We start from the raw sequence: 115,343 nt of genomic DNA on the forward strand, positions 1-115,343 counted from the left end.
CTCGACTGCGATAGCTCAGTCGGGCATTCTTATGAATGTCCATTCGATCCTCCGAAGATTCCTAGTTGCTCGTCACAACCAGCTTCTCCGGTCCAAATCGAATGGACAACCTCCTGAAAGATCACAGGTAGGCGATCTCAAGGAACGGCTCAGGCTTCTTCTGGATGGACTGGCTGACGGCGATGAGCAGGGTCTGCAATGCGCCGGAGCTCATGCCGGGGCTGATGTCGACGGCGACCTGTAGCCAGGCCGGATCGCCGGTGCGGACTTTGCGGAGAAGCTGGGACCATTGGGCGTCGTCGGGCCAGAGCTGATCGACTACGGCTTTGGCTCCCTGATCGTGGATCTGCTTGCTGAGTGCTTCGGCGGTGGGTAGCGACTGCGCATGGGAAGCTGCGATGGATGTGAGAGCGATGGCGAGGATGACAGCGAATCTTGGAATGGCCTGGAAAGGATGAAGTCGGTTCATTGCGAAATCTGTGTCCAGTGGGATGATAGCGCGGCGGTTTGAACCGGCACTAAGTTGATTTGGCATGCTACGTGCGCCATGAGTGGGGGGTCGTGCTTTTTCACCGAAAATGCGGGTTTATCTTATTCATTGTTCATTGATTATGGACGAGTAGCCGGTGCGCGTATGGCGCGTTTTACTGTGTTTTGGGGGTGTATTTGGATACATCTTTTACGGTGTTATCTGGCCTTCCGGGAGCGGTATGGATGCCGCCTGATTCGATTTTGCGCCTATTGGGGGTAATTCGGTGCAAACAGGGATCAGGTTTCGGAGGTTTGTGCTGCTCACGAATGTTGTATACGTTGCGGACTTTTGCGTTCCCACCCTTTCGGCAAACTGCGCGAAAGGATGGGCGCCAAGAGATTGGAGGTAACCACTGAAGGAAAGATAAGGCCGAGTGAGTAGCCGGTCAGGCGATGAACTGGAAGTTCGGCAGCCGCGTTGCTTTTCGATCGAACGTCAAAGTATGGGAGCAACCCGCCCAGGCATTGAGCGCTCCGATTAAGGCATCTTCAAATTCTCCGGTATTACGCTTGAGCGCGAACGCGGCTTCGAATACCTGTTGTTCGTTCTGAACCTGGAACACATCGGCGGCAAGGAGATTTTCGAGATGTTGGGCGATCTGGGATGGACTCTGCTTCAGGAGGCTGCGAAGTACCCAGACAATCTCCAGCACGGTAACCAGATTGATGAAGCCGGGGGCTTGTTCACTCAGTTGCCGGTCGACAATCCTGTTGGCTTTGCGCGCCTGGTCAGGGTCGTCCTGGAGCAGATAACGGAGGATGACGTTGGTGTCGATGCCAATCATCGGCGGTGACGTTGGGTTGCGCCGGCTTCGACAGCCATGTTCATTTCTTCAACGGAGATGGGCTGGTCTAGTTTAGACAAGCTGCCTTTCAGTTTCGATGTCCGAATCTTAGGAAGAATGACCACAGCTCCATCCGGCTGAAGAAAGAATTTGAATCGATCGCCTGGTTTCAGGTTGAGATATTGCCTTACGGACTTAGGAATGGTGGCCTGGTTTTTGCTGCTCAAGGTGGCTTCCACGCTACTGATCTCCTTCTTTACATTTTATCTGAAGTAAAGCGTCCTGCAATTATTGCTGGCTTGTTGTGTTGATACCAGATGAGCGGTTGGGTATCGAGCGTCGCAATCCAGGTTCAAAAAGCGAGGCCTGGGCTCCCGCCGCTTGATCCACTCCTGCGCAAGAGTAAGGTAATCAATTTTTCATTTATGGGAGCGGTCTTGGGCTCGTGATGCTGCTATGATGCGACTGCGATTCATCATTGCGTAAACGCGGGGACAGTTCTGTTCATGGCGGGTCTTCATGGCGGATCGATGACAGCGTCTTTGATTTCACTGTGCTCGTGAGTGAGTTATTGGAAATCAACCGCGAATTTGCGCAGGATATGAGTTCGCGGGTTGAACATCACAGGCTGGACGACCGGGGCCGAGATCCAGATGTGGAAGAGAGGAAAACAGCATGCCGATCACATATGCAGGTATTACACCTGCGCTGCTCATTGACACCACTGATTTGCAGAACACCGAGAAACTCTCTCGCCAGCAAGGCAAATTAGTCAAAAACCGAAATGGCGTCTGCATGGCTATGGTGGTGGACTGGCTGCAGAAGAGTCAGCAACAGCCGGGTGGAGTCACCGATAAGTCGCAGTTGAAGAGCGGTCTGGCCCTGTCTTTGGCGCAGACGGCGTATATGCGCTATGTCTTTCAAAAAGGGACGGGTCAAACTGCCAACAAAGAAGGCTATGTTCAGAACATGGGGATGAGCATCGAGAACTCCGCGAACCTGAACAAGAAGTTTTTCTCGACCAAGAAAGGACGGCTAAAGGACCTTGCGCTTGCATGTACCTTTGGCGGCCATGTTCTGATCTCAATCAAAGGCAATGGCGGACATGCACTGGGCTACCGTCAAATCGGCGGAACGAGCCAGTTCTTCGATCCAAACGAAGGGGTGCTGGTTTTCAATACGGTACAGGATTTTGCAAAGTGGTTCCCAGCCTACATAGTCGGAGAATACCCGGATTTGACTGACACGCTGGAGTACGCGAGAGTGGAAAATTAGCTATTCAGGACGATTTTCTGAGTTTCGGTGAACTTTTTTCAGGTGGGCAGGTGACCCAGGCATAACTTCTACGCCCGTCTCATGAAGTCACAAAGACCTGGCTGTGCCCCATTCATCGCGATAAAGCTGCGATGAATGGGGCACAGCTGCGTCGGTGGATACGGAAGTAGTGAGGCCGATGCCTGGACCACCTGCCCAGAATGCGGCGTAACCTTCGCCAGATATGCCGCGCACGCCGGAGTCGGCTCATCAGTGGTTCAGCCCCGCTCGGCCGTCGCGTCACCCGCGCGTTGGGCCTGGGTCGCACGCCGGAATTCCCTGACAGCAAAAATGGCGAATATTGCGGACGCCGCCCCCGGAACAAGAATAAGAACTACAGGGTGTTGCAACTTGTACGGGATGATTGCGCCAGCTGCAAACACGATACTAGCCCACGCTGATCGAATAGCTTCCTGTGCCTTCCAGTGAGGAATGAGTAATAGTAATGACAGAACTGAAACACTCATCACCGCAATCTCAAGAACAACAAATGTGTGGCTCTTAGCGAAGACCATTGCAAGCGTCAGAGCTGCGGCCAATCCGAGCAGAATATATTGCAACTTAGGCATATTAACCATGCCCTCATTCCTTTGCGGGCGTTGAAACGGGCTCAGGAGGAGTTGCTTGCTCTTTCTTCCTGGCCGCAGCCTTTGGCTTGGCTGCTTTTACTGCCTTCGCAATCTTCTTCGGCGTGGGATTCAGGAACGAAGACCATTTCAATTCCGGAGTCGCAGGCGCCTTCTTCGCTTTCGCGATAGCCAGATCGGCCATCTCCTTCACAATCCACTCAAAGTTCTTCTCGCCGACTGAATGAATATCCGCATCCGGCGCAGGATTCATGAAATCGATCGCATATGGAATCCCATCCTCAACCGCAAACTCCACAGTGTTCAGATCGTACCCAAGCGCCTGGCACAGCTTGAGCGCATCCTCTTCAACGCGCTTGAGCAGCTTGCGGTCATACTTCGGTGGATTCTTGACATACCGTTCGTGATGCGGATTTCGCGGATCGTAGGGCATGATATGCACTTTCTTCTGCCCAACAACATAGCAACGGAAGTACTCAGAAAAGTTGACTGCCTTCTGATACATCATGCAAAGATCGCGCGTCTGGTCATAAGCCCTGAAAAACTCTTCGCGATTATGAATGTGGAAAACATCCCGCCATCCGCCACCATCCACAGGTTTCATGAATCCATGTTCGCCTACATACTCAAACACTGCATCCCAGTTCAGCGGATATTCCAGGTTCCGCATGGAACGCTCATTCGTGCCTTCGGGATAGCTTTTGTGCGGCAGAATCACCGTTGGTGGTACGGCTACACCTAGCTTGGCGGCGAGAGAGTAATTAAAGAACTTATCGTCGGCAGACCACCAGAACGGGTTGTTGATGATGACGGTGCCGTTTAATGCGGCGTGCTTGAGATAGGCGCGATAGAAGGGGATATCGTGCGAGATGCGGTCGATGATGACGGAGTAAGGCGATGGTTTGTCGAGGTGGACGGCGTCGGTGCGCAGAAATTCGGCAGTGATGCCGTCGATGTGGAGGGAGTTGATGCGCTCCACGAGTGCGCCGGGAAAGCTGTTTTCCATGCCGAATAAAACGCCGATCTTTTTCATGTCCCTGTCGTCCTCCGAAACCCTAGTTTACGGCAGGGGGTGAGGAACGGGTTTATGGAATTGCTCCACGTGGAGCAATTTTGAGTGGTGGGTGGTGGTGTTCTCCGGATTGCTCCACGTGGAACATTTTGTGGAGCAGTGCGGCTGAGATCGGTGGAAAAGGCCTGTCAAGCGGATTTGTTGCAAGTGGCGTGGCTGGTTTGAGATGCGGTTGCGGATGATTTGAGTAATTTGTGATTGGGATCTGACACAACTGGTTCAGCGCCGTCTGCGTGGGCAGACGGCACGATTTGAGTTCTCTCGCCTCTGGTTGGCGGAGTCTCGATGGGCATGCTAACTCTGAGGCTGGGACCAGTCGAGGGTGAAGGTTAAGAGGGTCTGACGAAGGGAGTCGACAGCGGCTTTTTGCTTTTCAGTGAGGTCGGCGATCTGTTTGCGGGTGGACTGGAGATTGTCTTCGGACTGGTTGAGCTCGTCGACGAAGCGTTTGCCGGCGTCGTTGCCTTTGAGGGCGGTGAGGTTTTCGCGGGCTCGGGTTTCGTCACCGGAGAGGGCTGTCATGCGGTCGTTGAGATCATGGATCTGCTGTCTGATGGACACGATGCTGCGCTGGGCATCGAGGATGGGCTGGATCTTAGGGGCGATTGCCGGGACTTCTTTACCGAGATATTCAAGCGCGGCGGTCTGATCGCCGTCGGCCTCTATGCGCCATGTGTCATAGGCGGGACCTTCCTCGGCCACGAGGACGGAGGATGATTGATGAGCGGGAACGGATACCTTGAAGCGGTAGAGGTTGGCCGCGGTTTCAGTTGGCTTGCTTTCGGGTGAGAGTTTGCGGTCTTCGCGGCGCGGGACTTCGATGACGACGGTGCGGGAGTCGGCGGATGAGTTGGAGGCCTGGTAGGTGGTGCGTTCCTCAACGCCGTAGCGTTTTTGGACGAGGCCCTGCGCGGTGATTGTGACGGCGCGGATTTCGCGCTTGCCCTCCTGAGGTTCTTTCCGGATACGGGTGGCTTGATCGGCGGCGTAGGAGAGCAGGCGTTTTTCGCCAGGATGGATGGGGTCGAGCAGGCCTTCGCCAGCGAAGGCACCAGACTCGAAGACGGAGAAGTTGCCGCTGTCGAAGGTGAGCTGAGAGGTGTTTTCGAGCCAGAGAGCGCGAAGAGGGTGCGCTTCGGATTCGCTCCAGAGGGTGACACGTTCGACAGGGAGAGTCTGCTGAAGAATGGGGACCATGGCGGACTCGTTTTTGTGGATGGTGACGGGCTGGGCGAGTTTGTACTCGAAGAAGTCGTCGAAATTGTTGGTGGAGACGTTGGTGTTGATATCGGTGGGACGAGCGACGCCGTTGCCGAAGACACTGCCGATGATGCCTCCCCCTGCGCCGCTGCCCATGCCTTGCATGGCCGCAACGCCGTAGCCGTGGGTGGCTCGTGCCGGAGCGGCCATTTGCAAACTGGCGATTGAGTCGGCGGTGACTTCTACGGTTTCGGATGCTGATCCAACGGTGAGGGCGGCATTCACGGTAGGAGAGTTTGTTGCGCCTACGAGAATGTTGCGGCGAATGGAGGTCTGAAAACCATTTGCGTTAATGGTGAGGTTGTAGAAGCCGGGAGCCAGGGATGCAAAGGTGAACTGGCCGTTGCTGGAAGTTTGAGCTACCGCGTTCGCTCCGGTGGCGGGCGAGGTGGCGGTGACGATTGCTCCGGGAATGACGGCTCCAGAGGTGTCTGTCACGGTGCCTCGGAGAACTCCCGGACCGGATTCTTCTGCCGCTTGGTGTGTCTGCGGGGTGGACATGGCTACGGTGGAGATGGGAACTTCGGGGCGGCGGAGATAGAGCGGGTCAGAGAGCGGCTGAATGAAGCTTTGCGGAGCGCCTGCGACGAGCGAGAGCTGGACGTTGTCCCAGTCGGAGCCGATGGTGTTATCGACGACTGCCCAACCCTGAAGGATGGCTTTGTCGGCGTTGTCTGGAAAGACGATGCGGTAGGTGGATTTCCAGACGGGGATTTCGCTGATGTAGCTGACGCGTAGTTGTCGGTTGCCCTGACCGATGGCGTCGAGGGTGAGATGGCGCAGGCCGGTGGAGTGGTTGGAACTGAGGAGGGCGAGGTAGCGGTCGAGCTCGCCCTGAAGAGATGGATCGAGCGGGCGGACGCTGAGGGTGGGAGTTAGCTCGATAACGCGAACTGCGCCGGTGTTGCCGACTACGGTGAGATAGAAGCGGGTCTGTGCGGGCCTTGATGTGTCGCTATTGGAGTCGGCGCCAGTGCGGCTCTCGATGGACATGAGGCGGCCGGTTATAGGTCCTCCGGATGCTCCTGTGACTTCGACGCGCTGGCCGCGCAAAGCCTGAAAGAGCTGGGTAGAAGTGGGGTCGTCGGTCATGTTGAGCGAGATGGATTGAAGCTGCTGGGCTAGCGGAGTGGTGGAGTCGTAGTTGATGCCGCCGATGCGCCCTCCGTTGTCATCGAGGACGGTGAGAGACTGCAGGACATCATTGAGCTGCGAGGTGGTGAAGTCGACGGTGATGCGCTGGTTGCCATTGACCTGGCCGGTGTGTTCGAAGTAGCCTACTCCGTTTTTGTAGAGGATGACCTGGCGAACGGGAAGTTCGTGGGGAGTTGTTGGAGTGGCAGGGGATTTGTCTGTTGCGGGAGCAGATTTTGGACTGGTCTTGGTGGATTGAGCTGGGAGAAGGCTTGAGAAAAGGCCAAGGCTAATGGTGCAGGCCAAAGTGGCCAGGACAGGGATCGAGCGCATGCTGCCTCCTGTGGCGCGGGCTGATGCTGAGAGTTTCGACAACAACGAGCGCGAAAATGTTCCCGAAGAGTGGCGATACGAGGGTAGACGAGTCGCACTCTGGGGGAACGGGCAATGGCAAGCCGCTTGCATGAAAAAAACTATGGGCTGATGAAACAAGGGTCAAAAGGGATGGAGTAAGAGACGTTTGAGCGCGGCGCTGCATCGAAGGCAGTGCGTGGAGGCAGGAATGGCTAAGAGTGCGGCAGAGGTGATGGTGGAGACGCTGGCGGTGTCAGGGGTGAAGCGGGTGTATGGGTTGCCGGGTGATTCGCTGAATGGGATCACGGATGCGATACGGCAGCACCCGGAGCTTAAGTGGGTGCATGTGAGGCATGAGGAAGTGGCGGCTTTTGCGGCGGGTGCGGAGGCGCATCTGACGGGTGATTTAACGGTATGCGCGGGAAGCTGCGGACCGGGGAATCTGCACCTGATCAATGGGCTGTATGACTGCCATCGGAGCAGGGTTCCGGTGCTGGCGATTGCGGCGCAGATACCGAGTGCGGAACTTGGGACGGGATATTTTCAGGAGACGCATCCGGAGATGCTGTTCAAGGACTGCAGCTATTACTGCGAGCTGGTGAGCGATCCGGAGAATTTGCCGCGGATATTGGGGATTGCGATGCGCACGGCGGTGGCGAAGCGCGGCGTGGCGGTGGTAGTGGTGCCCGGGGATGTGTTTCTGGGGAATTGCGCCGCGGCGGCGAGTGTGTTGAAGCTGTGCGATCCGGCTTCGGTGTTTCATCCAGGGCAGGCTGATCTGGAGGCTGCGGCGAAGATACTGAACGGCGCGGGGAAGGTGACGATTCTGGGTGGGGCGGGATGTGCGGGTGCACATAAGGAAGTGATGGCGATTGCGGAGCTGCTGAAGGCTCCGGTGGTGCATGCGCTGCGCGGGAAGGAATTTATTGAGTATGACAATCCGAATGATGTGGGTATGACGGGGCTGTTGGGGTTCAGCTCGGGGTATTACGCGATGATGAACTGCGATGCGCTGCTGATGCTGGGTACGGATTTTCCGTATACGCAGTTCTTCCCGGAGAAGGCGAAGATTCTGCAAGTGGATGTGCGGGCGGAGCAGATTGGACGGCGCACGCATGTGGATCTTGGGCTGATTGGGACGGTGAAGGACACGATTGCGGCGCTCATGCCCCTGCTCAAGAAGAAGCGGGATTCAGATCATCTGAAGACTTCAGTGAACCACTACAAGAAGGCGCGGACAGGACTCGATGAGTTGGCGGTGGGTGAGCCGGGGAAGACGCCGATTCATCCGCAGTATGTGGCGAAGCTGGTGAATGAGCTGGCGGCGGAGGATGCAGTTTTCACTTGCGATGTGGGGCTGCCTACGGTGTGGGCCTCACGATATCTGCGCATGAATGGAAAGCGGCGTCTGCTGGGGTCGTTTGTACATGGAACGATGGCGTCTGCGTTGCCGCAGGCGATTGGAGCGCAGGCGGCGTATGCGGGGCGGCAGGTGGTAGCGCTGGCCGGGGATGGCGGATTGGCGATGCTGATGGGCGATCTGCTGACGCTGCGGCAGATGAAGCTGCCGGTGAAGATTGTCGTCTTCAACAACGGGACGCTTGGGTTTGTGGAGCTGGAGATGAAGGCGGCGGGATTTCTGGATTTTGGGACTGCGCTGGACAATCCTTCGTTTGCAGAGATTGCTACTGCCTGTGGATTTTTGGGGCTGCGGGTGGAGAAGCCGGAGGATTTAGAGGGTGCGCTGCGGCAGGCTTTTGCGTATGACGGGCCAGCGTTATTGGATGTGGTGGTGAACCGGCAGGAGTTGTCGATGCCGCCTACGATTGAGTTCAAACAGGCGACGGGGTTTGGGCTCTACATCATGAAGGCGGTGATGAATGGGCGTGGGGATGAGGTGATCGATCTGGCGAAGACGAATCTGTTTCGGTGAGGCTCGTGTGGAGTGTGAGTGTGGGGTGTGAAAGGCAAAAGCAAAGACAGAAGCAGATCCCCTTCGGGGATGAGAGACAAAAAGCAATTGCGAGGCAAAAGCAGATCCTTCGCTTTCACCCCAACGAGCGAAAGGCGCGCTCGCCGGGGACCCCGAGGCGCTCAGGATGACAAACCTGGTGAATAGGCGCTCAGGATGACAGGCAGAAAGGCAAATACAAAAGCTGGCCGAAGTTTGACTATCAGGCTTCGGCCAGCTTTTTGAGTTGATGGATGTGATTTAGATCGTGGCCGGCCATGGTTTCTACGATGGTCTGGAAGGTCATGGTTCCGCGTTCGGGATGGGTGGCTGGTTTGTGCGCGGCCGAGGGTGGGGCATTGCGGATGAGGATGAGGTTCCACTCGCGGAGGGCGGTGAAGGCGGCAAGGGCCTGTTGTGCGGTGATGGTGGGATAGAGAGAGGCCCAGCGATCCTGGTCGAAGGGCTGGATGGTGTGGTTGTCTTCAGCGAGGGTCTGGCGGAGACGGAAGCCGAAGGCTACTTCGCAGTCGGCGAGATGACAGAGGATTTCGGCTGGGGTCCATTTGCCTGGGGCGGAGGCGAGGCCGATGCGGGTAGGGCCTATGGCTTCGGCTAGCGACTCAAGCTCGGCGGGGGTGGAAGAGAGAATCTCGTCGATAAGACGTCCGTCGAGGAAGCGGGCGTAGGGGTTGAGGTCGGGCATGGTGGGCTCTCCGAGATGATGTTAGCGCAGGGATGGGATTTAAGAGATCAGAGATCAGGGGTCAGAGATCAGGTTATTCGTACTTGCGTTCTTCGCAGAATGCGTGATCGTGTGTTTGCGAGGCGCTTTTTGTATTTCTTGTTTTCTATGAGCAGACGCTCCCAAGTTGGCTGATCGAGTATTTCGAATTTGGAGGCATGAGGCGTGAGGGGAAATCCACTATCCAGTGCGGGGTGAAATGAATTGCAAGGAGGGGCGTTTTCGTCGGGAGTAAGGAAGAAACCAGGGTCATCGGTGTACACGGCAATTTTGCTTGGTTCTGCAGGAAATAACTCTGTAGACCACAGAAGTTCTCCAGTCTTGCTGTAGTGTCCGATCTGATGATCAATGCGTACCTTGGGGATTGTGGCGACGATCTTGGGTTTACGACAGAGGTGCTCTTCGCGTAATTCGAAGAACCGATTGAGCGCTTGTTTTTCGTTTGGAATGCAGCTCAGGATGACGCGATGCCAGCAGCCGCTCCAGTTGCTGCTGAGACGGAGCCTATAGGCCACCCAGTCAGGGAAGTCACTTGGGAGTGAAGATGGGCTCGTGACTTTGTGCAAGCACTCCGCCATTTGAAAGCCATGCAAGTAAAACCACAATCCGGACAAGGTGGACTCCCCGATATACATGCCTGGACGTACTTGTACGATGTCGAGGATCGACTGCTGTTTTAGATCATGTTCGAAGATCTTGATATCGTTCGGTTCTTCCATCAAAGATGCTCCCGAGATGGACTCATCGTACTGGATATTTGTGAGGACGGACTTGTAGCTTAGTCCAGCATCCTTAGTGGAAAGCAGATCCCCTTCGGGGATGACAGACCGAAAGACAAGTGCAAGAACAAAGGCAAAAGCAGATCTTTGGCTTTGCAATGTTTCGCGCGGGATTACAAATCCGCTAACTTTAATTTTATTTGCGCAATTCAGCGGAATTGATATATTTGGCCCACATGTGTTTATGAATTCCAATGACAAAAGACCACTCCCGGATGAAAACGTCGTGCTGACAGAACTTCCGCATGGGTTGTTGGATGAACTGCCATTCGAAGACCAACAGGCGATCGTTGAAGTGATAGGTAAGACAGTTATGCTGGAAGCGTATGACGATCAAGAGAGGGCCGAGCTTAGGTTCATAGACGAAGCGGGAGTAATCCATTTTTGTATGTGAGCCGAGATTTCATAAAGCCCGCATAAAAGGATTTGATCGGCCTGATTTGGCTACTACTTTGGTTCGTAACTGGGTAAGACGCCGGTTTCTACCGCTAAGTCGAAGAAGCGTTGGATGCCCTTCTGACAGTTTTCATCGAGATAGTAATAGATATTTTCAGTTAGATAGGTTCGGATGGTGGCTGCCGGGAGGGGCAGACGGGCGGACCATTCCTTGACTAAGGTTTCTATGTTGGCGAGGCCGCGGTCGCGGGAGGCTGTGAAGTCGGAGGCTATGTCTTCGATGGTGCGGCCGGAGCGGGCGATGGATTCTTCGCGGATGGCCCAGACTGCGGCTACCCAGGTGGAGCCGGTGTGGGTGATCCATTCTTCGGCGACGTCGTGGTAGATGAGGGATTCGCCGGTGCGTTCTTCGCGGTTCTGGCGTTCCTCAAGGGCGTAGAGAGCGGGGTCGCCGATGAGGATGGCGGCGTCGGCTTTTTCGAGCATTCGGTCCAGGTCGGGTGGGCTGGGCAGGAAGATTACGCCGGGGTTCCACCATTTGCGGAAGAGGATACGAGTGTAGGCGAGCGAGGAGCGGGAGGACGTATCTGCGGCTACGGTGCGGATTTGGGAGAAGAGTTGATTGGCGCGACGGACGAGGAGAATGGAGCGGACTTTGCGGCGCGAGGCGATGGTGCAGCCAGGGATGACCCGCAAGCCAGGTGTAGTGGCGAGGGCAGCGATGGGAATGAGGCCGATATCGGCTGCGCCGGGTGTGTAGATGGGCAGAGCGAGGCGGTCGGCGCAGGCGGAGGGGAGCATGAGCTCTAGCTGATAGCGCTGGGCGAGCTGGGATTTGTGGGGTTCGTGGTTGAAGTCCCACATGAGGGGGGCGGGGTTGAGGAAATTGATGGCGGCGATGCGGAGTGGGCTGGTGGGGCTTGCTGGGGTGGAGCTGATCACTTACTCAGGGTAACAAGTGGGAGTGGGGTGAGTGTGGAGTGTGAGTGTGGTTCGCGCTTTCGCGCGAAGTGGTTTTCTGAGCGTTGCGGCGCGGGCAGTGACGGCAGTGCTTGATTCCGCTTAAGATACCATCGACAGCTTTATGCGAAGATCGATAGCAAGTGCCCCCATATTGCTTACGTTGGTTGCCATCTCTATCTTTCGTTCAACTCCTATGGGTTATGCGCAGGGAACGAGCGGAGGCCCAATTGGAAAGACCAAGTCTACTGCAGCCGCCTCTGCAAAGAATTCACAGACGGCCGATCGACGATATGCGCTCACGAGAGGCGATTGGTCGGCTGCGACAGTATCCCTCTTCAACACATGGTCGGCTTTAGATGACAATCCGAACCGCCGCCTGTCCTTTTATTCCCCTGATCACCAAAAAATCGTCAAGGTGATTGGTTCCACCGTGACTCTTGTCATCGACAAACGAAGTTTCGAGACCGACATAAATAGCGAATCCAAGCACGATGCAGAACTTGGTTGGGCGCCAGATTCGACGAAGTTTTTTGTCACGTGGTCCGAAAGTGGAGAGTTAGGTCCCTGGCATATGCAGGTATATGGCGTGGATCGATCGGGCCTTCATGAATTTCCAAAAGTCGAAGAAACGGCTCGAAGGGATTTCGAGCAATTAGTTCGGAAATTGCCAATCGACCCAGAGTTGAACACTCCGGAATTCAAGCACAATTGGGACGAAGCGGAATATTGCGAGCCGTACCACGTGATCGGCGGGCGTTGGCTAAATGGTTCAAAGGAGATTCTGCTTTCTGTTCTCATCCGAAACACAGGCGATTGCAGATATTCGAGTGACTTCAACGTATATCGCGTGAACGGCGAGACAGGAGAAGTTTTACAGCGTTTCACTGCAGCCGAAGGACATAGACGCTTTGGTGATAAGTATCTGCCGATCATTTCTCCCTAAGAGTCTTATCAGGGCATCCAGGCGTCAGTTTGAAATCCGGTGAGAGCTTTTGAATTGCCGCCAAATGGTTTCGATCAGTGCGCCTGCCGCGGCGTAGGTGGCGGCATTTGTCAGCAGGACGACATAGACGCTCATAGGATAATGACGGATCAGGGCTATAGGGCAGGTGAGGCAGAGAAGAGTCAAGGTAAGGCCGTGCAGCGATGGATATACGGCCATGAAGTAAGCTGACCAAAGGGTCACAACAAAAGCGCCGACAACCGCCCAGACCGCGATTCGAAGTTTCATGGGAAAACCTCCCACTGTGGCTGCAATGATTCCACCATGGCATGTGCGGGGGCAAGCGCGGCTTGACTTCGTAAGGTGGACGGGCTAAGTTTCGGGAATCCGATAGAAGATTTTGAGTTGCGAATATTGAATACTTTTGTGCCTGCTTGCGGGCTTTCCCGGTTCGGCGTTGTGATTTCCAGGACAAATCATGACGCAATCATTGCAATCGATAGAGACGCATACGGAGCTGGACGAGGATCGTCTGGCGTGGCTGGCGCTTGTGCTGACGCCGGGTTTGGGACCACGGCGAGTGCTGGAAGCGGTGCGGGGGCTGCGCAGCCCGAGTGAGATTTTTGAACTGCCGCTAACGGCGATTGAGGGGCTGCGGTTCCCGGCAGGGGCTTCGCAATATGTATTTGATGGGAAGGCGAGGTCGGCGGCACAGAAGGAGTGGATGCGTGCGCGGGAGCTTGGTGTTCATCTGCTGACATATGGGTGCGAGGAGTATCCGGAGCGGCTGAAGGAGATTTATGACCCGCCGCCGGTGATGTGGGTGCGGGGGGATGTGTCTTTGTTGGCGAGGCCGTCGATTGCGGTGGTGGGGACGCGGCATCCTTCGCCATATGGGACGGGAGTGGCGGAGATGCTGTCGCGGGACCTGGCAGCGCGTGGGATGCTGATTGTGAGCGGCATGGCTCGTGGTGTAGATACTGCGGCGCACAAGGGTGCTCTGGCGGCGCGGAAGCCTACGGTGGCGGTTTGGGGTACTGGTGCGGATGTGGTGTATCCCAAAGAGAATAAGAGGCTGGCGGAAGACATTTTGGCGACGGGTGGGGCAATTGTTTCGGAGCTACCGCTGGGGACGTTTCCGGCGCCGCAGAATTTTCCACGACGGAATCGGATTTTGTCGGGGCTGAGTTTGGGAGTACTAGTGGTGGAAGCGAGCGAGAATTCGGGGACGCGAGTGACGGCGCGTTGCGCTGCAGATCAGGGACGGGATGTATTTGCGGTGCCGGGGAATGTGACGAGCCGGAACTCGTGGACGCCGAATACCTTAATCAAGCAGGGAGCGCAGTTGACGGCGACCTGGGAGGATGTGTGGGAGGTACTGCCGTCAGGGGTGCGGCTGGAGCTGGAGGCGGGGTGGGCGGTTGAATCCAAACCGCAGGCCGGGGCATCTGATGCGCCTGATGCTGGTTTACGAGGCAGGGAAGCGGCGGTATTCGGGGTTTTAAGGCAGGACGCGGCGTTGCAGATGGACGAGATTCTGGAGATGCTGGAGGGCCAACTCTCGTCGGCTGAGGTGTTTACGGCGCTGTTTGAGTTGGAGCTGGCGGGGAGGGTCCGGTCGCTGCCGGGGAAGAATTATGTGCGTTGCATGTAAGGAATTTGAGGAGAAATCCAGAGGGGCGAATTGGAATTTGTTCGTGTTCCGTGTTAGCGTCCTGTCTTTGTAGGCATTTTTTCGCACGCCGGGCTGATGGAACAGGACTTCGAAAAGTCCGTTGACGTAGCACACGCGAAAAGTCACGCTTGAAAACCGGTATGCAACGGATTGGAAACTTCGTAGTCCAATTGTCCATCGAAGGCTAGTAAGTGGATGGGCTGGATGAAGGTTTAGGCCGAGCTGGAGTATGTAAGGGTTCGCAAGAAGGGTAGTGCCGGCAGGACCGGTGCTGAAGGGTTTGAAGAGAAAGCAATGAGTAAATCACTGGTGATCGTCGAGTCACCCGCCAAGGCGAAGACGATTGGGAAATATCTGGGCAAGGATTACGAGGTGCAGGCCTCAGTTGGTCACATTATGGACCTGCCCAAGAACGACATTGGCGTGGAGTTGAAGAAGCGGACGTTTGAGCCGACGCTGATTGTGTCTCCGGGCAAGGAGAAGCTGGTGGACCAGCTGAAGCGGGCGGCGGCCAAGGCTGACAGTATTTTTCTGGCGCCTGACCCGGACCGCGAAGGTGAAGCGATTGCGTATCACCTGGCGATGCAGCTTGGGTCGAATGCCGCGGCGCGGAAGAAGATTCGCCGCGTGACCTTTAACGAGATCACAAAAAAGGCGGTGCAGGACGCTTTTCAGCATGCGCGGGATATTGATCAAGATTTAGTGGATGCGCAACAGACACGGCGCGTGCTGGACCGGCTGGTGGGGTACCAGGTTTCTCCGCTGCTGTGGGATAAGGTGCGGCGTGGGCTGTCGGCGGGACGCGTGCAGACGGTTGCGGTGCGCATGATTGTTGAGCGCGAGCGGGAGATTGGGGCGTTCAAGCCAGTGGAGTACTGGACGCTGGATGCGGTGCTGCATCCGGAAAAGCAGGCGGGAAAGACGCTGAAGGCCAGCTTTGTCGGGATCGATGGTGAGCCGGCGCGTGTGGCAAACGGCGTGGACAAGGAAGGCAAGCCGCAGTTCCTAGCCAACGCGCTGCCGGATAAGAAGTCGATGGATGCAGTGATGGACGCGCTCGGGACAGCGGAGTGGACGCTGACGAGCGTGCAGCAAACGGAACAGCGGCGCAAGCCGATGGCTCCGTTTATCACCAGCCAGTTGCAGCGCGATGCGGCGAGCAAGTTGGGATTTAATGTTCGGCGCACGATGGGCGTGGCGCAGAGGCTGTATGAGGGCATCGATATTGGCGACGAGGGAACGGTGGGTTTGATCACCTACATGCGTACAGACTCGCCGCGTGTTTCGCCGGAAGCGATTGCCGGAGCGCGAGAGTGGGTTACGAAGACTCTGGGTGCGAAGTATCTGCCGGAGAGCCCGAACGTCTACAAAGGCAAGAGCGATGCGCAAGATGCGCATGAAGCGATTCGTCCGACGGATGCGGCCCGGACTCCAGAGTCGATTGCACGGTATCTGACGGACGAGCAGTTGAAGCTGTACAGGCTGGTGTGGCAGCGGTTTGTTGCTTCACAGATGATGCCGGCGGTGTACGACGTGACGACGGCGAAGATCGAGGCGCGGTCAGCGAAGACGAAGAAGACGTATGACTTCAGGGTGAGCGGGCGTGTGCTGCGTTTTGATGGCTTCCTGAAGGTGTACGAGATTGTCGAGGATAAGAAGGACGACGAGGACGGTGAGCAGGGATTGCCGAATCTCGATAATGTGAAACGGCTGGAACTGGATGAGCTGCAGGAGCGGCAGAAGTTTACGCAGCCTCCGCCGCGGTACAACGAAGCCTCGCTGGTCAAAGTATTGGAAGAGCGGGGCATTGGACGGCCTTCGACGTATGCGTCGATCATCAACACGATTCAGGATCGCGAGTATGTGACGAAGATTGCCGGGCGGTTTTATCCGACGGAGATCGGGATGGTGGTTTGCGATCTGCTGGTGAAGAATTTTCCGTACATCTTCGATGCGGCATATACGGCGAAGCTCGAGGAAGAGCTGGACGATATCGAAGAGGGCAAGGAGAAGTGGACGGATCTGCTGAAGGGCTTCTATGGCTACTTTGAGAAGGAGCTGAAGGTCGCCGAGAAGAATATGGAATCGATCAAGGCGATGGAGATCAAGACAGATGAGAAGTGCGAAATCTGTGGGTCTCCGCTGCTGCTGAAGTGGGGCAAGTTCGGAACGTTTTTTGCGTGCAGTGCTTATAACAAGAAGGACAAGAATAGCTGCACGTTTACGAAGGAGAATATTGCCGCGAAGCCGGACCTGAATACTCCGGAGGCGCAGGAAGCGGATCAGAACGAGGAGTACTGCGACAACTGCGGAAGCACGATGGTTTTGCGGCGCGGGATATTCGGGCCGTATATGGCTTGTCCGCGATTCAATGACGACCCGCCGTGCAAGACGATTCGCAAGCTGAGCCAGAAGGAGCAGCAGAAGGTGAATGCTCCGAAGCCGACGGGCGAGATGTGTCCGTTGTGCGGCAAGGAACTGGTGATCCGACAGGGCTCCTATGGGGAGTTTGTTTCGTGCTCGGGATATCCGAAGTGCAAGTATGTGAAGCAGAACCTGATTGAAGGCATGAAATGCCCGAAGTGCGGCGAGGGCGATATTGCCGAACGCAAGGCGCGGCGGGGGAATGTCTTCTGGGGATGCACGAATTATCCCAAGTGCGATTTCACTTCGAATCTGAAACCTGTGGCGAAGAAGTGCCCGAAGTGCAAGAGCCCGTATCTGCTGGAGAAGACGCTGAAGTCGGGTGTGTACCTGGTTTGCCCGAACAGCCTGCCGAAGAAAGAAGCGGCTGAGCCGGCTGCTCCGAAGAAGGGCGCGGCGAAGAAAGCTGCCAAGTCTGCTGCGGCAAAGAAGGCAGCAGTGGTAGCACCTGCAGCGGATGTGGTCTGCGAATACGAGAAGCGGATTGGGGATGCTCCAGAGCCGGTGGCAGCGCCGACGCGGGAGACGCATGGGCCGGTGGCGGAGAAGGAAGACGAGTTGCAGACGGTTTAGTGAATCACTAAGCAAGAAAGACGGCTCGCTCCGAGTGGGGCGGGCCGTCTTGTTTTGTGCGGCGCAATTGCTCGCGGGTGTGGAGTGAGCCCGAAGAGGCTGAGAGCAATACGTCGATCGTTTAGGATTGTGGTCGGAGAATCATAATGCAATCGAAACTGGCGACGGCGGGCGATGGAGAACTGATTCTGAAGCTGTATGAGTTGCGCACCGAGGCTGTGATGCGCGAGGCGCGCAAGTGGGTGATGGTGGAGTTCTGGCCGAGAACGGCAGCGGAATTTTTTGTGGTGCAGGATGATTTTGGCGGTCAGCAGAACTGCTGGTTGCGGCAGGTGGTGTCTTACTGGGAGATGGCAGCGTCGCTGGTGCTACACGGGTCGTTGTCGGCGGAGCTGTTTGTAGATTGCAATGCGGAACCGTTCTTCATTCTGGCGAAGTTGACGCCGCTACTGCCGGAGATTCACGACAAGATGCCGGCCTACATGAGCAAGATGCTGGAGCTGGTGGAGCATTCGCAGGCGGCCGGGGTGAAGTATGAGTCGATGATGAAGACGGTGGAGAAGCGGCGACCTCAGTGGAAGGTGAAGTAGCTCCGGCTGCGTTTGGGCATTGCTGTTTTACCGCGTTGGGACAATCGTTGCTTGCCAAGTGGGCTGTCTTTGGCGCATTCTCACAAGTGGCTGATATCGCAAGTTGAATCTTCCAGATAATCACGTGAAGGAGTTGAAGGTGATGAAACGAGTTGCAGTTTTCGCCCTTTCGCTGCTGACCTTTGCAGCGACTTCCGCTTATGCGGCTGGTACTACGAAAGTAGATGGATGGATTTCGGACTCGATGTGCGGAGCCAAGCACGCCGGCACGGGAATGGCGTGCGCCAAGAAGTGCATTGAGGGCGGCAGCAAACCAGTATTTGTGGATGCAGCCAAGAAGGAAGTGTGGGCGATCGACAATCCGGATGCGGTGAAGGCTGATGCTTATGGCAAGCATGTGGCGATCACGGCGACGGAAGATGCCGCGACAAAGACGGTCCACATCTCGGAAGTTTCGGTATTGGCGAAATAGTTCTGCTGCGGGAACGGGTTGGGTGGTATTTGCGTAACCGATCCGTTGCTGCAAATCAATCCGATCGATGCAGCCTGCGGCATTTGCAACTTGCCGCAGGTTGTTTCGGCGCATAAGCGAGTGTTCTGTTAGCGATGGCAAAGGCAGTCTGGAACGGCGTTGTAATTGCCGAGAGCGATGCATACGAGACGGTGGAAGGGAATGTATATTTTCCTGAATCGTCATTGAAGCGGGAGTATTTCCGGCCCAGTTCGACAACGTCGACTTGTCCGTGGAAGGGACAGGCGCGTTACTACTCGCTGGTGATGGGCGGGCAGGAGAATCCCGACGCAGCCTGGTACTATCCGGACCCGAAGCCCGCCGCGCGGAAGATCAAAAACCACGTGGCATTCTGGCGCGGTGTGGAAGTATCGACGTAGAGTTGAGACGATCCCTTTGAAACAGCGCGCCGATGGCGGTGGCTTTGCCCGCGCTGGATGGAAGCCTTGTGTGCCTAGAAGCGGCTCATCTGTTGCGTGAAGCTCAAGAATCCACCTATTGATTGGAACAGTCCGATCCTGCAGCGCGTATTCTGTAGGGGCTTTCGAAACCACTTTTCCGTTGTGGAGAATCGATGAACAGCTATGTCCGGCGCGCGTTTGGTTGCGCCTCTCTCCTTTGCTCTGTGCTTGCTGCGGGGTTGATTGCGGTACAGCTAGCGGTCGCTGCTGAAACAGCAGAGACTCACCTGAAGGTTCCGGCGCTGAAGTATGAGAAGTACACGCTGCCGAACGGGCTTGAGGTGATTCTGCGCGAAGATCATCGGCTGCCGCTGGTGGCGGTGGATCTGTGGTATCACGTGGGTCCGGTGAACGAGAAGGCGGGCAGGACGGGGTTTGCGCATCTGTTTGAGCACATGATGTTCGAGGGCTCGGAGCATGTGGGCGAGAAGGCGCACTTTAAGTATCTGGAGGGCGCCGGCGCGACGGACATTAATGGCACGACGAGCTATGACCGCACAAACTACTTCGAGACAGTGCCGAGCAATCAGCTTGATCTGGCGCTGTGGCTGGAGAGCGACCGCATGGGTTTTTTGCTGGAGACGCTGGACCGGACGAAGCTGACGAACCAGCGGGATGTGGTGCGGAATGAGCTGCGGCAGGATGAGGGGCAGCCGTATGATGTGGCGGATGAGGCTATCGGGCATCTGCTGTTTCCGAAGACGCATCCGTACTACGGCAATGTGATTGGTTCGCACGCGGATGTTGAAGCGGCGCGGCTTCTGGATGTACGAGATTTCTTTCACCAGTACTACACGCCCAACAACGCGAGCATTGCGATTGTGGGGGACTTCGATCCGAAGGTTGTGAAGGAGAAGGTGGCGAGGTTCTTTGGGCCGATTCCGCGCGGGCCCGCAGTAGAGAAGCCGAATGTGGTGACTCCGCCGATCGCGGAGCAGAAGCGTGAGACGGTTACGGACACCATACAGTTGCCGCGGTTGACGGTGGCGTGGCTGACGCCTGAGGCGTTTCATGCCGGGGATGCGAGTGCGGACATGTTTACGAGCATTCTGGGTGCGGGCAAGGTGAGCCGTCTCTATCAGGAGCTGGTGTACAAGACGCAGGTGGCGCAGAGTGTGCAGTGCTATAACCAGTCGCTGATGGTGACATCGATGGCGCAGTGCGACATTATCGCGCGGCCGGGTGTGAAGCTGGAGGATTTGGAGGCAGCCTTTGACAAGCAGGTGCAGGCGCTGCGCACGGAAGGCCCGACGCAGGCGGAGCTGGACCAGGCGCGGAACCAGACGCTGACCCGATTGGTTGAGGGATTGCAGCGGCTGGGTGGTTTTGGCGGCGTGGCGGATATGTTTGACCGGTACAACCAATATCTGCATGACCCGGGATATCTACCGAAGGATGTGGCGCGGTATGAGGCGCTGACTCCTGCGAGCGTGAAGGAGATCGGGCAGCAGGTCTTTGGCAAGAGCCAGAGTGTCGTGGTGTATTGCGTGCCAGGCAAGAAGGTGACGGAGGATGTGCCACGCAGTCCCGACAACACGGATGCAGATGTGAAGGTGGTGCCGCCGTATACGGAAGCGTTTGAGAATGCGCAGGAGTGGCGCAAGGATACTCCGAAGCCTGGGCCGGAGCCGACTCTGCACCTGCCTGCTCCTCAGTCATTTACGGCTGCGAATGGCATGAAGGTCTATGTGATGGAGAGCCATGAGCTGCCGGTGTTGAGTGCTTCGCTGGTGACGCTGGCGGGTGGCGAGAAGAATCCCACGGATAAGCCGGGACTGGCGGCGTATACGTCGCGGATGCTGACGGAGGGAACGGCGACGCGTTCTTCGACGCAGCTGGCGGACGATGCGGCGCAGATTGGCGCGTCGTTGGGCTCGAATGCATCGATGGATGCGGCGAGCGTGTCGATCAGTTCTCTGAGCAACAAGGCGTCAGAGGCACTGGATTTGTTGTCGGACGTGGCGCTGCACCCGGCGTTCCGTCCGGAAGAGGTTGATCGCATTCGGCAACAACGGCTCGTGGCGATTATTCAGGAGTCGGATCAGCCGTATCTGGCAGCGCTGCGCGTGGGCGACAAAGCTGTCTATGGTGACAGTCCGTATGGGTTCAGGCCGGCTGGTACGACGGAGTCAGTGAAGGCGACGACGGATGCTGATCTGAAGTCATTCTGGGCGGCGCACTATCAGCCGACGGATTCGGCGCTGGTACTTTCGGGCGACGTGACGATGGTAGAAGCAAAGCGGTTGGCGGAGAAGTATTTCGGTAGCTGGAAGGGGACGGCGGAATCGGCGGAGTCTGCCGGTGCAGCGATCACGCAGCCTGCATCGCCGGAACGGAAGATTCTGCTGGTAGATAAGCCGGGATCGCCGCAGACGACGCTGCTGGCATTTGGGCTGGGCGTGCCGCGGAATACGCCGGACTACGCCGCGATTACGGAGATGAACAGCATTCTGGGTGGCCTGTTCTCAAGCCGCATCAACATGAATCTGCGCGAAAAGCATGGGTATACCTATGGCGCGTTTTCAGTGTTCTCGTACTTCCGCGATGGGGGGCCGTTCTATACGGGCGGTCAGGTGCGGACGGATGTGACGGCTCCGGCGGTGAAGGAGCTGTTCTCGGAGTTGGATCGGATTCATACCGATCCGGCGACGCCGGATGAGCTGAAGCTGGCGAAAGATAATGCGCTGCGTTCGCTGCCGGGGCAGTATGAGACGGCTTCAAATCAGGCCGGGTTGACGGCGGAGCTGTTTGTTTACGGGCTGCCGAATGACTACTTCCAGAAGCTGCCTGGGCAGTATGCAGCGGTGACGCCGGAGCAGGTGGCGAAGGCTGCCACGGATTACATTCATCCGGATCACCTGGTGCTGGTGGCTGTTGGCGACCGGGCGAAGATTGAGGCTGGACTGAAGGATCTGAATCTGGGGCTGATTGAGCTGCGGGATGCTAGTGGGAAGCTGGTTGAGCAGAAGTAGTGGAATGAAAGATGAGCCGGGGCGAGATCGTAACGATCCGCCCCGGCTTTTTATGTGGACCTTAGAGAAGAGCGCATGCAGCGTCATTCTTGAGATCATGATGGGGTAGCATTATGCTACTCTTGGAGCATGAGCCAGCCTGTGAAGCTCTCGAATGCTCTGGTTCTCGATGCTCGGATTACCGGGGAACTTGTTGAACGCTCGATCGCCGGGCAAGTCGAGTTCTGGGCGCGTCTTGGGCGATCGATTGAACCACTCCTTGAAGGTGACCAGGCTCTGGCTTTATGCAGGAGTGCAGCGGTTCGGCCTCTTTCTGAGTGCTTGAAATCCGTTGACAGTACGAAAGGCCGGCGGATGCTGAACGCATACCTGGAGAGCCAGCCGTTTCCGCATTATGAGGCGTTTCCAGACCAACCGGGACTATTGATTCGGGTGGATGAAGATGGTCGCCGAACAGTCGGGCGATTTGTGAACCGGCAGTTTCAAGCGGTGAAGATAACCGGGAAGGCCGCGAAGAAGTAGTGTTACTACCGCTGGATCACCGGCCCATCATTGTCGCAGTGGCAGGGGCGAATGGGGCGGGCAAATCAACTTTTTATCATGCTTATTTGCGCGAGGCTGGACTGCGCTTTGTGAATGGAGATGTGCTGGCTCGTGAGCTGAAGGCCGATGCTTATGAAGCTGCGCGGATGGCGGACGCCATACGACGTGAACTGGTCCGGCAGCACGAGAGCTTTGTGTTTGAGACGGTTTTCTCCGATCCGGCCGGGGATAAACTTGCTTTTCTGAAAGAGGTAGCAGCGGCAGGATATACGGTGGTTCTCTGCTTTATAGGAATCTCTGGCGCAGAGACTTCAGAGCAGCGAGTGGCAATGCGGGTTTCGCAGGGTGGGCATGACGTGCCAAGCGAGAAGTTACAGACCAGATATCCGCGCGTTTTAGAGAATCTACGGCGTGCGCTGCACGAGACTCCGCATGTCTGGGTCTTTGATAACGATGATTTGCGTGTGCCTTTCCGCTTGGTTGCGGTTTACGAAAATGGGATGCAAGTTCAATTGAACAGACCGATTCCGAAATGGTTCGCAGGCATGAGGAGCTAGCCGAAAATCAGTAGGCCTGGAGCTGGTTGAGGGGCAGGCGTACGCGGAAGCAGGTGGAACCATTTTCGGACATGACGCCGATGTGGCCGCGGTGCTTGCGCACGATGCGGGTGGCGTTATCGAGACCTAACCCGAGACCGTGGCCGGGGGCCTTGGTGGTGAAGAAGGGTTCGAAGATGCGGTCCTGAAGATCTTTGGGGATGTCGGGGCCGTTGTCCCAGACTTCGACGAGGATCAGGTCGGCTTCCTGGCGACAGACTACGCGCAGGCAGGGGGTCCAGTCGGCAGTGCCTTTGCGGGGATCGCGGGCGAGGGCTTCAATCGCATTCTCGATGAGAATGGTCCAAACCTGGTTGAGTTCGCTACCGTAGGCGCTGATGCTGGGCAGATCTGGTTCGTAATCGCGAACGACATTGATTTTGGCCAGATGCGACTGCATCATCTGTAGCGTGGCATCGACACCGGCGGAGACATCGACCTCGAGGATAGGGGCGCGGTCCATGTATGAGTAGGTCTTCATGGCGCTGATGAGGTCGAAGATGCGTCCAGTAGAGCTGAGCATGGTTTGCGCGTAGTGCTCGGCGCGCAGGGTTGAGGCGAACTGTTCGAGGACGACCTGGATGGCGGGTCCTTCGAGAAACTCGGTGAGGGGATTGAGGTCGGAGACCTGAACGCCCAGTTCAGCGAGATCTGGGGCGATCTGCCATGCCTGAGCGAAGCCATGCTGCTCGATCCATCTGGCGATTTCGTCTTCGCGAGTAGCAATCTCGATCTGGCTGCTGCGCATTTGCTCGTTGGCGTGGTCGCGCACGTTCCGCTCCCAACATTGGATCGATAGGACCTGTTCAGGCGTGAGACAGAGGGAGACGAGGCGATAACGGTTGTCGTTGACAGCGTTAAGTTCAGTCAGGATACCGCTCGCAGCGCGCTGAGCCGCAGAGGAGGGGTTATTGAGCTCGTGAGCGAGGTTGCCTGCCAGCTTGCCGATGGAGGCGAGTTTTTCGCTTTGCTGCTCGATGCGGGTGACTTCGCGGACGCGGTCGAGAAGGGTGGAGATGACGCGCTGGCGCATGGAAGGAATGGCTTCCATCATCTCGGGAAAAAGGTCTTTGTGGTGGAGAATGGCCCAGACATCGGTGGCGGCGTATCCCTGGCCGCCGGTGGTGGTCATGCGCGAATAGGGCAGCAGGCCGGTCATCTGACCGCTGCGGCCGATGAAGAGGGCCATCGGACTGGTGCGGTTGCGGCGGACGTGGATTTCGCCCTTGAGCAGCAGCATCATGTATTCAGCGGGGACGCCTTCTTCGAAGATGATGTCGCCGGCCTTGGCGTGGACTTCAATACCGTGCTCGGCGAGCCAACGGCGGTCCTGCTCGGGAAGCCCCTGGAGCGGGCCGATCTTCTCCAATGCCGCCACAATTTTTTCGGTGGGAGTGGGAATCTCCGGGATCATGGACTGGGGAATTTCCATGGCGCGACTGATGACCTTTCGAACTGGGTTCCAGTGTATCGGATGTGGTTGTGGACGGTTTCGATTGGTGGTGCGGTGACGAATACGATGTGGACGTTATTTGTGTTCCCTTGGGAGCAGTGTGGCAGCTTCGAGGAGTTTGATAAGGCTGACCACTTGGAGCAGAGATTTCCGGATTTGCGCTGACTTTTATTTCCGCACGATAGACTTTGATTAACTTTGCTGTCAGGAGAGACATGTGATGGGTTGCAGCCCCAAAGGGCCCGATTTGCGAACAGTTAAATGGAAATACCGCAATCGATGGATAGGGGCCTTAGGCCTGATGACCCTGCTTTTCGCTTTGAGTGGCTGCCGATACATCAAGGGTGATCCGAAAGTGGCTTTTCTAGGAGATTCACTGACGCAGAAGTGGTTCTATCCGGAGGCCAATTTTGGTATTTTCGGCAACACGACAGAGCAAATACTCAACCGTACTCCAGCGGTTATAGACGGACGCCGGTATGCGAAGGTTATTTTGCTTGGCGGAACGAATGACGTTTTGCTGCATATTGATCCAACAGTAACAATTGGCAATTTAGAGACGATCGCTACGCAGATTCAAAAGGCAGGTGAGGAGCCGGTGTTGTGCGAGATTCCACCGATCTTTCATAACTTCAACCTCAAGGATAAAACGGACTTTTCGGAACCGGTGAAAGCTTTGAATGAGCAGATTGCGCAACTGGCTGTGCGACACGGATGGAAGCTTGTGGACTATTACGATCCGATGCTGGGGCATCCGGGATACTCGTCAGATGGCGTGCATATGAAGAAGCTGGGATATCTGACGATGGAACGCGCCTTGCTGAAGGTCGTGCCGGACGCATAGCAAAGGGGTACTGTTTCGTGGCTGGTGTTTTGAGTTGCAGGGATTAGACCCGCCTGGCCGGTTACGGAGTGCGGGTCTCCCGAAGCAATGGATGCTACTTTCGGTTAGCGGGTTTTGGCCACTTCTTCCACTGTGACCGGATCGAGGAAGGGCATGCTGGCGCGGAGCTGCTTGCCGACGATCTCGATCGGGTGTTTGGCTTCGGCGTCGCGGAAGGCCTGGAATTCCTTGCGGCCGGAGTTCTGGTCGGCGAGGAAGCGCTTGGCGAAGGTGCCGTCCTGGATGTCGGTCAGGATGCCCTTCATCGCCTTCTTGCTCTCTTCGTTGATGACACGCGGACCGGAAACGTAATCGCCCCACTCGGCGGTGTCGGAGATGGAGTAGCGCATGTAGGCGAGGCCGCCGCGATAGATGAGGTCGACGATGAGCTTGAGCTCATGGAGGACTTCAAAGTAGGCGGACTCGGGCTGGTAACCGGCTTCGGTGAGGGTTTCATAGCCAGCCTTGATGAGGGCGCTGACGCCGCCGCAGAGGACAGCCTGTTCGCCGAAGAGATCGGTTTCGGTCTCTTCCTTGAAGGTGGTTTCGAGGACTCCGGCGCGGGTGCAGCCGATGCCCTTGAGGTAGCTGAGGATCAGGGCGTGCGAGTTGCCGGAGGGGTCCTGATGGACGGCGATGAGGCCGGGGACGCCGCCGCCTTCGGTGAAGACTTCGCGGACGCGGTGGCCGGGGGCCTTGGGCGCGGCCAGGCCGACGTTGATATCGGCTGCGGGAACGATGGTCTTGTAATGGATGTTGAAGCCGTGGGCGAAGAGCAGGAGCTTGCCAGCGGTGAGGTTGGGCGCGATCTCATCGGTGTAGAGCTTGGCCTGGGTCTGGTCAGGCGTGAGGATCATGATGACGTCGGCCCACTTGGTGACTTCGGCGGGGGTGCCTACTTCGAGGCCGGCCTTGCGGGCCTTCTCGGTGGACTTGCTGCCGGAGGCGAGACCAACGCGGACTTCAACGCCCGAGTCCTTGAGGTTGAGGGCGTGGGCGTGACCCTGTGAGCCGTAGCCGATGATGGCGACTTTTTTCGCCTGGATTAGGGTGAGGTCTGCGTTGTTGTCGTAATAGGTCTTGGCCATTTTCTTATTGTTTCCTTTGTCGGGGTCTGTGGTCTGAGTGGCATCCATCCCACATCTCAAAATCGAGATGCGGGGCACCCAGAGTGGAGTCAGATGTTGTCGGCGAAGTTGTCGTTGACGATCTCGTGAGTCAAATTGGGCTTGGGTGCGTCGGGATCGGATGCGCCCATGGCTCGCAGAACGCCGCTGGAGTGTTTACCGCGCCTCATTGTCATTTTACCGCTGCGGCATATCTCGAGGACGCGATCGCCAGTTTCATTGAGCACTTGAATTAGCCCTTCGATTTTGCTCTCGACACCGGTGATCTCGATCATGAGCGAGTCGGGGGCGAGATCGACGATGCGGGCACGGAAGACTTCGACGAGCTCGAAGATGTGAGAGCGGGTTGCCGCGGTGGCGGCGACCTTGATAAGTGCGAGCTCGCGGGTGACGCTGGGGGCCTTGCCTATCTCATCTACATCGAGGACATTCTCAAGCTTGTGGAGGCTTGCGCGGATGCGGTTGGCGGTGTGTTCATTGGCGTGAGCTGGTGTTTCGCTGACGATGGTCATGCGGGAGATGCCGGGGCGTTCGCTGTGGCCGACGGTTAGGGAGATGATGTTGATGTTCAAACGCCGGAAGAGGGAAGCTACGCGGGTTAGGACGCCGGGTTTGTCTTCAACGTATGCAACAAATGTGTGGAGCATGACGACACTTCCTAGAGATCAGAGATCAGGGGTCAGAGATCAAAAACAACTACTTTTTCAATGACTCCAGCGTTGCGTAAATCATTTTTCCAACTTCGTGCGAGAGACTTGTGGTTTCTTCTATCAACTTGGGATTTCCGAATTCCAGTCTGCGCGCAATTTCCAGTTGGGTTTGCAATTCAAAATTGGAAGCGCGGGCGATGCCTAAGAAATGGCGGTATTCATTGGTGCCGAGTCTTCCGTGTCCCTCGGCAATGTTACTGGGTAACGATACTGCCGAACGTCTGATTTGGCTCGTCAACCCATAGAGCTCATCGCGGGGAAAGTCCCGTGTCAAGCTATAGACAGTGACGGTTAGTTGCATAGATCGTTGCCACATTGTTAAATCTCGAAACGATTGAGCCATGCTGCAGCCTCCATAAAAGTTACGCAGCACCGGGGAAAATTGATCGCTGAACCCTGATCTCTGATCTCTTATTCATCCGTAGGTTTCTCGACCAGAGGATTATTATTTGGCCGACGGATCATTTCGTGCAGGGCTTTGCCTGCTGGGATCATTGGGTAGACGCTGTCTTCCTGCTCGACCATGAAATTGAGCAGATAGGGGCCGTTGTGATTGCGGGCGGCGGCTACGGCGTCGGCGAGATCGCCTCGGGTGCGGACGGCGGCGCCGGCAATGCCGTGGGCGTCAGCTAGCTTGACGAAGTCGGGGCTGACGAGCGGAGTGGACTCGTAGTTGCGCTCGTAGAAGAACTCCTGCCATTGGCGGACCATGCCGAGATAACCATTGTTGATGATGGCGATGTTGATCTTGATCTTTTCCTGAACGATGGTGGCGAGTTCGCAGGCGGTCATCTGAAAGCCGCCGTCACCGGCGATGATCCAGACTTCTTTTTCTGGGCAGGCGAACTTTGCGCCGATGCCGGCAGGAAGCGCGAAGCCCATCGTTCCCGAGCCGCCGGAGGTGATGAGCGAATTCGGATAGTCGTGGTGGTAATACTGAGCTTCCCACATCTGATGCTGGCCTACGTCGGTGGCGATGACGGCTTTGCCCTCGGTGATGTGCCAGAGATCGTGCATGACGTGGGCGGCGTAGAGGTGACCGTCGTCGGGAAGGTTGCGGATATCGCGGACGGCGGATTCGCCTTTGCTCTCGGCGATGGTCTTGAGCCATGCGGAGCCGTCGCGGCCGGGAAGCAATGGAAGAAGTTGCTCAAGAACCTGACGGAGATCGCCAACGAGGGCCACGTCGGCCTTGATGTTTTTGTTGATCTCGGCGGGGTCGACCTCGATGTGGATCTTCTTTGAATTGGGCGAGTAGGTCGAGGGCGTGCCGATGACACGGTCGTCGAAGCGCATGCCGCAGGCGATGAGCAGGTCTGCTTCCTGGATGGCGTGGTTAACCCATGATTCGCCGTGCATGCCCATCATGCCGAGGTTGAGTGGATGTGATGCGGGGAAGCTGCCAAGACCGAGCAGTGTGGGAGCGACGGGAATCTGCATGCGCTCGGCGAGAGTGCGGACTTGCTCGTAAGCGTTGGATTGCTGAATGCCGTGCCCTGCGAGGATGACGGGACGCTTGGCGTTGCGGATGAGATCGGCCGCTTCGCGCAGATGCGTGTCCATGACGGAGAGCATGGGGTGTGGATCGTAAGCCTGCGGCTTGGCTGCCTCGAAGTCGAAGATGGCAGAATTCTGCTGCGCATCTTTGGTGATATCGACGAGGACTGGACCGGGGCGGCCTGACTGTGCGATCTGAAGTGCGTGACGGATAGCAGGAGCGATGTCCTGGGCGCAGTTGACGAGGAAGTTGTGTTTCGTGATGGGCAGTGTGACGCCGGTGATGTCGACTTCCTGGAAGGCGTCGGTGCCGAGTACGCGGCTGGGGACCTGGCCAGTGATGCAGACCATGGGAATGGAGTCCATCATGGCAGTGGCGATGCCGGTGACGAGATTGGTGGCGCCGGGACCGCTGGTGGCGATGGCCACGCCTACCTTACCCGAGGCGCGCGCGTAGCCGTCGGCCATGTGGGCTGCGCCCTGCTCGTGACGCACTAGGACGTGATGGATGGGGAACTTGCGCAGTGCGTCGTAGGCGGGAAGGATGGCTCCGCCGGGATAGCCGAAGACTGTGGTGATGCCCTCGGCGGCGAGGGTGGCCCAGATGATTTCGGCGCCGGTGAGTGTTGGATGAGTGCCTGTGGTTTGTGTTTTCTTACTCATTGCGATTCTCCTTCCCGTTGGCAATCGCTATATCCATTCAGGGGCTAAAGCCCCGAACGTTTTATGGTGTTTGACGGCACGGCTAAAGCCGTGCCCTTTCAGAGCTGTTCAGATGGTGATGGCGCCTTCGCTTGCGGACCTGACGCGATCGACGTACTTGGCGAAGACGCCGGTTTTGAAGCGTGGTGCTGGGGCCTTCCATGTTGCTTTGCGTTTGGCTAGCTCTTCTTCGCTTACTTCTAATGTGAGCTTGCGATTGGGGATGTCGAAGTGGATGATGTCGCCTTCGCGGATGAGGGCGATGGGGCCGCCGACCTGGGCTTCCGGGGCGACGTGGCCTACGGTGAAGCCGCGGGTCGCGCCGGAGAAGCGGCCATCGGTCATAAGGGCTACGGTGGCGCTTAACTCGGCATTGGAGCTGACGGCTGCGGTGACCTGCAGCATCTCGCGCATGCCGGGACCGCCTTTGGGGCCTTCGTAGCGGATGACGAGGACGTCGCCGGGCTTGATCTGTTGCGCTTGCACTGCCGCGAAGCAATCGTCTTCGGATTCAAAGACACGAGCGGGGCCGCGGTGCTCGACGCGATCGGCGGCGGCGATCTTCATTACGCTGCCTTCGGGGGCGAGATTGCCTTTGAGGATGACGAGGCCGCCGTGGGGTTTGATCGGATGTTCAAAAGTGCCGATCACATCCTGATCGGGCGTTTCAATGGCGTGTGCTGCTTCTGCGGCAAGCGTTGTGCCATCGATGGTAAGAGTGTTGCCGTCGGCAAGGCCAGCATCGATGAGACGTTTGGCGAGAAGACGCGAGCCGCCTGCTGCTTGATAGTTCGAAGCGACGTATTTGCCAGCGGGCGAGAGGTTACAGATGAAGGGGGTCTTGTCGCTGATGCGGTCGAAGTCGTCGATGGTGAGATCGATGCCCATCTCACGCGCGATGGCGAGGAAGTGCAGGACTGCGTTGGTGGATCCGCCGGAAGCTGCGACGGAAGCGATGGCGTTTTCAATGGAGCCGCGGGTGATGATGTCGGAGGGGCGACGGTTAGCGCGGACTGCGTCCATGAGGATGCGGCCGGCTTCGCGGGATGCAGCGGCTTTGTCTTTGTTGAGCGCGGGCACGCCGGAGAGCTGAATGGGCGAGATGCCGAGGATCTCTGCGGCCATGGCCATGGTGTTAGCGGTGAACTGGCCGCCGCAGGCTCCGGCGCCTGGACAGGCTGCTGCTTCGACGGCTTCGAGGCCTGCGTCATCGATGGCTCCGCGAGCGTGCGAGCCGATGGCTTCGAAGACGTTGAGGATGGTGATGTCTTTACCGTTGAGTTTGCCGGGAGCAATGGAGCCGCCATAGAGCATCATGCCGGGGATGTTGAGGCGACAGAGAGCCATGATGATGCCGGGCATGTTCTTGTCGCAGCCACCGATGCCAACCAGGCCGTCGAAGAGGTTGCCGCGGGCGACGAGCTCGATGGAGTCGGCGATGAGGTCGCGGGAAACCAGCGACGCCTTCATTCCCTGTGTGCCCATGGTGATGCCGTCGGAGATGGTGATGGTGTTGAACTCCATCGGAGTGCCGCCGGCTTCGCGGATGCCTTGCTTGACGGCTTCGGCTACGTCACGGAGATGGAAGTTGCAGGGGCCGATCTCGGTCCAGGTATTGGCGACGCCGATGATGGGCTTGTGCAAATCCTCTTTGCTGAAGCCGATGCCGCGGAGATAGGAACGCGCGGCGGCGCGGCTGGGGCCTTCGGTGAGGGGTATGCTTTGGCGCTTGCCTTCGATGGTCACTGATTTGGTCCTTGTCTCGTGTAGGTTGCGATTTACCGTGATGCCAAAAGGTTAGGAATGATGACGGTCATTTCGTTGTGGAAGCGTTCCCGGTTTTTGAGAAAGCGCCCCGGATAAGTTGTGGTGTACATCGGAACTGCCAGTGCTGCTTGTTGCGCTGCCTGCCGGATCATGGGATCGATACTGCGCAGCAGGATCACGATGGATCGAGGCTTGTATTCGATCAAGCGATGGGTGAGCGACGCTACGCTTGCCTGAAGCTGTTTTGTCCGTTCCTTTCGCTCCATGCCGTTGACGGGAATGAGCGAGAGATAATCGAGGTAAAACCCTCGCGCTTTGAACTCGGAGAGGAAATCATTCCATCCAAAGGCCGATTGCATTGCACGATAGAGGTTGGTGTTTTGTGTGTAGAAGAACTTGCCGCTGCGCGGAGCCGATTCACCCATGAAAAGCGTTGTGATGCGATCAGGCCGATAGCTGCGGCGTAATTCCTCCAGTAGATTCACGGATTATGCCGAGGCAGTTGCGGGCCTGGGCTTGAGCCAGTTGGCGTGATCGTGCTTTGACTCGTAGCTGTCTAGTTCTGCGGTGTGCCGCAGAGTGAGGCCGATGTCGTCGAGGCCTTCGATGAGGCAGAATTTGCGGAAAGGGTCGATCTCAAAGGTGGCGTGGAAGCCCTCGTCTCCAGAAAGTCCGTCGGTGACGGTCTGGGCTTCTAGATTGATGGTGAGCTTGTAGTTTGGCGTCTTGGCTGCGCGATCGAGCAGGAGCGTGACTTGCTCTTCGCTGAGGCGGACGAGGACGATGCCGTTTTTGCCTGCGTTGGAAAAGAAGATGTCGGCGAAGGTCGGTGCGATGACGGCGCGGAAGCCGTAGTCGCTGAGTGCCCAGGCAGCATGCTCGCGGCTGGAGCCGCAGCCGAAGTTCTTATCGGCAATGAGGATCTGAGAGCCGGCGTAGCGCGGGTCGTTGAGAACAAAACCTGGCTCGTTACGCCAGTCGAAGAAGAGGAACTCGCCATAGCCGGAGCGCTCGATGCGCTTGAGGAACTGCTTGGGGATGATCTGGTCCGTGTCGACGTTGGCGCGATCGAGCGGAGCGGCTAGGGATGTGAGTGTCTTGAAGGGTTCCATGGTTAGTTGACCGCCTCCGTGGATGACATCTGGATTTCGTCTGCTTCGTCGAGGCCGCTCCAGGTGCGAACATCAACGAAGTGGCCGGCGATGGCTGCGGCTGCGGCCATCTCGGGACTGACGAGATGCGTGCGTCCGCCGCGGCCCTGACGGCCTTCGAAGTTGCGATTGGAAGTAGAGGCGCAGCGCTCGCCGGGCGATAGGATGTCGGGATTCATGCCGAGGCACATGGAGCAGCCGGGCTCGCGCCAGTCGAAGCCTGCTTCTTTGAAGACGAGGTCGAGGCCTTCGGCTTCTGCCTGTTCTTTGACCTGCATGGAGCCGGGGACGACCATGGCGCTGACATGCGTGGAGACTTTGTGGCCGCGAGCGATTTTGGCTGCGGCGCGCAGGTCTTCTATGCGGGAGTTGGTGCAGGAACCGATGAAGACGCGGTCGACGGGAATCTCTTCGAGTAGTGTGCCGGCTTTGAGATCCATGTATTCGAGGGCGCGCTCGAAGGAGCGGCGATCTGCTTCGGACTGTGCTTCTGCCGGGTTGGGAACGACGGCGGTGATGGGCGCGACCATGCCTGGGCTGGTGCCCCAGCTTACATAAGGAACGAGCGTGGCAGCGTCGATGATGAGTTCGCGGTCGAATTTCGCGCCGGGATCGGTGGGGAGCTTGCTCCATTCCTGAACGGCTTTATCCCATGCTTCCCCTTTCGGTGCGAAGCGGCGGCCCTTGAGGTATTCGAAGGTGATCTCATCTGGTGCAATCATGCCGGCGCGTGCTCCGGCTTCGATGCTCATGTTGCAGATGGTCATGCGGCCTTCCATCGAGAGAGAGCGGATGGCGGAGCCGGCGTATTCAATGACGTGGCCGGTTGCGCCGTCGGTGCCGATCTTGCCGATGATGGCGAGGACGATGTCTTTCGCAGTGACGCCTTTGGGTAGTTCACCTTCGACGGCGATACGGAAGGTTTTGGGCTTGCCCTGCGGCAGGGTCTGCGTGGCGAGAACGTGCTCGACCTCACTGGTGCCGATGCCGAATGCGAGTGCGCCGAATGCGCCGTGGGTGCTGGTGTGCGAATCGCCGCAGACGATGGTCATGCCGGGCTTGGTGATGCCGAGCTCGGGGCCGATGACATGGACGATACCCTGCTCACGGCTGCCGATGTCGTAGAGCTCAACGCCGAACTCTTTGCAGTTCTCGCGGAGTGTGGAGATCTGCTTTGCGGCGATCTGATCGACGATGTTGAAGCGGTCGGCGAGGATGGTGGGCACGTTATGGTCGACAGTGGCGACGCAGCGATCGGGGCGGCGCACTTTGCGACCGGCGAGGCGGAGGCCTTCAAAGGCTTGTGGGGAAGTGACCTCATGAATGAGATGGAGGTCGATGTAGATCAGCGTCGGCTCGCCGGCGGGCTCGGCGACGATGTGCTGCTCCCAAACTTTTTCGAAGAGTGTTTTTGGTGTGTCGCTCATAGGGATCTCTGCTCGTAGGTTTATGGTTCCCACCCTTGCCGCAAAGAACGCGTCAAGGATGGGGCACCCGAAGTTGTGGCTTACGCCGTGGTTGCCAATGTCGCTGCGACGGTTTCGCGGACCTTTGCGCCTATCTCAGTGGTGGAGAGGACTTTGAAGTCTGTGGTGTTGCCGCGGGCGAGGTCGGTGGTGCGGTAGCCTGCTTCGAGGACTTTGCGTACGGCGGTTTCGATGGCTGCGGCTTCTGCTTCGAGGCCTGCGGAGTGACGGAGAACCAAGGCGCCAGTGAGGATCGCTCCTAGTGGATTGGCGATGCTTTTGCCGGCGATGTCGGGTGCGGAGCCGTGGATGGGCTCATAGAGATTGACTTTGCCGCCGATGGTGGCTGAGGGCAACATGCCGAGTGAGCCGGTGATGACAGCGGACTCGTCGGAAAGGATGTCACCGAAGAGGTTTTCGGTGAGGACTACGTCGTAATTGCGCGGACTGGTCATGATGAGCATGGCCATGGAATCGACTAGCTGATGCTCAAGAGTGACGTCTGGATAATCTTTTGCAACTTCGGTGACGGTGGCACGCCAGAGCTGCGAGACTTCGAGGACGTTGGCCTTGTCGACAGAGGTGAGTTTCTTGTTGCGCTTCTGTGCGAGCTCGAAGGCGATGCGGGCGACGCGGATGATTTCGTCGCGGGTGTAGCGCATGGTGTTCCAGGCTTCGCCGGTGTGCTTGTTCCACTCGCGCGGTGCGCCGAAGTAGAGGCCGCCGAGGAGCTCGCGGACGAAGAGGATGTCGGCGCCGGAGACGATGTCGAGCTTGAGCGGACTGTTGGATGCGAGCTCGGCGATGGAGAAGGCTGGGCGCAGGTTGGCGAAGCCTTCGAGCGCGGCGCGAAGCTGCAGAAGGCCAGCTTCGGGGCGGGTGTTGGGCGGGAGGGCGTTCCATTTGGTGCCGCCGACTGCACCGAGGAAGACGGCATCGGAGGCGAGGGCTGCTTCGAGTGTGTCCTGCGGCAGCGGCGTGCCGTCGGTGTCGATGGCGATGCCGCCGATGCGCTTTTCAGTGACGGCGAGTGAGTGGCCGCCTGCGTTCATGACGGTTTGCATGACGGCGATGGCTTCGCGGGTGACTTCAGGGCCGATGCCGTCGCCGGCGACTACGAGGAGATTGAGTTGCATTCCTAATCCTCTAGAAATAACCTCAGGGGCTAAAGCCCCATCGATTGCTCTGGGTTATTGGCACGGCTAAAGCCATGCCCTTTCAAAACGAATCCGAACAATTTTTGATCGAACTCTGTTCGCAAGCTGGATCAGTCCGCTTCGGCGTAGGACATAGGACGACGGTCGCGAATCTGCTGCGGTAGTAGGCCGATGAGGTCCTGGTCGTAGATGTTTTTCTTGCGATCGGCGAGGGCTACGAAGCGGTAATAAATCTGCTGCAGCTCTTCGCGATCAACTGTATAGCCGAGCTGTTCGAGGCGATTGCGCAGTGCGGCGCGGCCGGAGTGCTTGCCGAGGACGAGTTGAGTCTTCGATGCGCCGACGGACTCGGGTGTCATGATTTCGTAGCAGAGTGGGTTGGCGAGCATGCCATGCTGATGTATGCCGGATTCATGTGCGAAGGCGTTGGCTCCCACAATGGCTTTGTTGGGGGAGGGCCCGAAGGTGATGAGCTGGCCGAGGGTCTGGCTGGTCGGATAAAGCTTTTTCAGGTTGAGGCTGGTGTGCGCGTGATAGTGATCGGCGCGGACGAAGAGGGCAGCGGCGATCTCTTCGACGGAGGCGTTACCGGCGCGTTCGCCGATGCCGTTGACGGTGCACTCGACCTGGCGCGCTCCGGCAGAGACGGCTGCGAGGGAGTTCGCGACAGCGAGGCCGAGATCATCATGGCAGTGCGAGGAGAGAATGATGCCCTGTGCGTCGACCGCAGGGATGCGCTCACGGACCTCGCGGAACATCTTGCCGTATTCCTCGGGTGTGGTGTAGCCGACGGTGTCGGGCATGTTGATGGTGGTAGCGCCTGCCTCGATAGCGACGCGGACGATCTCAACAAGGAAGTCGCGGTCGGAACGGGTGGCATCTTCGGGCGAGAACTCAACGTCATCGCAAAGACTGCGCGCCTGACGGACGGACTCGGCGGCCTGATCGAGCGCCTGTTGACGGGTCATCTTGAGTTTGTACTCGAGGTGCAGGTCGCTCGAGGCGAGGAAGACGTGGATGCGAGCGCGATCGGCGTGCTCGAGTGAACGGGCGGCCATATCGATGTCTTCGCGCTTGGCGCGTGCGAGTGAGCAGATGCGAGGCTTGCGAATGGCCTGCGTGATAGTCGCGATCGCGGCGAAGTCGCCTTCAGAGGCCATGGCGAAGCCGGCTTCGAGAATGTCAACGCCGAGGTCTTCGAGGGCGTGGGCCATCGAAAGCTTCTCCTGAGTGGTCATGCTGCAGCCGGGGGATTGCTCGCCGTCGCGAAGGGTGGTGTCGAAGATCAATACATGATTGGGATCGCGTGCCATAGGAAGTCCTAGGTACCTCTGTTTCCTGACTATTACAGTTTCGCCGATTGGGAGAATATAACGCAAACTTATTCTTCTTTGGGTTTCGATAATGAATCGTTATGCTGTTGTCATAGAAGAGAGACAGGAGAAAAGCCTTGGAATTGCATCAGTTGGAGACGTTTCTGGCGGTGGCGGAGGAAAAGAGTTTTTCGCGCGCGGCGGTGCGGCTGCATCGGACGCAGCCGGCGATTAGCCAGGTGATTCGCAAACTAGAGGAAGATGTGGGCGAGACACTACTGGACCGGTCGGCACGCGATGGATCGCTGACGGCGGCGGGCGAGCTGCTGCGGGAGTATGCGAATCGTCTGCTGGCGCTAAGGCGTGAGGCGTCGTCGGCGATGGAAGAGTTGAAGTCGCTGGAGCGCGGGCGGCTGCAACTGGCGGCGAACGAATATACGTGCCTGTATCTGCTGCCGGTGCTGGATGCGTTCCGAAAGAAGCATCCGCAAGTTGACGTCACGGTGCACCGATCATTGGCCAGCAGGATTCCGGATGAGCTGAACCTGCGTATCTTTGAGCTGGGAGTGATCTCGTTCAAACCGGACACAGAACAGTACCGATCGGTGGCGGTGTATGCGGACACGATTGCGTTTGTGGTGAACCCGAAACATGCGCTGGCTCGGGCGAAACGAGTTTCAATTACAGATCTGGGAGAAGAAACCTTTGTGGCACACAATGTGCCCTCTCCTCTGCGACGAAAGGTGATTGAGGCGTTTGAGCGACATCGCACACCGCTGCATATGCCGATTGAGTTGCCGTCGATTGAAGCGATTAAGCGATTTGTGGCAATGGGGAATGGCGTGGCGCTGGTGCCACGGTTGACGGTGGCACGCGAGCTTGAGACCGGAGACCTGGTGGCTGTGCCCGTAGATGAACTCGAGGTGCGGAGGCTGTTGCGACTGGTGTACAGGAAGAATGCGAAGTTGTCGTATGCTGCTACCGCGCTGTTGCAGACAGCGCGCGCGATGGCAACGGAGGTCGGTACGCCATTTCATTATCAAGTGGAACGATAGTGAACAGTGGGCAGTCAACAGAGAACAGGGTCAGAGATCGGAGATCAAAGCGGCAGTGATGGAGATGGCGGCGATGGCGGCGGTTTCAGCGCGGAGAATGGTTGAGCCTAACGATGCCGATTGCCAATTGTGCTTTTCAAAGAGCGCGAGTTCTTCGTTGGTCCAGCCTCCTTCTGGGCCGATGGCCAGTTGAAATGCAGATGGTGTTTCCGAAGGAAGGCCCTGTGCTTTTTCGATGCGGGTGCGCAGTGAGATGTTTTGTTCATTTTCTGCGAGCAGGATGCGATGAGCGGGTGGGAGCGATACGAGTGAGCCTGCGAGCGGTGTGGGATCGTCAATAACAGGAAGGTCGGAACGGCGTGACTGCTGTGCGGCTTCCTGAGCGATGCGGCGCCAGCGCTCGACGCGTTTGGCTGCAGCTTGTACGAGGTGCTTTTCGGTGCGGCGGGCGTTGATGGGGGTGATGCGCGCAACGCCGAGCTCGGTGGCTTTTTCGATGGCCCACTCCATGCGATCAAATTTGAAGATTGAGAGAAGAAGCGTGATGGGCAGCGCTGCATCTGCTTCGAGCTCATGCTTCAACTCGAAGACGACCTCATCGCGCGAAACGCTTGTAATGACGGCGTGAAAGAGGTAGCCGCCTGCAAGAACATCTGCTTCCATGCCGGGCTGTGCGCGGAGAACGTGCGCGAGATGTTCAGCGTTTACTCCGGTGAGCGTTGCGGTTGTGTTGGTGAAGGAATCGGCGATCCAGCGACGTCTTGTCATGCTGTTTTTATTGTCTCTTGTTGGGGTGCATGAAGACACAAGAAAGGGGACGCTGATTGCGTCCCCTTTCTTGTTGCCTTGTGATGCTTGCCTAATGTTGCCTTAACTATTCTCCCTGTATCGCCGCCATTCGCACATGACGAATATATACGGCAATGGATGAAGATATAGATTCATGTGAGTTCAGTGTCAAGAAAAAAATTGACTACAGAGAAAAAAACTTTTGAGTGATGCGAGCAGAGCGCGGAGAAAAAGTTGCAGCGAGCCCAAATTGCACTTCGCATGATGCGAGTTTTGCAGAGCGAATGAGTGAGTGAAGGGCTCGATGTCATCTGCTGGTTGTTCTTCAATGCGCGTGAGGAAGATGATTGAGCAGGCCGGATGCGCGAATGAGAGCGAGCATCATACCGGTGAAGAAATCATGCCAGCTGTGCGCGAGCATGCCAGGAAACAAGTTGCGGCGCATGCGCGTGATGATGCCGAAGAGCAAGCCATATACGCTGATGAGAACGATTCCGCGCACACCCTGATACCCGTGGGCGAGACCAAAGATCACTGCTGTGAATACGAGGCCTACAGGAAGCTTGCGCAGCACAAGGATGGATTGCGTTTGCAGATAGCCGCGGAAGACGACCTCTTCTGAAAAACCGACGATGAGGCAGAGAAGTCCCCAGCCGACGATTTCGACGCCGTTGGCTGGTGCTAGCTCGGTGAGCTCACGAATGAGGTCTGCTTGTTTTTCGTCGGGAGTTTTTTCTTCGTTTTGTTTCAGTGCGGGCTTTTGCGATGTGCCTGGTTGTGATGTAGAAGGAGACGGAGCGGTTTGATGCGTTTCATGAGCGCGGTGGTACTTGTCGATCTGTATTTCGGTGAAGGCCCAGGTGAGCGCGAGGACTACAAGTATCGCCATGGAGGTTAGCCAGAAGGCGGCGGCGATGATTGCTTCCATGGTGATGTTGTTGAGTCCGCGAGGCCAAGCGCCGAAGAGTGAGCGGAAGGGAACCTTGCGCAGACGCAGGCCGAAGATGACCCATGCGACGATGGCCAGCTCGATGAGTCCGGTGAGGCCGTAACGAATTAGGCGAATACTGTCGACGCCATGCTGATGCGGTGCGGCTTGCTCGTGGGCTGACAGGGCGTGCTGTGAAGGGACGAACGGATTGGAATCTTTCTTCACTGCGCCCCAGATGGAAAAGGCGAGAATGCCGACGACCAGGATGAGCGTATGCCAGATGGGCGCGATGGCGCGAGGCTTCTGCGTCTCAATTGGAAATGGCTGTTCCGAGACGCCGGCCGTCGTTTCTGGCAGAAATGTATCGTCCGGTGCGGGGAGCTCAGGCGGTTCGATGACAGGAGGTTGAGTTGGTTGGCCCGGCTCCTGAAAGAATTCGTTGTCTGGCATGGGCATCATTGTCGCTGGGCGAGCGGGATTGTGCAATTCACCGAATGGGTAAGAAGCAGCAACGGGGCAATCGTCAGCATTCGATGACGTTGAGAGCAAGGCCTGCGAGGGATGTTTCTTTATAGCGGGACTGCATGTCGAGTCCGGTGAGGTACATGGTGCGGATAACCTGATCCAGCGAGACTTTGTGCTCTTCCGGCTCCTGCATGGCGATGCGAGTGGCGTGCACGGCTTTGACGGCGCCCATAGCGTTACGTTCGATGCAGGGAATCTGCACGAGACCTCCAATTGGGTCGCAGGTCATGCCGAGATTGTGTTCCATGGCGATCTCAGCTGCGTGCTCGATCTGGCCGACTGTGCCGCCGAGTGCGGCAGCGAGCCCGCCTGCGGCCATGGAGCAGGCGACACCGACCTCACCCTGGCAGCCAACTTCCGCGCCGCTGATGGAGGCGTTCTCTTTATAAAGGATGCCGATGGCGGCGGAAGTGAGGAAGAAATCGAGGGTGCCTTTTTCACTGGCCCCGGGAATGAAGTTCTTGTAGTAATGTGCCACAGCCGGGATCACTCCTGCCGCGCCGTTGGTAGGCGCGGTGACGACACGGCCTCCGGCGGCATTCTCTTCATTGACGGCCATGGCGTAGACGGTGACCCAGTCCAATGGTGCGAGAGGATCGGAAGGACGTTGCTGTTGCTGGAGGTCGCGCAGGCGCTCGGCTAAGCGATGAGCGCGGCGGCGTACATTAAGCCCACCAGGAAGAATGCCCTGGGTTGAGATGCCGCGACTGACGCAATTCTGCATGGCTCGCCAGATGTCTTCGATGCCGACGCGAATGCGGAGCTTGATGGCTTCATCGCTACTGCCGGGATCGGATGCGCGAAGGCGGCCGCATTCGTTAGCGAACATGATGCTGGCGATGGAAAGCGAGTGCTCATGGGCAAGTTGAAGAAGTTCGGCTGCGTTGTGGAACGGATATGGGAGAGTAATGGCGATTGCGGATGCCGCGTCTGATTGGACGCCGTCTTCAATGATGAATCCACCGCCGATGGAAAAGTAAGTGCGCAATGCAAGCACGGTGCCATCGGCAGCATAGGCAGTGAAGCGCAGACCGTTGGGATGCTGTGTCTGGGATGCGGGTGGATACATCTGATCGCGATGGAAGATGAGGCCGTGCTGCTCGTCGAAAAAGATGCGTAGTTTGCCGCCGAGAGAGATTTCGTGATTGCTACGAATGACGGCGACTACCGAGTCGATGGCGCCTGGATCGACCGAGGCTGGCTCATATCCGCTAAGACCGAGGAGGACGGCGCGATCCGTGGCATGGCCGACGCCTGTAAGTGCGAGCGAGCCGTAAAGTTCTGCCTGTACGCGGGCGGTGATGTGAAGCAGGTTGGCGGCGGAGAGGCTTTCGACGAATCGGAAAGCTGCGCGCATGGGGCCCATGGTGTGCGAACTAGAGGGGCCGACGCCGATTTTGTAGAGATCGAAGAGGCTTGTCATACAGTGCGGCATAAGGTGCTGGTGATCAAATGCCACTCGAACGATTGTAGTGGATAAGCTGGCAATGCGCAGACGGAGGCGAGCGGCGCTCAGGGATTCGATGGTTCCGAAGATGAGGGAGGCGGTACCGTCTTGAGACGCTTTCTACGTTTCGCGCGGTACATGGCTGCATCTGCCTGATGAATGAGGTCTTCTAGAGAGATTTTGCTACGGGGATCGCAGCGGACGGTGCCGATGTTGAGGACAAGCGGAGGATTTGCGGTCGGAATCTGACTGAGCAGATCGATATTGCGGAGCAGCCGCGCTTCGATTTCCGGTAGAGGATCGCTTGCTGAGACTACGAATGCGACGAACTTGTCAGCCTGAAGACGACCGAGGAGGTCGGCTTCGCGGAAGCTGTCCCGCAATACGCGGGCGGCGCTCTGGATCATACGGTCATTGGTTTCACGATCCTGTGCCAGACTCAAAGTCCTGAAGTCTTCGAGCTCGAGATAGATGAGCCAAGCGCGAATGGGCAGTCGATCGATGAGTTTGAGCAACTGGGTGGCACGGGAAAGAAAGCCGAGCTGATTATTGAATCCGGTCAGTGAGTCGGTCTGATCGAGCTGGCCGATCTTTGACTCTAGCCGATCACGAAGGTGGATCTCGGCATTCAATTTACGCTGAACGGTCTGGAGTTCGGCTTCGGCCTGACTGAGCCGTTCTTCAAGAAAGTTGCGCTGTCGTATCTTTTCAATGACAACTGCGGCAAAGCTGGCAAAATTCTGGAGAACCGCAAGAAGGACTGGATCAAGATCCCGTGTTCTTGCCCAATAAACACCAACAGCGCCGATGGGATTGTCTGCGCTCATGGGGACAACAGCCAAAGATTGAACGAAGGTCGCGCTATAGAGATCGGCTGGGACTCGCGGGTCATATTTGATGTCAGGAATAAAGATCGACTCCCGACGCTCCATGCTCCAGCCGCTCGCACACCGAGCAGCTGCGAAACGCTGCCCCTTCCAAAGTGGGGCAATGGCGTCTTCCGCAGCATAGAAGCAGCGGTTCTTTTCGCTGAGGATGAGAGCCGCGCCGTCAGAATCAGCGAGCCGGCGCGCTGTTGCGCAGATGGATTGGTAGATTTCGTCGAGCGATTTGAGGGCCAGGATCTGATGGATCGAGGCGAGCAAGTCGGCGCCAAGGGATGCTTCGGCGGTTGCAGCTGCCTTCGACGCTGCATCCGTTTTCTGACGCGATGACGAGCTTATTGGGAGACGTGCCATGGATTTTCGAAATAAATATCAGCTGCGTATGGATGAGCTACAGGTAACGAGCACGAAACCTGGGATACGCATCTATACCGCGTGAACAAAATACGAGATCTAAATGAATTGCACGTAATTCGAGATTCGCGTACACGCTACATTTTAAGAATACATCGCGGAAGAAATGCCGATTATCTGAGAGAGTAAGAAATCCTTATTTGGTGAGACGAAAAGGGTGTGTCGAAATTTGCGACGTAATTCCTTTTCTTTATAGCTGTTACTTCGGGTAGTATATTCTGGTTACCAAAGCTGACATGTCCGATTCAAAGTCTAATGTCAGGTCCGGTAGATTCGCCGGCGTCGACTCCACGGTGGCGCTGATTTGCGCTATTGGGCTTTGCGCCTTTCTTTTTCTGGTCGGGGCAGGATGGGCTGTTTACGGCAACACGCGAAGTTTGACGAACGCTGCGAACTGGGTGGAGCACACACAGGAGGTATTGACGGCTCTGCGCAGGGTTTCGCTGCTGGTCGAGCGGATTGAATACCGATCTTCCTTATATCTTTCCACGAAAAATGAGGAACAGCTGGCACGAGCGCGTGCGTCGGAGAATCAGCTCGAGACAACGTTGGTTCATGTGAAGTTTCTGGTCTCGGATAATGCCCAGCAACTGGCTGCGCTGGGCCGTCTGGAAACCTGTACTCATCAGCTTTCGGTGTCGATGGCGGGGTTTACGCTACAGTCGCCGATGCCAGCGGATGCCCTGAAAGAGTGCTATGAGGCCACGGGTGTCATGTTGGACCAGGAGCAATGGCTTCTGGATCAGCGCTCGAAAGGTTCCGAACGGAGCAATGTTCTTTTCCTGAGTAGTCAATTTGCTTTTGTCGGTTTATGCCTGCTGGCGCTTGTGGCGTTGTTTATTTTTCTGGTTCGGGATGCGCTGCGCCGCTCCAAGACGGAACAAGACATCGCAAATGCCAATACGAAGCTGGCGGAAACGGTGCGTGCGCTGGAAGACCGAGCGAGCGAGACGCAGCTGATGACGACGGCGCGCGACGAACTGCAGTTATGCCAGAGCGTCGACCAGGTGTACGTGGCGGCGGCACGAAGCCTCGGATTGCTGCTGGAAGGAACGAACGGTTCGCTCTCCATGATTAATAATTCGCGGCATGTGGTTGAGGTGGTCTCGACCTGGCAGGGCAACGATGCGGCCGGAACGGCGATTGATTTTCATCCGCTGGATGCCTGCTGCGGCCTGCGCTCAGGGCAATCACGCTGGCGAACGCCGGGCGTTTCTGAAATTCACTGCACGCACTTCAAGGGCGATCCGCCTGAGCGGTATCTGTGCAAGCCGATCTCGGCGCATGGCAATACGCTTGGGGTATTGTGCGTGGTATGCGCGAATGACGCACAGGAGGCGTTAGTCAATGCGCGCGTGGATGCGTTGCGCCAGATGCTGCAACTGACAGGGATGGCCGTTGCGACGCTGAACCTGAGGATGAAGCTGGAAAACCAGTCGATCCGGGATCATCTTACCGGTCTGTTCAACCGGCATTTCATGCAGATCTCGCTTGAACGGGAAATCTCTCGCGCATCGCGCCGCAGACAGACGTTGGCGGTATTCATGCTGGATCTGGACCACTTCAAGGTGTTCAACGATACCTTTGGTCATGCTGCGGGAGACGCTGTGCTCAAGGCTGCTGCAGAAGTGTTTGTCAGCAGCGTGCGCGCGGAAGACGTTGCTTGCCGTTACGGCGGAGAAGAATTCACGATCATTCTTCCTGATATGTCGCCTGAGATTGCCATGCAGCGAGCAGAAAGTATCCGCAGGGCAGTGGAGCGGCTGCGTGTGCCGATTGGCCGCGATCAGACGGCCGAGGTGACTGTGTCGATTGGTATTGCGATGTATCCGGCCGATGGCGAGACCGGGGATGCCTTGCTGCATCGTGCGGATCTTGGGCTCTATGCGGCAAAACGTCAGGGGCGCAATCGTGTGATAGCGCAGCGTGAAGATCAGCCATCGCTGGCTTGATGACGGCTTCTGTGTAAGCCATTTCCCGATATAGATGTCTCTATAGATTTCGCCGTGTCGGGTGCTACACTCGCGCTTTCCACGCATGCTTGCCAAGGTACTTAGCGCTGCTGTTTACGGCATCGATGCGAATCTCATCGATGTAGAAGTGGATCTGAGCGGAACTGTTGCAGAAGAGGACCGCTTTCACACCGTTGGATTGCCGGATGCGGCGGTGCGGGAGAGCCGCGACCGCGTACGCGCGGCGATGAAGAACTCCGGCTACCTGATTCCTCCCACGCATATCACGATCAATCTGGCACCCGCGGACCTGAAGAAAGAGGGCGCGGGATTTGACCTGCCGATTGCGATCGGTATCCTGAGCGCGTATGGCGCTCTACAGATCAAGGATCTGAGCCGGTTTTTGCTGGTAGGAGAACTGGGGCTGGATGGAAGCCTGCGGCCTGTGCCGGGTATTCTGTCGATTGCGGTGCTGGCGCGCTCGCGTGGCATAGCTAATCTCATATTGCCGGCCGTAAACGCACCTGAGGCGGCGGTGGTAACCGGGGTGAATGTGTTTCCGGTGGCTTCGCTGGCAGAGGTGATTGAGCTGCTGAATTCGACAGTGCTGGGTGAGGTACAGCGGAAGCCATTCAGCGTGGCAACCGAAAAGCTGCTGGGTGAACTGCAGCACTATCCCAACGACTTTGCGGATGTCCGTGGGCAGCAGACGGCCAAGCGTGCGCTGGAAGTGGCGGCGGCGGGCGGGCACAACATATTGATGATTGGACCGCCGGGGTCGGGAAAGACGATGTTGGCGAAGCGGCTGCCATCGATTCTGGCTCCGCTGACCTTTGACGAAGCGCTGGAGACGACGAAGATTCATTCCGTGGCCGGAGTACTCGATTCGGCGCAGGGACTGGTGGCGCAAAGGCCTTTTCGAGCGCCGCACCATACGATTTCGGATGCGGGGTTGATTGGCGGAGGGATTGTTCCGCGGCCGGGCGAAGTTTCGCTGGCGCACAACGGGCTTTTATTTTTGGATGAGCTGCCAGAGTTCCCGCGGAATGTGCTGGAGGTAATGCGGCAGCCACTGGAAGATCATACGGTTACGATTGCGCGGGCTTCGATGTCGCTGACGTTTCCGGCACGATTCATGCTGGCGGCTGCGATGAATCCGTGCCCTTGCGGGTATTTCAACGACAAGTCGCGGGAGTGTCATTGCACGCCGCCGATGATTCAGCGCTACGTGGCGAAGGTGTCGGGACCGCTGCTGGATCGGATCGATATTCACATTGAGGTGCCGGCGGTGCAGTATAAAGAGCTGCGCGGCGGGGCGGCGGCGGAGGGATCGGCGCAAGTGAGAGATCGTGTGATGCGAGCACGGGAGTATCAGCGGGAGCGGTTTCAGAAGGCCGGAGAGAAAGTCTATTCGAATGCTCAGATGGGAACACGGCAGATTCGAGCTTATTGCGAACTGGGGGCTGACGCGGAGCGTTTGCTGGAGCGGGCGATGCAACAGCAGGGGTTAAGCGCGCGTGCGCATGACCGGATTCTTAAAGTCGCGCGCACGATCGCCGATCTGGATAATGAGAAGTTTTTGTCGGTAACACACCTGGCGGAGGCGATTCAGTATCGGACACTGGATCGCAGTTACTGGTCATGATTACGCCAGACCTGATGTCCAAGGTACGAAAGCATGACTCTTAAGAATTCGTATGTTGTATTGGTAGAAGAACTTATGGCTGTTAGTTTTCTTTACAGAAGCTAACTCATCTATGCCGTTGCAGCTGGCGATGTCTTTTGAAACCCACTCATCACTGGGATCTTAGATGTCTCTGAGCTCTGGCTTATGGAAAGCGCTTCCAAGCCGGGACGGAGGTGGCCTGTGTTTCTGGAAGGTTCAAATCTCGATACGATTATTTTTGCAGCTCCCTTGTTGTACCTGCTGCTGACATTTCTCTTCCGGGTGTTTGAAATGTGTGGAAAAACCTGGAAAGTGGCAGTACATGTTTCCACCAACCCGGGGCTTGATGCGAATGGGCTGCCGGTGTGCATGGATCCAGATCAGGCTCTGCCCAGGGTGATTCAGTCTCGTACGCTCTGAAGCTCGGTTGTTTGCGTAACCGAAAGCTAATGCGCAGCGAATCCAATTCTTTTTTCGAAGGAGGTGTTTTCCCGCGCAGACCCCGCCGCCTGATTGTTTATTGAGTGTTATTACCGAGGTGTTAGTGGTAATGACGGTGCGGTACTATGGTGGATCGGGTTACTTTAGCCGATGATACGAGCTGAAGGATTCCATAGCTGTCGGCTGCTAAGTCAATTGTTGTAGGGTTCTTCCCAATTTTGCCTGCAAGGCAGATTTCTGCATCAGGCGGAAATGCGGCGCAGGGAAGGATTAGGGACATGACGGTTCTCTCCAATTCCGATGCGATTCTGGTTGCGGTTCCGATGGTTGGGATTTTGATCGCCTGTTTCTTCAGGCTGGATGAGATGTTTGGGAAGCCAAAAAAGAAAGTTATGCTGGAGCATCGTCGGCAGATGTCGGGTTGGGACGAGAATGGAAAGCCGATATGTATTGATCCAGATGGCGGCAAGGGGCGACAGGTCAGCGCTGGGACAGTTCCAGTAAAGGCACGAGTGCGCAGAGACTGGACCGAGTAATCGGCTATAACTCTTTTGTTTGTTCATCGAGTCAGACAGCTGGTTTTCTACAAAACTTCGATCGCGATGTATTCAGATGATTCAAAAGAATACCGGTACATAGGTAACTTAAAGAGATCTAACCATCTATCCGATGAGTCCGTCACGGGCAACCGGAATGTACGGCTGCCACTCAAGGCGGGCCGGGATGCTGGTTTCTACTTCTGATGCATGCAGTTTTCTCATAACAATTCCGATGGTGGCATGTTTGCTGGTGAACATGTTCCGGCTGGATGAACTGATCGGGCGGTCAAGAGAGAAGTCGAGAAGAGGCCGGCGACTCACAGCCTGGAACAAGGATGGTATCCCGGTGTGCGAGGACCCAAGCCCTGCAGATTGTGTGATATACCGGCAACGGTACTGAGGAAGGCTGTCGGAACGATCACGCTGAAGTGCGTTTAAGCTGGCGAAGAAGTTTTATATTTTTATTTTGGTTGAAAAGCGCCTGTTTGTGCTATAAAAAAGGGTTGACCGGAACACAGGTTGGGTATACATTTAGTCTTGCTATCCGAACAAGGCCGACTAGCGTAAACCTGAGATTTGCATCCTGCAACGCCTTGATCCCCGTAGATTGACCTCCGAGTCATTTTGTAGTGTGGTTCACCTAGCGGTAGCGGTGCGCCAGAATGTGTGTAGTTGATCGGGATTGAGCAGTGGAATCCCGGTAGTAAGCCTAATTTGGAAAAGCCGTGAGGTTCCGGGAGATTGTGCCGTTTAGAACGGCTCCGACGATCAGGCAAAAGAGATTTTTGAACTCAATCGGGGACTTGTGCGTCCAATGATTGGTGGTTGGAAATATGGAGACGACACGGAGATTGTCGCTCTCCACTGCGCCGGAAAACCGGCTGCGAGATTAATAAGGAGAAAGACTGTTATGCGTTCAGAATTGATTTTTGGGGCACTTACTCATGTGTCCAACCGTTATCAGCTTTGCCAGTTAGCGAGCAAAGCCACCCGTAAGCTTCATAAGCCGAACACGCGTCTGCAGGATACGACCAACGAAGTGCTGTTTCGTTTCCGCACCTCGAATCCTGGCGCTTCGGCCCCAACCGTAGAGCCTGAAAATCAGCCGGTAGAGCAGCGCCGCGCAGCGTAAAGCGCGCGGTCTGCCCCACCTATTTGTATTGACCCGCCTGAAACCTACCCTCCAAAACATCACCTCCCCTCGATCCTCTCGAAAAACAGGATTAGCCCCAGCAGGATTCCATGACCATTGCTGAATTAAAAGAAAAGAACATCACTGAGCTGAGCCGCATCGCGCGGACTCTCGACATTCAAGGCGCCAGCGGCCTGCGCAAGCAGGACCTTATCTTCAAGATTCTGCAGGCGCAGAGCGAAAAAGAAGGCCACATCTTTGCCGAAGGCGTGCTTGAGATTCTGCCCGACGGCTATGGCTTTTTGCGTTCTCCCGATTACAACTACCTGCCGGGGCCGGACGACATTTACGTATCGCCGTCACAGATTCGTAAGTTTGACCTGAAGACGGGCGACACGATCAGCGGCAATGTGAGGCCGCCGCATGAGGGCGAGAAATATTTTGCGTTGGTGAAGATCGAGGCGATCAACTTTGAGTCGCCGGAAGAGACACGCAACAAGATTCTTTTCGACAACCTGACTCCGCTGTATCCGCAGGAGCGGATCAAGATGGAGACGGTGCGCGAAGGAATCAGCGGCCGCGTGATGGATCTGTTGACGCCGGTGGGCAAGGGGCAGCGCGGATTGATTGTGGCTCCTCCGCGTACCGGTAAGACGATGTTGCTGCAGTCGATTGCAAACTCGATCACTACGAATCATCCGGAAGTAGTTTTGATTGTGCTGCTGATCGACGAGCGTCCAGAAGAAGTGACGGACATGCAGCGGTCGGTGAAGGGCGAGGTTATCAGCTCGACCTTTGACGAGCCAGCGGCGCGGCATGTGCAGGTTGCCGAGATGGTGATCGAAAAGGCCAAGCGGTTGGTAGAGCACAAGCGCGATGTGGTGATTCTGCTGGATTCGATTACGCGTCTGGCACGTGCTTACAACACGATTGTTCCGCCATCGGGAAAGGTGCTCTCGGGCGGTGTAGATTCTAACGCGTTGCAGCGGCCGAAGCGGTTCTTTGGCGCGGCTCGCAACATCGAAGAGGGTGGCTCGCTGACGATCATTGCGACAGCTCTGGTGGATACCGGATCGCGCATGGACGAAGTCATCTTCGAAGAATTCAAGGGAACGGGCAATATGGAAGTGATCCTGGAGCGCAAGCTGGTGGACAAGCGTGTCTTCCCGGCGATCGATATCCAGCGCTCCGGCACACGTAAGGAAGAGCTGCTGATTGCGAAGGAAGATTTGCAGCGTATCTGGGTGCTGCGCAAGGTGCTCAATCCGCTGTCGTCAGTGGAGGCGATGGAGTTGCTGGTGAGTCACCTGGAGAAGGCGCGCAACAACGCGGAGTTCCTGCTGAATCTGAATCGTCTGTAAAAGTAATGACCAACAAAAAAGACCGAAGAGGCGATGCTTCTCCGGTCTTTTTCTTTTTGGGATATTTGCTCGTTGGCTTAAACGGCCTGCCTGATTGAGGGAAGCATTTCGCGAATTTCATCGATGGTGTAGCGCGGTGTGATGTGTTGCGGACAGTTCCAGTCGAAGGCCACGAGGTCAATACGGAAGATGCGTTCGACTTCGCTCTTTTCGCGCGGATTGGCGACGAGGCGGTCTAGGTTTGGATCGATTCCGGGTTCGATGATGTGGGCGTGCCCGATGATTTTGAGGCGGGTCTGGTTGGGGTAATCCATAAGGAAAAGAGCGACGCGATCGTTTTCAGCGAGATTGCCGGCAGAGATGTACTGCTTATTGCCGGAGTAATCGGCGAAGGCCAGGGTTTTGGAATCGAGGATTTTCAGGAAACCTTGCGGACCTCCGCGATGCTGCATGTAAGGCCAGCCGTCATGGCTAACGGTGGCCATGTAGAAGGAGTCGCGCTCTGCGATGAAGCTGGCTTCATTTTGGGAGAGCGCGTCGTGGCTTGCGCCGGATTGAGCGATGCGCTCGTAGGCTGCCCGGGAGCCGTTGCGGCTTTGGAGAGTCTTGGCAGTGGGACTAAAGAGTGTTTGTGCGAATTTGTTCCCCATGGAATTTCCTTGCGCCCGGACGGATGGCCTATTGCATCGATGCTGCGGGGTTGGGAAAGGACGCGCATAAATGTGGCAGGCGATTACTCTTGCGTCGGATGCACGATGATTCCTGAGCGCGCGCGAGGTTGGCGTTTGGGGCGCTTCTTGATAAACTCAGAGAGTTGTTTCCTCTCTTGTGGGGCTGTAGCTCAGCTGGGAGAGCGCCTCGTTCGCAACGAGGAGGCCAGCGGTTCGATCCCGCTCAGCTCCACCAAATAAATCAAGCATATAGCTTAAAAATCCGGGTCCATTGAGATGGCTCAGTGCTGAAATGGGTCCATTAAGAATTTCAGGCCACTTTGTTCTCTTTCAGGACCAGGGAAGCTACTTTTTTCCCGGCGTTCCGCTTCTCATCTCCCACAGTCTGCGCATAAGTAGCCAGCGTCATTTCTGGCGTGGAATGGCGCATGAGTTCCATGCTCATTCAGAGGCTTATGCCGTTCGACAGAAGTAGGGAAGCATAGGAGCGCCGGAGCGCATGCCAGCCCAGGTTGGGTTTGGTGATCCCAGCACGTTCGATTGCGGGGACCACATTCCAGCGCCAGAGAGTGCTGGGCCAAAGCGGCTGCTTCCCAAACGAGACCACGGATGCGAAGATCCAGTTACCTTAACCGGAATACGATGGCTCCTCTTTCCATACCCTGAGTGCGTCCAAGAAAATGCGCCTCAGAACATGTCCAGGACCGATCAGGGAGATCTGCACGTTCGCGGTGTAAGCCAGGAGTTGCTTCCGTGTGAACTTCTTCCTCACAAGCATCTTGCCGGCTCTACCCAAGAACGATTAGCCAAGCCCGACGCGATGGATCAGCTCAACGAATCGATGGTCGCTGCGGATCGGATCGAAGTATGGATGGGTCTTGACGAATTGGAGGATATTGGACTGCTCCTTGTAAGCCTGCTCGAGCCAGTAGAAGGCCTGTTCATTGTCACCGAGCCCCAGATAGGCATTCACAAACGCAGCGGCGGGCACGTAGCCTGCCTTCCGCCGCTGTTTCAGTTCCGCGAGTAGCCGCAGCGCATCACCACGCCGGCCGGCGTGGGCATAGGCCCGGATCAGTACGCCGGTTGTAGCAGGGCTGCCTTTAGAGAGTGACACCGCTTTCTCCAGGACTGGAATAGCATCCAGAGCCTGACCGTTAGCGACGAGGGAGAATCCCAAACCCGTAAGCGTGGTCGCATCGTCCGGCTGTATCGCCAGGGTGCTGCGCGACTCTCGGATTGCCTCGCCGTAGCGGTGGGCCTGAAAAAGTATCCATGACACATCACCGCCGGAGACCGCGACCGGATCGAGCGCACGGGCTCGCTGGATCCAGGCCACGGCCTCGTCAGTACGGCCCTGGCATGACAACCACAAGGCAAACCCAAGGTGGGCAAACGCGCCGTTCGGGTTCACTTCGAGAGCGCGTCTGTATTCCGATTCAGCATCGGACCACTGCCACTGCTTCTGAAAGACATTGGCTAAGACGACGTGTGCGTCTACAAGGTTTGGATCAAGCGCCAGCGCTTGCCGGCCGAAGCTGACGGCCTTGGGCCGCGTCTCTGCCGGAGGCACCCCGTCAAACACAGTCCCAAGCTGGTCGTAGGCCTCAGCCATGCCCAGATAAGCTGGGGCAAAGGTTGAGTCCCGGTGGATGGCGTCCTCAAAATAAGCGATGCATTGCTCCATCGCGGCTTTGCCGCTTTCATGGGTTAGAACAAACTTGCCCCTCAGATAGCTTTCGTAGACCTCAGGTGCTACAGAGCGCACTGCGGCGAGCCGCTGGCGCTCCTCTCCGGTTACCGTCACTTCCACTTTTTCGGCAACAAGTTGCGCCACCTCGCTTTCGAGCGTAAGCACGTCTCGCATCTCGCGGTCGTAGCTCTCTGACCAGAAATGTGCGTCTGTGGCTCCCCGGATCAGCTGGGCGGTTACACGAATCCTGCTGCCGTCCCGGATCACCGATCCTTCCACCACAGCATCCACGCCCAGAGCTCTTGCGATTTCAGGCACCGATTGTTGCGGGTTCCTGAAGCGCATCACGGATGTATGAGAGATCACGCGGAGATCGTGGATTTCCGAGAGGCGCCCGATGAGGGCGTCGGTGATTCCATCCGCCAGGTATTCCTGCGCTGGATCCCCTGACAGGTTCCGAAGGGGCAACACCGCGATCGACTGGATACGGGCGGGAGCTTTTCCAGTTTCGCGATACCGGGCGACCAGCCTGACAGTAGTCAGCAGGGCAGGCAACAGACAGAGACAAACAAGGGCTCCCAAAACAAACCAAAGACCCGTCCTCCGCACTCGCGGAGATGTGCGCCGATTCTGAGGGATCGAAGGTGTTTCTATCTCTGGCTTCGATTCGAACTCGTCCTCGGGCCTTGAGTCGAGCCCCTCCACACGCAAACGGCGGCTCTCAATCCATGCGTCAAGTTCGCTGGTCATAGCGTAGACTGAGCCGCGCTTATCGTGCTGATGCCGATGGACCGGCATTCCCTCCCGTTTTTCCCACCTTTGGACTGTTGTCACGTCGCGGCTAAGGTAGGCTGCGATCTCCTTCCATGAATTGAGCCGCCTTTCGGCCGCTTTTCGCGCCAGCGGGATTTCGAAGGTCGGCTCACCCATTGCAATCTCCCGGAAACTTCCAAGATCTCGCGAGAAATGTACAGATTGTAATCCCCGTCCGACAGGACGGCAAAAGACAGCATTTGACTGCAAATTGCTTTTCCGCGTGTTGCTGTTTGACCCGGCCTGGCGGATGCTCGACCGTTACTGCAATGTCAGGCGCGAAGCCGCTGCGACTCGATCCGCAGAAAGCCTCTGGTTCCTGCCCGTTGGGTCGGCGGCTAAGGTGCCAATCCCGAACAGGAGAATTCTTATGAGCAGAAAAATCTCGATTTGGGCAGTACATGCGTTTTCCATCTTTATGCTCCTTGCGGCCAGTGCAGGTATTGCCCAGGATCGTGAACATGTGCAGCTCAAAGGCCTAATCAACGACTACTCCCCGTCCAGCGTAAAAGGCGGCCCGTGGGAAATGCACGGCCAATGGACTCTGGACCTGCACGAAAGATGGGACAATGCAGACTTTTCAGCCGACATGACCATGTCTGGCTACGGGACCTCCGATAACGCTCCTGATGCGCTGCTTGGCGGTCAGAATGCACACACTCATAACATCAAACTCACGGAAAAGAAAATCATCTGGAATATGGATGGCTGTCCCACTTTCAGCCCTGCCACTAAACAGGGCTTCCAGATCAGCGGCACGGTGAGTCTCCTGACGGGTAATGGCAGCAACGCTCCCTTCGAGACCGACCCGCCGTCATCCACCTTGCAGGTCTGCGTCACAGGTGGGGACGAGGCTCCATACTCAGCGCCTTATTCGAATATCACGCTGGTGTTCAGAGGACCTGCAGCGACTCACTTTGGCGAGCAGCCGATCCATGGCGTAGTGAAAAGGTGAACGAAACAGCCTGGCGAAAAAATCCGGGTGGCAAGCGGCCGTGTGGTAAATCCGCCGCCGAACGATGAGCCGGCTGTTTTGTAGCGCATGTGCGATTGAAACGCGATGTGAAAGAAATCACTATCCAGGAAAGGGGATGAATATGACAGCACCAGTAGCCGAAAGTACCGCGAGCGATATTCAAAACCAAATCGGAAATAACTCCACAGCTTCCAGCCCATTCGTGACCGCGGACGAGGTGATTTTTTTTCGGGGACCGAACAACAAGCTGATGAGAGTGAACAGCGACGGGACGGGTCTATCACAGCTCGGGAACAACACCACCAACTCCACACCGTTTGTCACCTCCGACGGCTGGGTATGGTTTCAGGGAACAGACGACAAGCTATACAAGGTGTTCAACGACGGAAGCCAGCTCTCGCGGCCTGGTGCCAATGACACCACCTCCAGCCCGACCGTGGTGGGTGGCTGGGTCTACTTCCGGGGCAAGAATAACCAGCTGTATCGCATGGACTCGGCGGGATCGGAACAAACATGGATCGGCAAACAGAACACCAATTCCACGCCGTTCGTCACCTCCGATGGATGGGTGTGGTTTCAAGGCACGGACAACAAGTTGTACAAGATATTCAACGACGGAAGCCAACTCTCGCGGCCTGGGGCCAATGACACCATCTCCAGCCCGACCGTGGTAGGTGGCTGGGTTTACTTCAGAGGCAAGGATAACCAGCTGTATCGCATGGACACCGCGGGATCGGAACAAACATGGATCGGCAAACAGACCACCAAATCCACGCCGTTCGTCACCTCCGATGGCTGGGTGTGGTTTCAGGGCACGGACAACCATCTGTACCGGGTGTTCAACGACGGAACGCAGCTAACGCGGCCCGGTGCCAATGACACCGCCTCCACGCCTGTAATCGGACGCGTGGAAATCAGTGAAGGGACAGTCGGAGAGTGGGTGTACTTTCAGAGTACGGACAACAAGCTGAATCGGCTGTTCCAGCCGGTGGCTCCCATCGCGACAGGCACGATGCGGCCTAAGTACTACATTCTGACGGTGCTGTACGCCCCGCCGGGGATGAATGGAGGCGGCAGCGTCAGCAGCGTTTTGGGTAATGTTGTCTCTTCGGTCAATTATTCGAGCGCTAGCAGCACCGGAACTGCAACTTCAGTCAGCAGCTCGTTCAAGGACGGCGTCACTGTTGAGACGAGCATCGGCTTGAACATTCCCCTTCTGACGAAATTCGAAGTAGATGCCCAGTTCAATGCATCACAAACTACCACCGACCAGACGTCAGAGACCATCACCTCGAGCACAACCTTCGCCCAGAACGTGCCAGGGCCCGGCGCGGACGGAATTAATCATGATCACGACATGTTCGTACTGATGCTTAATCCGCTAATCGGCGTCGCCATCTATCCCGGCAACATCATGCAATGGAATATGGGAGTCAATGGCCCGGTGATGAACATACAGTTTCCCTATGTGGGCTGGCTCAAAAATCCGAGCACAATGCCGCCGGGAGTGAAGCAACAACTCGACGCCGCCGGCCTGACCGCGGCGGACTATGCGCAGATACTTACCGCGAATCCATTCGCGCAAGGCGCAACGGCGATCGACTCGAACCGCTTTGTGCCGACGCCGCAGACGTATCCCTACCAGCCGCCTTTCAGCGCCAGCGATCCGGTGTTCACCAACACCATCACACTGCAGAGCTCGGTGACTGAAAGTGAGAACCATACGGTTCAAAATCAATACTCCGTGTCGGTTTCCGTTGAGGCCGACTTCAATCTTCTTCTTACACCGAAGCTGAAAATAACCGGCTCGCTGGAATGGACGAACACGAATTCGTACGGCACGAGCAGCACGTCGACTCAGACCGCCGCCGCGACGGTGGGTGGGCCGGCGTTTGGGTATTCCGGACCAACGGACGTCGTGGTTTACTGGGACACCCTCTACAGCTCGTTCCTGTTTGCGTTCCCGGCTGCGTCGCCAACGGTTGTTGGCACGCTAACAGACGCCAGCGGCAAGGTGGTCGCGAATAAGGCGATTACGCTTACGGTGGGCGGCAAGAAATTTGAAACATTTACCAACCAGCAAGGCCAATACCGTTTCTACGGCGCTCCCGCGGGCAGCGGCTCCTTGGTGGTGGACGGGAGCCCCTTTGCCATCACCGTCGGAGCGGGCGCCCCTCCCGGGAACATTCGGCTTCACTAGTCTGTCTTCCTGAGTTTGCAGACATTGTCAGGTAGTCTGCTGCGCATAGTAGACTACCTCCTAATCCATGTGATGCATCGCAGACCCTTCTCAGGGAATATCGACGAGTGTCCCTTGTGTTTTAGCCAACACCTCGTAGACCACATTCGAAGGCATCCGTCGTAGACGAGCAGGTGCCGCTGAAAGCATCTGATCAATGCTCAATCAGCCAGTGGAATTTGCGGGCTTCTGCCACTGCTCGCGTCTCTCATAGTTAAGCCTTTCAGCCTCCTCAGACACGCCATCGCGCGGAAGCAGCTGGTTCCCGTTCAGTTCGTACTCGTTCATTTCGCGGGCGGAGGCGAATAGGCATGAATGCCAACATGAAGTCTCGCCGGGGGAGATCCGACTTCGCCATTCCAATTCGGATTCTGAACGAGTGCAAAATCGTCAAGTCACTCATTGAGAAACAGAAAGGGCCCACTTGTCTGTATAGTCGGCATCTCGTACAGTGGGGAGCCATGACGTCACGAGCACTTCAACGGATAGGCCGTTATATGTCAACTTGCTTGCCCGAGGAACCCCAGGGCTTAAGGCGTGATAACCACGTTTGGAGTTGTCGAGTCGAAAGTGGGGATTACAGCCCGCGTGGAGGGAACCGGGCGAGAACGGTTGTAGTATTCGTTGTAGTCCAAGAGGTCGGGATGGCTATTGCACAGTTCCTCGCCCATAGTACTCATCTTCAACAATGAAACACTCTTTAGGCGGCTTGATTTATTTGGTGGAGCTGAGCGGGATCGAACCGCTGTCCTCCTCGTTGCGAAAACGATGAAGAACGAATTTTCAACAATTTAGCACAACACAGCCGACGGTGACGGTCACGCCAAGTTCAACGAGCCTCACCACGGCGCTGACGGTGACCGTGGCTGTTAGTGGCGGAGGCAGCAACCCGACGCCGACCGGAACCGTGGTCTTGTCGAGCGGCGCATACAACTCCGCGGTCACGAACCTAAGCGATGGAACGGCTACATTTACCGTTCCAGCGGGTGCGCTGATTACGGGAAGCGATGTGCTGACGGCCACCTACACACCGGACTCGAATAGTTCTTCGACCTATAACAGCGCTTCAGGAACGAGTTCAGTAACTGTGAATCCGGCCCCAGGCTTCACGCTTGCGCCTTTAACAGCCAGCGTAACGGTCGTCCAAGGCAGCAGCAACACCGACACGATCACTGTAGTGGAAGTGAATGGATTCACAGGCAACATACACTCTCTGCCAGCGGTTTACCGAGTGGGGTGAGGGCATCGTTCGGCACGAATCCGGCGGCGGCTTCGAGTGTGCTGACTCTGATAGCCCGCGGCACGGCGGCACTTGGCGGGCCGGTGACAGTGACGATTACCGTGACCTCCGGAATGCTGACCGCATTCACCACCTTCGCGCTCACTGTGAGCGCCGAGCCGACGTTCGCGGTTAGTGGCAGCAGTTCGTCGTTAACCATCGCTGCTGGCGCGACGACGGGGAACACTGTCACCATGACAGTGACTCCGGCGAATGGGTTTACAGGGACGGTGAACTTGAGCTGCGCGGCGGGGCGCAGACTTCAACGCTGACGATCTTTACCACGGCGGCAACGGTAGGAGAGAACCATTTGAAGAGGCTGTTATGGCCTGGAGTGGGAACCGCGCTTGCGCTGTTATTGTTCGGGGTTCCGCGTCGGAGACGATACTGGCCCACGATGTTGGTAGCGCTGGTGCTTTCCATTGCTACCGTTGCGATCGGATGCGGGAGCAGTAGCTCTAAGGGAGGCAGTGGGAATGCGGGAACCTCGGCAGGGATTTACACTGTGGCCGTTTCGGGAACATCAGGCAGCATCACCGGCACGCTGGATACGGTCACCTTGAATCAAACTGTATGTGTTTCGTTTCCGATCCTCGCCGTTGCGGGAATGCAGAACGGCTGATGTATGAAGCGTCGCGACAACAGGTGGCAATCCCCGAACCACTTGTAATCGTCCATGAGATTCAGTGATTCGAGATTTTGATCCCAAGATTGACTGTGCTGCCGTAGCGCCAAGACAGATCAATAGTTTTGGCCGAGCTACCTCTAATTCAGCATCGAGCCATGGGCGACAAGCATGAATCTCCTTCATAAAGATGTCATAACAGCTTCGCGCGAATCGTGCAGCTGTGCGATTTACTTCGCAGACGCTGCGCATAATGGTTGTCTACGATCCTTCTCACACGGTTGACTTTGACCAGATCTGGCGTGGGAAGAAGCGGACCTAGTTTCAAATGGCGGTTTGCGTCGCGCGCCTGACTATTCGCTGTCAGATAACCAGGAGTATCTTTAGTTGTGCCGACGGTGCTTCGTGATGGTCTTCGTTCCTGAATAGAAATATCAAGCCAGAGCAAATCGCGACGGCGCCAGCCATTTGATAACCGGCTGATTGACTATTCCGCAGCGGGAGACACGTGAATACGGCAACCCTTGTATTACCAGAGATGACGAATCAGATTTTCCAAATCTTGGACTTCACATGTGCCCATCTGGAATCTCCATCCAGGAGCGCTCGGACTTCACTTGACGTGATGTCATATACCCAATCGCCATAAAGCATGAGCACGTGCCGGCAATCTGTGCACGTGAAATTCTGGCTGCTCCAATGACGGTTGATTTTTTCGCAGTTGGGGCAGGCTACGTCAAAAGCCTTTCCTGAGTAAGATTTACTGACGATTCGGATAACCTTTATCCAATAATAGAGATCTATGATGAGTGCCAGGAGACCTATCGGCCAATAAAAAACCGTCGCCGGAATGCCTATCAGAAAAAAAATCGCGAAGAAAAGTTTTCCAGAAAAGCCCCGTACACGACGAATTGTTGCCGGTTCCAAGAGGGAGGTTTCCCGCCTGCGACACCTCGCAAGTTCAGCCGGCGGTAGGACAATGACGCTCATATTACCAACGTTATATCCGATGGCTGTGAATGACCCACTTCGAAATGGTCAAGCCGGCTACAACGTTAGCGCTGTCAATCGGCGGCACGGCTCTCTCTGTGGATTACCGTGAGTATATATCTGCCGCAGAATTTCGGTCTAGATTGGCAGCGGTCACGACCATTTCGCCATTTTCTCGCGCTTGGGCATCCGCAAATATTGATAGGCGCGGCTTAGCCATTGCCTATCTGGCCAGGACTCCCGCAGTAACTCCTGGCAGAGCGCTGGCTCTTCGATGGGCATATCGTGGTGTCCTGACGTTAGATAAACACTATCGGGATCCCAGTTCAGCGTTTGGGGAAACAACGCTATGATTGGGTTTTCAATGCAGTCTTCAGGGGCTTTAGACACTTCACCCGTGATACGGGCGATTAGAGCGGCGGCTAAACTGTCCTGACCCGGCAGACGTAGGTGCCCAAGTTGCGTCGCGCGCGGATTTAACTCGATTAGGTATGGGACGGCAGTTTTCTCGTCGATGATAAAGTCCAGGCCGAAGAAGCCATTAAACATAAATTGCCGAGCCAGCAGGCGAGTCGCACGGTCGATTTCGTCATTTTTTATCAACCGGACAACAATCGCTGCGCCGGTTTGTCCCTGGGAGGCCAATACTTCGACTGTGACTGCAGAAAGAACCTCGCCCTGCCAACACGCACACATGGTGTTTGCTGGATGCCCCTGAATAAATTGCTGAATCGTCAATCCTTGTTCCCGGCGTCGTCGCAATGACATCAGGCTGCGAGGATGACGATTAATTAACCATCGCTTCCACGCAACTCCAGATCGAACGGGGCCGCTCAGTCTTCGGAATTCAGCAATTGCCTTGGCTTTGGAATCGACGATCGCCACGCCGGCGCCACCCCACGTGCCGTCCAATTTAATGACGGCCGATCCGTCCAGGGGCCAATTTTCCATGTCCTCTTCTGAGATCACAGTTCGAGTGAGAGGCACACGAATGCCCAGCTTGGCAGCGGCCTCCAGCGTCTCCGCTCTGCTCTGAATGGTCGCAAAACCCTCTTTGGCGCAGAGGGAATATTCGATGAGAGATTGCATTTCAGGATATTTGGCATGGAGCTCATGTAAATGCCAGACCGCAGCGTCATCGCAGGGAACAAGAAGATCCGCGCCAGTGGCCAAAATCGCGTTCCTAAGAGATCTTGCCGGATCAAAATTGGCGTACGAGTGCAGCGACTCGAGCCCCGTCACATGTCTGAGCGGGTGAGATGGTGGACATATCCCCGAGACGCTACATCCAGAGCGGAGGAAAGCGAGAGCCAGGCGTGCTGAGGATGCCCACCACAATCGCGAACACAACAGCACGTTCGGTCGCCGATATTCGTTCACTTCACCAAGCCCCACTTAGTTAATTGTGACATGCGCAACTAGATGCAGATTGTACAAAAAAAACGCGATAAGGTATTTTTCATTTCAATGAGGTGTGGCTGTTTTGTCTATAACCTGCAGGTGTTAGAAGGAGCCGAGAGCCGTAACCACTTTAAGGAACATTTAGTTATCAAGAGAGAGTAGGTGAACAGGTACTTTCGTCGACTCGGCTATTTCAGCGTGGGTTCTTACGTGCGGTCAATTGCTGCGTTTCTGGGACGCACAAGTTTGGGTTCTCGCATCTTTGGCACTTCAATGCAGAGTTGGAGGCAAAGAATGCCGAAAGGCATGCAACTTTTTTTTTGCCGCCCTTCGTAGGGCTTCTGCCAATTCCTAAGGCCCATGGACTCACCGTGCATTTGACGCAGGATTCACGGCTAAACGAATCTCAAAACATGTGGCAGTTTGCGGTTAGACGGCTGCTGCCGCATCAGCCTGCAGTTTGCAGATGCGAGTTGATAGCTTCCGCTACGCCACGAACATGCGGAATTCTTATCAATTCGCTGTGATGTCCGTCGACATATTGGAAATGAAAATCTCCCGCAATGACTGATCGCCAGCCGTCCAGGTAGTCGACTTGCGGAGGACGATCAGATGCCATGAGTAAGAGTACCTTTCCTTGATACTTTGCAGGCCGGTATGTAAGTGCTGCAGCTTCAATCATTTCCTGCGCTGCACCCAATTCTGTTTTGGCGTAGGTTCGATGGGCCATGATGGAGAGGCGCTTGAACAGACGCTTGCGAAAATCGACGACGTTTTTTCGCAAGCCCGTTCGAATGACCCGCTGCACACTGTACTGCGCGCGCCGCATCATCAATAGCAGGGATCTTCGCCTCTCGAGATAGGAAGGGTTTCTTGCATCCAAAAGCACCAGAAGCGATACCTCGTGTCCACTCGATTTCAACTGTGTGGCAATCTCGAAAGCGAGAATCCCGCTAGCGCACAATCCACCGATGATGTAGGGCCCTTGCGTTTGCGAGGCGAGTATCTTAAGCACATGTCTTTGGGCGATGCTCTCAAGTGTTGGTGTTGGCCCCAGGGCGGCGATGTCCTCCGATGTCAGCGCCAACGACAAGAACGGGCGATGGGTGCCGATCATCTCGGCGAGGTTACCGTTGAGATAGTGCACCCAGAAAATGCTGTTCCCGGTGCCTTGCGATTGAAGCGGTATAACTCCGGGGATCGGAGACAAATTCTCATGGACGGATCTTCGGAGGAGTCGAGCCTGCTGCCGTACCGTTGGATTATGAAAGAGTTCTGCAAGCGAGATTCGCCGGCCGAATTCAGAAGTGATACGTAACTGTAAAGCGGCCATGAGCATCGAGTGGCCACCCAGATCGAAGAAGTTGTCTGTAGGGCTGATATATTTTCGGCCGAGAACGTGTGCCCACATCGCAACGATGCGTTCTTCATCCTCAGAACTGGATTCCTTTTGAGCAGGAGCGGCTTCGTTCGCGACGGGAGCTGGCAATTTCGCGCGGTCTATCTTGCCATGAGGCGTCAGCGGGATGAACGGAAGCACAACCAGATCTGAAGGAATCATGCTTTCGGGTAAGCTGGCTTCCAGGAAGACTCTCAACTCATGAAGTGTCGGCGCGGGAGAATGTCTTTCGACGAGATAAAGGCTTAAACGCATTTCACCGGAAGTCTCCGGCCATGCACGCGCGGCGGCAGCGGCGACATTGGAATGTTTCAAAACTGCGGCCTCAACCTCCTCAAGTTCAATTCGAGATCCGCGAATCTTGACTTGATTATCTGTGCGGCCAAGCACTTGAATTTTGCCGTCAGGCCGGCGTCGCGCCAAGTCTCCAGTTCGGTAAACCAAACGTCCACTAATGGAATGCACTCGAACGAATCGATCTGCGGTCAATTGCGGCTGACCACGATATCCTTTTGCGAGCCCTATTCCACCCAGAAATAACTCTCCCTGAACTCCAATCGGTGTAAGACGCAATTGAGCGTCCAAAACATACGCTTCCGTATTTGCGATCGGGCGCCCAACCGGAATCCCAGTCATCTTGCCGCTCAGATTCGGGCCAACCTTATCGATCACGGACCAGATGGTTGTTTCAGTCGGGCCGTACATGTTCCAGACCTCAGCCCCAACAGCGAGGAGCTTGTCTGCCAATTCACATGGAAGAGCTTCTCCACCACATAGAATCCGCAAGCATTTATTTTGTTTGCTGTCATCGCTTCCTTGTGCATTATCCCAGCCGGAAAGCAGCAAGTTGCGCCACGTAGATGGAGTCGCCTGCATGACGGTGCAGCCAGAGGTCTGAATAACCTTCGCGAGCAGAAAAGGATCTCGCGCTTCTTCTCGTGTGGCGATGACAACTGTTCCACCTGAAATGAGTGGCAGGAACATTTCCAAAGCCGCAATGTCGAATGACATCGGGGTTATCGCGAGAAGTATGTCCGAAGGCCCATAGCCTGGAGTTCGCTGCATCGAAAGCAATAGGTTGACCAAGCTTCTCTGCAGAATCTCTACAGCCTTGGGTTGTCCGGTTGTTCCCGATGTGTAGATCAGGTATGCAGTGTCATCTGGGCTTCCGGAGCTCCGAATCTGCGCTTCCGTTTGAGCTGAAGGATTGGACAAAGTGTCATTTTCCAATAAAGCTCGATTGTTGCTGAGCTCATCAACGAGCAATACGGGGGCGGCAGATGATCCAATCTGCGTTAGCAGAGTTCGTTGTGTCAATATCGCAACAGGTCTGGCATCCGCGAGGAAAGTAACGATGCGTTCTGATGGAGCTTGAATGTCGAGAGGAAGATAGGCCGCACTCAGCTTCAGGATTGCCAGCAAACCAGCCAGCAAGTCGATGGAGCGATCGACCGCTACAGCGACGAGCGAACCTCGCTTCACTCCGAGGGAACGAAGCTGTGTGGCGAGCTGATCTATGCGCACGTTAAGCTGCTCATAGGTGTGCGCCTGTGCTCCACAAACTACAGCCAGAGCCTTCGGAGTTTTGCGTATCTGATCCTCGATAAGTTGCTGTAGTGTGATCTGCGGAAATTCGCTGACCGTATCGTTCCAGCCGTTGGGTCCCAGCAACACATCTTGTTCTTCGCGGGTTAGTATTCCGAGGGAGCCGAGAGGGCTTTCTGGATTATCGACAATCGATTGGAGCAATACCAGAAGGTTAGCAACCATCCTCTGAATAGTGATAGCGTCCCATATATCAGTGTTGTAGAAGAAACGCGCGTCGATGTTATTCGGGCGATCGCCGAATTCTAGGTATAAATCGAATTTGCTGGTGCCGACTGTAACATCGGTCTCGGAAATATTCCATCCATCGGCGATGGGCGGCATCGGAGGCCGAACCGTAAAAAATGCCTGGAATATAGGATGCCTACTCGTATCCCGTCTCGGGTTGACAGCTTGGACAACACGGTCAAAAGGCAACTCTGCTGCCGCTATTCCTCCAAGGACTGAATCGCGCACTTGTAGCAAATAGTCTGAGAAACTCAAATTGGCGAAAGGGTGAGATCGGACGGCAAAAGTATCCAGAAAATATCCGATCACATTCTCAAGTTCAGGCCGTCTTCGAGCGTCAGTTGCGGTCCCCACGATTACATCATTTTGAGCGGTATATCGAAACAATAAAGTTTTGAAGGCGGCAAGCAAAGTCATATATAGCGTGACGCCATATTTGCGGCTTAGAACTCGCAGACCATTCACCAATTCGGCAGACACATCGAAACATGCCATCGATCCGCGATAGCTCGTGATCGGTGGGCGTGGTTTATCTTCGGGAAGTTGGAGAGTGGGTAATTCGCCGGAGAGATTTTCAAGCCAGTATGCAAGATGCTGCGTCACTTCGGGAGAAGAGACGTGTTGCGCTCTCCAGATAGCGTAATCGCCGTACTGAAGCGATGGGAAGGGAAGTGCAGATGGCTTTCCACGCTCAAGACTCGCATAGATTGACGTCAGTTCTGGCATGAAGACGCGAGCAATGGATACTCCGTCAAAAATAATATGGTGAAATGTAAAGTAGATCCGGTGCTCATCAGGAGCTATACGAATGATATGTGCGCGGAAAAGAGGCGCGGTATCAAGTGAGATGGGTTTTCGCGTGTCTGCAGTAGCTATTCGCAGAGATTCAGTTTCGGCTTCCGTGCGAGGCAGCATGCTGAGGTCGACAAAAGGCAATGGTATGTGAAGGAGCTGATGAACGATCTCCTCGCCGTCTGGAGCGAAGCTTGTGCGCCATGCCTCATGCCGTCGAAGGACTTCCTGAAGCGTCTGCCGAAAGATCTCAGGATCGAAACTGCCATGCCGGCGAATAGTGAAGGGCTCGTTGTAGACAGGCAATTCAGGCTGTTGAGCAGCATGAAGCCAGACTCTGCGTTGCTCGGCCGAGAGGGGAATGGATGCGCCTGGAGGGCGTGGATGAATGGACTCATCCTGTTTCTTCCAACCTGGCGCAGAGCCGCGAAGCCGCTGCTCGAGCAAACGGCGCTTGGCATCCGATAGGCCGTCTTTCCTTCCTTCCGATTGCACAGGGGGTATTTCGCGGGTCGCCATATATAGCCTCTAATTGAGGGGGGTAGAGGGATCGAAGCTAATGTTGAGAGATGTCAAACCGCGCAAGCCGGCATTTCCGCGCCAATTCAACTTTTCTTCGCACAATATTGGATTTGAAATTCGACTCAAAAGTTTATTGAAAGCGATTTGCCCTTCCATGCGAGCCAAGGGAGCGCCGAAACAGAAGTGTGCTGCCCAACCGAATGCCAGGTGTCGATTGTCGGCACGAAGCAGGTCCAGGCGATCAGGATCGTGAAATCGGACGGGATCCCGGTTTGCGGCCGCCAAAGCAGCCACAACTCGTGAACCTTTTTCAATGATTTTTCTGCCTAGCTGCATATCTGCGGGCGCAATTCTTGCAGTGTGTTGGACGGGAGATTCATAGCGCAGCAACTCTTCGACCGCCGATGCTGCGATCTCCGGGTGACTCCGAAACTGTTCGAAAGCCTGTGGCTTGCGAAGTAGAGTGAGAAAACCGCTTGCGATCAGATTGGTGGTCGTTTCATGTCCGCCGATAAGAGTGATGATCGCATTAGCAATCACCTCGTCATCCGAAAGCTTGTGACCATCAACCTCTGCCATCATCAGCGAATAGATCAGACCGTTGGTGGGCCGTCTGCGTTCCTCTTCCATTCGGTCCGCAATATAGCTTTTCATTTCTTCCAGACTTTGGACGATCTCGGCGACTCGGTCCGGGTGATGTTGAAAATTGCCGAGTACTTCTGCTATGTCAATCACCCATTCCTGGAGCTGAACACGATCTTCAACCGGTACGCCGAGCATCCTCGCCGTCACGGTCGCTGGCAAAGGGTTCGCAAAATCAACGACCATGTCCATATGTCCCTGGGTGATGATTTTGTCGATCAGTTCGTCCGCAATTGTTTCGATCACGGATCGTAAGCCTTCGACCCTCCGTGGGGTAATGGCTGCGCCGCAGATGGCGCGCAACCGAGCATGCATGGCGCCGTCCATGAATAACATTTGCTTAAGCATCACCTGGGCAAATGGCTTCATGAAGGACAACCCCAACTCGTCGAGATAAGCAGGCGGAGGAGTCCGGTCGGCTGAATAATCTCTCAGCACCGTTACAACTTCTGGATAGCCAGTGACCAGCCATGCATGCATGTATGGATCCCAGTGCACAGGCTCAAGCTCTCGTAACTGCCGATAGAGCGGATACGGATCTGAGATGACATCTGGGTCGAGAAGCCGTAGAAGTGACAAACTTTCGTCAGGCTGCACAATCGTGTCCTCGCTTGACGCTTGCATAGTTTTTACTCCGATAAATAAGCTTCTGCTTCTTCGTCGCTCATAGCATCGATGGCATCGACAAGCAGTGTCTCGAGCACGACTGCAAGGCGTCTCGCGGTCGGAGCTTTGAATAGTTGTGATAGCGTCAGATCAACATCAAAAATCTGACGAAGGCGCATTACCAATTGCATTCCCAATAGTGAGTGTCCTCCCGCCAGGAAGAAGTTGTCATCTATGCCGATCTTCTGGTTGCCAAGTAAATCGCGCACCATTCCGAGCAATTTCTCTTCGGTTGGCGTCGAAGGTTGTACCGCAGCAACTTTGTCCAATGTTTCCAGATCACTCGATTCGTCGAGTTTCTTCAGATCAAGTTTTCCACTCGACGATATCGGCAAAGAGCGGAGTCGCACAAAAATCGACGGAATCATATAGTCAGGGAGACTACGAAGCAGATGCTCCTGTAACTCCTGTGACCCTACTTCCGTTTGCTCATCCTTGAACAAGACATAGGCGACCAACTGATTTTCACCGCTGTTCGAGATCTTCACGATTGAAGTCGCGAAGTCGATTGCGTGGTGTCCATTGAGAGCAGTACTAATCTCATCCAACTCCACTCGATATCCGCGTATCTTTACCTGGCGATCGTATCTTCCGCGAAACTCGATTTCTCCATCCTCACGTTCAATCCCACGGTCACCGCTGCGATACATACGAGCCGTCGGCGATCCGGTAAACGGGTCGGCGAGGAAGTACTCCTGGGTCATGACGGGCAAATTTCTATAGCCTCGTCCTACTCCATCACCACCGATATAAATCTCACCCTCGCTTCCTTTCTCGACCTGCTCGCCGCGCTCGTTGAGGAGATAAACGTTTGTGCCCGATATTGAGCGTCCAATAGGCGGAGTTCCTGTTGCGCCAGTTTTGAGGAGCGCGGAGGTTGCGACGACCGTACACTCTGTTGGGCCGTAGTTGTTGATGACTTCGAATGGTAGCTGCGATGTAGGACCCTTCAGCAAGGCGTCGCCCCCGGTAAGTAAAAACCGTAGAGCTACGGTGGCCGGCCATTCCATCTGGATCAAACGTGCAGCAAGGACCGTAGGGACAAAAGCGATCGTTATCCTCTCACGAATCAGCCAGCTCTGCAGTAGTTCCGGCGACGTTCGTAATGCCTCCCCTGCTAGACATAGACAGGCACCCGCATTCAGGTTGGGCCATATTTCCCACACGGCGGCATCAAACCCTAGGCCCGCGAGATGACTACATCGATCGTCGGGGGTAACATGAAATGCGCTTTCATGCCAGCGGATGAGGTGATCGAGATTAGCATGAGTAATCTCGACACCCTTAGGAACTCCAGTGGTTCCGGAAGTATAGATGATGTAGGCGAGACTTTGTGGATCGATTACCCGTCGATCTGCCTCTGGAGCCGCGGCAATTTCCGCAGCGTCACGAGCTGGATCGAGGCCGATGACGTCAAGCTGCAGGCGATTGAGCATACAGGTCCTGGCCACCAGAACACGCGCTCCACTGTCTCGCACCGCGGCTTGTAATCGCGCATCTGGCCATGCCGGATCGAGGGGTACGTACGCCGCACCTGCCTGCATGACTCCGAGTGCCGCGACGATCCACTCAAAAGAACGTTCCATGCAGATAGCAACGGCTTGTCCTGAAGAAAGGCCAAGCTTGATCAAGTGCCGCGAGAATAGATCTGCTTTGCAGACTAATTCTTCATAGGTTAGCTGTTGAACTCCGTAGCTCAAGGCAATAGAAGACGGGTGAGCATCCCGCATTCTTAAAATTCGTTCACAAACGGAGTGAACATCCCGGGTTGGTGCTTGCATGGGCAAAGTCTCCTGGGTGTGTGAATAGAAAGACACTGCTACTGCTCTTTCATAGGATGCCGTTGGATGTGAATTCGTGTATTTGTGGGCGATGGAAGTTGATATCGTCGCTGGTCGTAGTGTTCCATTTTGGCTATCATGCTTTGACTAGAATCGGGTGATACGTTATTGGGTTCAATCCAACGGAAGTGTCGATTCGGTCCAGGAGTGGCGTTGAAGCCTCCGTGTTCACCTTGCGTACAAAGCAGCGCTTTGATTGCATAACCTCGTCGAAATCATCAGCTGTGTGGATGTTTCTCAAAGAGTGGTGAATCACATGAAGATTTGCCGTCTTCCACATTCCACGTCCGGTGTAGGTAAGAACAGGGATGCTTCATAGACAAAGGGTGAGTTTTGAAGGATTGCTTGGAAATAGTGTTCTTCGGGGCAATGAAAATATCTGAAATAGCGCCCGTATTCTTCGTGCTCGGAACTGAACTCGAGAGCATATCTGCCGAACTCTGAAATGATGGCCTACCGCGAAGACCCTGTACAGATTGCCGCGTTGAGAAGCCTTCGTTTAACGGTATTGCGGCTATGGTTGCTACCTTGTGGAGAGCCTTGTCGAACTTGCCAGCCGGCAGCCACGCATCGCGAAAGGTGTAGCTCCGAGCAAGCTTAAGATAGTGTTCGGGCGAGTCTTCCACATTTACCAGGTTGAGATGTTGACGAAATTCCTGACTGTAACAATATTCCTTGATATACGGGAGCCGCACTCCTTCAAAGGTCGTTCGTCGTCGATATGCACGGAAAAAGATACTTTCTCACAACAGATGATTTTGCGAGAGACCTTGAATGCTGAGTAGAGCTGACTCAATCCTTTCTCGATGCTTCTCGATTGTTCCGTTCTCTGAAAACCAAATACGATTCTTTCTACCCATGACATTTCGTAGTTCCTGATCGGTAAGGAGCTTGGCAAGGCATTCAGCGACGAGATCCGGCCTCTTTGGTTCAACTACAAAGGCGCCGCCGCTGCCACCAACAATGTCGGGAATGCCGCGCCAGTTCGTTGTCACGATCGGTAACCGGAAGCTCATAGCCTCAATCAAAACGACAGGCGAGCTCTCAGCGAAATAATGGCTGGGAAAACAGAAGACATCTGCTTCCTTGAATACCTCTGCCTTCTTGTCGTTAAACACAACTCCGGGGAAACTGAAATGTTGTTTAAGCCCCCGGCTCGCTATCAAAGCATCGATCTCCTCGCAAGTGGTACCAAAGCCGTACGTACCTGCGCACACCACTCGAAAAGATATTCCGTTTTCCTTTAAGAGCGAACAAGCGTCAATCAGAGTAAGAAGACCTTTCCCCTCGCATAGAATTCCCATGAAGAGAATGCAGGGAACATAGGGCTCGATATGCCTGTTATTTAACGTATGCTTTTCTGCGCAGTCAGGAATTCCATTGGGAACGATAGAGATCGATCTTGCACCCAATACGGAGCCGGCTACCGAACTGCTGTGGGCGGTAAAAATTGCGAGATCAGCATTACGGTATGCAATGTTATACAAGGGTCTCAGTAATCGCGGGAGCCTGGGATAGATTTCGGTTAGGCCTGCAGCGTGGAAATGAAGGACAGTGAATTGAAACATCCAGCGAGTTCCCGCCAGCAGCAAGATGTCTCGGATCACTGCGATCAGATTCGGTCCCGCTGGAGGGAAGTACAAAATTTTGGCCCGGCTCCTCAATCGAGCGCGAACGATGTCTACAAAAGTGCTTAGCAGAATCAGAATCTTTCGAAACTGAAAACTACCAACCTCCTCGATGTTTCGTGAAAACTTCGTGCGAACGTGGTGCAGCCTGATGCCATGATATCGACCTTTCAAAAGCTCCTCGATCATGGTCGTTTGGCCATTGATCGGCGGTGGGGTCTGGCCCACAATTAACACATCTTCCATCTCTTGTCCTTGTGTTTGTCGCATTTTCTATTGCTTGGTCTGGATTTACTTAAGTTCAAGACCAAAACCGAATTCTTTCTGGTTTTCGGTGTTAAGAATCACGGCTCGAAATGCGTTTAAGGTCATCTGAGCGATTGCAGGCCATTCAAACGCTTCGAGAGGTGCTCGATCAGAACGGCTGGTATGCATCGCCCAGTCAATTCCTTGGCTGAGATCGTTTGAGGTCAGCTCGCCTTCATAGAAGCGGATCCACTCTTTGCCAACGTTTTGTTGCAATTCGGGTAAGGCACCCTGCGCAACAGTCAACAACGGCAGGTCCATCGATAAAGCCAGCAACGCACTTCCCGAGTTGGAGATCTCACGGTACGGCAGCACCATGAGATCTGCGCTGCGGAAGTGAGTCTGGATATCTTCTGTTGAAACCCAACCGATACGAAGTAAGATTCGGGGATCGCCATGAACGGAACTGATCAGTTCATTCAATGCGACGTCTGGAGATAAATTGCCCACAATACAGAGGCGCCATTCCTGATACGCAGATTGACGAAAAGATCGAATCAGATGCGGGACGTTTTTATATCCACTGATTCTTCCGAAGAAGAGAAAAACGCGGCACTCTGCCGGAAGGCCAAGTGATTTGCGAGCATTTTCACGATCTACATCGCATGGAATAACGCTTCGATAGTGGCCGTGAGGTACAACAAATCCTGGAACATTCTTGAGACCCGGAAATTGTTTTTGAGCAGCGATGAGTCCGTCAGAGCTGAGGAAAATCACTCCGTCAAGGAGGCGAGTAAAAAGAAACCAGAAATAAGATTCCAATCGAGGATGCCGGCGTCTATGGCTGACCAGGTTGTGTGCAGTCCAAAAAACGCGTGTTTTACGAGACTTGGCCCACACGATACAAGCAAGGACGAGATGTATCCCCGCAATCGCTTTTAACAAATGGCTACCCAAATGGCGTTCCGGCCAATGAAAATGGAAAACCTGGTGTCTTCCAAACAACGCCCGGCGCAAAGAGAATTCTTCAACTTCGACACCTAACTCCTGTAAATGTTCATAGAGAAGCGAGCAATATGGATTACCTGTTCTGGGGTCAAATGCGGGCGCCCCCAAAATCTTGAGCTTGATGTCGGGCAAGCGACTCTTCCTCCTGGAGACGATCGGACGACCGCATCCGGTTTTTGCTGCTACAACATTGGTTTGGCTCAATCAGAGTGAAGCCGCGTATCAGTAATATCGAGGATCAATCATTAGCAGTTCTGGTGAGGGATTCTCTTGCGAAAGAAGAGGAAGCTGATTTACGCATGGCTAAGCACTTATGAACCCCAACCCTATAGTTCTCGACCATGGCCTCCATGGTGTATTGGTTTCCGCTTTCATGCGCGCCACGGCGAAGGCGCTCCATCAAGGATGGATCGAAGAGAACATTAAGAATGGAATCCGTGAATGCTTGAACATCATGGGCGACGAGCAGGCCGTTGTGGCCATGTTTGACATAACTAATCTCAGGCGGATGCGTATTAAGAACGGTTGCTATCAGAGGCAGTCCAGCGGCGAAACAATCCACGACAGCCAAGCCGACCGTTCCACCCAAAAGAAAAACATCAGCCATTTTGTAATAGATGGCACCTTGTTCGTGGTTCTTGAAGCCGACATAATGAATCCACGGCTCATGCTCTATTTCACGCTGCAACTGAACTCGATCAGGGCCATCGCCAACGATTATGAGATGAAATTCGGGGCACTTTTTCTTGGCCGAGCGGGCGGCTTCAAGCAAGAAGGGAAGCTCTTTGATCGCGCCGATGAATCCGCAATACAGGCCGATCCGACTCGAAGACTGTCCGGTAAGAGCGATTTTTGCTTCTTCGACCTCTTCTTCGGAAATATTGCTGATAAGTTGTTTGAGCTCTGCTGTGTCAGTTGCGTTCTGTACGTTGGTGACCCTGTCTGGAGACATGCCCCTTGACTTCAGGTAGTCAGCGATAGATTCGGTATATGCGAACCACCAGTCCACCCATGTGAAAAAGTGCTGTTTAAACCATTCCGTCATCGGAGAGCGGTCGGGATGCCGATTCGGACCGAGTCCCCAGAAAGCGACCTTTTTAAGGCCAAGTGCAGACATTGTCATGATTGCTGGATTGATGAGAAATTTCACCTCCGATCCGACAATCACTAGATCCGACGCAAGTACGTCCTCCCAGACGTCTTGATAGATGAAGCGTCCGAAAAACCAACGGCCTTTGACACGCTTGCCAATCGGCGGCTGTAAATCAATTCGGTCTTTCCGTTCCGCTTGAAGGGTGTTGGAGTTGCTATACGCTACGGTTAACACGATGCCGTCCCGTTGAAGTGCTTTATACAGTCCCTCGAAAAATGCCAGACGGTAATGTTTCATTTCCGACTGGACAATCAGAACCTTACGCATGGGTTTCAAGCCTCCCGGAAGATAGATCTGAAGCGAAAAGGATCAAGACGGTGATCGTGAGCAAGAGAGGTGGTGCACCGTAGAGCAAGGTTATAAAGGGATGTCGGTTGATAGATGAGCTCTAAAGCGGGCCATGCTCAGAGGCATCTCGTCTTCAACGATCGCCAATTCCTGTTCTGAATTTAGCGACAGCAGCAGACCGCAGAAGATGATCCAAAGGCAGCCGGTACCAACCATAGAGCTCTCTGTGAGTTGATAAAAGAACGTAAACGCAAGAAAGGTAGCAGGCCATCTCCTATAGCCTTCCGGTCCATTCATGAAGTAGACATATGCTCTTTTACCTAGAATCGCCAACAACACCAGATAGGCGAGAAGGCCGATGAGACCTACTTCCAGGGTGAGGTCGATATAGCCGTTGTGAGCATGAGGGGCACTGTCCCAGTTGATCGCTTCCCGAATCCTCCTGGCGGGCACAGAATCATAAGTCCAGAATGCTTCGTATCCATATCCCAGTAGAGGCTTGTCTTTTATGCTGTCGATGGCATATCGCCACAGGTCTGTGCGACCCGTGAGGGAAGGATCTTTATCGAGGTGTGTGGTTACCGAATCGAGATTGGTACTGACGTAGTAGATTGTGAGCAGTGAGCCAAGGGCAATGCTGCAGAGGGCAATTCTGCGCGGGACCGGCTTCCATTTCAAGACCGGCAAGAGCGCAAATACCGCTACGACGATCGCCATATATCCGACGGAACTTGTTGATTGAGAAAGAATCCCGATCACGATTCCACACGCGACCGTGACAAACCTGACGACAAATGACTTACGAAACGTGCACAGACACGCGGCTACAGTGAGGCATACCGTTTTGCCAAAAACGTTTTTAACACCGAAGAGTCCATGCCATGCTGAACCTTCCATCTCCTGACCAGGTATCAGTCCTGGTGCCAGCAGTTCGACGAATACACTCAAAGCCACTATTGATACCAGCGCAATGCAGAGCAAACGCAGTTGCTTTTCAAAGGAGTAGTGGATGCTCAGATCAAGAGCGACCAGAGTGGAACTGAACAGCGTTACCCAGGTATGGAGCGTCTCATTGCGGTCAATCGACCAAAGAAAGGAGCTCAGTGTTAGAACAAGAAATAGAACGAGGGCTTTGTTCTCCCGCAGTAAAGCCACGGCATCGCGTCTCCGCAAGAAAACGCGGATGAACGCTATTCCAAAGATCGTCGCGGAAACAGCCTTGAGGTAGGGTGATCCTTGGCTAGCTGTCGCAAGATCTCCTGTGTCCAGGAACAATGACGCAAATGCGCCAATCGTAAGTACGAAGACGCAAACGAAATAGCTGTCTCGAATCAGACTGACAATGTGTTTGGGTATGGTCATGGTTTATTCATTCCATGTGCTATGGCGTGATGATTGGGTAGCTACAACAACCATCAAAGAAACAATGGCTCAAAGGCGAGTAAGGTCTCCCGGCAGATATGGCCATTATGTAGACCGGCCGTACTGTGGCTAGTGGTCCCACGACTGGCGACGGAATTTTTCCGATGCTCCCCACCACATCGCCCGCAAGATGGCTTCGATTCTGAGTTGGGGCGAAAGCGACTTTAGGAAAGTGCCTGCGATCTCTCGATGCTCGAGTTCAAGTCCGCCTGTTGCCCAAAGCTTTCCCAATCCGTGAGCAAATATCTTCGTCCCAAGATGTTGGAGAATGCGAAATTCTCGGGACAGACACATTCCAAGCAAAATGTCGGAGAGACCGACGATCCTTGCCTTGTCGCTTACTCTTCGTGTGTATGCATTGCTTCGGTGAATTCGCTGGAGAGTCAAAGGTTCTGATACGAGCCATCCACTCGATAAGGAATAGGCTGCGAACTTTAAATAGTTGTCGCTTGAAATTCCACTCTTAATTCGCAACGTCTCAGGCATTGGAAGAATGTGGCCGAGAGTCTCTCGTCTGAACGAAAGACCGGAAGTGCTGGTGAAAACGTAAGGTGCGTGGCCGTTGGCCACAATGCCGCGCGCATCGATCTTGCCCTTATGCACGTTGGCAGTCCAAGGAAACCACTCTTTTGTGGTGTCCTCAAAGTGGCGAGCTCTGTCAAAGCACCATCCGATCTCAGAGTCACCGGCGAAGATCTCGACGATACGTGCCACTTTGTGTGGTTCGAAAATATCGTCGGAATCGAGGAAGCATATGAGAGGGCCTCTGCTAACTTGAAAGCCGGCATTGAAAGCAGATGACTGACCACCATTTTCCTTAGCCACCAAACGGATACGATCGCCATAAGTGGCAAGTACCTCCGCCGAATTATCGGTGGACCCATCATCTACGACTACTACCTCTATGTTTGCGTAGGTTTGAGCCAAGGCACTATCGATGGCCTCGCTAAGAAATCGACCATAATTGTAATTGTTAACAAGGATGCTAACCAATGGCGCCTCATGCATCTGTCCATTTCCTCTCAGCAGGTTGTTAGAAATCGCCGACTTCCGCTGCGACGAGTTGGGATCTTCGTTCTTGCCGTCTCGATAGACTTGCAAGAGCTACGACATATAGGCATGCTAGTAAGCCATCACAACCTAGGCTTGACCAGGCAGCACCTCTCCAAGAGTAAGCTGGGATGATCCATAGATTGACCAGAACATTCACGCCGGCAACCAGAAATTGAATCATGGTGCGAATACCCTGATAGCCAGCTCCTGTAAGCGCATCCGCGAAGAAGAAGTGGAATGTTTTAAGAAACGGCAGTAATGCAAGCCACCGCAACGCCATCACAGCGTTTGTGTATTCTTTGCCGAGAATGTGAGGAAGAACGGGAGCAAAGAAAAATAGCGAAAACACAATAACGATCGCAAACCCAACTGGTTTGGGAAGAAGCCGCTTCATGTATTTGATGGAGCCGGAAATGCCTTCTTGTCCTGCCCGAAAACACCCTGGATAAGCCGCTGACAGAACTGATTTGACTGGGACCAGGGAAACATCGATCAGCCGATATGCAGCTCCATAGATGCCTGTTGCCGAGAGGTCACCCAGGCGAGCCAACATTGTCTTGTCGATATCGTTGTATACACTCTGAGCTGATTGCCCGGCTGAATAGTAGAAGCCTTCTAGCAAATCTCGTCGTAGCTGAGGTAGTGCGAGTGAAGGCTTGCCCAAGGTAGCGAACACCGCAGTCACGGATCCAACTGTTACTATCGCAGTTGCTGCGAGATAGACAACCGCCCACTGTTCCGCACTAGGGTGATGGATTATGCTCACAAGGACCAGCAGACCAATCAGCCTCGCAAGACTGGAATAGACGTTGATTTGAGCTGTCGCTCGAAACCTCTCCATGGCTCCGAACGCAAATGCGCAAAGGTCGGTCAGCCGACCCAATATCAAATCCGAGGAAGCGACCAATAGAAGGATTGCCCAAGGGATGCTTCGCGGCAGAAGAAATCTGCAGCTGCTGATCAATGCCAATCCGCAAAGTCCAGAGACTATGGTTATGAAAAGTCCATTTCCCCAGGAACTTGAAAAAGCGGCTTGATCTTGAACCACATTTCGAATGATCAGATTGCTTGTTCCGAGTCCTACGAAGGGAGAGAGAATTGCTGCTATTGCAACTACAGCCACGAATGCGCCGTACTGTTCTGGTCCCAGACTGCGTGCAATGATGACAAAATACGCAGCCTGGATAATCAACTTAAGCCCATTTCCCAGCATGACCCACAAAGTGTTCTTCTTCAGGTCACTGCGGGGAAGCCATTTTGATATGTACCTCATGCCTTCCTCATGGTTGGCGTTGGCGAGCGTCGTAACGACAGCATCTTGATAATCTCCTCCGGTTCCGTGTACACATCCGGATTGTTTGAATCGACTAGCCTGTAACGGTCAACCAGCTCGCTGGCCGAGTACTGGCACAGGCCTATCAGTTTGCGGACGTGCCGTCGTTCTCGCGGGTGTCATGATGAGATACCGACGCAGGCCGATGAGTTGGAGACACATAAGCCAAAGAAAGCGCGGGTTATTTTTTAGGTATCGTCCGGTCAGCCTGTGTGGCTCTCTCAGCATCCGAAGGAACCAATGCATGCCGGCGTTTTTAACCCAATCGGGCGCATCTTTACTGTGTCCGCTATGGACATCGAAAGCCGCGCCCACGCCTACCATGAGCTTTACAGGGAGTTTGCCACAATACTGTGACATAAATCTTTCCTGCTTGGGCGTGCTTATGCCACACCAGAGGATGTCAGGCTGTACCCTCGCGAGTTGGCGTTCTAGATACAATTCCTGATCCTTATCCAGTGGGCCAAACGGCGGGGTGTAAGTGCCCACAATTTTAAGGTCTGGAAAGCGCGCCAGGAGGGAGTCCCTAAGCTCTTCTGCAACACCTGGCTTGCCCCCATAGAGGTAATTCGTATAACCCCGTTCGACGGATAACTGACACATTTCCAGCATGTATTCCGGGCCGGAAACACGCGCCATCTTGTCGTGCCCCTGCCAATGACCGACCCATACGGTAGGCATGCCGTCGGGAGTGGTGAGGAAAGAAGCATTTAAGATCGACCGGAATCTCTCGTCCGTTTGCGCTTCCATGACGCCATGAACGCCTGTGACACAGACATAAGCCTGCATGTCTGACTGGAGAAGACGATCCGTGTAGTAAATCGCGTCAGTCATTGAAATCGCGCTGATTCCGACACCTAGTAGGTTCGCGCGTGGCTCCCCAGCCGAGCACCTTACTCTCAAACTCTTGCGTCGTTCTTTAAGCTCGGGATTCTGCATGGACGCCAACCTCCATCTGAGAACTGATCCAGTCATATGTCTCTCGCAGGCCGTCCCGCAGGGAAGTAGATGGCTCCCATGAAAGGCGCCGCCGAATCAAAGTATTGTCACTATTGCGGCCATTCACACCTTTAGGAGCATCCAGTTTGTATCTGCGCGTGAGCTTGATTCCTGCGAAATCCTCCGCAATGTCGACAAGTTGATCAATTGTCACGAGTTCGCTACTACCTAGATTGATCGGCTCATGGATATCTGCCTCCGCAATCATCTCGGTCCCTTTAGTGCAGTCATCGATATACATGAAGCTGCGCGACTGTTTGCCATCTCCCCATATTTCGATTTCGTGATTGCCTGAGAACTTTGCTTCCAAGACCTTGCGGCAAATAGCGGCAGGCGCTTTTTCACGGCCCCCCGTCCATGTCCCCATTGGTCCATAAACGTTGTGAAATCGAGCTACACGACACTCGAGGTTGAAATCCTCTTCAAAATGCCGGCACATGCGTTCGCTGAAGAGCTTCTCCCATCCATATCCGTCTTCAGCCAGAGCGGGATAGGCATCTGACTCGCGAAGTGCTGTTGCTCGTGGGTCTCGCTGTTTGTCGGCGTTGTACACGCAGGCCGATGACGAAAAGAAAAATCTCGAAACATGTGCCTCTTTTGCCGCCATAAGCAAATGCGTGTTAATGAGAACACTTAACATGCAAAGCGCTTTGTTGTTTTCAATGAACCCCATGCCGCCCATATTCGCAGCAAGGTTGAATACTACTGTTGCACCGGAGACTGCATCTCGGCAGTTATTGATCTCGTTGAGATCAGCCTCCACGTTCTCGACTTGAGATGAGGCTTGGTACCACTCTCCTATGGGTTTGATGTCCACGGCTCGAATTACGTTAACGCCATTGGTGAGAAGACTCTTAACCAGATGGCCTCCAATGAAACCACCTGCACCGCAAACAACTACATCCTCTTCTGCGAGTCTCAAGTCGTATCCTCCTTGGGTAAGTGCGTGACTCGTTCTATTCAACAGACCGCACTGTGCCTTACGTTCCTAAATAAGTCTCTGTTCACCTAAGGCAGCTGCAGGCGAAACAGAATCATCAGACTCTCGAAATCAAAAGGAAAGCTGATCGAGTGAAGACAAGCCAGCAATGCATCCTCGCAAGAGAATGCAATCAAACTAATCCGCGGTTTGTGATACTTGTGCTCCGTCCCGGAAAGACTGAACCTTTGCGAACTGTGCTCCCAAGCGGTGGTATGGGAGTTGCGCTCCTCACCTACGACATCACCAAAAGTGGCCGGTCACGGGAGGCATAAGTTAAATCCGTCTATAAAGTTGTTCGGGAATTGGGAAGGTTCGCTTGTTCAACACCGCTCCGAGAATAGGTATATCCGCGGAGCGTAGGGTCTGCGTTATCGCCGTTGCTGCTTCTTTCCGGGTTGAGTTTGCTTCCAGAACCAGCACAAGACCATCCGTGTGCTTGGCAATTGCAACGGCATCGGAATAGTGCGTCAGCGGCGGCGCATCGATGACTACAAAGTCAAACTGTTGGCGGAGCTGAGTGATCCTTCCAGCAAAGTTAGAAGAAGAGAACAACTCCGGAGAGTCGTCCGCTAGCTTCCCGGAAGAAAGCAACCAAAGTTTATCCTGAGACAAAGGCTTAACGAATGAAGAGATAGGCTCCTTACGCCGAAGGGCGTCTGCCAGACCATGATGATTTGTGGTGCCGAACATCTCAGGAAGAGCAGGGGAGCGGAAGTTGGCTTCCACCAGACACACTGGTTCAGTCGAATGCTTGGCAAGAACCTCGGCCACAGACGCGGAGATCTGGCTGCATCCACTTCGGTGGTCAACGCCTGCGAATACGACGACACGCGGCGGATCTTGCGTTTTCTGCAGAAAGATCTGCTGTACCAGGCGCAAGGCCTCATCAGTAGCCCATCGACTTTGATCACTGCTTCCAGCAATCAACTCCTCATGTGGAAAGACAGGTGCTGGAATGGATTCAGAGCGTCGGGACTGTTCTCTCTCCAGTTCCTGCAATAGTTCGAAATGCTTGCTCATGGTTTTCCTATCTCCTTGCGCCGATGTGCTGCCGTACACATCTGCGCTCACCTTTCTGTTTTGGCATTGTGAGTGTCGAGGGGAAGTGTAATGATCTGTCCTGGGTTCAGACGGTTCGGGTAGAGAACGGAGGGGTTGGATGCGAGTAGCTGCTCGATTAGTTCGGGAGTGCATTTACCGTAGACACTGTCGCAAAGCGCGGAGAGCGATTCGGCTTTCCTTACGCGTACCGATCCTCTGTGCGCGTGCGCAGTGCTGGGCACAGATTTCGGTTGATCGGCACTTTGACTGTCGTCTGTGCTGAGCGCAGGCATGGCTTCAGAGCTGGCCTGAATAACACGCCCCGGAAAAACTACTCGATAGTCAACTATTCCAAACCATACGCACACTCCTGTCACAAATGCGATAGTAACGACGGCTGCAAGCTTCCATGACGCTGAATTTGAGCCCCACCTTGAGTGGCGTTCGAAACCTGCGAATGCGGGGCTGTCGAGAAGCGCAACGTTGTTTGACGTTATCTCGGTATCCAAATCGGCTAATTCTTTCTCACTCGATATTTGGAGAGGATTATCGCTCGAAATGGGATCGTAATATTCGTAGATTTGTGATGCATTGGTCTGTAGGTCATGGTTCTGCGGTTCCGGAATTAAATGTTCAGACGACGCGATGAGACTACCGACGTCTGATTGGGCTGGATGGTCATCGGAGCTTATGAAAATCTCTTCTTTCTCTTCTGAGATTTCGAGAGGCGCACTTTCTGCAAATCCCAGCTGGCCCCCTTCGGCGGATAGCAGATGTTCTTTAACGCTCAGATCTGAAATAACTTCGTTGACGATTTCCGAATCGATCTTGTGACGCTTTAACGCGAACGCCAGAGACATTGCATTGAAGCAAAGGTTGTTGATATTTCGCGGTATGCCTTCGCTGTGTCGTGCAATCAATGCCAACGCGGAAGGAGTAAAGATAGACTCTTCCGTTTCCAGCCCTGCGTACCTAAGCCGATGGCGGATGTACGCTGCTGTTTCGTTCATGGAAAGCGGCGTCAAATGGGCGAAGATCGATATTCGTTGACGGAGTTGCAGCAAATCAGAGGTCATGAGCTTTTCGGCCAGTTGAGGTTGACCAGCAAGGACGATTTGCATCAACTTCTGGCTTGAAGTCTCGAAATTCGATAGCATTCGAACCGTTTCGAGTACGGAATCGTTGAGGTTCTGAGCTTCATCGAGTACGACTACTACAGATCTGTGTGCAGCGTGTTGATTAAGCAGGACCTTGTTTAATTGAGTTTGTAGATCAACCAGGCTCTTTCGTACATCCTTTGCTCCCAGATCGATTAAGATCGCACGAAGCAGGTCCATAGGCGTCGTGATCGTCTGAAAGAGGAATACTGTTGTTTTGGTATCTCGAAGTCTGCTCAATACCTCAAACAAAAGCGTGGTTTTTCCCATGCCGGGCTTTGCAATCAGCGAGACAAAGCCGAGACCGGATTGTAGCCCATAGAGAAGCGAAGCGAGTGCTTCACGATGCGAGGTGCTCGGGAACATATATTTCGGATCGGGAGTAACTCCGAATGGCTGCTCTCGTAGCTTGAAATGTTGCGCGATCATAGACAATCCGTCCTATGCCGTCTTCCTGGGGACACTGATGACGATAGGAATTCCAAGCGTTTCTACTACCTGTGCCGGCGTATGGAAAGAGGAATCCATGTAATCGAGGGTGTAGACAGTTGCCAAGCTAACTGCCAGGCTCAAACCGAAAGCCGCAAGCAAGATGATGGACAATCCGTATTGAGGTAGCACCGGAATAGCTGGCGGTACAGCAATCGCTACGTTTGCAATTCTCGTGTTATCCAAGGCATCGGTGGCCCGTTCTTGCTCTCGCTTTCCTTCATAAAGCAGATAGTTGGTTTCGTCGGACTTAGCCTCGCGTAAAAGGTCCTGTTGTTCAATCGATAGCTGATCGAGATTAACCATCTGCGACTGCAGGTTTTGGATACCGGTTTTGCTGGCGGCCAGAGCAGCGCGTTGCGCAGCCAGATCACTTTGTGATTTGGCGAGGTCTTCCCGCAGCAATTCAAAGGTTGGATCACGATCCGTCGATTGTGTGACGTAGCGCGTGCTCTCGGCCTTTGCAATTGCCGCTTTTGTTTCCGCGATTTCTTGATCGGCCTCTTGAACCAACGGATATTTTTCGTCATATTTCAGTGCCAATTGCGTACGTTTGGTCTGTGCGGCAAGAAGACTGGCTTGCAGGTCGTCGAGAAGCTTATCGGCGCTTGAACTCATCTGCGTTGTTGCAGATCGCTGTGGAGTTTTGCTCATCTGCTCTCGGTCGTTCTGGATCCGCTTTTCGTCGGCGGCTATCGCTTGCTGGGCAGCGTGCTGAGCGCCAATCGAGTTGGCCAACTGAAGCGACATGTTCGTTATCTGAACATCTGGCGCGGCGGTCCCATTCTGCTTGGCGAAAGCGCGCAATTTATCTTCCGCATCTTCGAGCTGCTTCTGATATTTGTCTGTCTGCGTGGCAAAGAAGTTGTATGAACCAGCAGGCCTGTGAACCGCAACATGTTTCGCGGTGTAAAGGCGGCCCAGAGAATTCAATACTCCGTATGCGAGTTGGGGATCCGAGGATGAATATGTGACTTCGATAATGTTCGTCTTGGTCGTGACTTTGGTCTTTATGTTCGCGGCGAGCGCCTTGACCGCAAGCGCGAGACGATCTTGCTCGGTCCGATTTGGGTGCAACAACTTTTCAAGAGAAAATCCATTCGGTATTTTATCCATCCCGTTTTCGCGAGCGACCTGCTCAAGAACATCGCGACTGGTCAGCAGCTCTATCTCAGAGTTGACCTCTTCGGGAGTCACTGGAGTACTCGTGGTGACCTGTTGAGTTGTGGCCTCAGTCGATACGAGCGGATCAAGCCGTTCACGATTTACCAGGATCGCCATGTGGGAGCGATAGGAATATCCTTTCAGCACTCCAATAAGGGTGGTCAGCACAAGCAGCGAGAAAAACGTGGTCAGGAGGGTACGTCTATGACGGAAGAGGGGAGCGACTACATCGCGGATGGAGATATCCGAAGTGTTGCTTCCGTGATTGCGTTGTGTAATGGTTTGCCTCATAACGCTAGGTCCCTTCAGTGAAAGAGTTCGTCGTGTGCGTAGAAACGCGGAAACTTAAAACGGCGTGGGCGAAAGATAGCTGCCCGCGTTTAAGGAGTACGGCACATACTTGCGGAAAACAGAGATACGATTTTCCGGAACGTAGATCATATCTCCCGGCTGAATCATCACGTCTTCGTTCACATTCTTTCCGTGGAGAATGTCTTTTAGATCAATCTTCTTTACCGCATACCAGTTATCGTTGGTTCGATGAAAGAGGAAAACCTGCGATTTCGCCGTTTGCATTGTCATGCCACCACCGATTGCCAGTGCTTGGGAGACAGTGATATCAGAACGTAATTCATACTGTCCTGGCTTTCCCACCTGACCGGAAACGATGAAAAAGGGCTTTTGGAAGTCCGTAATGTCAACGTTGACGATGGGGTCATGGAGCGTTCCTTTGTAAGCGTTCTTCACAGCGGTCGAAAGCTCCGGCTCGGTAAGCCCCTTCACGTAGATGCTTCCCGCATTTTGCAGGCTGATATATCCATCTGGCTGGACTGTCACCGTCTGATTGAACTCTGGCGACAGAGGAAATGTCAGCATTACCACGTCTTCCCGCTGCAGCTCATATCGTGGGTGACGCTGCTCGAGCGTAGGACCATCGGTAGAGTGCCCTGACGGTGTTGAGACTGCAACAACCTGCTGTTGTGCTGGGACGCGACTGCTCACTGCAGCAAAAGCTAAAGCCACCAGTGTCAGAGTGAAAGGGTGAATGTCTTTCATGAAGTGCTCCTCACTTGATTGCGTTCTCTGTGTACCAAGCCACATGTCTGCCGGTTATGTACACGATCAGGCTGCCTGTTCGCCAATCAACTGGACATCGTTGCTAGGGATGCGAATACTTAGGGACTGCCTTACTAAATCAACCGATAAGATTAGCCGTGTATCTGAGCCGGTCCGAACCACGGTTCCTTCAATCCCAGATAGGGAACCTCTGATTACCCTGACTCTGTCACCCTCTTTAAGTAAGGGGCCGACGATGTAGTCGATACCTGCGTCCAGCAGTGTCCGAACGTTTTCAATTTGCTGGTCCGGAATGGGTAAAGGTCCTGTGTGGTTCCCGACGAATCCGACCACCCCTGGCACTTTCAAGATTTGAAGCCGACTATCCTTGGCAATGTTCATCTGGACAAATAGGTAGCCACTGAATAGTGGGATAGTAATTTTGCGTTTTCGATCGCTCCACTGGTGAAGCTCTGATTTCAATGGAAGAAAGATTGGAATGTCGAGAGCTTCGATCATCGAAGCTGCGATCTTTTCTTGTCTGGATCTTGTCCATACTGCAAACCATTGTGGATGGGAAATATCTCTTTCTGACGTGCTGTTCATCTTCTTTCTCCAGGAGTACAAATCATCACTGCCAGGACCTAGCTTCGCCCTCTGGGTCACAAGACCGCTTTCAATCTCATTAGGGACATCCGATTAAATTCGGTTTACCTCAGGTGCAATGAGGAGTCCCAATTTTCTGTGCTTCCAAAGCAAGTATCGTGACAGTCAGCCAACTAATTGACTGATTGTCCTAGTTCGTTAATTTAGGAACTCGCGAGTCAAGTGTTCGTCGTCGAAAATACAATGAACTCCAAAGGCAACCGATCCAACACGCTCTTCAACTCGCGTTACTTCGCCTACACATTCAATCTTGAGTTCCTCACCACTACAGTCGGGTGATGGCAATAGGATTTCCAGCCGTATAGTAGATCCCGTTTTAGGGCAACTGCTGCTGACAATGAGTGCCCCATCAAGGGATACATCGCTTGTAAAACCGCCACCAGTATGGTCAGTCCCGTCGTTCCACTTGAAGATCACAGGGAGGCGCAATTTGTAGCGGGTCGCTGTTCTACGGTGCATAGTGATGTCGAGCACTTCCATAAGTGTCCCGAGAATATCCCGCTATCAGCAAGGGAACAAGACGCCGAATGTTTGAAAAATGCGTGAGAAATTCAGAGTGCCTTAGTGGAGCGTCTCTCTATTCCGAGTGATCGGATAGAGGAATCAACCCCTCAGAACGCGTGAGCCAAAAGATTGCTTAATAGAGAAGAGAGTTTATATGCGACCCCCTGCGGGATCAGCACTTCACGCAAGAGGTCTGTATAAAACCGATCACCGGCCGCCTAAAGAACACTGCGAACGAGGGATATCTCTAGGTTACTGCGTGGGTACTATTGCGTTAACCATCTATGCGGAAGCCGTTTGCATCTATCCAAGTATTGCATGTATCTAGCCTTGGGCCTTCCACTTAACTTTTTTGTTTGTTCCCTTGTGTGTTCTGGAGGAAAGTCGTGAAGTTGGTTCAAAGCGGCACTCAAAATTATCAAGTACTGATCGTGGATCGCGATTCAATGAGTGGTGATCTCCTGGCGATGGCCCTCAGACGGGTATGTGATTGTGATGCGATGATTCTGGATTGCGCTGATCTTTTGCGTGAACTCGCAATAAGGAAGATAGATATCGTCGTAATCAGCTCTGACCTGAATTCAATTCCCGGCACGGGATTTGATCTGGCATATAAGGTGAATAGTATTCATCCAGAGGTATTCGTTGTTATGCTGCTAAATTGCGCAACATCGGAGTCGGTAATCACAGCGTTTCGTTCTGGCGCGCGCGCTGTATTTTCACGGCAACACTCGATGTCGGAATTTGCTGATTGTATTGACCGTGTCAAAAGGGGCTTCATCTGGGCTGGAAGGGAAGAAACCAACTCATTGTTGGAGGCATTCAAGAACATTCCCGCTCCCAGCGTCACGCCTACCGGTGATGCGCCCACGCTCTCAGCCAGAGAACAGCAAGTTGTCCAATACGCTGCAAAGGGCAAGACAAATCGCGCCATTGCAAATGAGCTGGCGTTGAGCGAACACACCGTCAAAAATTACCTCTTTCGCGCGTTCGAAAAATTGGGTGTTTCGAATCGTGTAGAGCTGTTGTTCTATTTGACAATTCGTGGCCACTCGTTTGCGCCAGCTGATTCCAACGATCCTGTAGCGGATCTCAGCTTGGAGGCGTAATCGTCGGGAGCGACATTCCGATTTGTGCGAGGTTGTATGAAAAGCCTTTTGATCTGTCTAGCCATTCTCTTCGGACAGATGAATTCACTTCAGGACAAGCCTGTAGTCCATCTTCCACCCAACACGAGAACCATCAATGTTGCCGATGGTGGCAAGCTCCTGGAGCTGATCAATGCACCCGCAGAGTTGAGCTTGCCCGGAAATATTCCGAAGGCCGATGCGATGGGGCAACCGTGGGAGGTTGACGTCAAAAACCTCGGACCATCTGCAGTTACAGTTGTGGGGAAGCCGGAGTTTAATGTTCAGATCACTCCTGGGCAAACGGTGCACATTCACTCGAACGGCAAAGTTTACTCTCTACAAAGATGAGCCGGTTCCCGATGAATTTGCTAATCCAATAATTCCGGGCTGGCTAACATAGCGCGGAAGCAATCTCTTAAGCCCTCAGGCCTCGATACATCGAAAGAGACCCTAAAGTCAGATATAGTCGAAGATCCTAAGTCCTGGATCTTCGGTCCAGCCATGGAGGTATACATGAGGGTTCGCCTAGTTGCAGCAGTTTCCATGAGCTTCCTGGCGGCCGATCTGGGTCATCTTGTCCCATGACATGTCATAGTACCAATACCAGTGGTTGGCTCCTCCGCCCTTGAGGATATATCGATTTCCATCGAAAGAGTTGGAATTGGATGTGTGGGGTTTTGTATCATCTGCAATTCCGGAGTAGCCCTTTGGACCCAAGTAAGTGATGGTGTTGTCATGGACTCTGTCGTTCTGAACGACCCACGGCCCGTTGGTCCCCCCACCTCGCTTTTGATTTACGAGCGTTATGCCATTTCCTCCACTCGCGGGTACGACGACCGTATTTCCAACTACTTCCACGTTGGAAGAGTTCTGAATTAAGATTTGCGCATTCTCTAACCACACGAGGACGCCTGCTGCGTTGCCGCTAATAGTATTGTTCTTGATGAGCGCGGAGTAGCTTACCTCGTGCATAATCCCACCCGATAGGTTGTTCTCCACAATATTCTGCTCGTAGGTAGTGTTGATATTGTTCGTGTCTGTCCAGAGGCCTTCGCCGAGATTGTCATGAACGTGGTTCAACTTGACGACGAGATTCGAGGTATTTCCAAATTTAGCGCCACCTGCTTCCCAGCCAGTGTCAAAGCCTTGTTGATTATTCCAGCCGATGTCACTGTCGATGAGGCTTGTATTTGCTCCGATCATTTTGACGCCGATCTGACCATTGTGATGGAAGCTGCTTTTGGAAATCATGCCTCCTGCGCCCAGATATGCACCTGCTCCGTGGTTCCAGCGGGATTCAACATTCTGAAGCGACCACTGTGCTCCCAAACCATTCCCCCAGGTATCGCCCCCGATCGCGCCAGTTTGTCCCGGGTTCGCATATTTTTCTACTACAATATCGATCAATTTGACTCCGGAGGCAGCGCCGAAGAATGCATATTTGCTCATTCCTAATTCGACCGTGTGCCCCTCTGGATTGTCAGGAAGATAGACCTGGTTGCTCAGATGGTCGAAATACCATGATCCGGAAGGTAAATCCATCTTAGAGGCCGCTGGAGTCTGGTACTTACCGTCAATAAATAGGTCTTGATCGTCCACACAGAACGGATGCGACGGCTCGCATTTGCCATCTTCGAAATGATCGAACTTGGCGTTTGCATACCATAAGTTGCCAATCGCTTCGAATGTCAGAATTTGCGAGCCATTGAAGATAACACCCGCTTGCCCTTGGAACACGTCCCCATTCTTTGGCTTGACGCTCTGCATGCGGTATGTTCCCGTTGCCAGTAGAAAGGTCGTGTCTTCCGGTGCCCCGAGAACAGCCTTCGCGACATCTGCGCCGGGCGTCAAATGAACCACATTTGCGGCACGCGCTGGGAGTGTGCAATTAAGTGCTGCTAATAACAACGGGATAGTGACGAGGATAGAAATCGTAATGCTTTTCACTGGATTTTCTCCATCGATCGGAAGTGAATTTTTTCGCAGGAAAATCAAAAAGAGGGTGCGAATCCCTATCTGTCGCACCGGAATGAGCGGAATATTCGCGAGTGAGATATCGGGGTTCTTGACGCGTCAGGCAAGCTCTCTCTTCGTTTTCTCGAAAATGTAAAAAGCATGAATAGGGGCTACTTTCTTGAAAACCGAGTCCCTATGATAGTGCAGATTAAATTTGGTCAGCCAACTCAAGAAGGCATCGAGTCGGACCAGTGCGACAGAATCATAGGCGCTGCTAACGCGGAGCATTTTGCCCAGGCGAACGGTCAAAGGGAAACAGCAATAGGTTTTCCTCACGATGCGCAATCCATTGCGTGATGCCTGGGTTTCCAGCCATCCCGGTGGAAATCCCCGCTCGTTCTTGGTCAGGCCTTTTCTCGGATTACGCCAGTCTCCCATCGTGCAGATAGGTTCTCGCATAACGAGTCGTCCCTCAAGTTTCAGCACCCTGCACATTTCGGAAAAAACATAACTCGCGTTGGGCACATGATGCAGCACGGCTAGTGACGTGATCAGATCAATGCTGGAAGAGGAGATCGGAATGCTTCCATCCATTGCAGGCTTACTGAATTGTGCTGGCTTGCCCCCGATTGTCTGCCGCCACCACTTCTCGGCTGGCTCGATCGCCACAAAACGCCTTACGCGCGGGCTCAACGGCTCCACGTCTTCCCCAGTGGCGCAACCCATCGCCAGACAAGTTTCATAGGGACCGGGCAAGAATCGAAAAGCATGATAGCGGTTCAGTTCATGATAGCCATAGACGTGCTTCGAATAGGTTTGAGTCAGGTTGTAGTAGCCGTGTTCTTCCTCGGCGTACCACTGGCGAATCTGGTCTTCATTGAAATCGTCGCCGTACACCGCAAGCCCCTCGAAATATCGGTCCTCGGAGGCTTCGTTTATGCCATGATCCTGCGTTGCATGTCTATCAAGTGTCAACATTCGCTCCTCCCATCTATCGTGTCTCTGCATTCAAATAGCATCACAGGCAGGACTCGATGAAGACCCGATCATTTAGCTTCGGACCTTCATCAGTCTGCTCATCGAAAGTTCGTAACTCTCATCGAGGTCGAAACCGGGGGAGTGTTGTTTGAGGTCAAATACAATCATGCCTTTGATTCGTTTCGCCGAGCCCTCAACGGTATGTCTCACGAATGAATTTCCGGAGAACCACGCGCCTCGTGGCGGACCGGAATTGCCGGTCAGTCAATCTATCGCCCATTGCTTGTGTTGCCGGCTTATGCAATATAGAAGATAGAAGGCATCTGGCAGACCCGAGGTTGTCTGCTTCTAGAATAAAGTTGAGCCCCGCCGCGCAAATTGCTGTCGGCAGGGCTCAAATGGCGGGTCAATGATACGTTCCCGTTCGAATCTATCCCACGTTTTCGCGCCAAAACGGCGCAGTTCTGAGTTAAAAGAAGTGCTTAGCTGTCAAGGTTCATTCAGGCAAACCTATTGGCAGCAGCTTCCTTGTCCCTCTTGCTTTCCAATCTGCGTCATCATTGACCAGGTCATGTCACGGTACCAGTACCAGTGGGTAGTGCCGCCGCCTTTCAGAATATAGCGGTTATGGTTGAAGGTATTGTTTTTTGACTGGTATGGCGTTGTGTCGTCGCCAATTCCGGAGTAGCCGGTGGTTCCCAGGTAGGTAATTGTATTGTTGTGAACGTAGTCGTTCGTTGCGGTGTAGGATCCATATTCGCCACTGCCGCGATTTTGATTCACGATTGTGATGCCGTTGCCGCCGGTGGCCGGCACCGTGACATTATTGCCGTAGACCTCAACGTTTGAAGAGTTCTGAATGAGAATTTGTGCGCTCTCCAGCCAGACCAACTGATGGGGGCAGTTGCCGATAAACGTGTTGTTTTTGATTACGGCACTGTAGCTGACCTCATGCATCAGTCCGCCGTTTTCGTTGTTAACGAAGGTGTTATCTTCATAGGTGCTATAGATGTTGTTGGTGTCCGCCCAAAGGCCCATTCCCAGGTTGTCATGGATGTAATTCGACTGCACCAGAAGATTATTGGTGCCCATGATCTTTCCGCCGCCGCCCTCAACGCCTGTATCGAATCCATCCTGGTTATTGAAGGAAATTTCATCGTCGATAATCTGGACGTTAGTTCCTGTTGCCTTGATGCCTTGCTGACCGTTGTGATGCAGATAGGTCTTATAAATCTTGTCTCCTGGTCCCACAAATGCACCAGCACCGTGATTGAAGCGGGCTTCGCAATTTTCGAAAACCCATCCGAAGCCCAATCCATTTGCCCAGCCTGGGCCATCGCCCCCTAGAGCACCGGTCTGCGCCTCGTTGGCATATTTTTCGACTGTGATGCCGGAAATCGTGACATTGGGAGCTGAACCATAGAACGCATATGTACTCATCCCAAGTTCAATGGTGTGACCTTCTGGGTTCGTGGGAATGTAAACCTGGTTGTTAGCGTGGTCAAAATACCACGAGCCTGCCTCCAGGTTTTCCTTGGTGGTTGCCTTTGTTTGAAGCACGTTGTCGATGAAGAGATCCTGATCGTAATTGCACAAAGGAGATGTGCTCACGCAGGATCCATGCGCGATGCCGTCGAATTTAGCGCTCGCGACATACTGATTGCCTGTGGCCTTGAACGACAGGACCTGAGATCCGTTGAAGACCACGGTCCCTTTGGCCGAGAAAGCGTCGCCTGATTTAGGCTTTACGCTTTGCATACGGTAAGTGCCGGCGTTGAGATAAAAAACGGTTCCGGCGGGAGCCGCATTGACAGCTGCCTGCACATTCGCGCCAGGATTGAGGGTTACGCTGCCGGCGAAAGCGGACGGCGAACCGAGCGCTACGAGGCTGGATAAAAGTACGACGCCGATTGACGGCAGGTTATGGGGGATGAATTGCTTCACAAGAAATCTCCAAAAATGGCGTTGACTACGATGTTGCGGCGTAACAGTCGTGCGTGTTGCCGGCATTGGGCTATTCACCCGGTATTGGATCGCCCAGCAGTATCCGCGGGCGGCTGACATCGGAAATGTAATAAATGTCGACACCGTCGACATTCCCTCCCCAAGCGTAGGAGTAACGTTTCGATTCGGGATCTGGGGAGACAGGCGATAGGATCAAGCAACTTGATTTGTCGGCTGTAAGAAGATAGACCTTGAGAGCATCTGCCACGCTTTCTGTTCCATCTTGTTGAACTGTGGGGTGTAAGCACCCATAAACAGCGGCGGCTTCGATTGCTCCGTCGATCCATTTCTGGTGGGCTTCAAGAATTGCAGGGTTATCAACTACTTTTATTTGAGCGACCGGTGTGGAACGCTGATTTAGCGAGTCGACGACGGTCAACGCGATATCGGTATCTGGAGCGGTAGCGGGCGCAGTGTAGAGGCCGCTGGGCGTTACTCTGCCGAGCGATGTGCTCCCACCTGCTACGCCATTGACGTACCAGGTCACTGCAGAATTTCCGGCCGGAACCTTAAGCTGCAGTTTTTCGCCAGCCTGAACAGAGACCGGAGTGGCAGAATTTGCAGCCGTGCCCGTCGAGAGGGCCAGAGCATTACCGCAAAGTGCTGCTGCCAGAGTAAGAACGGAAGAAATGATGGCGATTTTTGGCATGAAAACTCTCCTGTATACGGGTAAAGCAAGGTGCATGCACACCAAGCGCCCGATTGATCCACGGATGTGGTCTCAACGTTAAAAATTGGCTGATAATGGTGCAAGAGTACTCAATAAAACGGGTACTTTCAACCGATAAATGATTACTTTGGTGCTTAGTTCGCTTTAAGATCAAGAAATAAAGCGGGTTATCTCAGCAAAAAAATTCCTGAATCTACAAGCGTGTTTATCGGCGGTTCAGGGTACAACTCCGACTCCCTCGAATATGTCGTGGAACGCAGTACCACCATGTCGAACTTTCATTTCATAAGCTGAACAAACTCGCTTCCGAGTGTCGGAAATGGCTTGGACCGCAAGAAAAGAAAGTTTGATTGTTTGGGTTTAAATGCCGGAAGAGCCTGGACGCGTCTTGACTCTGTGCCGTGCAGCCAGTTTTGGATTTAGGCAATAAGAAAAGGCTGCCGTGAATCGTGCGATCACAGCACATACAAGACCTGGTCGAAGTGGCCTTGTGTTTTTATTTCGATCATCATAGCAAGGGCATCGGACCGCGAGTCAAGAAAATTATTCGACCGCGGGCATCCCTTCGAAAGGATTGTGCAACGCTGAAGTCTGCACAACGGCTAAATTTCCCACTTTGACTGCGCGGTCGAGCCAGAGAGAGCACAGGAAACCGGCGGTGAGCCGGACGGAAGTTTGGGCCTTGAGTCTTCAAAATTCCACAAGGACGCGCGTATCCGCGAAGCCCTCTTCTCCATCTGGTTTCGGTCTTCCGTTATTGAGCATGCAGGTCGTAATCTTTCTCTCCTACCAAGACCGTAGTCCGCCTGCATCCAAATGTAACGGTCACTTTTGATTGCACCCAAGATGTGGAGGTGAGAACGGCCCAGAGGGTAGTCTCGATTTGGATATGGCGCGATAGAACCATCGCAACTACACAAAGCCAAACCACAGTCTGCTATTTACGGCGAAGGAATCTGGGCTTTCTGAAAGTGCTCAGTCCAGGTTTGATGACTGGAGCGTCGGACGACAATCTCTCCGGGATATCCACTTATTGATTTGCTAGAGCTTCCTACGGATACGCCACCCTTTGGACTGTTCTTCTTACCTTTCCTTTGATGGCCGCCGTTCAATTGATGTGCGCGTGGCTTGGAATGATGATCGGACGTGGTCTCGGAAGCGTCATTCGCACCCGTTACGCCGGAGGGGGGTCCTAGGTGGCATGCTCAATCGTGATAGTAGCGAATGTCTTCAATATGGGCACGGATCTGAGTGGCATGGTTGATCGTATGCAAATGATGACGGGCACCTCTGCTGAAGAGCTATCGGTTTACGTAATTTGCCTTGCGCGCATCCCAATGAGTGACACGAAGCGAAAGCTTGTGTCTTAACGTCCCAATGAGGAGTTGGACATGCCGATCCGAATCGAACGATCGGGCCGCGAAATGGTGATTGTCCGGGCCATGGGTATTCTGGCAAAAGAGGACTTTGCGAGCTTTACTGATGAATTCGAGCGTCAGGTTCGAGAGCACGGGAGGCTTAGAATTCTGTTTGATGCTACTCGATTCGAAGGCTGGAGCTCTACCGCGATTTGGCAGGAATTCAAATTCGACATTGAACATAATCGCGACATCAGCCGGTTGGCAGTCGTCGGCGGCAAAAAGTGGCAAGAAATATTAGTGGTGTCCTTAAAGCCATTCGCATTTGCCGCCACGCGTTATTTCGAAGAATCGGAGATGACCGAAGCGCAGAATTGGTTAGTATCCGGTGAATGAGATTACGCTCAGCGATGATGCGCTTACGTGTGCTGCGAGTGTGAAGAGGTAGAACTCCGTTCTGCATTGAAAATCAGCCCTATTAGAGAAGTTCCGAATTGAGGTGAGGAGTTAACGTAGGCGTTAGATTTTTACCCAGCGGTTTGCGGCATGCGGAACGGAGGTTGCCTGTGCAATTGCGCACTCTTTCTTAATACGTGCGTCAACGCGCCGCACGCTGTTGCCGTCCTACTACCTGAACGCACGCCGGCACGTGGTTCCCATTTCCCGCAAGGGACCCAAGGAGTACGTAACATGATCGCCTCACGCTGGAAGCTTGCCGCAGGCTCCGCTCTGCTGGCTCTGTGTTCTTACGCTGCCTTTGCGCAGCAGGATGCACCACCGCCTGGACCACCACCGGATGGGCTTGAGGGTCCTCCCCCCGCGCAATCCGGCCGCATGCCCGGTCCTGACCGCGAACTGCGCACGTTAACCCGAGAACTCAGCCTCACCGCGGATCAGCAGACCGGAATCAAGACTCTGCTGGAGCAGCAGGTACAGCAGATGAAGGCGCTGCGCGCTAAGTTCCAGAACGAATCGCCTGAGGATGCGACGCCGGATCAGCGCCAGGCTCGTCGTGCTCAAGTCGAGCAGATCCGCGACGAAACCGACACGAAGATTTCAGCCTTGCTCAACGACGAGCAAAAAGCCAAGTACACCAAGATCATTCAACGCCGAAAAGCGCGCATGGCAGAGCGCGGACCGGGCGACGGCGGACCACCTCCGTCACCGGATGGTGGTGGTCCCGGGGGGCCACCACAAGGCCTGAACTAGCGCTGATTCACAAAACACAAAGCGGGATGGAGCAATCCATCCCGCTTTACCGTATATGACTCTGATTGAGCTTCTATTACTGCTTGACCGACACCAGCGGCAGATCGATGAAGCTCGCTTCACCCGCCGCGTGATATACCCGCTGCGTCGCTTTCTGATAATCCCCCGACTTAGCGAAGAAGATATTCGGAACAAAGGTTTGAGGATTCCGGTCATACAGCGGAAACCAGCTCGACTGGACCTGAACCATGATCCGGTGCCCGGGCAAGAACACATGATTCGTAGTCGGTAGCGCGAACTGATACGTCAGCGGTTTATTCGGCTCAATCGCCTTCGGCTCCGACAAGCCCTCGCGGTATCTTCCGCGAAAGATATCCATTGACACCGCAAGCTGATACCCGCCCATCTCCTGCTGCCCCGCCACTTCGTCTGGATATACATCGATCAACTTCACCACCCAATCCGAATCCGTACCGCTCGTCGAAGCAACCAGATGCACCGTTGGCTCGCCGCTTACCTCCACCGGCTCTTTCAACACATCCGTCGAATAACTCAGTACATCCGTTCTTCCCGAGAACTCCCGTTGATCATCTACCAACCAGCGCGGCCACGTATAAATGCCCGTATACCCCACCGGTAGATCTGGCCGCACTCGAAACGGCACAGGCTTCGCCGGATCCGAAACATACTCGTCAAATCCCGCGCTCGCCTCAACTGCCGGCGCAGCAAATCCCAGTTTCCCGTCCGCTTCAAGATACAGCGGAGTCTCCTTCGGCTTGCAGCCCTGCTCACACCCCGACGGCCACGATTCCAGCTTCTCCCAGCGATTCTCTCCCGTCACAAACGCCATCACCGGCGGCAGATGCATCGCCGGCGCGTCGTCCTTCAGGTAGTGCGCCAGAAACGGCGCCAATATTTGCATGCGGAAGTAATAGCCCGTATCGCTGCCAAACCGGATCGCCCCCAGCGAGCTCGCGTCCTCAATCTCCTGCCCGTGATGCCACGGCCCAAGCACCAGATACAGATTCTTCTTCGCCGATTCCGCCTGATCCTTTTCCAGCGCGCGATACACCGCCATCGCGCCATAAATATCTTCCTGGTCCCACAGGCTCGCCACCAGCATCGTCGGAACCGTCAGCGGCTCCTTCGCCAAAACCCGGTCCATCGCCTGATCGCTCCAGAAACTGTCATACGCCGGATGCTCCGCAACCTTCTTCCAGAACCCGATCTGATCCATGCCACGCTCTTTTGCCAGCTCTCCCGCCGAGCCCGCACGCAGATACATGTCATAGTCGTCAAAGCTGCTCGACTGCCAGTGATACTCATTCGTTCGCGAAGCCGTCTGCTCATAGATATACGGTATGTTCAGCTCGCGAAACGCACCATTGTGAAACCAGTCATCGCCGCGCCATCCGTCCACCATCGGATTCATAGGCACCACGCACTTCAGCGCAGGATGCGGATGTACCAGAGGTGTCAACGAAAGAAATCCGTCATACGAAATCCCCAGCACACCGACCTTGCCATTCGACTCCGGCACATTCTTCACCAGCCAATCGATCGTGTCATACGTGTCAGTCGACTCATCCACCGGCGTGGGGTTCAACGGCCCATGCATCGGACGATTCATCACATAGTCGCCCTCACTCCCATATTTGCCGCGAATATCCTGTACCACCCGGATATATCCGCCTTCAACGATGGTCTCCGTGGCATTGTCGTAACCCCACAGCCGCACACCCATGTGCACACTCTGTGTATTCGAAGTGAGCGCCGTTGCATCGTAGGGTGTTCGCGTCAGCAGAATTCCCGCATGCTTCGCGCCCTTCGGCACCAGGATCACCGTATGCAGCTTCACCCCATCGCGCATGGGGATCATCACATCGCGGCTTTCATAGTCCATGCCAGCGGTTGGCGGCACAAACCTCGCTGGCGTCTCACTTGGATAGTCGGGATATTGCGGATTCTGAGCCGTCAGTAGAGGACAAAGACACAGCGACATCGCAGCCGCAAACAGGCACGCATTCTTTCGCATTGAAGATAAGGCCATCCTTCCCACAACGAATAGCCGAAGGCTACCACAATGAGTTCTCAGAATTGCAGCCTCTCGACTTCACTTGGATTGGCTGTGTCGCGATTGTCTAGGCAGAGAATAGATATCGCTCACTTCTTATCCGTGACCACAGTCACCGTCTTTCCCGGAACATCCTGCACGCTGAACTTCTCATAATTTGCGTCGTGTTCAATTACATGCTCGCGAATGCCCTTCAGCAGCAGCACGCGCGCCTGCACGCGAAACTCGCCGCCTGTCGGCAGCCATATCTCGTTATTCACTAATCCCTGGTCGAAGTAGAAGCTTGATCCTTTCTGAATATTCGCCAGCAGCCCGGCACCGATGTGGAAGTTATCCGTGAAGTGCGCCTCCATACGCGCTACTTCCTTATCCTTTTCATCCACCCAAAGCGTCCCGGCCAGCTTCTTCGAGGCATCCTCGGCCAACCCATGCGTCTTCGCATCCTTGCGTCCTGCAAAGTCAAACACAATTGTTGGACGGTCCTTGTACATCACGCGCCGCGGATGGGTGACCTGCATGATGTCGAGCAGTTGCGTAATCGTCACCGTCTGCTTCGGACCCTCCAGCGCCTGCCCCGGTGGCACATTCTGCGCCTTCTCGACCAGCTTCTTAATGCGCTCGTCTTCCTTTTCCAGATCGTGCCCTTCCAGTGGCTTGCCATCGCGCTTCGTTGTGCGCTCAATCCGGTGCGAATTCGCAAAAAGCGTGTCGATTTCCTCGGTAGAAGTCTTTGTCACCTTTCCTGCCGAATCCAGCTCCTCCGTCAGCACCGTCGAGTGATAGGTGTAATTCTCGCGAATCTTATCCATCTCGCGCTGATGTTGCATTACCTCGATCATCAACTGGCGGATGTCGGGTAGCGGCGCATCGTCAGCTGCGACAGCCCGGCATATGCTGCCGCTCAATAAAGCCGCGCCAGCGATACACCCTGCAAGCCATCTCGACGTCCAGACCGCTCCGATTCCATTTCTGGTCGTTATTGACACACCCTCAGTCTACGGAACCCGTTAGCATAGTCACGTTGTACTTGCACAAATATGAGCACTCCGCTGCATTTTTTCACGCTCGCATTCAGAAGCAACCGATTTCGCACTCCGCCGCAAAAGATCCCGGTCAATCTCTCAACCTCTCACGGAGAAGAACGAAATGATCCGCCTGCTGTTGAACTGGATATTGAGCGCGCTGGCGCTCTTGATTGTCTCTCGCTTGGTGCCTGGCTTCCACGTTGATACCTTTGCAACTGCCCTCGCTGCGGCCCTTGTCTTTGGACTGCTCAACGTCACCCTCGGTCTGATTCTCAAGCTGGTCACGCTGCCGGTCACAATCCTCACTTTTGGACTGTTCCTGCTGGTTATCAACGGGTTCGTCCTTGAACTGGCCTCCGGCTTTGTCCCCGGATTTCACATACGCAGCTTCGGCGCGGCATTCATTGGCGCAGCCGTCCTCGCTGTCATTCAACTGCTCTTTCGTTTCCTGCTGGGCGAGAGCAAGTAGTTCGATTCAGCCAGCTCTGTTCCAAAGAAAAATCCCACGGACGTGTCGCATCCGTGGGAGTCTTCTTTGACCTGTACTGACTATTGCGTCGCAGCCGGTTGCGGATGCGCTACCTTCTTCGGCGAGGGCTTCGTCGAAGTCGCGCCAGGCTTCCGCTTTGGAGCGGGCGCAACATGAATCGGGGCGATTGTATGCGGCACCCCAACCGCGCCTGCCGGAGTAAACCCATTTCCCGCCGCGCTCTTTGCCGGAGCAGGTGCAGCCTGTTTTGCCGCCGCATTCGCATTCGCCGCCAGTCGCTGCCCGTGATACACGCTCCATGATGAAATCGCCACAGCCGCCGCCAGCACGCCAGCCGCTGCAAACTGCAGCTTGCGCCCCGGCATCCACAGCGACCAAATCGAGTACCGGCGCTCCTCACTGTACAGCATTTCTGCATTCAGCCGACGCTGCACACGATCCTCAAGCCCCGTCGGCGCCGGCAACTTTGCAACCATGCGCAGTGTCTCTTCCGCTTCCCGGCTCTCGCGCGTTTCCAAACCTTCGTGTTGTCCTTGCTTCCAATCCGAGTTCATCGTGCACCCCTCGCGTGACGCAGTAGCCCGGCCATCAAATTTCTGGCCCGGAACAGCCGCGACCGCACGGTCGATTCCGTTGTTCCCAGAACCGATGCAATCTCCACGCTTGAAAGCTCTTCGAATGCAGACAGCATGAGCACCCGCCGCTCTTTCTCCGGAAGCTGCTCTACCGCCCGCAGTACCGTTTCATGATGCTGCGCCGAAGCGACCCGCTCCTCGGCTGTCAACCCGCCTGCGGGCAGCATTCGAGCCAAGTCGGCGACATCATCCGTCTCCGGTCGTGTCTTTGTCCTTCGCTTGCGATCCAGCACCACGTTCCATACGATGCGCACTAGCCACACGCGATGATCGCGAATCTCGCTCAGTTCATCGCGGTGCCGTAGCACGCGCAGATACGCCTCCTGCACGGCATCTTCGGCATCCGCCGAGTTCCGCAGCACCGAATACGCCACCCGATACAGCGTCCCAGCATGCTGCTCCACCAGCGCAGCAATCACCACGCCTGCGTCCATATCGGCGTGAGCGGCATAAGCTGTCTCAGCAATCGAATCGTTCGGCTTCATTCCAGCCTGTCTATCGGGATACGATGGCGAGCCCGAAAAAGTGCCAGGAAACTCAACCCATGCGGTCAAAACTGCAGGCGACGCGCTCATAGCTTTATCGACGCAGCGCAGCGTCTATCCGTTCAGCTTCCGCACCCTTCAGTGCAAATAAAAATGGCCCGCTCAGCCGCAGGCCATTTTCTACATTCTTCGTGTTTACGGCTTAATCCAGCCATTGTTTTACTTCGCGTTCAGTTTTTCCGCTGCAATCGAACCTGCGGAACCGGTCTTGTCGGCGTCCTTGACCTTGGCCCAGATCTGCTTCGCCTGCTCTTTCTTTCCTTCCGACTGGTATAGATCCGCGAGGGCAAGCTGCGAGGTAAACGCCGGCATCGAATCCGTTGGTTTCGAGATCAGCTCGTTATACAGCGGAATGGCCTGCGCGTCTCGGCCCGTCTGATGGTAGAAACCGGCAAGCGCATACTTGGCCAGGCTCGACAAATTGCTGTCCCACGCACCCGCAGCCTTCTTCAGCTCGCTCTCGGCCGAGGCGTTCTGTCCTAGTTCCTGATAGGTCAGTCCGGCAAAGTAGTGCGCCTTCGCGCCCTCCGGCAGCCAGCCATACTGGTCCGCAACCTGCACAAACTGCTTGTTGGCAACCTTTGCCCGGTCCGCCGCCGTCGCATACGTGCCGGCTGGAGCAGGCTCTCCCGGCTGCGCCAATGGCGAAGCATACACATCGAGCGCTGAGCCCAGCGCCGCTTCCGCAGCCTCAGACCGTTGGTTATAAACCACCACGCCGGCAATAATCAGAGCCAGCACAACCACAGCGGCAATCGTCCAGCGAATCACCGTTCCACGGTGCTCGCCTACCCAATCCACACCCAACTGGGTCGTTTCTACGAACTTATCTTGTTTCAGCGCATGACGCGTTTGTGAGTCCACGAGGTTCCTTGCTCAATTTTCCTGAAGGATTGTCTTACGAGGCGAGCGCACAACAGGTGTAGTGCAAACACAGCCAGTACAACCTATTTAGTCTACCAGCGGCTGCTTGCCAGCGTCCATCAGGCAAAACGTCAGCCTGGCTATCTCTGAGGCGAGCTCAACGAGCCAAGGCGTGATGTGCGTTTCTATTTCCGCCTTAACCGCATGCGCAATACATCAAAAAGATGCGAGACTCCGCATTCCCGCCGCCTCAGGCGATTGCTTCGCGGCGGCCTGCTCTTCTTCCGCGCTCCGCGAGAATCGCCATCCCTCGAAAACGACGGCACCGGCCACAAGAATCGACAGCGCAAGCGTCAGGTAGCCGTCAACAGGCGTTTTCAGAACAAGATGGAGTTGTTCATTTGCAAAGATCACACAGGGATAGCCGGCAGAAAATGCCCATAGGAAGGTATTGAGTCCCATCACCCCGGCGCATGAGAGGTGAAAGATTACTCCGGCTGCAAGGATCCCCCAAAGTACCGGCCGCGGCGCGATCAGAGCGATTAGAAATCCTGACTCCCATAACACCAGCGCCAGCTCGGAATACCTGCTGAGCAGCGGATAGCGATGCAGCAGCTTCGACACCTGCTTGTGACCGAAGGCCTTGGTGCGGGTGATATGCAGGAGCGCCTTTCCTTTCTGCCAGAACGGAGATGCCGCCTTGTAAGCTCCCGCCGTGGTATACGCAAGCGCCAGCTCAGCGGCAAGAAAGAACGCCACATACCGGTTCGAGTCCCCGAAGCCGGCCAGGCATGTGGCCGTGAGACATAGCAATGTCATTTCGTCCGACCCATCGACCGAGAAATAATGGCGTTTCATCTCAATTAACAGGCAAAGCACCACGATAACTTTCAAGATCAACACGGCCGGGAAAAGAAAGAGGCCGAGGATCACCGCTGCTTCTATCCATAGAAGCCAGTTGAAGACAGACGAGGACATGCCGACGCAGCGTTTATTGACAGCCCCGGACAGACGGGCGATTCGAGAAGCTCTGATTCGAGAAACCCCGGCAGGCTGCGCATTTAGAATGAGCCCTGCTATTTTCCAGTTCAGCATTCCGCCAGTGCGCCTCTCGCTGCGCGCAACAACCAACTCGGCCAGATTGATCGCGCGGCCGATGCAGCAGAGCCGCACTGTAAGGTTCACCGCTTCAGATGCACTGGGGTTGAATGCGGTCATGGCTCGTCTCTACTCTTTGGGAAGTGGTTCCTTCTGGATCGTCTACCGTCTGCTCGACGCGATGCGGCACAGAGACAAATGCAACTACTCTGCTACTGTTCTTGCGGATCACATCGATTCGAAACTGCACAATCCCCTCGCCCGCACATAGCGTGCTCACACGGTCGAGCAGCAACAGATAAGGAACGGTGAGTGAAAGGCTGCTCGCCTTTTTGTTTGTGATGACATAGTTGCAGCAGCGGAAGATGGCCTTTCTCGTCCGCTTGTGCGGGTTAAACAGCAGGTGATACAGGTAGCGATCTCCGTTCGGCTCAACCAGATTCCATTGCGCCGACTTTAATTTCCCCTTCGAACCGCTTGTTTCAGAACTGCGAGCCACATACCGGTAAAAAAGCTCGACGTCACCCATGATGGGTTTAGGTGCGAAGAAATTCCACGCCGCCAGAAGATGTGCGGTTGGGTCCAGAAAGCGAAGCCGCTTGCACCAGGCAAATGGAAACTGAATCGCCAGTTCCAAAAGAAACCAGGTCGCAAGCAGCCCCGCGATGATGAAGCTCGCCAGTTTCATTACTGTTCCGAGGTTTTCGGCGCACCCTGCGTCGAGTTCAGGTAAGCTGCTCTCTGCTGAGTAAGCACGCGGCTGCTCGCTGCCGGTTGCGATTCGGTTGCGGCCTGCTTCGGTTGAGAACCGGTCCCTGGCGCGTTCGGACCTACATTCGTCCGGCCTGGTTCATTGACCAATTCTGCGAGCTCACCCACTTCCGCGATTTCTCCAATATGTCCGCGATCGACAATATCGCCACGATCGACGATATCGACAATATCGCCGCGATCGACTATGTGCCCGATCTGTCCAACTTGTCCGACGTGTCCGATTTCGCCGCGGTCCACAATCTGTCCAACAATCCCGCGATCGACGATCTCGGAAATCTCGCCGCCTTCACCGATATCGCCCGTGTCGGAAATCTCTGCGTTGTCAGAGATGTTAGCGATCTCGCCGAGATCCTGAATCTCACCCTGATCGCTGATATCGACGATCTCACCGAGATCGCCGCTGTCTCCGATGTCGCCGCCGTCCGAAACATCGCCGATATCGAGAATGTCACCCGCGTCTGCCGCGTCTCCGATCTCCTGGTTAATTCGTTCCGGCTTTTCCTGAGAAATTTTCGCCTTATTCTCTGCCATGGGATTATCCCTCCTTCCCTCTAGTGGAGATATGGGCGAGAGCGTTTCACCACTTTCAGGGAAGATGCCGAAGACCATCGAGAGACGATCGGAGAAAGGTTAAGATGATCTGCATGATTTCCTGCCGCTCGAATCTCTTCTCTGCCTTTCTTATTGCCGCTGCCTCTTTCGCCACCGTATGTCAGGCAGCGCCTGTCAACGATAAGGGCAGTGCAAAGCCAGATCACCACTGGGCCATCGCCATTCACGGCGGCGCTGGCGAGAGCGAGTGGGAACACATGGATCCGGCCACCGCAGCCGCTTATCACAATTCCCTCGCCAAAGCCCTGGCCGCCGGAGCAGCCGTTCTGAAGCAGCACGGCAAAGCCATGGATGCCATTGAAGCCTCCATCAAAGTTCTTGAAGACGATCCCCTCTTTAACGCAGGCCGTGGCTCTGCCTTTGCCGCCGATGGCACCAACGAAATGGACGCCGCAATCATGGACGGCGCAACTCTCTCCGCCGGATCGGTCGCAGATGTGCAATTCACGCGGCACCCAATCGCACTTGCCCGCACCGTCATGGAACACACTCCATACGTCATGATGGTCGGCCCCGGAGCCGAGGAGTTCTCGCGTCAACAGGGACTGGAGCAAGAGCCACCCTCTTTCTTCTTCACCGAAATGCGCTGGCAGGAATTCGCCTCCATCATGCGCGCCAGCGGACGTCCAGTCCCGCCACGACCCAAAGGCGTTGGCCCTGCACCCGCATCCGACTCAGCCTCAATCTCCGGTCCGCACATCTTTGAGCACCGCTTCGGCACCGTCGGCGCCGTCGCCCGAGACAGCGAAGGCCACATCGCCGCAGCCACCTCCACAGGAGGCATGCAGGGCAAGCTGCCCGGCCGCGTCGGCGACTCCCCACTGATCGGCGCAGGCACCTACGCCAGCGACAAATCCTGCGCCGTCTCCGGCACCGGCGTCGGCGAATACTTCATCCGCCTCACACTGGCGCGCGAAGTCTGCACCCTCGTCGAGCAAGGGCAGACACCGCAGCAGGCAGCCGACCACATGATCCACACCGAATTGCCGGCACTCAAAGGCGGCGAAGGCGGCGTCATCGTAATCGCCCCGACCGGTGAGCCCATCTGGAGTTCCAACACTCTCGGCATGTTCCGCGCCCGCGAAGTCGAAGGCAGTGAGCCCGAGGTTCACGTCAAGTAGCTTCGTATAAGATCGAATAGCGAAGCTTGAGCTTTTCGGAAGTAGCGCAAGGCCAAAGCCGAAACCTACTCGGCACAAACGCTCGCTTTAATTCGGATATGGATTCCCAAACGGCCAGCCCTTTGGGAATTTCGGTGACGGCTTTGGCGATCCGAGAGGCCCTCTGGGGTGATCGACTACTGCTTGGTTTTCCGGAGGTGGCTCCACAATATCGGCAAGGTCGCCATCCGATTGCCAATCCTGCAATGATGCGAATGCAAGTCCATCGATCATTTCAGCAACCGATGTGAAACCGGGCCAAAGCCTCTGATATGCTTCGCCAAGCACCACCGCTTTCCCCAACGTTCGCGGTATGCCTTTCCACCACCATCCCACGCCCTTGGAACCGGCACGACTCCCGATCATCTGTCCTTGCCATCGATGTGGTCCGAGATTTTGAACGTCGCCGTAAATTGGTGTGATCAATCCTGACATCGTTCGCCAGAATTGCTGCAATCTTGATGCCCAGCTCTGTCTATCAAGTGTTTCCTTCTCAAACAGAATGCTGAGGTGATTCATCCGAAATCCAACGAAATTGGTCCCAATCATCTTGGGACCGGGCGGAGATGGCAGTTGTAGATAGACGCCAACAATCGGTCGCAGTGGACGCCAGACCGAGAATTCCAAGTTCTTATCGAGAAACTGAAGGAAGGGCTCCCGGTCGAAAGAATCATATTTAAATGCGGGTTCAAATTTGCCGTAGCTTGAGGGGAGACATTCGGGAAGTTCTCGTTCCATTAGTTCGATGAGTTTCTGTCGCCCTGCTCTCGTTTCAAGAGGGCTCTTCATCATCCACCAATTCATCCCCAGTACATCGAACGGCAAATCGTCCATTAGAGGAGTTTACAAAATTCGCCGTCCCCCATATCTACGCCCGCTCTTGCGCGGAGATGTGGGAACCACTAACGCTTACACCACCAAGCCACATTCGTGCGCAGCACGAACTCGCCACAAGAACCGCTTGGCCCGTATCACTTCTTCTCAGCACTCCACGCCCCATCCGCCCGGTTGATCACCCGCGATTGCCCCTTCGCCGAGTTCCCATCCACCCATCCGGCTATCGTCACCGTGATTGGCCCCGGATTCCCACCAGGATTCTCCGCAGTCCAGTTCCCCGGAAACTCAAGCTCCACATACCCATCACGCCACGTGCCCGTCACCGGCAGATTCTGCCCAAACACCCCCGTCCACTCACCCGATACCTTGTCGCCACCACGGCTCAACTTCATTGTGCCGTCAAACTTCCCGAAATCCGTTGTCAGTGTCGCAGCCCACTCACCCGCAATATCGGAGCCGTTCTTCACATCCACCGGCGCAGCAGGCGTAATCTTCACATTCGAAAAATAAGCTTCCTCGCCCGCATATCCCCACAGCGCCACACCGCCATGCAGACTCTCGCCCTTGAGCCCATCCACCACCAGAGCCGGCCCAGCATCGCCATTCACAAACAACTTCGCCTCGCGTCCCGCCACCTCGATCCGCACCTTCGTCCACTTCTCAAAGGCAAGCTCGGCATGGGACTCATACATCCACGGCCAGTTCCGCCGCAGCGTATACCAGTCGTGATCCGGCTCTGATACGTACTGCACCGAGTGATTGCGCATCGACTGATCCGGTGCATGCGAGTTCCCCGGCCGCAGATAAAACAGCTCATACTTCGATGTGTCGGGCTTCGTCGCATCCGGCATCGCGCGAAACGCAATCCCCACAAACCCCGGCATATGCACACCCGGCGGAGTTGTCACCTTCAGCGCAATCTCTGCCTCAATCGTTCCATCCTGAAAATCCACACCCTTCAGAAGCGCAAACCCGTCCTTATTCGGATCTCCCAATACGCGTACACACTTGCGCCCGAGATACTCCACCGCCTCTGTCTTCACATTCCGGTCAACAAGCGCACTCGTATCCGTCAATAGAAACGCCTGCGTCAGCCCAGGCTTAGGCTGCGATGTTTGTGTTTGCCCCAGGCAAACAGTCGACGTAGTGATCACAATTCCGAACGCCCAGGCTCTCTTAAAATTCACCAGTCTCATTCGCATCTCCACCAGAATCGCTGTTCACTGCAAACGCATGTCTGACGTCTGATCTCTGACACCCTTCGCACACACGAGCAGCCGATGCCGTGTCGCGACATTCAGATCGAATCAGCAGAAGCGGCCTCATTGCCGAGACATCACCGACCCTATCAGGTCTCCCAAAGCCTGCGGCGTAAATTGATTCCCCTCAAGATTCGCAGCCAATCGCCCGTCACGGTCAATCACCACCGTATGCAGTGAGTGCGTCAGCGTCCCATCTACCCGCCAGAAATTCTCTCCAAAACCACCCGCAATCTGCTGGATTTCCGGCAACGGCCCTGTCAAAAAGTGCCACCGCTCTGGATCGGCCCGCCAGACCGCCGCATACTCCGCCAGTGTCGCGCCTTTATCGTGTTCCGGATCGATCATGATCGTAATTAACACGAGATCCTTGCCCGCCTGCGCATGGAAGCGCTTTTCCACTTTCGACAGATTGTTCGAGAGCCGGAAGCAGTAGTTGGGATTTGGGCATCGTGAGTATCCAAATGTAAGCGCAACGACCTTGCCTTGCATCTCCGCGAGATGCACTGTCTTCCCGGCCTGATCTGTCAGCGCAAAATCAGGCACCTTTTCTCCCACCGCGATCACCTTCGCCGTCGACCGCAGCATCGTCTTCAGTTCTGTCAATTGCTCAGCCTGCATCGGCTCTGACTGATTGCTTACCGTCGTGCCTGCAATAATATTTTCCGCATAAAGCGTCCCGCCGTGCTTCTCGATCATGAAACGAATACCGTCACCCGGCTTCAATCCAGTAAGGGCCTTTCCGCTGTGTACGGAAAACGGCATCTCCATCGCATCCATATATCCTGCAATCGCATCGCAGGATACCGTCATTGTCCGGTGCGCGGCATCTACCTCCAATACAACTCCCGTCGCCGCATGGCGCTGCTCCGCGCCTGCCGCAACGCAACACAGGAGCAGCATCATTCCCGCTGTTACGCGTCCGCGCATCGACCTCATCTCACTTCGCTCCGGTAGCTGCCGTATCGCCCAGCTGATATCGCTTTGGAGTCAGTTTCGCAAAATCTTTTGCAAACTCCTCAATCTCGATGTACTCGTCCTTGTCTACGCTGTCAAAGTGCTGCCGCGTATTCGTCGCAGGCCACCATACATCCAGAGCCACAATTCGCGCTCCATGTCCCAGTCCGATATCCTCTTCCGCGGGATTTCCACCGAACGAACTCGTCTCACCAACCGTGCGGTAGATAGACCGTTGCGCGTGCCCGTCGTTCTCCACTGTCACTTCAATTCGTGCCCCCACGCCTTCGCGGTTGCTTTTCACACCTTTCAGCTTCACATCAATCCAGTCATTCCCATTCCCCGGATTCCGGTATACCCGCATCGCGTGTTTATCGGAAGGCACTGCTCCACCTAGTCCCGAGAGAATATCCTCTTGTCCATCTCGCTCCAGGTCGGCAAATGCCACTCCATGCCCTTTGTGCAGTTCTCCCGTCCCCGTCTCGGCCGTCACATCTTCAAACCTCTTACCTTCGTCATTGCGCAGTAGCATGTGCGGCATGGTCGAAGCCAGCGACGGCTGCCCAACTCCCAGATACATATCCAAGTACCCGTCGTTGTCGATATCGCCAAAATTTGCTCCCATGGGCATGAGCACCTTATCCAGCCCTACCTTCGCTGTCACATCCTCAAATGTGCCGTCGTGTTTGTTGCGAAAGAGCTTCAGGGTCTCGGTTTTATACGGAAGTCCCAGGTTACTCCGCATGACTTCCTCTTCTGAACTGAAGTAGCAATTCACAAACAAGTCTGGCCAGCCGTCATTGTCATAATCGAAGAACCACGTTGCAAAGCTGTAATAGGGTGCCTGTACGCCTGCCTGCCGCCCCACCTCGCGAAATGTTCCGTCCCCATTGTTGTGATAGAGGAAGTTGGCGCCGGTCACGTTAGACACATACAGATCCACGTATCCATCGTTGTCGTAATCCGCAGCCGTCACTCCCTTGGTGAAGGCAATCTTATCCACGCCTGCCTTGTGCGAAATATCTTCAAATGTTCCGTCGCCCCTATTGCGGAATAACTGGCTTGGCGCATTCTCATTTCCTACAAACAGATCGAGCCAGCCATCGTTGTCCACATCTGCAAATACCGCCGTCTGTGAGGCCGTCACGATATTGTCCAGCCCGCTTGCCTCCGTTACATCGGTAAACGTTCCATTGCAGTTATTCTTAAGGAGTGATCGCCGTTCGGGCAGTTCCCATCCGCCGCGCAGTACCAGCAGGTCCATGCATCCGTCATTGTTGTAGTCTGCCTTGATTACATTCAGTCCGCCCAATTGTTGCGCGAGTCCTGCCTGCACGGAGCGGTTTGTGAAGGTTCCGTCTCCGTTGTTATGAAAGAAATGCATCGGCTCGCACATGTCCATGCTTGTCGTCACCACATCGAGCAAACCGTCGTTATCGAAGTCATCTACCACCACCCCGCCTGCGCCGGTAAAAACATTCAAACCAGCCGCCGGAGCCACATCCACAAAGCGCCCGATGCCCGGGACCTGCGTGCCTGCAAAATCCTTCTCAGGTATCAAATATTGCGCTGGCACCTTATCCGGATATTCGCCCAGGGCAAGATAGGTCAGATTCAATAGCCATCGTACCTCCAGGCTCTCCGGATTCTGCTTTAGATATTCGGTGAATTCCTCTAACGCCAGCTTTGCGTTCGCGGTCTGCGTAAAGCTCACACCAGCTTTCAACGGCGGGAAAAAACCAAGCTCCGCAGGTTTCGAATACGAGCCATTTTCCATCTCTGCCTGATGGAGATAACTTACTCCCAGCGCTTCTTCGAGATAAGGCACAGCTCCCGGCACCTTTTCCTGAGCTAACGCAAGCGCCTTTTTCCACTCCACAATGCTCTTGTCCATCTGGCCTGTGTATACATAAAGTTGCGCCAGCATTGCATGTCCCTGAATCAGCTTGCGCGGCTCTGCCTGGCTGGCCGGATCGGCGTCCGCGCGCGGCAGAATCTCTGCTACCCGTCCCACTGCGTCGACATACGATTTCTTACGGATAGCGCAAACTTCGTTCAAGTCTTTACTCCAGCCATCCGGCTTCGGGAATACCTGGAATGCTGCATCTGCCTCAGCCATCCCCGAGATATCAATTGTGTCCCGCACGGCACCCTGCGAGATCAACCCCTTGATCCGCTCTGCATCCAGATCCTTCAAATACGGCGTTCGTGTGTAGACAGTGAGCACTGCAAATCCCTCGGGCACGTGTACAATCTCACTCACCTCGCCGGGCTTCAGATGCGCCGCTGCTGTCCGATACTCCGCCCGTAACTGCACGGCTGCAACACTTCCCAGATATCCGCCATCTTTTGCGGTGGCATCGACCGATTGCTCTTCAGCCAGCACTGCAAAGTCCGTGCCCGACTTCAACCGGCGCAGTATTTTCTGCGCTTCGGCCTCGGTCGGCGCCACGATCACGCCGTACTGCGGTGCGTGCGGTACGGTGTGGCTCGTTGCCCGAGCCTGTTGTGCAAATGCAGGCCCGATCATGAGCCCCGCATCTGTAAGACAAAAAAACAATAACCCAGAAGCAAACAGTCTCCGGGATAGCCCAGTTGTCAGCAATAACATCTCAACCCCAGCCATACTCGAAGCCCGAACTCATTCTTAACAAGCATGCTCATTCGGAGCGTGCGCTTACAGGCTTCACTCGCGGCAGATCCATTATAGAGAGCGTGTATAGAGAGGGCAGGCTGCCAGGGGGCGTGATGCCATGATCTTGTTTGCCTTATTGCAATACGCGACACGCATTCGTCACTTGTGGAGGCAGAGGAGCGCGGATGTTTTCCACGGATAAATGGAGCAACGCCGGGTCGAACCGCTAGCGCTAAAGTGGAGGTATGTTTGTTCGGAGAATAGCCGTGGTACGGGTGGATGCCGAGGGGAACGAGACGCCTTGTCCGATCCGGCAGATCGACAACTTTGCCATGCGGAACTTTACGAATGATGCGGTCTTTGACGATACGTTGCCGGTCGCCGATGGGTTGATAGAAGCAGGGCTGCTGGTGCCGCTGGACCGCTTGCAGATGGCAATAGAGGATTGGTTTCGCAGAAAGGGCTATCTGAAGCCTGAAGAGCAGTTAAAGGTGACGGAACTGGATGGTTCCGCCACCCGTAACGAGCAGCTTACTCGTCGTAATGAAGCAGGCTGAAGACGTCGTGGTTGGGGAAGCGCTCGCGGCCGCGCAGGAAGTCAAGCTCGACGGCGAAGGCAAGGCCAGCGATCCGACCACCGAGTTCTTCGACGAGCTTGATGGTGGCTTCCATGGTGCCGCCGGTGGCGAGCAGGTCATCGACGAGTAGAACGCGCTGGCCGGGCTGGATAGCGTCACGGTGGATTTCGAGGGTGTCGGAGCCGTATTCGAGATCGTAGGTGACACGGGCAACGGGCGCCGGCAGCTTGCGCGGCTTACGAACGGGGACAAAGCCTGCGTTGAGCCGGTAGGCCAGTGCGGGGCCGAAGATGAATCCGCGGGCTTCAATGCCCAGGACGAGATCGATCTTGCGCTCAAGGTAATGCGCGGCGAGCTCATCGATGAGCATAGCGAAACCAGTGCGGTCCTTGAGCAGCGTGGTGATGTCGTAGAAAAGAATGCCAGGCTTTGGGAAGTCAGGCACGGTGCGTACGAGTGCCTTAAGCGCAGTGATATTGGCGGAATCGGACATGAAAAACTTGAACTCCTGATTGCTGATAGGTCCGGTGCGGATTGAGCACATGCGAACCAGGCGCGATGATCGAGCGCCAATGGGAACTACTTGATTATACGGGTCGGTACGGAAGCACTCACGTTGCCAATCGCAGAGCCTGCAGGCGGCTGTGACTGGAATAGGTCACGAGATTACCAGGCGCCTTCAATTTTGAAAGCGCTGAGAGAAGTTCCTTCGTTTTCGGCGAGTGTGTGCTCGATAACCCGATCGACACGGCTTCCGCGCGGGCCTTTTTTGAGTGAGGTGCGGAGCTCGTCAAGGTCTTCGGAATTACCCGAGGCTACGACTTCAACGTCGCCGTCTTCGGTATTGCGCACCCAACCCTTGAGATCGAGTTCACTGGCTTCGCGGTGTACGAACCAACGAAAGCCGACACCCTGCACGCGCCCACTGATAAGAAAGTGTAGGACCATCGAGAGTCAGTTTGGCAGATGAGGGGTGGGGTGGTAAATCGCAGGCTGCGGATCGATCTGCTCAGACTGATTCCAGTAACTGGCGCAGACGGTTGCACGCTTGCTGAATTGCGGAGATTTCAGCAGGCGACGCTTTTGCGAGCGCCTGGTGGAGGAGACCGTCGAGCAGATGAGGCCGCTGAGTCTGGAGGGATTCAAGTACGGGCGTAGTCGGGAATATTCGAACCGCGCGACCGTCTTTCGGATCTGGAGAGCGTTCGAGCATGCGGTCCCGCGCCAAACGATCGACGATGCCTGAGACAGTGGATTGGGCGAGGCCTACAGCTTTGCTGAGATCTTTGAGACTGATCCCGGTCTCGCGCAGATCCACCCGGACGACGACCTGCATGACGCTACGTTGTGGGCCGGTAAGATTGCCCTGCACAGCTTTGGTTTCAAGCGGTTGTCGCAGCAACTTACGGATAGCGCCGAGATCGAGAGCGATCTGCCCAGCGGTATCCGGCTGTTGCATTGGGGACGTTTCGACAGGGAAGACTGCTGGTTGTAGCGCGCTGCTCATATTTGTCTTACCGCCGATCCAATTCCTCTAAAGGATTCCAGAGATTAAGGTTTTGACGCTCTAGCGGTAAGCAGGATAGGCGGAAAGGCGGCCTGATTTATAAGTTTTTCCTTAAGATTAGTCGTTTGTAGATGGCGGCAGGATGGGTAAGTCTTTTGTACTGAAGCCGTCACAGATTTATTGAACTTTGCTGGATCGAGCCGATCACTGAAACGGCAAAGGCGCGGACCGGGCAGGCCGCGCCGTTTGCCGTTTCAGATTGCAATCTGGATTTTACGCGCGGCCGAGGTAGGCGCCTTCGCTGGTGTCGACTCGGATTTTTTCGCCCTCGTTAATAAAGGGGGGAACCTGGACGACAAGGCCGGTCTCGGTGGTGGCGGGCTTGGTGACGCTGGAGGCCGTTGCGGATTTGATGCCGGGCTCAGTTTCCATAACGGTGAGTTCGACGGTCTGGGGTAACTCGATGCCGACGGCCACGCCATCGAAGTAGCTGACCTGGATCTGCAGGTTGGGCGTGAGATATTCAACGGCGTCGCCGAGGGTGGACCGCTTGAGCACGGTTTGCTCGAAGTCCTCAGGGTTCATAAAGTAGTAGTCGTCGCCGTCATTGTAGAGGAACTCCATGTTGACTTCATCGACGATGACTCGCTCGATGGCGTCTCCAGAGCGGAAACGATGCTCGAACATGGCGCCTGACTTGATGTTGCGCAGCTTGGCCTGAATGAAGGCGCGCAGGTTGCCCGGTGTGCGGTGCTCAACGGTGAAGACAAGGTGAAGCTGCTCGTTGTGCTTGATGATCATGCCGGGGCGCATTTGCGTGGCGGGAATCGCCATAAAAGAGAAACTCCTTGCATTGGTGCAGATTGCGAAATTGGCGGGGTTTGGCCCTTTTTCTATTGTATCCGAGCCTGGCTCAGATACCACGAGGATTCATTCCAGCGTGTTCGACAGGAGGATGTTTGCCGGAGTTTCAGTGCTCAACTGCAAAGAAACATGAGTCTTTATCTGGATGCCGTTAAAGCCACGCGATCAGGTTGGCTGAGGACGCAACGAGTGAAGGCGATGCAAGAGTAGCTTGCTGCGAATCAATGCTTGTACGCCAGATGCCGTAATCCGTCGCTGCATAGAGAGCATCATTCTCAGGCGGAAACGCGAGGCTCTGAATTGCATGCGCGGATTGAGGAAGAGTCAGGGTCTGCGTGTGCTGAAGTTTTGCTGACTGCGGATCGATGTAGAAGGTTTTGAGGGAGTCCGCAGACGCGGTGATGAGAGTCTGGCTTGCCGAGTGAATAACTAACGGTCCCCTGAATTTGTCATCTCCGGATTCGGAGATAAAAGTAAGACAGCCAGTCGCTGGATTATGCCACAACGTGATCAGCGAAGTTGCTGTATCGCTGGTTACAAAGAGCAGGTTCGAGGCAGCATGAAAGGCGAAGTGCGAGGGATTGCTTTCGGCAGGTAGAGAGTGACGATGTAACAGTGGAAGCGTCGATTCGACTGCGAAGACAGAGATGGAAACGGTTCCCGGATCAAGAGCCAGGATGCGCCTGCTGTCCTGACTAAAATTCACCTGAGCAGGGTGCGAGAGTGACGTGGTATTGATGCCGGTTTCTTTGCGGATAGCTATAGGACGACCGGGACATCCATCATCGTGGATTGGCAGCAGATTGTATGCGCTGCCTCCGTGGATTGCTACGGCAAGTGTTTTGCCGTCCGGCGAAAGGGCCATGCAGCGCGGGTGGATGGCGGAGAGCGAGAGAGGTCGACGTGTTGGTGATGTGAGACGTCCGGTGGATTGGTCAATACGGAAGGACTCGATATAGCCGCGGGGAAGTCCATCGTATTCGGCGATGTCGTGAAGCACATGGAGTATGCGCTTGTTAGAGTCGGCAATGAGTGATATGGGCGCTTCAGATGGCAGCGCTTGAACTAGCGCCCAAGGGATGGTTTGCGTGCCGTAAACGCGAAGTTCACCAGGTGAGGCGGTATACGCAAAGCGTGAGTCACGGATGCCAACGCTAGCCAAGGCGTGCGCCTTTGCGGCGAGCGCTGCTGCTCCAGCGGAGGCGAGGAAGCTGCGACGGGTGAGAGGGGCGATGGTTGGGCTTATCAGGCGCATGGCTGGCTCCAGAGTGCTCAGGGGCGGATGGACATGGCATGGTGAAAGATGTTGTTAGGGTCGTACTTGCGCTTGACCTGTTGCAGGAACGGGTAAAGGCTGCCGGATTTGCCGGCCGGGCCGAAGTAGAGCTCGGGCCAGTAAGAATAAGCCAGCATGTCCTTGTCCGGATAGTTGATGTAGCAGCCTTCGTAGTGATCGTTGGGGTAGGGCGTGCCCAGGTGCTGAGGATCTGCGTCTGGCCCTGAAAAGAGTTCCGTGTAAAGCTCTCTGAGCCACTGGCCGCGGACGGCGTCGTCCGCAGCCTCGCGCCAGAAGCACATGGGCTGCATTTTGATGATGGATGAGCGCTGGGAGACGGCCGTGGTTGCCAGCAGAGACTTGCGATTGATTGCGCCGCCGTAGGAATCAATCTCAATGACGCCGCCGCGCAGGTCGGCGCTGCCGATCTTCCGGTGCATGTGCTTGTAGATGCACCGCGCCTCGGCTTCGGAGAAGCCTTGTTTAAGATAGGCCGACTTGTACTTGCCGCGTGCGCCGCCGGGGCCTCCGGCTTCGCGTGCGGTAGCCAAAAGCCAGTCTTCCTTCGAAACAGTGTGTGAGCCGAGGCAGAATGTTTCGGGCTGATGGGCGGAAGGTGGAACTGGAGCATTTGTCCCGTGTGCGGGCGTTGTGCGCTGCGTGGTGGGGACGCCGCCACAAGTCTTGAAGCGGTCGAGATAGTCGTTCAGAACCGAAAGATCGGCAATTGAACCGTCGGGATTCATGAACTGGACAGACATGCCGAAGCCGCCGCTGGTGGCGTGCCCGATCGAGGTGACAGCGAACATGCCCCAGGTATCGGGGTCCTGGCCGCGCGTTTCCCAGTATTCGCCGAAGGTACGCAAATAGCGGACGAAGTTCTCTTCGGTCATCTCGGCCCAGGTGAAGCGTAGATAGGCTTCGATGACTTGTGTCGGCGCAGGAGGAAGTTTGTCGAAGTGATAGGCGGTAATGACCCCATAGCTTCCGCCACCTGCTCCGCGAAGGGCGCGAAAGAGGTCCGGGTCGTGATTTGCGTCGACGGTGCGGGCGACGACCTTGCCGGCGTGGTCAACGGTAAGGATGTCGATAGCAGTGAGCCAGTCGCAGGTGAGGCCGTGCAGACGCGAGAGTAGGCCGTAGCCGCCGCCGCTGATGTGGCCTCCCGCGCCGACAGTGCCGCAAGTGCCGCCAGGGATGGTGACGCCATAGCGCCTGTAGAGCTGGTTGTAGACGTTCCAGAGCAGTGTGCCTGACTCGACGCAATAGGCGTTGCTGCCATCGGGAATGTGGGCCCCGCTGTGTAGGCTCAGGTCGAGCATCGCGCCGCCGGGATTACTGACGGCGAAATCCTCATAGCAATGGCCGCCGCAGCGGATGGTAGGCCGCATTCCTGCGCTGACGATCTGCTGTAGGGCCTCGGCGATGTCGGCCTGGTTTTCGCAGATAACGATGCGGGAGGCTTCGTCGCCCTCAGCTGGCCAGCGAAGATTGTGGCCGCTCTTAAGCGAGTCGAAACGGGGGTCCTTCCGCGAGATGACAGTGGCCATCGGCTACTCCGAAGACTGAATTGGCGGACAGGGCGCGGGAACATTCCAGAGATCACAAAGTGAGACCACATGATCACATCTTTGTGAGCGCGTCTGGCCGGATTGAAATTTCCATATTCTGAGGACGCGTTCTTTAGCTTGAGAATTCCCAGCATATTGAAAATCCGGGAGCTAGTCACGTCATCGGGTGCGGAGCCGAGGTGGAGATAGGGCAAATGCCCTAGCAAAGCGATGAGCGAAAATTTGGCGATGACCGAGCGATTGCGCGAGCGTTTTACGCCGGGGCGATGAAGATGCTGTTGACTTCGGCATTTTGAGAGTTGAGACTCAGGGCAAGACTGTCCCATCTAGGTCATACGCCCTATCGAGAATCGTCCCAGGCATAGTTGAATGGATCGCTTACGGGTTAATCCGAAGTACTTGAAAGCAAATCCATCACCGCGCACGCTTCGCGTGCCGCCGGGAGAAGTCTTGATGCGCGTGGAGCGTAAGACCCACGTCCGTTTTTTCCTCGCGTTCTTGCTGTTTGTCTTGAGCGCTGTGGCATTTCTGGACCGTACGAACGTTTCGATAGCCGGACTGCAGATCAGCAAGGAATATGGGCTGGGTAACCAACGGCTTGGCTGGATCTTCAGCGCATTCCTGATCGGCTATGCGGTGTTTCAACTGCCGGCGGGATGGCTGGCGACGCGCTTTGGTCCGCGGCGCGTGCTGGCGCTTGGGGTCTTCTGGTGGGGCATCACCACAGCTCTTACAGCGCTGATTCCTACAGGTGAGGCGCACGCCGTGTTGCTGCTGATTTGCGTGCGGCTGGCGCTGGGCGCGGGCGAGGCCGTGGTGTATCCGGCGGCGAATCAATTTGTGGCTCGCTGGGTGCCGATGGAAGAGCGCGGGGTTATTAACGGACTAATCTTTGCTGGCGTGGGTGCAGGCAGCGGATTGACGCCTCCGCTGCTGACGCTGTTGATTGCGGATCATGGCTGGCGCGCTGCGTTCTGGGCCAGCGCGGCGATTGGCGTGTTGGCCGGGGCGGTATGGTGGCTGAGCGCGCGGGATACGCCAGAAGAGCATCCAGAGGTCTCAACCGAAGAACTGCAGACGATCCTGAAAGGGTTGCGGAGTAATCACGAAGACCGCGAACCGACAGAGCAGCCGCGTATTTCCTGGCGTGCGATCTTCAGCCGGCGTGATCTGGCAGCGTTGATG

The 115,343-nt window shown here is 55.0% G+C and carries 101 protein-coding genes, 1 tRNA gene and 2 pseudogenes (1 of these 104 running past the window's edge); 36 read left to right on the forward strand and 68 right to left on the reverse strand.

Features of this window, described 5'->3' with window-relative positions; genetic code table 11:
• Positions 1-121 precede the first annotated feature (121 nt).
• The 3 genes from OHL22_RS18205 to OHL22_RS18215 form a co-directional block, all read right to left on the reverse strand.
• Positions 122-469 (reverse strand): hypothetical protein, encoded by a 348-nt coding sequence (locus OHL22_RS18205; protein ID WP_263340556.1) that lies wholly within the window; start codon positions 467-469, stop codon positions 122-124.
• Positions 470-917: 448 nt separating this feature from the next.
• The gene (locus OHL22_RS18210) at positions 918-1,316 is read right to left on the reverse strand and encodes a PIN domain-containing protein (RefSeq protein ID WP_263340559.1); all 399 of its coding nucleotides are present in this window, start codon (positions 1,314-1,316) and stop codon (positions 918-920) included.
• Positions 1,313-1,555, reverse strand: a complete 243-nt coding sequence (locus tag OHL22_RS18215) for an AbrB/MazE/SpoVT family DNA-binding domain-containing protein (RefSeq protein WP_263340561.1) — start codon at positions 1,553-1,555, stop codon at positions 1,313-1,315. Before OHL22_RS18215 ends, OHL22_RS18210 begins: the two co-directional genes overlap by 4 nt.
• A 436-nt stretch (positions 1,556-1,991) precedes the next feature.
• On the opposite strand from OHL22_RS18215, the gene OHL22_RS18220 reads away from it, so the two are divergent.
• Positions 1,992-2,591 carry a YopT-type cysteine protease domain-containing protein gene (locus OHL22_RS18220; protein ID WP_263340563.1) on the forward strand — a complete coding sequence of 200 codons (600 nt, stop codon included), beginning with the start codon at positions 1,992-1,994 and terminating at the stop codon, positions 2,589-2,591.
• A gap of 257 nt (positions 2,592-2,848) precedes the next feature.
• Here OHL22_RS18220 and OHL22_RS18225 read toward each other — a convergent pair whose 3' ends face one another.
• The 3 genes from OHL22_RS18225 to OHL22_RS18235 all read right to left on the reverse strand — a co-directional run bounded on the left by OHL22_RS18225 (position 2,849) and on the right by OHL22_RS18235 (position 7,016).
• On the reverse strand, positions 2,849-3,199 hold the full coding sequence (locus OHL22_RS18225) for a hypothetical protein (RefSeq protein ID WP_263340566.1): 351 nt from the start codon (positions 3,197-3,199) through the stop codon (positions 2,849-2,851).
• 13 nt (positions 3,200-3,212) lie between these two features.
• On the reverse strand, positions 3,213-4,250 hold the full coding sequence (locus OHL22_RS18230; protein WP_263340568.1) for an ATP-grasp domain-containing protein: 1,038 nt from the start codon (positions 4,248-4,250) through the stop codon (positions 3,213-3,215).
• A gap of 333 nt (positions 4,251-4,583) precedes the next feature.
• On the reverse strand, positions 4,584-7,016 hold the full coding sequence (locus tag OHL22_RS18235; protein WP_263340570.1) for a carboxypeptidase regulatory-like domain-containing protein: 2,433 nt from the start codon (positions 7,014-7,016) through the stop codon (positions 4,584-4,586).
• 229 nt (positions 7,017-7,245) lie between these two features.
• On the opposite strand from OHL22_RS18235, the gene poxB reads away from it, so the two are divergent.
• The gene (gene poxB, locus OHL22_RS18240; protein ID WP_263340572.1) at positions 7,246-8,970 is read left to right on the forward strand and encodes a ubiquinone-dependent pyruvate dehydrogenase; all 1,725 of its coding nucleotides are present in this window, start codon (positions 7,246-7,248) and stop codon (positions 8,968-8,970) included.
• 241 nt (positions 8,971-9,211) lie between these two features.
• Here poxB and OHL22_RS18245 read toward each other — a convergent pair whose 3' ends face one another.
• Together OHL22_RS18245 and OHL22_RS18250 are read right to left on the reverse strand one after the other, a co-directional pair.
• Complete coding sequence (locus OHL22_RS18245) at positions 9,212-9,694, reverse strand: DinB family protein (protein ID WP_263340574.1); 483 nt, start codon at positions 9,692-9,694, stop codon at positions 9,212-9,214.
• 68 nt (positions 9,695-9,762) lie between these two features.
• The gene (locus tag OHL22_RS18250) at positions 9,763-10,452 is read right to left on the reverse strand and encodes a hypothetical protein (protein WP_263340576.1); all 690 of its coding nucleotides are present in this window, start codon (positions 10,450-10,452) and stop codon (positions 9,763-9,765) included.
• Positions 10,453-10,552: 100 nt separating this feature from the next.
• Here OHL22_RS18250 and OHL22_RS18255 point away from each other — a divergent pair, with 100 nt between their 5' ends.
• The gene (locus OHL22_RS18255; RefSeq protein WP_263340578.1) at positions 10,553-10,906 is read left to right on the forward strand and encodes a hypothetical protein; all 354 of its coding nucleotides are present in this window, start codon (positions 10,553-10,555) and stop codon (positions 10,904-10,906) included.
• A 53-nt stretch (positions 10,907-10,959) separates the two neighbouring features.
• Here OHL22_RS18255 and OHL22_RS18260 read toward each other — a convergent pair whose 3' ends face one another.
• Entirely contained in the window at positions 10,960-11,850 is an 891-nt protein-coding gene (locus OHL22_RS18260) for a menaquinone biosynthetic enzyme MqnA/MqnD family protein (protein WP_263340579.1), read from the reverse strand.
• Positions 11,851-12,064: 214 nt separating this feature from the next.
• Between OHL22_RS18260 and OHL22_RS18265 the strand changes: the two genes are divergently transcribed.
• Positions 12,065-12,814, forward strand: coding sequence for a hypothetical protein (locus OHL22_RS18265; protein WP_263340582.1), 750 nt, complete (start codon positions 12,065-12,067; stop codon positions 12,812-12,814).
• Between the two features lie 24 nt (positions 12,815-12,838).
• Here the strand turns inward: OHL22_RS18265 and OHL22_RS18270 are convergent, their stop codons facing one another.
• A complete protein-coding gene (locus OHL22_RS18270) occupies positions 12,839-13,102 on the reverse strand; it encodes a hypothetical protein (protein ID WP_263340584.1) in 264 nt (87 codons plus the stop codon).
• 190 nt (positions 13,103-13,292) lie between these two features.
• On the opposite strand from OHL22_RS18270, the gene dprA reads away from it, so the two are divergent.
• The 9 genes and pseudogenes from dprA (at position 13,293) to OHL22_RS18310 (ending at position 23,120) form a co-directional block, all read left to right on the forward strand.
• The gene (gene dprA / locus OHL22_RS18275; protein ID WP_263340586.1) at positions 13,293-14,468 is read left to right on the forward strand and encodes a DNA-processing protein DprA; all 1,176 of its coding nucleotides are present in this window, start codon (positions 13,293-13,295) and stop codon (positions 14,466-14,468) included.
• A 315-nt stretch (positions 14,469-14,783) separates the two neighbouring features.
• A complete protein-coding gene (gene topA, locus OHL22_RS18280; protein ID WP_263340591.1) occupies positions 14,784-17,486 on the forward strand; it encodes a type I DNA topoisomerase in 2,703 nt (900 codons plus the stop codon).
• A gap of 146 nt (positions 17,487-17,632) precedes the next feature.
• Complete coding sequence (locus tag OHL22_RS18285) at positions 17,633-18,076, forward strand: DUF4760 domain-containing protein (protein WP_263340594.1); 444 nt, start codon at positions 17,633-17,635, stop codon at positions 18,074-18,076.
• Positions 18,077-18,218: 142 nt separating this feature from the next.
• Positions 18,219-18,548 (forward strand): hypothetical protein, encoded by a 330-nt coding sequence (locus OHL22_RS18290; protein ID WP_263340597.1) that lies wholly within the window; start codon positions 18,219-18,221, stop codon positions 18,546-18,548.
• Between the two features lie 134 nt (positions 18,549-18,682).
• Positions 18,683-18,967, forward strand: coding sequence for a DUF427 domain-containing protein (locus OHL22_RS18295; RefSeq protein ID WP_263340600.1), 285 nt, complete (start codon positions 18,683-18,685; stop codon positions 18,965-18,967).
• A 194-nt stretch (positions 18,968-19,161) separates the two neighbouring features.
• A complete protein-coding gene (locus tag OHL22_RS18300; RefSeq protein ID WP_263340603.1) occupies positions 19,162-22,020 on the forward strand; it encodes a M16 family metallopeptidase in 2,859 nt (952 codons plus the stop codon).
• Positions 22,021-22,149: 129 nt separating this feature from the next.
• Positions 22,150-22,260: pseudogene (locus OHL22_RS25130) on the forward strand (TA system antitoxin ParD family protein); the annotation flags it as partial.
• Between the two features lie 114 nt (positions 22,261-22,374).
• Positions 22,375-22,542, forward strand: coding sequence for a hypothetical protein (locus tag OHL22_RS18305; RefSeq protein ID WP_263340606.1), 168 nt, complete (start codon positions 22,375-22,377; stop codon positions 22,540-22,542).
• On the forward strand, positions 22,542-23,120 hold the full coding sequence (locus OHL22_RS18310) for a zeta toxin family protein (protein WP_263340608.1): 579 nt from the start codon (positions 22,542-22,544) through the stop codon (positions 23,118-23,120). Before OHL22_RS18305 ends, OHL22_RS18310 begins: the two co-directional genes overlap by 1 nt.
• 7 nt (positions 23,121-23,127) lie before the next feature.
• Here OHL22_RS18310 and OHL22_RS18315 read toward each other — a convergent pair whose 3' ends face one another.
• Positions 23,128-24,591: an ATP-binding protein gene (locus OHL22_RS18315; protein WP_263340613.1), complete on the reverse strand. Its 1,464-nt coding sequence runs from the start codon at positions 24,589-24,591 to the stop codon at positions 23,128-23,130.
• Between the two features lie 322 nt (positions 24,592-24,913).
• Between OHL22_RS18315 and OHL22_RS18320 the strand changes: the two genes are divergently transcribed.
• Positions 24,914-25,456, forward strand: coding sequence for an SGNH/GDSL hydrolase family protein (locus OHL22_RS18320; RefSeq protein ID WP_263340616.1), 543 nt, complete (start codon positions 24,914-24,916; stop codon positions 25,454-25,456).
• Positions 25,457-25,560: 104 nt separating this feature from the next.
• On the opposite strand, the gene ilvC is transcribed toward OHL22_RS18320, so the two are convergent.
• The 10 genes from ilvC to OHL22_RS18370 form a co-directional block, all read right to left on the reverse strand.
• A complete protein-coding gene (gene ilvC / locus OHL22_RS18325) occupies positions 25,561-26,583 on the reverse strand; it encodes a ketol-acid reductoisomerase (RefSeq protein WP_263340619.1) in 1,023 nt (340 codons plus the stop codon).
• Between the two features lie 89 nt (positions 26,584-26,672).
• Positions 26,673-27,269 (reverse strand): acetolactate synthase small subunit, encoded by a 597-nt coding sequence (gene ilvN, locus OHL22_RS18330; RefSeq protein ID WP_263340621.1) that lies wholly within the window; start codon positions 27,267-27,269, stop codon positions 26,673-26,675.
• Positions 27,270-27,318: 49 nt separating this feature from the next.
• The gene (locus tag OHL22_RS18335) at positions 27,319-27,675 is read right to left on the reverse strand and encodes a four helix bundle protein (protein ID WP_263340623.1); all 357 of its coding nucleotides are present in this window, start codon (positions 27,673-27,675) and stop codon (positions 27,319-27,321) included.
• Between the two features lie 68 nt (positions 27,676-27,743).
• Positions 27,744-29,492 carry a biosynthetic-type acetolactate synthase large subunit gene (gene ilvB, locus OHL22_RS18340; RefSeq protein ID WP_263340626.1) on the reverse strand — a complete coding sequence of 583 codons (1,749 nt, stop codon included), beginning with the start codon at positions 29,490-29,492 and terminating at the stop codon, positions 27,744-27,746.
• Positions 29,493-29,600: 108 nt separating this feature from the next.
• Positions 29,601-31,277 (reverse strand): dihydroxy-acid dehydratase, encoded by a 1,677-nt coding sequence (gene ilvD / locus OHL22_RS18345; protein WP_263340628.1) that lies wholly within the window; start codon positions 31,275-31,277, stop codon positions 29,601-29,603.
• 32 nt (positions 31,278-31,309) lie between these two features.
• Positions 31,310-31,783: a hypothetical protein gene (locus OHL22_RS18350; protein ID WP_263340630.1), complete on the reverse strand. Its 474-nt coding sequence runs from the start codon at positions 31,781-31,783 to the stop codon at positions 31,310-31,312.
• Positions 31,784-31,786: 3 nt separating this feature from the next.
• Positions 31,787-32,410 (reverse strand): 3-isopropylmalate dehydratase small subunit, encoded by a 624-nt coding sequence (gene leuD / locus OHL22_RS18355; RefSeq protein WP_263340633.1) that lies wholly within the window; start codon positions 32,408-32,410, stop codon positions 31,787-31,789.
• Between the two features lie 2 nt (positions 32,411-32,412).
• Positions 32,413-33,876 carry a 3-isopropylmalate dehydratase large subunit gene (leuC, locus tag OHL22_RS18360; RefSeq protein WP_263340636.1) on the reverse strand — a complete coding sequence of 488 codons (1,464 nt, stop codon included), beginning with the start codon at positions 33,874-33,876 and terminating at the stop codon, positions 32,413-32,415.
• 80 nt (positions 33,877-33,956) lie between these two features.
• Complete coding sequence (gene leuB, locus OHL22_RS18365; protein ID WP_263340639.1) at positions 33,957-35,051, reverse strand: 3-isopropylmalate dehydrogenase; 1,095 nt, start codon at positions 35,049-35,051, stop codon at positions 33,957-33,959.
• 131 nt (positions 35,052-35,182) lie between these two features.
• Positions 35,183-36,385, reverse strand: a complete 1,203-nt coding sequence (locus tag OHL22_RS18370; protein ID WP_263340641.1) for a 2-isopropylmalate synthase — start codon at positions 36,383-36,385, stop codon at positions 35,183-35,185.
• A gap of 137 nt (positions 36,386-36,522) precedes the next feature.
• On the opposite strand from OHL22_RS18370, the gene OHL22_RS18375 reads away from it, so the two are divergent.
• Positions 36,523-37,440, forward strand: a complete 918-nt coding sequence (locus OHL22_RS18375) for a LysR family transcriptional regulator (protein ID WP_263340643.1) — start codon at positions 36,523-36,525, stop codon at positions 37,438-37,440.
• Positions 37,441-37,470: 30 nt separating this feature from the next.
• Here the strand turns inward: OHL22_RS18375 and OHL22_RS18380 are convergent, their stop codons facing one another.
• From OHL22_RS18380 to OHL22_RS18395, 4 genes are all read right to left on the reverse strand, one after another.
• Positions 37,471-38,208 (reverse strand): RsmE family RNA methyltransferase, encoded by a 738-nt coding sequence (locus tag OHL22_RS18380; RefSeq protein WP_263340645.1) that lies wholly within the window; start codon positions 38,206-38,208, stop codon positions 37,471-37,473.
• A 346-nt stretch (positions 38,209-38,554) separates the two neighbouring features.
• The gene (locus OHL22_RS18385) at positions 38,555-39,610 is read right to left on the reverse strand and encodes a CPBP family intramembrane glutamic endopeptidase (protein WP_263340647.1); all 1,056 of its coding nucleotides are present in this window, start codon (positions 39,608-39,610) and stop codon (positions 38,555-38,557) included.
• Positions 39,611-39,683: 73 nt separating this feature from the next.
• Positions 39,684-41,120, reverse strand: coding sequence for an L-serine ammonia-lyase (locus OHL22_RS18390; RefSeq protein WP_317890908.1), 1,437 nt, complete (start codon positions 41,118-41,120; stop codon positions 39,684-39,686).
• 77 nt (positions 41,121-41,197) lie between these two features.
• Entirely contained in the window at positions 41,198-42,370 is a 1,173-nt protein-coding gene (locus OHL22_RS18395) for a GGDEF domain-containing protein (protein WP_263340649.1), read from the reverse strand.
• Between the two features lie 296 nt (positions 42,371-42,666).
• On the opposite strand from OHL22_RS18395, the gene OHL22_RS18400 reads away from it, so the two are divergent.
• From OHL22_RS18400 to rho, 6 genes are all read left to right on the forward strand, one after another.
• The gene (locus OHL22_RS18400; protein ID WP_263340651.1) at positions 42,667-44,382 is read left to right on the forward strand and encodes a sensor domain-containing diguanylate cyclase; all 1,716 of its coding nucleotides are present in this window, start codon (positions 42,667-42,669) and stop codon (positions 44,380-44,382) included.
• 85 nt (positions 44,383-44,467) lie between these two features.
• Positions 44,468-46,027 carry a YifB family Mg chelatase-like AAA ATPase gene (locus OHL22_RS18405; protein ID WP_263340653.1) on the forward strand — a complete coding sequence of 520 codons (1,560 nt, stop codon included), beginning with the start codon at positions 44,468-44,470 and terminating at the stop codon, positions 46,025-46,027.
• 222 nt (positions 46,028-46,249) lie between these two features.
• Positions 46,250-46,468, forward strand: coding sequence for a hypothetical protein (locus OHL22_RS18410; protein WP_263340656.1), 219 nt, complete (start codon positions 46,250-46,252; stop codon positions 46,466-46,468).
• 299 nt (positions 46,469-46,767) lie between these two features.
• A complete protein-coding gene (locus OHL22_RS18415) occupies positions 46,768-47,025 on the forward strand; it encodes a hypothetical protein (RefSeq protein ID WP_263340659.1) in 258 nt (85 codons plus the stop codon).
• A gap of 913 nt (positions 47,026-47,938) precedes the next feature.
• Entirely contained in the window at positions 47,939-48,160 is a 222-nt protein-coding gene (locus OHL22_RS18420) for a DNA-directed RNA polymerase subunit omega (RefSeq protein WP_263340662.1), read from the forward strand.
• A gap of 110 nt (positions 48,161-48,270) precedes the next feature.
• Positions 48,271-49,521, forward strand: a complete 1,251-nt coding sequence (rho, locus tag OHL22_RS18425) for a transcription termination factor Rho (protein ID WP_263340667.1) — start codon at positions 48,271-48,273, stop codon at positions 49,519-49,521.
• 77 nt (positions 49,522-49,598) lie between these two features.
• Here the strand turns inward: rho and OHL22_RS18430 are convergent, their stop codons facing one another.
• Positions 49,599-50,171: a pyridoxamine 5'-phosphate oxidase family protein gene (locus OHL22_RS18430; protein WP_263340668.1), complete on the reverse strand. Its 573-nt coding sequence runs from the start codon at positions 50,169-50,171 to the stop codon at positions 49,599-49,601.
• 180 nt (positions 50,172-50,351) lie between these two features.
• On the opposite strand from OHL22_RS18430, the gene OHL22_RS18435 reads away from it, so the two are divergent.
• Positions 50,352-50,427, forward strand: a tRNA-Ala gene (locus OHL22_RS18435).
• Between the two features lie 567 nt (positions 50,428-50,994).
• Here OHL22_RS18435 and OHL22_RS18440 read toward each other — a convergent pair.
• Positions 50,995-52,815 (reverse strand): tetratricopeptide repeat protein, encoded by a 1,821-nt coding sequence (locus OHL22_RS18440; protein ID WP_263340669.1) that lies wholly within the window; start codon positions 52,813-52,815, stop codon positions 50,995-50,997.
• 253 nt (positions 52,816-53,068) lie between these two features.
• On the opposite strand from OHL22_RS18440, the gene OHL22_RS18445 reads away from it, so the two are divergent.
• The 5 genes from OHL22_RS18445 (at position 53,069) to OHL22_RS18465 (ending at position 57,814) form a co-directional block, all read left to right on the forward strand.
• Positions 53,069-53,653 carry a hypothetical protein gene (locus OHL22_RS18445; RefSeq protein ID WP_263340671.1) on the forward strand — a complete coding sequence of 195 codons (585 nt, stop codon included), beginning with the start codon at positions 53,069-53,071 and terminating at the stop codon, positions 53,651-53,653.
• Between the two features lie 136 nt (positions 53,654-53,789).
• The gene (locus OHL22_RS18450) at positions 53,790-55,874 is read left to right on the forward strand and encodes a DUF5050 domain-containing protein (protein ID WP_263340673.1); all 2,085 of its coding nucleotides are present in this window, start codon (positions 53,790-53,792) and stop codon (positions 55,872-55,874) included.
• 850 nt (positions 55,875-56,724) lie between these two features.
• The gene (locus OHL22_RS18455; protein ID WP_263340677.1) at positions 56,725-57,153 is read left to right on the forward strand and encodes an Ig-like domain-containing protein; all 429 of its coding nucleotides are present in this window, start codon (positions 56,725-56,727) and stop codon (positions 57,151-57,153) included.
• The gene (locus tag OHL22_RS18460; RefSeq protein WP_263340681.1) at positions 57,150-57,464 is read left to right on the forward strand and encodes a hypothetical protein; all 315 of its coding nucleotides are present in this window, start codon (positions 57,150-57,152) and stop codon (positions 57,462-57,464) included. The genes OHL22_RS18455 and OHL22_RS18460 overlap by 4 nt, the downstream gene beginning before the upstream one ends.
• A gap of 38 nt (positions 57,465-57,502) precedes the next feature.
• Positions 57,503-57,814 (forward strand): hypothetical protein, encoded by a 312-nt coding sequence (locus tag OHL22_RS18465; protein ID WP_263341205.1) that lies wholly within the window; start codon positions 57,503-57,505, stop codon positions 57,812-57,814.
• Here the strand turns inward: OHL22_RS18465 and OHL22_RS18470 are convergent.
• The 19 genes from OHL22_RS18470 to OHL22_RS25135 all read right to left on the reverse strand — a co-directional run bounded on the left by OHL22_RS18470 (position 57,716) and on the right by OHL22_RS25135 (position 84,068).
• Positions 57,716-58,069, reverse strand: a complete 354-nt coding sequence (locus OHL22_RS18470; protein ID WP_317890909.1) for a uracil-DNA glycosylase family protein — start codon at positions 58,067-58,069, stop codon at positions 57,716-57,718. The two genes, OHL22_RS18465 and OHL22_RS18470, sit on opposite strands and share 99 nt — an antisense overlap.
• Before the next feature lie 891 nt (positions 58,070-58,960).
• Positions 58,961-59,980, reverse strand: a complete 1,020-nt coding sequence (locus tag OHL22_RS18475; RefSeq protein ID WP_263340686.1) for an ATP-grasp domain-containing protein — start codon at positions 59,978-59,980, stop codon at positions 58,961-58,963.
• A gap of 676 nt (positions 59,981-60,656) precedes the next feature.
• Positions 60,657-64,751, reverse strand: coding sequence for a non-ribosomal peptide synthetase (locus OHL22_RS18480; RefSeq protein WP_263340688.1), 4,095 nt, complete (start codon positions 64,749-64,751; stop codon positions 60,657-60,659).
• A 9-nt stretch (positions 64,752-64,760) separates the two neighbouring features.
• Positions 64,761-66,020 carry a cytochrome P450 gene (locus tag OHL22_RS18485; protein WP_263340691.1) on the reverse strand — a complete coding sequence of 420 codons (1,260 nt, stop codon included), beginning with the start codon at positions 66,018-66,020 and terminating at the stop codon, positions 64,761-64,763.
• 5 nt (positions 66,021-66,025) lie between these two features.
• Positions 66,026-67,843 carry a non-ribosomal peptide synthetase gene (locus tag OHL22_RS18490; RefSeq protein WP_317890910.1) on the reverse strand — a complete coding sequence of 606 codons (1,818 nt, stop codon included), beginning with the start codon at positions 67,841-67,843 and terminating at the stop codon, positions 66,026-66,028.
• Positions 67,844-68,646: 803 nt separating this feature from the next.
• Positions 68,647-69,777 carry a glycosyltransferase family 4 protein gene (locus OHL22_RS18495; protein WP_263340697.1) on the reverse strand — a complete coding sequence of 377 codons (1,131 nt, stop codon included), beginning with the start codon at positions 69,775-69,777 and terminating at the stop codon, positions 68,647-68,649.
• A 45-nt stretch (positions 69,778-69,822) separates the two neighbouring features.
• Positions 69,823-70,917, reverse strand: a complete 1,095-nt coding sequence (locus OHL22_RS18500; protein WP_263340700.1) for a glycosyltransferase family 4 protein — start codon at positions 70,915-70,917, stop codon at positions 69,823-69,825.
• A gap of 106 nt (positions 70,918-71,023) precedes the next feature.
• Positions 71,024-72,205 carry a glycosyltransferase family 4 protein gene (locus tag OHL22_RS18505; protein WP_263340702.1) on the reverse strand — a complete coding sequence of 394 codons (1,182 nt, stop codon included), beginning with the start codon at positions 72,203-72,205 and terminating at the stop codon, positions 71,024-71,026.
• Positions 72,206-72,295: 90 nt separating this feature from the next.
• Positions 72,296-73,381, reverse strand: a complete 1,086-nt coding sequence (locus OHL22_RS18510; protein WP_263340705.1) for an O-antigen ligase family protein — start codon at positions 73,379-73,381, stop codon at positions 72,296-72,298.
• 336 nt (positions 73,382-73,717) lie between these two features.
• Positions 73,718-74,656, reverse strand: a complete 939-nt coding sequence (locus tag OHL22_RS18515) for a glycosyltransferase family 2 protein (protein WP_263340708.1) — start codon at positions 74,654-74,656, stop codon at positions 73,718-73,720.
• A gap of 25 nt (positions 74,657-74,681) precedes the next feature.
• Complete coding sequence (locus OHL22_RS18520; protein WP_263340711.1) at positions 74,682-75,974, reverse strand: oligosaccharide flippase family protein; 1,293 nt, start codon at positions 75,972-75,974, stop codon at positions 74,682-74,684.
• Positions 75,975-76,082: 108 nt separating this feature from the next.
• Entirely contained in the window at positions 76,083-76,973 is an 891-nt protein-coding gene (locus OHL22_RS18525; protein WP_263340714.1) for a WecB/TagA/CpsF family glycosyltransferase, read from the reverse strand.
• Positions 76,954-77,955, reverse strand: a complete 1,002-nt coding sequence (locus OHL22_RS18530; RefSeq protein ID WP_263340716.1) for an NAD-dependent epimerase/dehydratase family protein — start codon at positions 77,953-77,955, stop codon at positions 76,954-76,956. The genes OHL22_RS18525 and OHL22_RS18530 overlap by 20 nt, the downstream gene beginning before the upstream one ends.
• Before the next feature lie 333 nt (positions 77,956-78,288).
• The gene (locus tag OHL22_RS18535; RefSeq protein ID WP_263340717.1) at positions 78,289-79,035 is read right to left on the reverse strand and encodes a CpsD/CapB family tyrosine-protein kinase; all 747 of its coding nucleotides are present in this window, start codon (positions 79,033-79,035) and stop codon (positions 78,289-78,291) included.
• Positions 79,036-79,082: 47 nt separating this feature from the next.
• Positions 79,083-80,642, reverse strand: coding sequence for an ExeA family protein (locus OHL22_RS18540; RefSeq protein WP_263340719.1), 1,560 nt, complete (start codon positions 80,640-80,642; stop codon positions 79,083-79,085).
• A 12-nt stretch (positions 80,643-80,654) separates the two neighbouring features.
• Positions 80,655-82,157 (reverse strand): GumC family protein, encoded by a 1,503-nt coding sequence (locus OHL22_RS18545; protein WP_263340722.1) that lies wholly within the window; start codon positions 82,155-82,157, stop codon positions 80,655-80,657.
• Positions 82,158-82,211: 54 nt separating this feature from the next.
• Positions 82,212-82,922: a polysaccharide biosynthesis/export family protein gene (locus tag OHL22_RS18550; protein WP_263340725.1), complete on the reverse strand. Its 711-nt coding sequence runs from the start codon at positions 82,920-82,922 to the stop codon at positions 82,212-82,214.
• A gap of 66 nt (positions 82,923-82,988) precedes the next feature.
• Positions 82,989-83,528 (reverse strand): UpxY family transcription antiterminator, encoded by a 540-nt coding sequence (locus OHL22_RS18555; RefSeq protein ID WP_263340728.1) that lies wholly within the window; start codon positions 83,526-83,528, stop codon positions 82,989-82,991.
• 198 nt (positions 83,529-83,726) lie between these two features.
• Entirely contained in the window at positions 83,727-84,068 is a 342-nt protein-coding gene (locus OHL22_RS25135) for a PilZ domain-containing protein (RefSeq protein WP_396127117.1), read from the reverse strand.
• Positions 84,069-84,478: 410 nt separating this feature from the next.
• Here OHL22_RS25135 and OHL22_RS18560 point away from each other — a divergent pair, with 410 nt between their 5' ends.
• Together OHL22_RS18560 and OHL22_RS18565 are read left to right on the forward strand one after the other, a co-directional pair.
• On the forward strand, positions 84,479-85,201 hold the full coding sequence (locus OHL22_RS18560) for a response regulator transcription factor (RefSeq protein ID WP_263340730.1): 723 nt from the start codon (positions 84,479-84,481) through the stop codon (positions 85,199-85,201).
• Between the two features lie 36 nt (positions 85,202-85,237).
• Positions 85,238-85,570, forward strand: coding sequence for a hypothetical protein (locus OHL22_RS18565; RefSeq protein WP_263340733.1), 333 nt, complete (start codon positions 85,238-85,240; stop codon positions 85,568-85,570).
• A 177-nt stretch (positions 85,571-85,747) separates the two neighbouring features.
• Here OHL22_RS18565 and OHL22_RS18570 read toward each other — a convergent pair whose 3' ends face one another.
• From OHL22_RS18570 to OHL22_RS18585, 4 genes are all read right to left on the reverse strand, one after another.
• Positions 85,748-87,169 (reverse strand): right-handed parallel beta-helix repeat-containing protein, encoded by a 1,422-nt coding sequence (locus tag OHL22_RS18570; protein WP_263340734.1) that lies wholly within the window; start codon positions 87,167-87,169, stop codon positions 85,748-85,750.
• Between the two features lie 126 nt (positions 87,170-87,295).
• On the reverse strand, positions 87,296-88,075 hold the full coding sequence (locus OHL22_RS18575) for a methyltransferase domain-containing protein (RefSeq protein WP_263340736.1): 780 nt from the start codon (positions 88,073-88,075) through the stop codon (positions 87,296-87,298).
• A gap of 591 nt (positions 88,076-88,666) precedes the next feature.
• A complete protein-coding gene (locus OHL22_RS18580) occupies positions 88,667-90,100 on the reverse strand; it encodes a right-handed parallel beta-helix repeat-containing protein (protein WP_263340739.1) in 1,434 nt (477 codons plus the stop codon).
• 70 nt (positions 90,101-90,170) lie between these two features.
• Positions 90,171-90,809, reverse strand: a complete 639-nt coding sequence (locus tag OHL22_RS18585; RefSeq protein ID WP_263340741.1) for a hypothetical protein — start codon at positions 90,807-90,809, stop codon at positions 90,171-90,173.
• Positions 90,810-91,888: 1,079 nt separating this feature from the next.
• Here OHL22_RS18585 and OHL22_RS25140 point away from each other — a divergent pair.
• The 3 genes and pseudogenes from OHL22_RS25140 to OHL22_RS18595 form a co-directional block, all read left to right on the forward strand.
• Positions 91,889-92,026 (forward strand): annotated as a pseudogene (locus OHL22_RS25140) (hypothetical protein); the annotation flags it as partial.
• Positions 92,027-92,221: 195 nt separating this feature from the next.
• Positions 92,222-92,584, forward strand: a complete 363-nt coding sequence (locus OHL22_RS18590) for a SpoIIAA family protein (protein ID WP_263340743.1) — start codon at positions 92,222-92,224, stop codon at positions 92,582-92,584.
• A 294-nt stretch (positions 92,585-92,878) separates the two neighbouring features.
• Positions 92,879-93,397 carry a Spy/CpxP family protein refolding chaperone gene (locus OHL22_RS18595; RefSeq protein WP_263340746.1) on the forward strand — a complete coding sequence of 173 codons (519 nt, stop codon included), beginning with the start codon at positions 92,879-92,881 and terminating at the stop codon, positions 93,395-93,397.
• A gap of 76 nt (positions 93,398-93,473) precedes the next feature.
• Here the strand turns inward: OHL22_RS18595 and OHL22_RS18600 are convergent, their stop codons facing one another.
• Positions 93,474-95,432 carry a CocE/NonD family hydrolase gene (locus tag OHL22_RS18600; protein ID WP_263340748.1) on the reverse strand — a complete coding sequence of 653 codons (1,959 nt, stop codon included), beginning with the start codon at positions 95,430-95,432 and terminating at the stop codon, positions 93,474-93,476.
• A 128-nt stretch (positions 95,433-95,560) separates the two neighbouring features.
• Positions 95,561-96,376, reverse strand: coding sequence for a hypothetical protein (locus OHL22_RS18605; RefSeq protein ID WP_263340751.1), 816 nt, complete (start codon positions 96,374-96,376; stop codon positions 95,561-95,563).
• A 241-nt stretch (positions 96,377-96,617) separates the two neighbouring features.
• Here OHL22_RS18605 and OHL22_RS18610 point away from each other — a divergent pair, with 241 nt between their 5' ends.
• On the forward strand, positions 96,618-96,965 hold the full coding sequence (locus OHL22_RS18610) for a phage holin family protein (RefSeq protein WP_263340753.1): 348 nt from the start codon (positions 96,618-96,620) through the stop codon (positions 96,963-96,965).
• An 80-nt stretch (positions 96,966-97,045) separates the two neighbouring features.
• On the opposite strand, the gene OHL22_RS18615 is transcribed toward OHL22_RS18610, so the two are convergent.
• From OHL22_RS18615 to OHL22_RS18640, 6 genes are all read right to left on the reverse strand, one after another.
• Positions 97,046-97,540 carry a hypothetical protein gene (locus OHL22_RS18615; RefSeq protein ID WP_263340756.1) on the reverse strand — a complete coding sequence of 165 codons (495 nt, stop codon included), beginning with the start codon at positions 97,538-97,540 and terminating at the stop codon, positions 97,046-97,048.
• The gene (locus OHL22_RS18620) at positions 97,537-98,196 is read right to left on the reverse strand and encodes an RNA polymerase sigma factor (RefSeq protein WP_263340759.1); all 660 of its coding nucleotides are present in this window, start codon (positions 98,194-98,196) and stop codon (positions 97,537-97,539) included. Before OHL22_RS18620 ends, OHL22_RS18615 begins: the two co-directional genes overlap by 4 nt.
• A gap of 129 nt (positions 98,197-98,325) precedes the next feature.
• The gene (locus tag OHL22_RS18625) at positions 98,326-99,030 is read right to left on the reverse strand and encodes a tetratricopeptide repeat protein (RefSeq protein ID WP_263340761.1); all 705 of its coding nucleotides are present in this window, start codon (positions 99,028-99,030) and stop codon (positions 98,326-98,328) included.
• A gap of 216 nt (positions 99,031-99,246) precedes the next feature.
• On the reverse strand, positions 99,247-100,248 hold the full coding sequence (locus tag OHL22_RS18630; protein WP_263340763.1) for a hypothetical protein: 1,002 nt from the start codon (positions 100,246-100,248) through the stop codon (positions 99,247-99,249).
• Complete coding sequence (locus OHL22_RS18635) at positions 100,220-100,816, reverse strand: hypothetical protein (RefSeq protein ID WP_263340765.1); 597 nt, start codon at positions 100,814-100,816, stop codon at positions 100,220-100,222. The genes OHL22_RS18630 and OHL22_RS18635 overlap by 29 nt, the downstream gene beginning before the upstream one ends.
• Positions 100,816-101,433: a hypothetical protein gene (locus OHL22_RS18640; RefSeq protein WP_263340768.1), complete on the reverse strand. Its 618-nt coding sequence runs from the start codon at positions 101,431-101,433 to the stop codon at positions 100,816-100,818. The genes OHL22_RS18635 and OHL22_RS18640 overlap by 1 nt, the downstream gene beginning before the upstream one ends.
• Positions 101,434-101,537: 104 nt before the next feature.
• Between OHL22_RS18640 and OHL22_RS18645 the strand changes: the two genes are divergently transcribed.
• Positions 101,538-102,635: an isoaspartyl peptidase/L-asparaginase family protein gene (locus tag OHL22_RS18645; protein ID WP_263340770.1), complete on the forward strand. Its 1,098-nt coding sequence runs from the start codon at positions 101,538-101,540 to the stop codon at positions 102,633-102,635.
• Positions 102,636-102,722: 87 nt separating this feature from the next.
• On the opposite strand, the gene OHL22_RS18650 is transcribed toward OHL22_RS18645, so the two are convergent.
• The 4 genes from OHL22_RS18650 to OHL22_RS18665 all read right to left on the reverse strand — a co-directional run bounded on the left by OHL22_RS18650 (position 102,723) and on the right by OHL22_RS18665 (position 108,257).
• A complete protein-coding gene (locus OHL22_RS18650) occupies positions 102,723-103,040 on the reverse strand; it encodes a hypothetical protein (RefSeq protein ID WP_263340772.1) in 318 nt (105 codons plus the stop codon).
• Positions 103,041-103,645: 605 nt separating this feature from the next.
• Positions 103,646-104,707 carry a hypothetical protein gene (locus tag OHL22_RS18655; RefSeq protein WP_263340774.1) on the reverse strand — a complete coding sequence of 354 codons (1,062 nt, stop codon included), beginning with the start codon at positions 104,705-104,707 and terminating at the stop codon, positions 103,646-103,648.
• A gap of 126 nt (positions 104,708-104,833) precedes the next feature.
• Positions 104,834-105,709, reverse strand: a complete 876-nt coding sequence (locus tag OHL22_RS18660; protein WP_263340777.1) for an SCO family protein — start codon at positions 105,707-105,709, stop codon at positions 104,834-104,836.
• Position 105,710: 1 nt separating this feature from the next.
• Positions 105,711-108,257 (reverse strand): FG-GAP-like repeat-containing protein, encoded by a 2,547-nt coding sequence (locus OHL22_RS18665; RefSeq protein WP_263340779.1) that lies wholly within the window; start codon positions 108,255-108,257, stop codon positions 105,711-105,713.
• A 350-nt stretch (positions 108,258-108,607) separates the two neighbouring features.
• Between OHL22_RS18665 and OHL22_RS18670 the strand changes: the two genes are divergently transcribed.
• The gene (locus OHL22_RS18670; protein ID WP_263340782.1) at positions 108,608-108,919 is read left to right on the forward strand and encodes a hypothetical protein; all 312 of its coding nucleotides are present in this window, start codon (positions 108,608-108,610) and stop codon (positions 108,917-108,919) included.
• On the opposite strand, the gene OHL22_RS18675 is transcribed toward OHL22_RS18670, so the two are convergent.
• The 6 genes from OHL22_RS18675 to OHL22_RS18700 form a co-directional block, all read right to left on the reverse strand.
• Positions 108,894-109,433, reverse strand: a complete 540-nt coding sequence (locus OHL22_RS18675; protein WP_263340784.1) for an adenine phosphoribosyltransferase — start codon at positions 109,431-109,433, stop codon at positions 108,894-108,896. The genes OHL22_RS18670 and OHL22_RS18675 overlap by 26 nt on opposite strands.
• 173 nt (positions 109,434-109,606) lie before the next feature.
• A complete protein-coding gene (locus OHL22_RS18680) occupies positions 109,607-109,888 on the reverse strand; it encodes an acylphosphatase (protein WP_263340787.1) in 282 nt (93 codons plus the stop codon).
• A gap of 61 nt (positions 109,889-109,949) precedes the next feature.
• Positions 109,950-110,447, reverse strand: a complete 498-nt coding sequence (locus OHL22_RS18685; RefSeq protein ID WP_263340791.1) for a MarR family winged helix-turn-helix transcriptional regulator — start codon at positions 110,445-110,447, stop codon at positions 109,950-109,952.
• Positions 110,448-110,720: 273 nt separating this feature from the next.
• Positions 110,721-111,281 (reverse strand): elongation factor P, encoded by a 561-nt coding sequence (gene efp, locus OHL22_RS18690; RefSeq protein ID WP_263340794.1) that lies wholly within the window; start codon positions 111,279-111,281, stop codon positions 110,721-110,723.
• A gap of 181 nt (positions 111,282-111,462) precedes the next feature.
• Positions 111,463-112,566, reverse strand: a complete 1,104-nt coding sequence (locus tag OHL22_RS18695; protein ID WP_263340797.1) for a lactonase family protein — start codon at positions 112,564-112,566, stop codon at positions 111,463-111,465.
• Between the two features lie 17 nt (positions 112,567-112,583).
• On the reverse strand, positions 112,584-114,137 hold the full coding sequence (locus tag OHL22_RS18700) for an FAD-dependent oxidoreductase (protein WP_263340800.1): 1,554 nt from the start codon (positions 114,135-114,137) through the stop codon (positions 112,584-112,586).
• 474 nt (positions 114,138-114,611) lie between these two features.
• Here OHL22_RS18700 and OHL22_RS18705 point away from each other — a divergent pair, with 474 nt between their 5' ends.
• Positions 114,612-115,343, forward strand: the 5' portion of a protein-coding gene (locus tag OHL22_RS18705; RefSeq protein WP_263340803.1) for an MFS transporter. Its footprint extends 555 nt past the window's final position; only the first 732 of its 1,287 coding nucleotides appear in the window; its start codon is at positions 114,612-114,614; its stop codon lies beyond the right edge, outside the window.

The organism is Acidicapsa dinghuensis, assembly GCF_025685685.1.
GTDB classification, from domain to species: domain Bacteria; phylum Acidobacteriota; class Terriglobia; order Terriglobales; family Acidobacteriaceae; genus Acidicapsa; species Acidicapsa dinghuensis.

What these genes read in the sequence shown, in the direction of transcription:
- OHL22_RS18245 (WP_263340574.1), bottom strand. Translation starts at nt 9,694, where the DNA reads ATGCCCGACCTCAACCCCTACGCCCGCTTCCTCGACGGACGTCTTATC.
- OHL22_RS18635 (WP_263340765.1), bottom strand. Translation starts at nt 100,816, where the DNA reads ATGAAACTGGCGAGCTTCATCATCGCGGGGCTGCTTGCGACCTGGTTT.
- OHL22_RS18370 (WP_263340641.1), bottom strand. Translation starts at nt 36,385, where the DNA reads ATGGCACGCGATCCCAATCATGTATTGATCTTCGACACCACCCTTCGC.
- OHL22_RS18380 (WP_263340645.1), bottom strand. Translation starts at nt 38,208, where the DNA reads ATGACAAGACGTCGCTGGATCGCCGATTCCTTCACCAACACAACCGCA.
- OHL22_RS18220 (WP_263340563.1), top strand. Translation starts at nt 1,992, where the DNA reads ATGCCGATCACATATGCAGGTATTACACCTGCGCTGCTCATTGACACC.
- OHL22_RS18585 (WP_263340741.1), bottom strand. Translation starts at nt 90,809, where the DNA reads ATGCCAAAAATCGCCATCATTTCTTCCGTTCTTACTCTGGCAGCAGCA.
- OHL22_RS18225 (WP_263340566.1), bottom strand. Translation starts at nt 3,199, where the DNA reads ATGCCTAAGTTGCAATATATTCTGCTCGGATTGGCCGCAGCTCTGACG.
- ilvB (WP_263340626.1), bottom strand. Translation starts at nt 29,492, where the DNA reads ATGAGTAAGAAAACACAAACCACAGGCACTCATCCAACACTCACCGGC.
- OHL22_RS18320 (WP_263340616.1), top strand. Translation starts at nt 24,914, where the DNA reads ATGACCCTGCTTTTCGCTTTGAGTGGCTGCCGATACATCAAGGGTGAT.
- OHL22_RS18695 (WP_263340797.1), bottom strand. Translation starts at nt 112,566, where the DNA reads ATGCGCCTGATAAGCCCAACCATCGCCCCTCTCACCCGTCGCAGCTTC.
- OHL22_RS18205 (WP_263340556.1), bottom strand. Translation starts at nt 469, where the DNA reads ATGAACCGACTTCATCCTTTCCAGGCCATTCCAAGATTCGCTGTCATC.
- OHL22_RS18255 (WP_263340578.1), top strand. Translation starts at nt 10,553, where the DNA reads ATGACAGACCGAAAGACAAGTGCAAGAACAAAGGCAAAAGCAGATCTT.
- OHL22_RS18210 (WP_263340559.1), bottom strand. Translation starts at nt 1,316, where the DNA reads ATGATTGGCATCGACACCAACGTCATCCTCCGTTATCTGCTCCAGGAC.
- OHL22_RS25135 (WP_396127117.1), bottom strand. Translation starts at nt 84,068, where the DNA reads ATGGAAGTGCTCGACATCACTATGCACCGTAGAACAGCGACCCGCTAC.
- OHL22_RS18395 (WP_263340649.1), bottom strand. Translation starts at nt 42,370, where the DNA reads ATGGCACGTCTCCCAATAAGCTCGTCATCGCGTCAGAAAACGGATGCA.
- OHL22_RS18470 (WP_317890909.1), bottom strand. Translation starts at nt 58,069, where the DNA reads ATGCGCAGCGTCTGCGAAGTAAATCGCACAGCTGCACGATTCGCGCGA.
- OHL22_RS18300 (WP_263340603.1), top strand. Translation starts at nt 19,162, where the DNA reads ATGAACAGCTATGTCCGGCGCGCGTTTGGTTGCGCCTCTCTCCTTTGC.
- OHL22_RS18535 (WP_263340717.1), bottom strand. Translation starts at nt 79,035, where the DNA reads ATGAGCAAGCATTTCGAACTATTGCAGGAACTGGAGAGAGAACAGTCC.
- OHL22_RS18655 (WP_263340774.1), bottom strand. Translation starts at nt 104,707, where the DNA reads ATGAGACTGGTGAATTTTAAGAGAGCCTGGGCGTTCGGAATTGTGATC.
- leuD (WP_263340633.1), bottom strand. Translation starts at nt 32,410, where the DNA reads ATGGAACCCTTCAAGACACTCACATCCCTAGCCGCTCCGCTCGATCGC.
- OHL22_RS18315 (WP_263340613.1), bottom strand. Translation starts at nt 24,591, where the DNA reads ATGGAAATTCCCCAGTCCATGATCCCGGAGATTCCCACTCCCACCGAA.
- ilvC (WP_263340619.1), bottom strand. Translation starts at nt 26,583, where the DNA reads ATGGCCAAGACCTATTACGACAACAACGCAGACCTCACCCTAATCCAG.
- ilvN (WP_263340621.1), bottom strand. Translation starts at nt 27,269, where the DNA reads ATGCTCCACACATTTGTTGCATACGTTGAAGACAAACCCGGCGTCCTA.
- OHL22_RS18485 (WP_263340691.1), bottom strand. Translation starts at nt 66,020, where the DNA reads ATGCAAGCGTCAAGCGAGGACACGATTGTGCAGCCTGACGAAAGTTTG.
- OHL22_RS18405 (WP_263340653.1), top strand. Translation starts at nt 44,468, where the DNA reads ATGCTTGCCAAGGTACTTAGCGCTGCTGTTTACGGCATCGATGCGAAT.
- OHL22_RS18335 (WP_263340623.1), bottom strand. Translation starts at nt 27,675, where the DNA reads ATGGCTCAATCGTTTCGAGATTTAACAATGTGGCAACGATCTATGCAA.
- OHL22_RS18445 (WP_263340671.1), top strand. Translation starts at nt 53,069, where the DNA reads ATGAGCAGAAAAATCTCGATTTGGGCAGTACATGCGTTTTCCATCTTT.
- OHL22_RS18545 (WP_263340722.1), bottom strand. Translation starts at nt 82,157, where the DNA reads ATGAGGCAAACCATTACACAACGCAATCACGGAAGCAACACTTCGGAT.
- poxB (WP_263340572.1), top strand. Translation starts at nt 7,246, where the DNA reads ATGGCTAAGAGTGCGGCAGAGGTGATGGTGGAGACGCTGGCGGTGTCA.
- OHL22_RS18265 (WP_263340582.1), top strand. Translation starts at nt 12,065, where the DNA reads ATGGGTTATGCGCAGGGAACGAGCGGAGGCCCAATTGGAAAGACCAAG.
- leuC (WP_263340636.1), bottom strand. Translation starts at nt 33,876, where the DNA reads ATGAGCGACACACCAAAAACACTCTTCGAAAAAGTTTGGGAGCAGCAC.
- OHL22_RS18230 (WP_263340568.1), bottom strand. Translation starts at nt 4,250, where the DNA reads ATGAAAAAGATCGGCGTTTTATTCGGCATGGAAAACAGCTTTCCCGGC.
- OHL22_RS18555 (WP_263340728.1), bottom strand. Translation starts at nt 83,528, where the DNA reads ATGAACAGCACGTCAGAAAGAGATATTTCCCATCCACAATGGTTTGCA.
- OHL22_RS18450 (WP_263340673.1), top strand. Translation starts at nt 53,790, where the DNA reads ATGAATATGACAGCACCAGTAGCCGAAAGTACCGCGAGCGATATTCAA.
- OHL22_RS18515 (WP_263340708.1), bottom strand. Translation starts at nt 74,656, where the DNA reads ATGCATGAGGCGCCATTGGTTAGCATCCTTGTTAACAATTACAATTAT.
- OHL22_RS18675 (WP_263340784.1), bottom strand. Translation starts at nt 109,433, where the DNA reads ATGTCCGATTCCGCCAATATCACTGCGCTTAAGGCACTCGTACGCACC.
- OHL22_RS18600 (WP_263340748.1), bottom strand. Translation starts at nt 95,432, where the DNA reads ATGCGAAAGAATGCGTGCCTGTTTGCGGCTGCGATGTCGCTGTGTCTT.
- efp (WP_263340794.1), bottom strand. Translation starts at nt 111,281, where the DNA reads ATGGCGATTCCCGCCACGCAAATGCGCCCCGGCATGATCATCAAGCAC.
- OHL22_RS18520 (WP_263340711.1), bottom strand. Translation starts at nt 75,974, where the DNA reads ATGAGGTACATATCAAAATGGCTTCCCCGCAGTGACCTGAAGAAGAAC.
- OHL22_RS18400 (WP_263340651.1), top strand. Translation starts at nt 42,667, where the DNA reads ATGTCCGATTCAAAGTCTAATGTCAGGTCCGGTAGATTCGCCGGCGTC.
- OHL22_RS18290 (WP_263340597.1), top strand. Translation starts at nt 18,219, where the DNA reads ATGAAACGAGTTGCAGTTTTCGCCCTTTCGCTGCTGACCTTTGCAGCG.
- OHL22_RS18390 (WP_317890908.1), bottom strand. Translation starts at nt 41,120, where the DNA reads ATGCCGCACTGTATGACAAGCCTCTTCGATCTCTACAAAATCGGCGTC.
- OHL22_RS18480 (WP_263340688.1), bottom strand. Translation starts at nt 64,751, where the DNA reads ATGGCGACCCGCGAAATACCCCCTGTGCAATCGGAAGGAAGGAAAGAC.
- OHL22_RS18420 (WP_263340662.1), top strand. Translation starts at nt 47,939, where the DNA reads ATGCGTTCAGAATTGATTTTTGGGGCACTTACTCATGTGTCCAACCGT.
- OHL22_RS18630 (WP_263340763.1), bottom strand. Translation starts at nt 100,248, where the DNA reads ATGACCGCATTCAACCCCAGTGCATCTGAAGCGGTGAACCTTACAGTG.
- OHL22_RS18620 (WP_263340759.1), bottom strand. Translation starts at nt 98,196, where the DNA reads ATGAGCGCGTCGCCTGCAGTTTTGACCGCATGGGTTGAGTTTCCTGGC.
- OHL22_RS18415 (WP_263340659.1), top strand. Translation starts at nt 46,768, where the DNA reads ATGACGGTTCTCTCCAATTCCGATGCGATTCTGGTTGCGGTTCCGATG.
- OHL22_RS18685 (WP_263340791.1), bottom strand. Translation starts at nt 110,447, where the DNA reads ATGAGCAGCGCGCTACAACCAGCAGTCTTCCCTGTCGAAACGTCCCCA.
- OHL22_RS18505 (WP_263340702.1), bottom strand. Translation starts at nt 72,205, where the DNA reads ATGCGTAAGGTTCTGATTGTCCAGTCGGAAATGAAACATTACCGTCTG.
- OHL22_RS18670 (WP_263340782.1), top strand. Translation starts at nt 108,608, where the DNA reads ATGTTTGTTCGGAGAATAGCCGTGGTACGGGTGGATGCCGAGGGGAAC.
- OHL22_RS18285 (WP_263340594.1), top strand. Translation starts at nt 17,633, where the DNA reads ATGCAATCGAAACTGGCGACGGCGGGCGATGGAGAACTGATTCTGAAG.
- OHL22_RS18595 (WP_263340746.1), top strand. Translation starts at nt 92,879, where the DNA reads ATGATCGCCTCACGCTGGAAGCTTGCCGCAGGCTCCGCTCTGCTGGCT.
- OHL22_RS18295 (WP_263340600.1), top strand. Translation starts at nt 18,683, where the DNA reads ATGGCAAAGGCAGTCTGGAACGGCGTTGTAATTGCCGAGAGCGATGCA.
- OHL22_RS18700 (WP_263340800.1), bottom strand. Translation starts at nt 114,137, where the DNA reads ATGGCCACTGTCATCTCGCGGAAGGACCCCCGTTTCGACTCGCTTAAG.
- OHL22_RS18430 (WP_263340668.1), bottom strand. Translation starts at nt 50,171, where the DNA reads ATGGGGAACAAATTCGCACAAACACTCTTTAGTCCCACTGCCAAGACT.
- OHL22_RS18550 (WP_263340725.1), bottom strand. Translation starts at nt 82,922, where the DNA reads ATGAAAGACATTCACCCTTTCACTCTGACACTGGTGGCTTTAGCTTTT.
- OHL22_RS18665 (WP_263340779.1), bottom strand. Translation starts at nt 108,257, where the DNA reads ATGATCGGGCCTGCATTTGCACAACAGGCTCGGGCAACGAGCCACACC.
- OHL22_RS18490 (WP_317890910.1), bottom strand. Translation starts at nt 67,843, where the DNA reads ATGCAAGCACCAACCCGGGATGTTCACTCCGTTTGTGAACGAATTTTA.
- OHL22_RS18615 (WP_263340756.1), bottom strand. Translation starts at nt 97,540, where the DNA reads ATGAACTCGGATTGGAAGCAAGGACAACACGAAGGTTTGGAAACGCGC.
- OHL22_RS18495 (WP_263340697.1), bottom strand. Translation starts at nt 69,777, where the DNA reads ATGGAAGATGTGTTAATTGTGGGCCAGACCCCACCGCCGATCAATGGC.
- OHL22_RS18680 (WP_263340787.1), bottom strand. Translation starts at nt 109,888, where the DNA reads ATGGTCCTACACTTTCTTATCAGTGGGCGCGTGCAGGGTGTCGGCTTT.
- OHL22_RS18540 (WP_263340719.1), bottom strand. Translation starts at nt 80,642, where the DNA reads ATGATCGCGCAACATTTCAAGCTACGAGAGCAGCCATTCGGAGTTACT.
- topA (WP_263340591.1), top strand. Translation starts at nt 14,784, where the DNA reads ATGAGTAAATCACTGGTGATCGTCGAGTCACCCGCCAAGGCGAAGACG.
- rho (WP_263340667.1), top strand. Translation starts at nt 48,271, where the DNA reads ATGACCATTGCTGAATTAAAAGAAAAGAACATCACTGAGCTGAGCCGC.
- OHL22_RS18610 (WP_263340753.1), top strand. Translation starts at nt 96,618, where the DNA reads ATGATCCGCCTGCTGTTGAACTGGATATTGAGCGCGCTGGCGCTCTTG.
- OHL22_RS18525 (WP_263340714.1), bottom strand. Translation starts at nt 76,973, where the DNA reads ATGCAGAATCCCGAGCTTAAAGAACGACGCAAGAGTTTGAGAGTAAGG.
- OHL22_RS18385 (WP_263340647.1), bottom strand. Translation starts at nt 39,610, where the DNA reads ATGCCAGACAACGAATTCTTTCAGGAGCCGGGCCAACCAACTCAACCT.
- OHL22_RS18440 (WP_263340669.1), bottom strand. Translation starts at nt 52,815, where the DNA reads ATGGGTGAGCCGACCTTCGAAATCCCGCTGGCGCGAAAAGCGGCCGAA.
- OHL22_RS18660 (WP_263340777.1), bottom strand. Translation starts at nt 105,709, where the DNA reads ATGAGGTCGATGCGCGGACGCGTAACAGCGGGAATGATGCTGCTCCTG.
- OHL22_RS18650 (WP_263340772.1), bottom strand. Translation starts at nt 103,040, where the DNA reads ATGATCGGGAGTCGTGCCGGTTCCAAGGGCGTGGGATGGTGGTGGAAA.
- OHL22_RS18645 (WP_263340770.1), top strand. Translation starts at nt 101,538, where the DNA reads ATGATCTGCATGATTTCCTGCCGCTCGAATCTCTTCTCTGCCTTTCTT.
- leuB (WP_263340639.1), bottom strand. Translation starts at nt 35,051, where the DNA reads ATGCAACTCAATCTCCTCGTAGTCGCCGGCGACGGCATCGGCCCTGAA.
- OHL22_RS18305 (WP_263340606.1), top strand. Translation starts at nt 22,375, where the DNA reads ATGCTGAACGCATACCTGGAGAGCCAGCCGTTTCCGCATTATGAGGCG.
- OHL22_RS18565 (WP_263340733.1), top strand. Translation starts at nt 85,238, where the DNA reads ATGAAAAGCCTTTTGATCTGTCTAGCCATTCTCTTCGGACAGATGAAT.
- OHL22_RS18270 (WP_263340584.1), bottom strand. Translation starts at nt 13,102, where the DNA reads ATGAAACTTCGAATCGCGGTCTGGGCGGTTGTCGGCGCTTTTGTTGTG.
- OHL22_RS18250 (WP_263340576.1), bottom strand. Translation starts at nt 10,452, where the DNA reads ATGGAAGAACCGAACGATATCAAGATCTTCGAACATGATCTAAAACAG.
- OHL22_RS18590 (WP_263340743.1), top strand. Translation starts at nt 92,222, where the DNA reads ATGCCGATCCGAATCGAACGATCGGGCCGCGAAATGGTGATTGTCCGG.
- OHL22_RS18235 (WP_263340570.1), bottom strand. Translation starts at nt 7,016, where the DNA reads ATGCGCTCGATCCCTGTCCTGGCCACTTTGGCCTGCACCATTAGCCTT.
- dprA (WP_263340586.1), top strand. Translation starts at nt 13,293, where the DNA reads ATGACGCAATCATTGCAATCGATAGAGACGCATACGGAGCTGGACGAG.
- OHL22_RS18640 (WP_263340768.1), bottom strand. Translation starts at nt 101,433, where the DNA reads ATGGCAGAGAATAAGGCGAAAATTTCTCAGGAAAAGCCGGAACGAATT.